Annotated in this window: 96 protein-coding genes, 2 tRNA genes and 1 other RNA gene (2 of these 99 running past the window's edge); 54 read left to right on the top strand and 45 right to left on the bottom strand. The window is 59.2% G+C overall.

Going from position 1 to position 115,343, the window contains the following annotated elements:
* Positions 1–319 carry the 5' portion of a large-conductance mechanosensitive channel protein MscL gene (gene mscL / locus K5K89_RS25295; RefSeq protein WP_071489958.1) on the bottom strand. Its footprint begins 98 nt before the window's first position, so only the first 319 of its 417 coding nucleotides appear in the window; the start codon lies at positions 317–319; the stop codon falls past the left edge of the window.
* Between the two features lie 287 nt (positions 320–606).
* On the opposite strand from mscL, the gene katB reads away from it, so the two are divergent.
* From katB to K5K89_RS25275, 4 genes are read left to right on the top strand one after another with little or no spacing between them, the layout of a single operon-like run.
* Complete coding sequence (gene katB, locus K5K89_RS25290) at positions 607–2,148, top strand: catalase KatB (protein WP_071489959.1); 1,542 nt, start codon at positions 607–609, stop codon at positions 2,146–2,148.
* Between the two features lie 58 nt (positions 2,149–2,206).
* Positions 2,207–2,746: an ankyrin repeat domain-containing protein gene (locus K5K89_RS25285; protein WP_222540457.1), complete on the top strand. Its 540-nt coding sequence runs from the start codon at positions 2,207–2,209 to the stop codon at positions 2,744–2,746.
* Positions 2,747–2,781: 35 nt separating this feature from the next.
* The gene (radA, locus tag K5K89_RS25280; RefSeq protein WP_049711449.1) at positions 2,782–4,149 is read left to right on the top strand and encodes a DNA repair protein RadA; all 1,368 of its coding nucleotides are present in this window, start codon (positions 2,782–2,784) and stop codon (positions 4,147–4,149) included.
* Positions 4,150–4,164: 15 nt separating this feature from the next.
* On the top strand, positions 4,165–4,890 hold the full coding sequence (locus tag K5K89_RS25275) for a hypothetical protein (RefSeq protein ID WP_222540456.1): 726 nt from the start codon (positions 4,165–4,167) through the stop codon (positions 4,888–4,890).
* A 4-nt stretch (positions 4,891–4,894) separates the two neighbouring features.
* Here the strand turns inward: K5K89_RS25275 and K5K89_RS25270 are convergent, their stop codons facing one another.
* The gene (locus K5K89_RS25270) at positions 4,895–5,263 is read right to left on the bottom strand and encodes a PilZ domain-containing protein (RefSeq protein WP_222540455.1); all 369 of its coding nucleotides are present in this window, start codon (positions 5,261–5,263) and stop codon (positions 4,895–4,897) included.
* Between the two features lie 174 nt (positions 5,264–5,437).
* Here K5K89_RS25270 and K5K89_RS25265 point away from each other — a divergent pair, with 174 nt between their 5' ends.
* The 3 genes from K5K89_RS25265 to yjiA all read left to right on the top strand — a co-directional run bounded on the left by K5K89_RS25265 (position 5,438) and on the right by yjiA (position 8,814).
* Positions 5,438–7,504, top strand: a complete 2,067-nt coding sequence (locus tag K5K89_RS25265; RefSeq protein ID WP_058427703.1) for a carbon starvation CstA family protein — start codon at positions 5,438–5,440, stop codon at positions 7,502–7,504.
* A 15-nt stretch (positions 7,505–7,519) separates the two neighbouring features.
* Positions 7,520–7,717, top strand: coding sequence for a YbdD/YjiX family protein (locus K5K89_RS25260; protein WP_003194308.1), 198 nt, complete (start codon positions 7,520–7,522; stop codon positions 7,715–7,717).
* Positions 7,718–7,854: 137 nt separating this feature from the next.
* Positions 7,855–8,814: a GTPase gene (gene yjiA / locus K5K89_RS25255; protein ID WP_071489962.1), complete on the top strand. Its 960-nt coding sequence runs from the start codon at positions 7,855–7,857 to the stop codon at positions 8,812–8,814.
* 45 nt (positions 8,815–8,859) lie between these two features.
* Here yjiA and glyA read toward each other — a convergent pair whose 3' ends face one another.
* Positions 8,860–10,113 carry a serine hydroxymethyltransferase gene (gene glyA / locus K5K89_RS25250; protein ID WP_058427701.1) on the bottom strand — a complete coding sequence of 418 codons (1,254 nt, stop codon included), beginning with the start codon at positions 10,111–10,113 and terminating at the stop codon, positions 8,860–8,862.
* A gap of 230 nt (positions 10,114–10,343) precedes the next feature.
* Complete coding sequence (locus K5K89_RS25245; protein WP_071489963.1) at positions 10,344–14,195, bottom strand: bifunctional diguanylate cyclase/phosphodiesterase; 3,852 nt, start codon at positions 14,193–14,195, stop codon at positions 10,344–10,346.
* Positions 14,196–14,482: 287 nt separating this feature from the next.
* Here K5K89_RS25245 and ettA point away from each other — a divergent pair, with 287 nt between their 5' ends.
* A complete protein-coding gene (ettA, locus tag K5K89_RS25240; RefSeq protein WP_071489964.1) occupies positions 14,483–16,147 on the top strand; it encodes an energy-dependent translational throttle protein EttA in 1,665 nt (554 codons plus the stop codon).
* 245 nt (positions 16,148–16,392) lie between these two features.
* Entirely contained in the window at positions 16,393–17,730 is a 1,338-nt protein-coding gene (gene gdhA, locus K5K89_RS25235) for an NADP-specific glutamate dehydrogenase (RefSeq protein WP_093125875.1), read from the top strand.
* Here gdhA and K5K89_RS25230 read toward each other — a convergent pair.
* A complete protein-coding gene (locus K5K89_RS25230) occupies positions 17,727–18,215 on the bottom strand; it encodes a GreA/GreB family elongation factor (protein ID WP_071489966.1) in 489 nt (162 codons plus the stop codon). The genes gdhA and K5K89_RS25230 overlap by 4 nt on opposite strands.
* A gap of 70 nt (positions 18,216–18,285) precedes the next feature.
* Positions 18,286–18,642 (bottom strand): hypothetical protein, encoded by a 357-nt coding sequence (locus K5K89_RS25225; RefSeq protein WP_071489967.1) that lies wholly within the window; start codon positions 18,640–18,642, stop codon positions 18,286–18,288.
* A 427-nt stretch (positions 18,643–19,069) separates the two neighbouring features.
* Between K5K89_RS25225 and K5K89_RS25220 the strand changes: the two genes are divergently transcribed.
* Entirely contained in the window at positions 19,070–19,360 is a 291-nt protein-coding gene (locus tag K5K89_RS25220) for a DUF3077 domain-containing protein (RefSeq protein ID WP_071489968.1), read from the top strand.
* A gap of 187 nt (positions 19,361–19,547) precedes the next feature.
* Here K5K89_RS25220 and K5K89_RS25215 read toward each other — a convergent pair whose 3' ends face one another.
* The 4 genes from K5K89_RS25215 to K5K89_RS25200 all read right to left on the bottom strand — a co-directional run bounded on the left by K5K89_RS25215 (position 19,548) and on the right by K5K89_RS25200 (position 23,743).
* Complete coding sequence (locus tag K5K89_RS25215) at positions 19,548–20,633, bottom strand: type I restriction endonuclease (protein ID WP_071489969.1); 1,086 nt, start codon at positions 20,631–20,633, stop codon at positions 19,548–19,550.
* Positions 20,634–20,849: 216 nt separating this feature from the next.
* Positions 20,850–21,149 carry a chorismate mutase gene (locus K5K89_RS25210; RefSeq protein ID WP_071489970.1) on the bottom strand — a complete coding sequence of 100 codons (300 nt, stop codon included), beginning with the start codon at positions 21,147–21,149 and terminating at the stop codon, positions 20,850–20,852.
* A 158-nt stretch (positions 21,150–21,307) separates the two neighbouring features.
* A complete protein-coding gene (locus tag K5K89_RS25205) occupies positions 21,308–23,161 on the bottom strand; it encodes a DUF4105 domain-containing protein (RefSeq protein ID WP_092248316.1) in 1,854 nt (617 codons plus the stop codon).
* 93 nt (positions 23,162–23,254) lie between these two features.
* The gene (locus K5K89_RS25200) at positions 23,255–23,743 is read right to left on the bottom strand and encodes a DUF3015 domain-containing protein (RefSeq protein WP_015885974.1); all 489 of its coding nucleotides are present in this window, start codon (positions 23,741–23,743) and stop codon (positions 23,255–23,257) included.
* A 267-nt stretch (positions 23,744–24,010) separates the two neighbouring features.
* Between K5K89_RS25200 and K5K89_RS25195 the strand changes: the two genes are divergently transcribed.
* Complete coding sequence (locus tag K5K89_RS25195; protein ID WP_071489972.1) at positions 24,011–26,449, top strand: Lon protease family protein; 2,439 nt, start codon at positions 24,011–24,013, stop codon at positions 26,447–26,449.
* A gap of 253 nt (positions 26,450–26,702) precedes the next feature.
* The gene (locus K5K89_RS25190; protein WP_058427690.1) at positions 26,703–27,011 is read left to right on the top strand and encodes a hypothetical protein; all 309 of its coding nucleotides are present in this window, start codon (positions 26,703–26,705) and stop codon (positions 27,009–27,011) included.
* 3 nt (positions 27,012–27,014) lie between these two features.
* On the opposite strand, the gene K5K89_RS25185 is transcribed toward K5K89_RS25190, so the two are convergent.
* Positions 27,015–28,838, bottom strand: a complete 1,824-nt coding sequence (locus tag K5K89_RS25185) for a hypothetical protein (RefSeq protein WP_102592706.1) — start codon at positions 28,836–28,838, stop codon at positions 27,015–27,017.
* 166 nt (positions 28,839–29,004) lie between these two features.
* Between K5K89_RS25185 and K5K89_RS25180 the strand changes: the two genes are divergently transcribed.
* On the top strand, positions 29,005–29,493 hold the full coding sequence (locus K5K89_RS25180; protein ID WP_071489973.1) for a TIGR00645 family protein: 489 nt from the start codon (positions 29,005–29,007) through the stop codon (positions 29,491–29,493).
* A gap of 15 nt (positions 29,494–29,508) precedes the next feature.
* Here the strand turns inward: K5K89_RS25180 and K5K89_RS25175 are convergent, their stop codons facing one another.
* From K5K89_RS25175 to K5K89_RS25120, 12 genes are all read right to left on the bottom strand, one after another.
* Positions 29,509–30,942 carry an ArnT family glycosyltransferase gene (locus K5K89_RS25175; protein ID WP_222540454.1) on the bottom strand — a complete coding sequence of 478 codons (1,434 nt, stop codon included), beginning with the start codon at positions 30,940–30,942 and terminating at the stop codon, positions 29,509–29,511.
* Positions 30,943–31,058: 116 nt separating this feature from the next.
* A complete protein-coding gene (locus K5K89_RS25170) occupies positions 31,059–32,084 on the bottom strand; it encodes a hypothetical protein (RefSeq protein ID WP_222540453.1) in 1,026 nt (341 codons plus the stop codon).
* Positions 32,085–32,208: 124 nt separating this feature from the next.
* Entirely contained in the window at positions 32,209–32,448 is a 240-nt protein-coding gene (locus tag K5K89_RS25165; protein WP_222540452.1) for a DUF6124 family protein, read from the bottom strand.
* A 546-nt stretch (positions 32,449–32,994) separates the two neighbouring features.
* Entirely contained in the window at positions 32,995–35,340 is a 2,346-nt protein-coding gene (locus tag K5K89_RS25160; protein ID WP_222540451.1) for a restriction endonuclease subunit S, read from the bottom strand.
* Positions 35,337–36,806, bottom strand: coding sequence for a type I restriction-modification system subunit M (locus K5K89_RS25155; RefSeq protein WP_222540450.1), 1,470 nt, complete (start codon positions 36,804–36,806; stop codon positions 35,337–35,339). The genes K5K89_RS25160 and K5K89_RS25155 overlap by 4 nt, the downstream gene beginning before the upstream one ends.
* Before the next feature lie 89 nt (positions 36,807–36,895).
* Positions 36,896–39,262 (bottom strand): EcoAI/FtnUII family type I restriction enzme subunit R, encoded by a 2,367-nt coding sequence (gene hsdR, locus K5K89_RS25150; RefSeq protein WP_222540449.1) that lies wholly within the window; start codon positions 39,260–39,262, stop codon positions 36,896–36,898.
* Positions 39,263–39,446: 184 nt separating this feature from the next.
* Positions 39,447–40,334 carry a hypothetical protein gene (locus tag K5K89_RS25145; protein WP_222540448.1) on the bottom strand — a complete coding sequence of 296 codons (888 nt, stop codon included), beginning with the start codon at positions 40,332–40,334 and terminating at the stop codon, positions 39,447–39,449.
* Positions 40,334–40,540 carry a hypothetical protein gene (locus tag K5K89_RS25140; RefSeq protein ID WP_222540447.1) on the bottom strand — a complete coding sequence of 69 codons (207 nt, stop codon included), beginning with the start codon at positions 40,538–40,540 and terminating at the stop codon, positions 40,334–40,336. The genes K5K89_RS25145 and K5K89_RS25140 overlap by 1 nt, the downstream gene beginning before the upstream one ends.
* A 367-nt stretch (positions 40,541–40,907) precedes the next feature.
* Positions 40,908–41,304, bottom strand: a transfer-messenger RNA (tmRNA) gene (gene ssrA, locus K5K89_RS25135).
* 104 nt (positions 41,305–41,408) lie between these two features.
* Positions 41,409–41,687, bottom strand: coding sequence for a hypothetical protein (locus K5K89_RS25130; protein ID WP_010206635.1), 279 nt, complete (start codon positions 41,685–41,687; stop codon positions 41,409–41,411).
* Positions 41,688–41,824: 137 nt separating this feature from the next.
* Positions 41,825–44,635, bottom strand: a complete 2,811-nt coding sequence (locus K5K89_RS25125) for an FAD-binding and (Fe-S)-binding domain-containing protein (RefSeq protein WP_222540446.1) — start codon at positions 44,633–44,635, stop codon at positions 41,825–41,827.
* A 70-nt stretch (positions 44,636–44,705) separates the two neighbouring features.
* Positions 44,706–46,400 carry a lactate permease LctP family transporter gene (locus tag K5K89_RS25120; protein WP_071489983.1) on the bottom strand — a complete coding sequence of 565 codons (1,695 nt, stop codon included), beginning with the start codon at positions 46,398–46,400 and terminating at the stop codon, positions 44,706–44,708.
* A gap of 250 nt (positions 46,401–46,650) precedes the next feature.
* Between K5K89_RS25120 and K5K89_RS25115 the strand changes: the two genes are divergently transcribed.
* Positions 46,651–47,418 carry a GntR family transcriptional regulator gene (locus K5K89_RS25115; protein WP_093529753.1) on the top strand — a complete coding sequence of 256 codons (768 nt, stop codon included), beginning with the start codon at positions 46,651–46,653 and terminating at the stop codon, positions 47,416–47,418.
* Between the two features lie 36 nt (positions 47,419–47,454).
* Here K5K89_RS25115 and smpB read toward each other — a convergent pair whose 3' ends face one another.
* The gene (gene smpB / locus K5K89_RS25110) at positions 47,455–47,937 is read right to left on the bottom strand and encodes an SsrA-binding protein SmpB (RefSeq protein WP_058427663.1); all 483 of its coding nucleotides are present in this window, start codon (positions 47,935–47,937) and stop codon (positions 47,455–47,457) included.
* 166 nt (positions 47,938–48,103) lie between these two features.
* Here smpB and K5K89_RS25105 point away from each other — a divergent pair, with 166 nt between their 5' ends.
* Positions 48,104–48,538 carry a type II toxin-antitoxin system RatA family toxin gene (locus K5K89_RS25105; protein ID WP_071489985.1) on the top strand — a complete coding sequence of 145 codons (435 nt, stop codon included), beginning with the start codon at positions 48,104–48,106 and terminating at the stop codon, positions 48,536–48,538.
* Entirely contained in the window at positions 48,531–48,833 is a 303-nt protein-coding gene (locus tag K5K89_RS25100; protein ID WP_222540445.1) for an RnfH family protein, read from the top strand. Before K5K89_RS25105 ends, K5K89_RS25100 begins: the two co-directional genes overlap by 8 nt.
* Positions 48,834–48,896: 63 nt before the next feature.
* Here K5K89_RS25100 and K5K89_RS25095 read toward each other — a convergent pair whose 3' ends face one another.
* Positions 48,897–49,424 carry an outer membrane protein assembly factor BamE gene (locus tag K5K89_RS25095; protein ID WP_071489987.1) on the bottom strand — a complete coding sequence of 176 codons (528 nt, stop codon included), beginning with the start codon at positions 49,422–49,424 and terminating at the stop codon, positions 48,897–48,899.
* A 98-nt stretch (positions 49,425–49,522) separates the two neighbouring features.
* Between K5K89_RS25095 and fur the strand changes: the two genes are divergently transcribed.
* Positions 49,523–49,927 carry a ferric iron uptake transcriptional regulator gene (gene fur / locus K5K89_RS25090; RefSeq protein ID WP_222541750.1) on the top strand — a complete coding sequence of 135 codons (405 nt, stop codon included), beginning with the start codon at positions 49,523–49,525 and terminating at the stop codon, positions 49,925–49,927.
* An 87-nt stretch (positions 49,928–50,014) separates the two neighbouring features.
* On the opposite strand, the gene recN is transcribed toward fur, so the two are convergent.
* Complete coding sequence (recN, locus tag K5K89_RS25085; protein WP_222540444.1) at positions 50,015–51,688, bottom strand: DNA repair protein RecN; 1,674 nt, start codon at positions 51,686–51,688, stop codon at positions 50,015–50,017.
* 254 nt (positions 51,689–51,942) lie between these two features.
* Here recN and grpE point away from each other — a divergent pair, with 254 nt between their 5' ends.
* The 8 genes from grpE to K5K89_RS25045 all read left to right on the top strand — a co-directional run bounded on the left by grpE (position 51,943) and on the right by K5K89_RS25045 (position 62,410).
* Positions 51,943–52,503 (top strand): nucleotide exchange factor GrpE, encoded by a 561-nt coding sequence (gene grpE, locus K5K89_RS25080; protein ID WP_222540443.1) that lies wholly within the window; start codon positions 51,943–51,945, stop codon positions 52,501–52,503.
* A 102-nt stretch (positions 52,504–52,605) separates the two neighbouring features.
* Positions 52,606–54,522 carry a molecular chaperone DnaK gene (gene dnaK / locus K5K89_RS25075; protein WP_071489990.1) on the top strand — a complete coding sequence of 639 codons (1,917 nt, stop codon included), beginning with the start codon at positions 52,606–52,608 and terminating at the stop codon, positions 54,520–54,522.
* A 317-nt stretch (positions 54,523–54,839) separates the two neighbouring features.
* Positions 54,840–55,964: a molecular chaperone DnaJ gene (gene dnaJ, locus K5K89_RS25070; protein ID WP_071489991.1), complete on the top strand. Its 1,125-nt coding sequence runs from the start codon at positions 54,840–54,842 to the stop codon at positions 55,962–55,964.
* 10 nt (positions 55,965–55,974) lie between these two features.
* The gene (gene dapB / locus K5K89_RS25065) at positions 55,975–56,781 is read left to right on the top strand and encodes a 4-hydroxy-tetrahydrodipicolinate reductase (protein WP_222540442.1); all 807 of its coding nucleotides are present in this window, start codon (positions 55,975–55,977) and stop codon (positions 56,779–56,781) included.
* Positions 56,782–57,040: 259 nt separating this feature from the next.
* On the top strand, positions 57,041–58,177 hold the full coding sequence (carA, locus tag K5K89_RS25060) for a glutamine-hydrolyzing carbamoyl-phosphate synthase small subunit (RefSeq protein ID WP_071489993.1): 1,137 nt from the start codon (positions 57,041–57,043) through the stop codon (positions 58,175–58,177).
* Between the two features lie 105 nt (positions 58,178–58,282).
* Positions 58,283–61,504: a carbamoyl-phosphate synthase large subunit gene (carB, locus tag K5K89_RS25055; RefSeq protein WP_010206612.1), complete on the top strand. Its 3,222-nt coding sequence runs from the start codon at positions 58,283–58,285 to the stop codon at positions 61,502–61,504.
* Positions 61,501–61,977, top strand: a complete 477-nt coding sequence (gene greA, locus K5K89_RS25050) for a transcription elongation factor GreA (RefSeq protein WP_060752268.1) — start codon at positions 61,501–61,503, stop codon at positions 61,975–61,977. Before carB ends, greA begins: the two co-directional genes overlap by 4 nt.
* A gap of 28 nt (positions 61,978–62,005) precedes the next feature.
* Complete coding sequence (locus K5K89_RS25045) at positions 62,006–62,410, top strand: MFS transporter (RefSeq protein WP_222540441.1); 405 nt, start codon at positions 62,006–62,008, stop codon at positions 62,408–62,410.
* Positions 62,411–62,419: 9 nt separating this feature from the next.
* Here K5K89_RS25045 and yhbY read toward each other — a convergent pair whose 3' ends face one another.
* Entirely contained in the window at positions 62,420–62,728 is a 309-nt protein-coding gene (gene yhbY, locus K5K89_RS25040; protein WP_028617972.1) for a ribosome assembly RNA-binding protein YhbY, read from the bottom strand.
* A 106-nt stretch (positions 62,729–62,834) separates the two neighbouring features.
* On the opposite strand from yhbY, the gene rlmE reads away from it, so the two are divergent.
* The 16 genes from rlmE to K5K89_RS24960 all read left to right on the top strand — a co-directional run bounded on the left by rlmE (position 62,835) and on the right by K5K89_RS24960 (position 79,061).
* Positions 62,835–63,485, top strand: a complete 651-nt coding sequence (gene rlmE, locus K5K89_RS25035; protein ID WP_010206606.1) for a 23S rRNA (uridine(2552)-2'-O)-methyltransferase RlmE — start codon at positions 62,835–62,837, stop codon at positions 63,483–63,485.
* Positions 63,486–63,685: 200 nt separating this feature from the next.
* Positions 63,686–65,596 (top strand): ATP-dependent zinc metalloprotease FtsH, encoded by a 1,911-nt coding sequence (gene ftsH, locus K5K89_RS25030; RefSeq protein ID WP_016976820.1) that lies wholly within the window; start codon positions 63,686–63,688, stop codon positions 65,594–65,596.
* A gap of 8 nt (positions 65,597–65,604) precedes the next feature.
* Positions 65,605–66,456, top strand: a complete 852-nt coding sequence (folP, locus tag K5K89_RS25025) for a dihydropteroate synthase (protein ID WP_071489995.1) — start codon at positions 65,605–65,607, stop codon at positions 66,454–66,456.
* Between the two features lie 16 nt (positions 66,457–66,472).
* Complete coding sequence (glmM, locus tag K5K89_RS25020) at positions 66,473–67,810, top strand: phosphoglucosamine mutase (RefSeq protein ID WP_071489996.1); 1,338 nt, start codon at positions 66,473–66,475, stop codon at positions 67,808–67,810.
* Between the two features lie 66 nt (positions 67,811–67,876).
* Positions 67,877–68,632: a triose-phosphate isomerase gene (gene tpiA / locus K5K89_RS25015; RefSeq protein ID WP_015885920.1), complete on the top strand. Its 756-nt coding sequence runs from the start codon at positions 67,877–67,879 to the stop codon at positions 68,630–68,632.
* A gap of 4 nt (positions 68,633–68,636) precedes the next feature.
* Complete coding sequence (secG, locus tag K5K89_RS25010) at positions 68,637–69,020, top strand: preprotein translocase subunit SecG (RefSeq protein ID WP_003194191.1); 384 nt, start codon at positions 68,637–68,639, stop codon at positions 69,018–69,020.
* 22 nt (positions 69,021–69,042) lie between these two features.
* Positions 69,043–69,128 (top strand) — tRNA-Leu (locus K5K89_RS25005).
* Between the two features lie 96 nt (positions 69,129–69,224).
* Positions 69,225–69,301, top strand: a tRNA-Met gene (locus tag K5K89_RS25000).
* 140 nt (positions 69,302–69,441) lie between these two features.
* Entirely contained in the window at positions 69,442–69,900 is a 459-nt protein-coding gene (gene rimP / locus K5K89_RS24995; RefSeq protein WP_003235029.1) for a ribosome maturation factor RimP, read from the top strand.
* A gap of 47 nt (positions 69,901–69,947) precedes the next feature.
* The gene (gene nusA / locus K5K89_RS24990; RefSeq protein ID WP_025857112.1) at positions 69,948–71,429 is read left to right on the top strand and encodes a transcription termination factor NusA; all 1,482 of its coding nucleotides are present in this window, start codon (positions 69,948–69,950) and stop codon (positions 71,427–71,429) included.
* A 27-nt stretch (positions 71,430–71,456) separates the two neighbouring features.
* A complete protein-coding gene (gene infB / locus K5K89_RS24985) occupies positions 71,457–73,982 on the top strand; it encodes a translation initiation factor IF-2 (protein WP_071489997.1) in 2,526 nt (841 codons plus the stop codon).
* 159 nt (positions 73,983–74,141) lie between these two features.
* Complete coding sequence (rbfA, locus tag K5K89_RS24980) at positions 74,142–74,537, top strand: 30S ribosome-binding factor RbfA (protein ID WP_003176137.1); 396 nt, start codon at positions 74,142–74,144, stop codon at positions 74,535–74,537.
* Between the two features lie 3 nt (positions 74,538–74,540).
* Positions 74,541–75,458 (top strand): tRNA pseudouridine(55) synthase TruB, encoded by a 918-nt coding sequence (gene truB, locus K5K89_RS24975; RefSeq protein WP_222540440.1) that lies wholly within the window; start codon positions 74,541–74,543, stop codon positions 75,456–75,458.
* Positions 75,459–75,573: 115 nt separating this feature from the next.
* Positions 75,574–75,843, top strand: a complete 270-nt coding sequence (gene rpsO / locus K5K89_RS24970; RefSeq protein ID WP_003177875.1) for a 30S ribosomal protein S15 — start codon at positions 75,574–75,576, stop codon at positions 75,841–75,843.
* 194 nt (positions 75,844–76,037) lie between these two features.
* Positions 76,038–78,143 carry a polyribonucleotide nucleotidyltransferase gene (pnp, locus tag K5K89_RS24965; protein WP_222540439.1) on the top strand — a complete coding sequence of 702 codons (2,106 nt, stop codon included), beginning with the start codon at positions 76,038–76,040 and terminating at the stop codon, positions 78,141–78,143.
* Between the two features lie 297 nt (positions 78,144–78,440).
* Positions 78,441–79,061 carry a BON domain-containing protein gene (locus K5K89_RS24960; RefSeq protein WP_071489999.1) on the top strand — a complete coding sequence of 207 codons (621 nt, stop codon included), beginning with the start codon at positions 78,441–78,443 and terminating at the stop codon, positions 79,059–79,061.
* 162 nt (positions 79,062–79,223) lie between these two features.
* Here K5K89_RS24960 and K5K89_RS24955 read toward each other — a convergent pair whose 3' ends face one another.
* The 14 genes from K5K89_RS24955 to dksA form a co-directional block, all read right to left on the bottom strand.
* Positions 79,224–82,142: a DUF748 domain-containing protein gene (locus K5K89_RS24955; protein ID WP_222540438.1), complete on the bottom strand. Its 2,919-nt coding sequence runs from the start codon at positions 82,140–82,142 to the stop codon at positions 79,224–79,226.
* 88 nt (positions 82,143–82,230) lie between these two features.
* Positions 82,231–83,247, bottom strand: coding sequence for a class I SAM-dependent rRNA methyltransferase (locus tag K5K89_RS24950; RefSeq protein ID WP_093514391.1), 1,017 nt, complete (start codon positions 83,245–83,247; stop codon positions 82,231–82,233).
* A 57-nt stretch (positions 83,248–83,304) separates the two neighbouring features.
* Positions 83,305–84,174 (bottom strand): oxygenase MpaB family protein, encoded by an 870-nt coding sequence (locus tag K5K89_RS24945; RefSeq protein ID WP_071490002.1) that lies wholly within the window; start codon positions 84,172–84,174, stop codon positions 83,305–83,307.
* Between the two features lie 16 nt (positions 84,175–84,190).
* Entirely contained in the window at positions 84,191–86,128 is a 1,938-nt protein-coding gene (gene acs / locus K5K89_RS24940) for an acetate--CoA ligase (RefSeq protein WP_222540437.1), read from the bottom strand.
* Between the two features lie 105 nt (positions 86,129–86,233).
* Complete coding sequence (gene pgi / locus K5K89_RS24935; RefSeq protein ID WP_071490004.1) at positions 86,234–87,898, bottom strand: glucose-6-phosphate isomerase; 1,665 nt, start codon at positions 87,896–87,898, stop codon at positions 86,234–86,236.
* A gap of 224 nt (positions 87,899–88,122) precedes the next feature.
* The gene (panC, locus tag K5K89_RS24930) at positions 88,123–88,974 is read right to left on the bottom strand and encodes a pantoate--beta-alanine ligase (RefSeq protein WP_222540436.1); all 852 of its coding nucleotides are present in this window, start codon (positions 88,972–88,974) and stop codon (positions 88,123–88,125) included.
* Entirely contained in the window at positions 88,971–89,771 is an 801-nt protein-coding gene (gene panB, locus K5K89_RS24925; RefSeq protein ID WP_071490006.1) for a 3-methyl-2-oxobutanoate hydroxymethyltransferase, read from the bottom strand. The genes panC and panB overlap by 4 nt, the downstream gene beginning before the upstream one ends.
* 214 nt (positions 89,772–89,985) lie before the next feature.
* The gene (gene folK, locus K5K89_RS24920; protein WP_222540435.1) at positions 89,986–90,483 is read right to left on the bottom strand and encodes a 2-amino-4-hydroxy-6-hydroxymethyldihydropteridine diphosphokinase; all 498 of its coding nucleotides are present in this window, start codon (positions 90,481–90,483) and stop codon (positions 89,986–89,988) included.
* A 2-nt stretch (positions 90,484–90,485) separates the two neighbouring features.
* Positions 90,486–91,880, bottom strand: coding sequence for a polynucleotide adenylyltransferase PcnB (locus K5K89_RS24915; RefSeq protein ID WP_071490008.1), 1,395 nt, complete (start codon positions 91,878–91,880; stop codon positions 90,486–90,488).
* Positions 91,881–92,588: 708 nt separating this feature from the next.
* A complete protein-coding gene (locus K5K89_RS24910; RefSeq protein WP_071490009.1) occupies positions 92,589–94,019 on the bottom strand; it encodes a sigma-54-dependent transcriptional regulator in 1,431 nt (476 codons plus the stop codon).
* A 22-nt stretch (positions 94,020–94,041) separates the two neighbouring features.
* Positions 94,042–96,996 (bottom strand): sensor histidine kinase, encoded by a 2,955-nt coding sequence (locus K5K89_RS24905; RefSeq protein ID WP_166794333.1) that lies wholly within the window; start codon positions 96,994–96,996, stop codon positions 94,042–94,044.
* Positions 96,980–97,156 carry a hypothetical protein gene (locus K5K89_RS24900; protein ID WP_003176118.1) on the bottom strand — a complete coding sequence of 59 codons (177 nt, stop codon included), beginning with the start codon at positions 97,154–97,156 and terminating at the stop codon, positions 96,980–96,982. The genes K5K89_RS24905 and K5K89_RS24900 overlap by 17 nt, the downstream gene beginning before the upstream one ends.
* Before the next feature lie 62 nt (positions 97,157–97,218).
* Positions 97,219–98,106, bottom strand: a complete 888-nt coding sequence (gene gluQRS / locus K5K89_RS24895) for a tRNA glutamyl-Q(34) synthetase GluQRS (protein WP_071490011.1) — start codon at positions 98,104–98,106, stop codon at positions 97,219–97,221.
* Between the two features lie 83 nt (positions 98,107–98,189).
* Positions 98,190–98,633 (bottom strand): RNA polymerase-binding protein DksA, encoded by a 444-nt coding sequence (gene dksA, locus K5K89_RS24890; protein WP_058427634.1) that lies wholly within the window; start codon positions 98,631–98,633, stop codon positions 98,190–98,192.
* A gap of 319 nt (positions 98,634–98,952) precedes the next feature.
* Between dksA and K5K89_RS24885 the strand changes: the two genes are divergently transcribed.
* Positions 98,953–100,125, top strand: a complete 1,173-nt coding sequence (locus K5K89_RS24885) for a pyridoxal phosphate-dependent aminotransferase (RefSeq protein ID WP_071490012.1) — start codon at positions 98,953–98,955, stop codon at positions 100,123–100,125.
* Positions 100,125–100,835: a DNA/RNA nuclease SfsA gene (gene sfsA / locus K5K89_RS24880; protein ID WP_222540434.1), complete on the top strand. Its 711-nt coding sequence runs from the start codon at positions 100,125–100,127 to the stop codon at positions 100,833–100,835. The genes K5K89_RS24885 and sfsA overlap by 1 nt, the downstream gene beginning before the upstream one ends.
* Here the strand turns inward: sfsA and K5K89_RS24875 are convergent.
* Positions 100,832–101,149, bottom strand: a complete 318-nt coding sequence (locus K5K89_RS24875; RefSeq protein WP_071490014.1) for a Rieske (2Fe-2S) protein — start codon at positions 101,147–101,149, stop codon at positions 100,832–100,834. The two genes, sfsA and K5K89_RS24875, sit on opposite strands and share 4 nt — an antisense overlap.
* A gap of 155 nt (positions 101,150–101,304) precedes the next feature.
* Here K5K89_RS24875 and K5K89_RS24870 point away from each other — a divergent pair, with 155 nt between their 5' ends.
* Genes K5K89_RS24870 through K5K89_RS24860 form a run of 3 tightly spaced genes read left to right on the top strand, consistent with a single transcriptional unit; the run spans position 101,305 to position 103,984 of the window.
* Positions 101,305–102,183, top strand: coding sequence for a hemin ABC transporter substrate-binding protein (locus K5K89_RS24870; protein ID WP_071490015.1), 879 nt, complete (start codon positions 101,305–101,307; stop codon positions 102,181–102,183).
* Positions 102,180–103,217 carry a FecCD family ABC transporter permease gene (locus K5K89_RS24865; RefSeq protein ID WP_071490016.1) on the top strand — a complete coding sequence of 346 codons (1,038 nt, stop codon included), beginning with the start codon at positions 102,180–102,182 and terminating at the stop codon, positions 103,215–103,217. The genes K5K89_RS24870 and K5K89_RS24865 overlap by 4 nt, the downstream gene beginning before the upstream one ends.
* Positions 103,217–103,984: a heme ABC transporter ATP-binding protein gene (locus K5K89_RS24860; protein ID WP_222540433.1), complete on the top strand. Its 768-nt coding sequence runs from the start codon at positions 103,217–103,219 to the stop codon at positions 103,982–103,984. Before K5K89_RS24865 ends, K5K89_RS24860 begins: the two co-directional genes overlap by 1 nt.
* 244 nt (positions 103,985–104,228) lie before the next feature.
* On the opposite strand, the gene K5K89_RS24855 is transcribed toward K5K89_RS24860, so the two are convergent.
* The 3 genes from K5K89_RS24855 to K5K89_RS24845 form a co-directional block, all read right to left on the bottom strand.
* On the bottom strand, positions 104,229–104,501 hold the full coding sequence (locus tag K5K89_RS24855) for a TfoX/Sxy family protein (RefSeq protein WP_071490018.1): 273 nt from the start codon (positions 104,499–104,501) through the stop codon (positions 104,229–104,231).
* A 192-nt stretch (positions 104,502–104,693) separates the two neighbouring features.
* Positions 104,694–105,038, bottom strand: coding sequence for a pentapeptide repeat-containing protein (locus K5K89_RS24850; RefSeq protein WP_071490019.1), 345 nt, complete (start codon positions 105,036–105,038; stop codon positions 104,694–104,696).
* A gap of 93 nt (positions 105,039–105,131) precedes the next feature.
* Positions 105,132–106,688, bottom strand: coding sequence for an AAA family ATPase (locus K5K89_RS24845; protein ID WP_222540432.1), 1,557 nt, complete (start codon positions 106,686–106,688; stop codon positions 105,132–105,134).
* A gap of 118 nt (positions 106,689–106,806) precedes the next feature.
* Between K5K89_RS24845 and mrcB the strand changes: the two genes are divergently transcribed.
* From mrcB to msrP, 8 genes are all read left to right on the top strand, one after another.
* A complete protein-coding gene (gene mrcB, locus K5K89_RS24840) occupies positions 106,807–109,131 on the top strand; it encodes a penicillin-binding protein 1B (protein ID WP_071490021.1) in 2,325 nt (774 codons plus the stop codon).
* 16 nt (positions 109,132–109,147) lie between these two features.
* The gene (locus tag K5K89_RS24835; RefSeq protein WP_071490022.1) at positions 109,148–109,882 is read left to right on the top strand and encodes a tetratricopeptide repeat protein; all 735 of its coding nucleotides are present in this window, start codon (positions 109,148–109,150) and stop codon (positions 109,880–109,882) included.
* Positions 109,882–110,211, top strand: a complete 330-nt coding sequence (locus K5K89_RS24830; RefSeq protein WP_071490023.1) for a YqcC family protein — start codon at positions 109,882–109,884, stop codon at positions 110,209–110,211. Before K5K89_RS24835 ends, K5K89_RS24830 begins: the two co-directional genes overlap by 1 nt.
* Before the next feature lie 431 nt (positions 110,212–110,642).
* Positions 110,643–112,367 (top strand): acetolactate synthase 3 large subunit, encoded by a 1,725-nt coding sequence (locus K5K89_RS24825; RefSeq protein ID WP_071490031.1) that lies wholly within the window; start codon positions 110,643–110,645, stop codon positions 112,365–112,367.
* A 2-nt stretch (positions 112,368–112,369) separates the two neighbouring features.
* Entirely contained in the window at positions 112,370–112,861 is a 492-nt protein-coding gene (gene ilvN, locus K5K89_RS24820) for an acetolactate synthase small subunit (protein ID WP_003176102.1), read from the top strand.
* Positions 112,862–112,908: 47 nt separating this feature from the next.
* Positions 112,909–113,925: a ketol-acid reductoisomerase gene (ilvC, locus tag K5K89_RS24815; protein ID WP_003176099.1), complete on the top strand. Its 1,017-nt coding sequence runs from the start codon at positions 112,909–112,911 to the stop codon at positions 113,923–113,925.
* Between the two features lie 145 nt (positions 113,926–114,070).
* Positions 114,071–114,928: a CDP-diacylglycerol--serine O-phosphatidyltransferase gene (pssA, locus tag K5K89_RS24810; RefSeq protein ID WP_058427621.1), complete on the top strand. Its 858-nt coding sequence runs from the start codon at positions 114,071–114,073 to the stop codon at positions 114,926–114,928.
* A gap of 63 nt (positions 114,929–114,991) precedes the next feature.
* Positions 114,992–115,343: the 5' end (the start) of a protein-methionine-sulfoxide reductase catalytic subunit MsrP gene (gene msrP / locus K5K89_RS24805; RefSeq protein ID WP_093514398.1), read on the top strand. It continues 662 nt past the right edge of the window; the window shows 352 of its 1,014 coding nt (coding positions 1–352); the start codon lies at positions 114,992–114,994; the stop codon falls past the right edge of the window.

Raw genomic sequence — 115,343 nt, 5'->3', positions numbered from 1 at the left:
CCTCTTCACGTTTGAGGCGATTGATCGCCTTCACGCCCATGAAGATCGCAAACGCGATGATCACAAAGTCGATGACGCTCTGGATGAACTTGCCGTATGCCAGGACCACCGCAGGCACATCGCCTTGGGCAGCCTTTAGTGTTATCGCCAGGTCACCGAAGTCCACGCCACCGATCAACAGACCAATGGGCGGCATCACCACGTCGCCTACAAACGAGGAAACAATTTTGCCGAAGGCTGCGCCGATGATAATACCGACGGCCATGTCGACCACATTACCTTTGACCGCGAAGGCCTTGAACTCACTGATCACGCCCATAGGTTATTCCTTGTTACAGATGAGAAGGGTGGTACCCAGTGTAAGTCAGTCGTAGAGGGCTTGCCTGAAACAACCGCTCACACTGTTAGCTTTTATCGACACATTAAAACGCAATTAGTTTGCAAAGTGCCATCAATCGCGCGCGAAATACCCGCCAAATCAGCGACTTACCAGATTATTTTATCAATCGGGTTGTTATGGCTTTTCTATTTATCTTCTGACTCGCGGGTCACTAGCCTCTGGCAAGCACAACTGAATGTGCACTAAAAAAACCAGAGGAAACCTCGATGAACAATCCAATGAGCCGCGGGCCTGTTACCGCGCGATCCGCGCTGGTACTGGTGACCGCCAGCCTGCTTTCCCTGTCTGTACACGCCGCCAACCTGACCCGCGACAACGGTGCCGCCGTCGGTGACAACCAGAACTCGCAAACCGCCGGCGCCAATGGCCCGGTGCTACTCCAGGATGTGCAGCTTATTCAGAAATTGCAGCGCTTCGACCGCGAACGCATCCCCGAGCGCGTCGTACACGCCCGTGGTACCGGTGCCCACGGCACCTTTACCGTCACTGACAGCCTCAGCGACCTGACCAAGGCCAAGGTGTTTGCCGCCGGCGAGGCCACCCCGGTGTTCGTGCGCTTCTCCGCCGTGGTCCACGGCAACCACTCCCCGGAAACCCTGCGTGACCCACGCGGTTTCGCCACCAAGTTCTATACCGCCGAAGGCAATTGGGATTTGGTGGGCAACAACTTCCCGACGTTCTTCATCCGTGATGCCATCAAGTTCCCTGACATGGTCCACGCGTTCAAGCCAGACCCACGTACCAACCTGGATGACGATTCGCGGCGCTTCGACTTCTTCTCCCACGTGCCCGAAGCCACCCGTACGCTGACCGAGTTGTACTCCGACTCCGGCACCCCGGCCAGTTATCGGGAGATGGACGGCAACGGTGTGCACGCCTACAAGCTGATCAACGCCAAGGGTGAAGTGCACTACGTCAAGTTCCACTGGAAAAGCCTGCAAGGCATCAAGAACCTCGATCCCAAGCAGGTCACCGAAGTGCAGGGCCGCGACTACAGCCACATGACCAACGACCTGGTCACTCACATCAACAAGGGCGACTTCCCCAAGTGGGACCTGTACGTGCAGGTGCTCAAGCCTGAAGACCTGGCCAAGTTCGATTTCGACCCGCTGGACGCCACCAAGATCTGGCCGAACGTGCCTGAGCGCAAAGTCGGGCAAATGGTGTTGAACCGCAACCCGGCCAACGTGTTCCAGGAAACCGAGCAGGTAGCCATGGCCCCGGCCAACCTGGTGCCGGGCATCGAGCCGTCGGAAGATCGCCTGCTGCAAGGCCGGGTGTTCTCCTACGCCGACACCCAGATGTATCGCCTGGGCGCCAATGCCCTGCAACTGCCGATCAACGCGCCACGGGTGACCGTCAACAACGGCAACCAGGACGGCGCGATGAACTTCGGCAAGACCACCACCGGTGTGAACTACCAGCCAAGTCGCCTGTTGCCACGGGAAGAACCGCAAACCGCGCGCTACAGCCAGTCGGCGCTGTCAGGCAGCACCCAGCAGGCGAAGATTCAGCGTGAGCAGAACTTCAAGCAGGCGGGTGACTTGTACCGCTCCTACAGCAAGAAAGAGCGTCAGGACTTGATCGAAAACTTCGGCGGCTCGCTGGCCACCACCGATGACGAGAGCAAGCACATCATCCTGTCGTTCCTCTACAAAGCCGACCCGGAGTACGGCACCGGTGTGGCCAAGGTGGCCAAGGGTGACCTGGCGCGCGTGAAGGCGCTGGCGGAAAAACTGACTGACTGATCCGTTGGTTACGGTCGACGCCCCGATACGGGCGTCGACCCCTGGCAGGAGAACAACCATGCGAATTTCTATCGGCTTGCTGATGACCATGCTGGCCTTTGTCGCCCAGGCCGAGACTCCCGACCCGGTGGCGCTCAAGGCCCAATTGCAGGACTACTATTTCGACGCCGCCCGCCGTGGCGACCTCGACATGCTCAATACTTTTATCGACTCCGGCTACAGCCTCAACACCCAGGACGACAAGGGCTACACCGCGCTGATCCTCGCTGCCTACCACGGCCAGGGGCCTTTCGTGGAGCGCCTGCTCAACGCCGGTGCCGACGCCTGCGTGCAGGACAAACGCGGCAACACCGCGCTGATGGGCGCGATCTTCAAGGGCGAGTTGAAAATCGCCCAGCGCCTGCTGGCCACCCACTGCAACCCCGACCAGCGCAACGGTGCCGGACAGACCGCGGCCATGTACGCCGGGCTGTTCAAGCGTGTCGAGCTGCTGGATGAACTCAAGGCCAAAGGTGCCGATCTCAATGCCGAAGACCCGGTCGGTAACACCGCTTCACGCTTGGCCAGTGGTGAAATCCGGACCCCGGCGTCGCGCTGAGCTATCATCGCGGTTTTTCGGTTGGAGGTTCTCAAATGGCAAAGGCCAAGCGCATGTACGGCTGCACGGAGTGCGGCGCGACCTTTCCCAAGTGGGCCGGCCAGTGCTCCGAGTGCGGTGCGTGGAACACCCTGACTGAAACCATGATCGAGAGTGGCGGTGCGGCGGCCCCCACCGGCCGCGCCGGCTGGACCGGGCAGCAGGCGCAGATCAAGACCCTGGCTGAAGTCAGCGTCGAAGAGATCCCGCGTTTTTCCACGGCATCCGGCGAATTGGACCGCGTGCTGGGCGGCGGCCTGGTGGACGGCTCGGTGGTGCTGATCGGCGGCGACCCGGGCATCGGCAAGTCGACGATTTTGCTGCAAACCCTGTGCAGCATCGCCAGCCGCATGCCGGCGCTGTACGTCACCGGCGAAGAATCCCAGCAACAAGTGGCCATGCGCGCCCGCCGCCTGGGGTTGCCCCAGGATCAGCTGCGGGTCATGACCGAGACCTGCATCGAAAGCATCATTGCCACGGCCCGTATCGAAAAGCCCAAGGTCATGGTGATCGACTCGATCCAGACCATTTTCACCGAGCAGTTGCAATCGGCGCCGGGTGGCGTGTCCCAGGTGCGCGAGAGTGCGGCGCTGCTGGTGCGGTATGCCAAGCAGAGCGGCACGGCGATCTTCCTGGTCGGCCATGTCACCAAGGAAGGCGCGCTGGCCGGGCCTCGGGTGCTCGAGCATATGGTCGACACGGTGCTGTATTTCGAGGGCGAGTCCGATGGTCGCCTGCGCTTGCTGCGGGCGGTGAAGAACCGCTTCGGGGCGGTGAACGAGTTGGGTGTATTCGCCATGACCGACCGGGGGCTGAAAGAAGTCTCCAACCCATCAGCGATTTTCCTGACGCGTGCCCAGGAAGAAGTCCCTGGCAGTGTGGTGATGGCAACGTGGGAAGGCACCCGGCCGATGCTGGTGGAAGTGCAGGCGTTGGTGGATGACAGCCACCTGGCCAACCCGCGCCGCGTGACCCTGGGCCTGGACCAGAACCGCCTGGCGATGCTGTTGGCGGTCCTGCACCGCCACGGTGGCATCCCGACCCATGACCAGGACGTGTTCCTCAACGTGGTCGGCGGGGTCAAGGTGCTGGAGACCGCCTCCGACCTGGCGTTGATGGCGGCAGTCATGTCCAGCCTGCGTAACCGGCCATTGCCCCATGACCTGCTGGTGTTTGGTGAAGTCGGTTTGTCCGGTGAAGTTCGCCCGGTGCCCAGCGGCCAGGAGCGCTTGAAGGAAGCGGCCAAGCATGGTTTCAAGCGCGCCATCGTGCCCAAGGGCAACGCACCGAAGGAATCGCCGCCCGGGATACAGATTATTGGGGTGACCCGCCTGGAGCAGGCATTGGATGCACTTTTCGAGTAAACAGGGATGGGCGCAATGCAACGAACGAATCGCTGGGGCGTGCTCGCCCTGTTCATGACCTTGGCCGGTCTGCCTGTCCTGGCGTGGGCCGACTTGCCGGCGGGATATCGCCTGGCGCAAAAGCTGGTCACGGAAGAAGGCAGCGTGCTGCAGGTGCTGGAAGACCAGCGCATCAGCGCTCAATTGCACAAGGACAGTTGGGGCAACGGGTTGGACGAAGACTCGTTCGACGAGCCCGGTGACCTGGTTGAAAACCCGTTGCTCGACGCCCAGGTGCGTCTGGTGTCGGCCGCCGGCGAGGTGATCGCGCGCAAGGACCTCGGCTACCCGCTGGCCAAGGTCAAGAAAGCCCCGCTCAAGGGACAGCCCGCGCCTGTGTATTTTTTGATCATTGATCAGACCGCGCCCATGGGCAGCTACAGTGGCCCGGCCACGCAACTGTTGCTGCCTGCCAAACAGCAACTGGAGCCGGTGAGCTACCAGGACACCGATGGCAAACTCAAACCACTGACCCTGGCCAGCACCGGCAAGGCGGCCTGGAAGGTTTCGACGCCCGTCGACGGTAGTGCGGATGAGCTGTTGCAAATCTCGTGCTTTATGGACGGCGACGGTGACGATGATTTTGCCACGCGTTACCAGACCTACCGTTGGGTGGATGGCCAGTGGCAGGCGGCATCGACGCAGAAAGCCGGTTACTGGGACACGGAAAGCGACTTCCCGGCGCGTACGGTATTTCCCTGAGCCGTCATACTTCCAGCAAGGCGGCCAACTCCCGGTGCAGCTCGTCCTCGTCACCCAGGTTCAATTCGACCAACCGCCGCAAGTGGCTGATCGAATCCAGGTCGATGTGCTGACACACAAACCCCAGTTGCCCAGGATCCTCATGGGTCAGTCGCACTTGCATCTTTATATGCGCCTTGGGATCCAGGCGTATATCGACGTCGAACGGCAGCGCCTTGTTGCCCTTCCAGTCTTCCGGTCGTTGCACCAGCAGGCCTTTTAGCGACAGATCCACCAATTGCACTGGCCATTCGCGGCCGTTTTGCCGAATTTCGGTCTTGGCATCAAAGGCGATGCGGCGGAAACGACGGCGGTCAGACGGTAGCTCGGTCATGGTGAAGCCCTCCGGGGATAGGGGGATTGTAGCCGTGCGCCACTATTGGATCGGTTTTTCTGCTTTTTTTGTCCGCAGAAGGCTCTAGACCAACGTAGGGGGGTGGCCTTTAAGTCCAGTAGCGCTAAACTCCGGATGGCTGTCCTTTCTGTCCACCCTGGCTGGAATATAAAAATGAAAAATAATAATAGCCTGCTACGCCACCTACCCTGGCTGGTGCTGGCAATCGTAGGAGCGTGCGCCCTGGGCGTAGTGGCCTTGCGCCGCGGCGAGGCGATCAACGCCTTGTGGATTGTGGTCGCTGCTGTGGCCATCTACCTGGTTGCGTACCGTTACTACAGTCTGTTCATCGCTAACAATGTGATGCAACTCGACCCACGGCGGGCCACCCCCGCAGTGCTCAACAACGACGGTCTGGACTATGTGCCGACCAACAAACACATCCTTTTTGGTCACCACTTTGCGGCGATTGCCGGTGCAGGCCCGCTGGTCGGCCCGGTATTGGCGGCGCAAATGGGTTACCTGCCCGGCACGCTCTGGCTGATTGCCGGCGTGGTGCTGGCCGGTGCGGTGCAGGACTTCATGGTCCTGTTCCTGTCCACCCGTCGCAACGGCCGTTCCCTGGGCGACATGGTTCGCGAAGAGATGGGCCGCATCCCGGGGACCATCGCGCTGTTCGGCTGCTTCCTGATCATGATCATCATCCTCGCGGTGCTGGCGCTGATCGTGGTCAAGGCCCTGGCCGAGAGCCCATGGGGCATTTTCACGGTGATGGCGACCATCCCGATCGCGATGTTCATGGGCATCTACATGCGCTACATCCGCCCGGGCCGCATCGGTGAAATCTCGATCATCGGCGTGCTGTTGCTGCTGGGTTCGATCTGGCTGGGCGGGCAGATTGCCGCTGATCCGGTCTGGGCCAAGGCGTTCACCTTCACCGGTATCCAGATCACCTGGATGCTGATCGGCTACGGTTTCGTCGCCGCCGTTCTGCCGGTGTGGCTGATCCTGGCTCCGCGTGACTACCTTTCCACCTTCCTCAAGATCGGCACCATCATCGCCCTGGCGATCGGCATCCTGGTCACCATGCCAGAACTGAAAATGCCGGCCTTGACCCAGTTCATCGACGGTACCGGCCCGGTGTGGAAGGGCGGCCTGTTCCCGTTCCTGTTCATCACCATCGCCTGTGGCGCGGTCTCGGGTTTCCACGCGCTGATCTCCTCGGGCACCACGCCCAAGCTGCTGGATAACGAAACCAACGCCCGCTACATCGGTTACGGCGGCATGCTGATGGAGTCGTTCGTGGCCATCATGGCGATGGTCGCCGCTTCGGTGATCGAACCTGGCGTGTACTTCGCCATGAACAGCCCGGCCGCTGTGGTCGGTGGTGATGTGGTGGCCGTGGCGCAAACCGTCAGCAGTTGGGGCTTTGCGATCACGCCTGAGGCGCTGCAAGCCGTGGCCCATGATATTGGCGAAACCACCATTCTGGCCCGTGCCGGTGGTGCGCCGACATTGGCGGTGGGTATCGCACAGATCCTGCACAGCGTACTGCCGGGTGAAAACACCATGGCATTCTGGTACCACTTTGCGATCCTGTTCGAAGCCCTGTTCATCCTGACGGCGGTGGATGCGGGCACCCGTGCCGGCCGCTTCATGCTGCAGGACCTGCTGGGTTCCTTCGTGCCGGCGCTGAAACGCACCGAGTCGTGGACCGCCAACCTCATTGCAACCGCCGGTTGCGTGGCGATGTGGGGTTACCTGCTGTACCAGGGCGTGATCGACCCACTGGGCGGTATCAACACCTTGTGGCCACTGTTCGGTATCTCCAACCAGATGCTGGCAGGTATCGCGCTGATGCTGGCAACCGTTGTGCTGATCAAAATGAAACGCCAACGCTACATCTGGGTGACCATGCTGCCGGCTGTCTGGCTGCTGATCTGCACCACCACGGCGGGCTTCATCAAGCTGTTCGACGCGAACCCTGCGATTGGCTTCCTGTCGCTGGCCAAGAAGTACAGCGATGCATTGGCCAACGGCCAGATCCTCGCCCCGGCGAAGAGCATCGACCAGATGCAGCACGTGATCTACAACGCCTACACCAACGCAACGCTGACGGCGCTGTTCCTGTTCGTGGTGTTCAGCATCCTGTTCTATGCGCTCAAGGTCGGCGTCGCCGCCTGGGGCAACAAAGAACGTACGGATAAAGAAGCCCCGTTCCAGGCTGTACCGGACGCGTAATCGAGGGTTGCAACCATGTTCAATGACATCAGTCGCCTCGGTAAATACCTCGGTCAGGCCGCGCGCCTGATGGTCGGCATGCCCGACTACGACACCTACGTCGAGCATATGCAAACCAAACACCCGGACAAGCCGGTGATGGACTACAAGGCGTTCTTCCGGGAGCGCCAGGAAGCCCGTTACGGCGGCAAGGGTGGGCCCAAGTGCTGTTGAGTTAACGCAATATCCCTGTGGGAGGGGGCTTGCCCCCGATAGCGGTGTGTCAGTGACAGGTAAGTGCCTGACACGCTGCTATCGGGGGCGAGCCCCCTCCCACATTTGTTTCTGTGTTCCTTCAAGGAGAATTTCTTTTGTCCTCTCCCATTCCAGTCACGGTCCTCAGCGGCTTCCTCGGCGCCGGCAAGACCACCTTGCTGCGCCACCTGCTCAAAGCCGAGCACGGCCTGAAAATCGCCGTGATCGAAAACGAATTCAGTGACGCCGGTATCGACACCCAGCTGTTGGGCGCAGAACCGGTGCAAGTCATGACCCTGTCCAACGGCTGCGTGTGCTGCACCATCCACACCGACCTGACCAAGGCCCTGTACCTGCTGCTCGAGCGCCTGGACAGCGGCGAGATCGCCTTCGACCGCCTGGTGATCGAGTGCACCGGCCTGGCCGACCCGGCACCTGTGGCCCAGACCTTTTTCATCGACGAGGAACTGCGTGAGCGCTATATCCTCGACGGCATCATCACCCTGGTGGACGCGGCCCACGCCGAACACCACCTGACCCAGACCATTGCCCAGGCCCAGATCGGCTTTGCCGACCGCCTGTTGGTGAGCAAACGCGACCTGGTGGATGACGCTACCTTCGATGCGCTCAGTGAGCGCCTGACCCGCATCAATCGTCGTGCGCCGATCCGGGTGGTGGATCATGGCAAGATCGACCTGGCCGAGTTGCTCGATGTGCGCGGCTTCAACCTCAATGCCGGCATGAGCTTGCGTCCGGTGAGCAAGGCGCCGTCCATCGATCGTATCTCCAGCCTGGTATTGCGCACCGACCAGCCGCTGGATATCGACCGACTCAGTGAGTTCATGAACGAACTGCTGGAAGACCACGGCAAGCAACTGCTGCGCTACAAAGGCGTGCTGAACATTGCCGGGGAAGACCGGCGCATGGTGTTCCAGGGCGTGCTCAAGCTCTACGGTTTCGATTGGGATACCGAATGGGCCGAAGGCGAGGTGCGAGAGAGTGTGATCGTGTTCATTGCCGATGAGTTGCCCGAAGACAAGATTCGCGAAGGTTTCCGGCGCGTTTATCAGGAATAAAAAAGCCCGGCTCAAGAGCCGGGCTTTTTAGTCAAGCAACTGCAATCAAGCGCCGTACACCGGCAGCTTCTTGCAGATGGCCTTGACCTTCTCACGTACCGCGTCGATCACGGCTTCGTTGTTCAGGTCGGCCAGGATGTCGCAGATCCAGCCGGCCAGTTCCTTGCACTCTGCTTCCTTGAAGCCGCGAGTGGTCACAGCCGGGGTGCCGAAGCGCAGGCCGGAGGTGACGAAGGGCGAACGTGGATCGTTCGGCACGGAGTTCTTGTTCACGGTGATGAAAGCTTTGCCCAGGGCCGCGTCAGCATCCTTACCGGAGATGTCTTGCTTGATCAGCGACAGCAGGAACAGGTGGTTTTCAGTACCGCCAGACACTACGTCAAAGCCGCGCTCGATGAACACGCTGGCCATGGCCTGGGCGTTCTTTACCACTTGTTGCTGGTAGGTCTTGAACTCAGGCTGCAGCGCTTCCTTGAAGCAGATCGCTTTAGCGGCGATCACGTGCTCCAGCGGGCCACCCTGGGCGCCTGGGAATACGGCGGAGTTCAGCTTCTTCTCGATGTCGGCGTTGGCACGAGCCAGGATCAGGCCGCCACGTGGACCGCGCAGGGTCTTGTGGGTGGTGGTGGTCACGACGTCAGCGAAAGGTACTGGGTTCGGGTAGACGCCAGCGGCGACCAGACCGGCCACGTGGGCCATGTCGACGAACAGGTACGCACCGACCTTGTCAGCGATGGCGCGGAAGCGTGGGAAGTCCAGGATCTGCGAGTAGGCAGAGAAACCGGCCACGATCATTTTTGGCTTGTGTTCAACCGCCAGGCGCTCGACTTCGTCGTAGTCGATCAGGCCGTTGGCATCGATACCGTATTGAACGGCGTTGTACAGCTTGCCGGAGGAGGAAACGCTGGCGCCGTGGGTCAGGTGACCGCCGTGGGCCAGGCTCATGCCCAGGATGGTGTCGCCGCCTTGCAGCAGGGCCAGGTACACGGCGCTGTTGGCTTGGGAACCGGCGTGCGGCTGGACGTTGGCGTAGTCGGCGCCGAACAGTTCCTTGGCACGGTCAATGGCCAGTTGCTCAACCACGTCGACGTACTCGCAACCACCGTAGTAGCGCTTGCCCGGGTAGCCTTCGGCGTACTTGTTGGTCAGAACCGAACCTTGAGCCTCCATCACCGCAGGGCTGGTGTAGTTTTCCGAAGCGATCAGCTCAATGTGCTCTTCCTGGCGCACGGCTTCTTGCTCCATGGCGGCGAAGAGATCGGCGTCGTACTTGGCAATAGTCAAATCACGGCTGAACATGGCGGTCCTCAAGGATCGGGGGCAGAAAAGGAGGGCATTCTAACCCAATGGGTTTTAGATGGCATATGAAAGGACATCATGTCGCGGACAAGTGGGGCTCATCTGGGGATAGGCGGTGGCTGTGAGTGCCTTATCGGGGGGCAAGCCCCTTCCACAGTTGAATGTGTTCGCAGATCAGAATGCGGGAGGGGGCTTGCCCCCGATGAGGCCAGTGGCCTCACCGCAGAATTTCAGTCGAACATGAACAGCGCATCATTGCTGAACTGCGCTTCGAACCGATTCGCCGGCATCGGCCGCCCGAACAGGTAGCCCTGCACCTCATCGCAGCCATGCTCACGCAGGAAATCCAGCTGTTCATGGGTTTCCACCCCCTCGGCGATCACCGCCAGGTTCAGGCTGTGGGCCATGGCGATAATGGCGCGGGCGATCTGGGCGTCCTGTTCGCCGGAGGGCAGGCCGTCGACGAAGGTGCGGTCGATCTTCAGCACGTCGATGGGGAACTGCTTGAGGTAGTTGAGCGACGAGTAACCGGTGCCAAAGTCGTCGACCGCAATGCTCAGGCCCAGGTTCTTCAGGCTGTCGAGGATCTGCATGGCCTCGTTGACCTCACGCATCAGGATGCTTTCGGTCAGCTCCAGCTCCAGGCACGCCGGCGGCAGGCCGGTGTCCTTGAGGATGGTGGCGATGCGCGTACCCAACTGGCCGTCGGAGAATTGTCGCGCCGAGATATTCACCGAGACTTTCGGCACCCGCACCTTGTTCTGGTGCCAGGTCTTGAGCTGGCGACAGGCTTCGCTGATCACCCAGTCGCCCACGTCCACCACCAGGCCCAACTCTTCCAGCACCGGGATGAAGTCTCCCGGCGGCACCAGCCCGCGTCGAGGGTGGCGCCAGCGCAGCAGGGCTTCGGCGCCGGTCAGGCGTTTACCGTCGCCGCTGAACTGCGGCTGGTAATAGAGCACGAATTCGTTCTGGTCCAGGGCGTGGCGCAGGTCGCTTTCCAGCTCCAGGCGTTCCAGGGCGCTGGCGTTCATGTCGGCCTGGTAGAACTGGAAGTTGTTCTTGCCGCGTTCCTTGGCGTGATACATCGCCGTGTCGGCGTTTTTCATCAACTGGCTCAGTTCGTTACCGTCCTGCGGGCTCAGGGCGATACCGATACTGGCGGTCACGAAGAACTCACGACCTTCCAGTACGAAAGGTTTCACCAGGCTGGCGAGGATCTGCTCGGCCACATGAATCGCACGGTTGAGTGCCATGTCACGGTTGACCCGTGGCTGCAGGAGCAAGGTGAACTCATCACCGCCCATGCGCGCCACAGTGTCGTCTTCGGCGACGCAGCCCAGCAGGCGGGTGGCCATTTCCTTGAGCATGCGGTCGCCGGCGGCGTGGCCCAGGGAGTCGTTGATCGGCTTGAAGCGGTCGAGATCGAGGAACATCAGCACCACCCACGACTTCTGCCGTTCGGCGGACTGCAGCGCGGTGTGCAGGCGGTCCTGGAACAGTGTGCGGTTGGGCAGGTGGGTCAGGGCGTCGTAGTAGGCCAGGCGGTGGATGCGCTGCTCGCTGGCCTTGCGCTCGCTGATGTCACTGAAGAAGCATACATAGCTGGCCAGGTCGCCTTCATCGTCGAACACCGCAGTAATGCCGACCCACGCCGGGTAATGCTCGCCATTGCGGCGCTTGAGCCACACTTCACCTTCCCAGGTGCTGTGCTGGTGCAACTGCTTGAGCACATAGCGCAGGTGGGCTTCCTGTTGTTCGTCGACGGTGAGCATGTTCGGCAACTGGTCGAGTACATCGCTGACCGCATAGCCGCTGACCCGGCTGAACGCCTCGTTGGCCTGCACGATATAGCCGGCGGGGTCAGTGATCAGGATCGCCGAGGTGGAGTGCTCGAATACCGTGGCCGCCATGCGCAGGTCTTTCTCGGCGCGGCGTTGCTGGCTAATGTCGCGGCCCACCCCAAGGATACCCTCGAAAGCGCCGTGTTCGTCCCACACCAGCACCAGGCGCAGTTCGATCGGCACCTTGCGACCGTCGGCGCGCAGGCAGTCGAACAGGAAGAGCTGGGTCTGGATCTCATCACGCAGCCTGTTCAGTGCATCAGGATCGCCCAGCGCGCGGCTGACCTGTTCCATCAGGCTGTAAATGCCGGTCAGTTGCTGCGGGTTGGCGATGATCGACTGCCAGCCGTTCTTGAACACCCAGTCCACGTCATAGCCGAGCACGGCGTTGACCGACGGGCTGACGTAGTTGAGGGCCAACTGACTGTCGGTGGAACAGATCACGTCGCTGATGCTTTCGGCCAGCATGCGGTAGCGTTGTTCGCTGTCACGCAGGGATTCGCTGGCTTCGATCTGGTCGGTGATGTCCTTGGCCACGCCGATGATGCGGGTGATCTGCGCGGTCTTGTCCCGCGCCAGGGCTTGTTCGCGGATATCGAAGCGCCGCCATTCATTATTGCGGTGACGGAAGCGCAACTGGCATTGCAGTTGGGTGGTATAGCCGACCTGGCGCTGTTGCTGGCGCAAGTCGTGGTAATGCTCGGCGTCTTCGGGGTGCAGCAGGATTTCCCAGAAGTACTCGCCCATTTGCTGCAATTCGGCCTTGTTATAGCCGAGGGTGTGGCCCAGATGGTGGTTGCTGAAAATCATGCGCTGGCTGATTACATCCTGCACATACAGGTGGTCGGGCACGGTGCGCACCACATCCGACCAGAAACTCTCGCGTTCCACCAGCGACAGTTCGATCAGCTTGCGGCTGGTGATATCGCTGATGCTGAGGATCACCGCCTTGAAATCGTCCTGCTGCTCGGGCAGGCGCATCACCAGCCACAGGTACTGCTCGTTGCCGACCACGTCCTTGAGCTGGATTTCCAGCTCCAACTGGCTTTGTCGGGTCAGCACGGCTTCGAGTATCTGGTAACCGATGGACGTGGCGTTGCGTGGGCAGTCATCGATCAGGCGTTCCCAGGCCTGCTCGCAGGAACCTACGTTCAACAGGCTGACCGCCACCTGGTTGACCTCGGTGACGCGCAGCTCCTTGAGCAGTTGCTGGCGCTCGCTGGGGTTGTGCTGCAGCCAGGCGTGCAGCTGCTCGCGGGTCTCCAGCCGCGTCTTGTCGAAGAACGCGTTCAGCCCCGACAGGTCCAGCACGCACAGGGCCACGCCGGTGCCTTCGAAAATATCCTGGTAGCGCCGCCGCCCCTCATGCACCTGGCGCTGACGGCGGCGCATGTTCAGCAGCACGATCACCGGGATCAACGAGAACGCCAGGCCCAGCAGGCATTTGCCGATGAAGGCCGGCAGCAGTTGCTCCAGCACCGCGCTGCGGTCGAACAGCCCGCGCAGTTGCCAGTCGCTTTTGCTCAACGGCGTGATCAGCACGCTTTTATTCAGTTCGTCCGGGGTCAATGCAGACGCCCACTGCGCGGGCATGCCGCTGTCGCGGCTGACCACGCGATGGTTGATGCGGTTCTCGATGGCCCACATCGGGCGCTGGCCCTGGCCGTCCTGGCGGGTGAGGTTGGTCAGGTAGTTGGGGGCCAGGCGCAGCGCCCAATACATCCGTGAGCCGCCACTGGGCTGATGCAACAGTAGATAGATGAGGGTGCCGTCGTTGCTGTTGCTCAGGTAATAAGACTGGCCGTGGCTGCGTTGCACCAGTTCTTCGAGCCAGGCGCTGTCCTGGCTGTCGCTGGCACTGTCGCTGATCATCGCGCCGCTGGGGGCAAGCAGGGCGATGCTGCGCAGTTCCGGCAGCGAACGTTGCAAGGTCCGCATCAAGGCCTGTTGCTGTTCGCTGTCACGCGGTGGCTCGACCATCGGCAGCAGGTTCAGGGCAATTTTTGCGCTGAGGGCCATGTTCAGGCTGATCTGTTCAGCCAGGTCGGCGCTGTAGTCGATGGTGTATTGCTGCTGGTTCTTCTGGTTTTGCTGCAACTGGTCCAGCAGTTGCCAGAACAATAACGCGAGCAGCATAAGGACAAGCGTCGCCAATGCGCCCTTGAGGGTGCCGTGCAGGGGCGCTCCCGGCGCTATATGAGCGGCGCGCAGGGGAGTTGGCGGCGTGACTTTGGACAAGCTGTGATCCTGCGGTTTGGCTGGACTGGCGCGCGACGTGCACTATAAGCCGGACGCCCGGAGGGCGGCTAGCATGCCTTGACTTGTGGCAAAGTGCCAGCCCTTGCCTGGCTGGACTGACCAAGCGCATTCAGGTAGCTTTGCCGGTTACGCGGGGGCGTTCCAGCCCCAGATATTCAGGCTTTATACCGCACGCTGGCATTGATGATAGTCAACGGCCCGCGCCGCGCATGGCCTGGCACGGGCTTCGCCCGCTTAATTCATCAGTCACTGACGCTAGGTTCACCATGGCTCAATACGTCTTCACCATGCATCGGCTGGGCAAAGTTGTCCCCCCGAAGCGGGAAATCCTGAAAAACATTTCGCTGTCCTTTTTCCCCGGCGCCAAGATCGGCGTACTCGGCCTCAACGGTTCGGGTAAATCCACGCTGCTGAAAATCATGGCCGGCGTCGACACCGAGTTCGAAGGCGAAGCCCGCCCGATGCCAGACCTGAACATCGGCTACCTGCCGCAAGAGCCGATCCTGGATCCGACCAAGACCGTGCGTGAAGTGGTCGAAGAAGCCGTCAGCGTGATCAAGGACGCCCAGGCGCGCCTGGACGAGGTCTACGCTGCCTACGCCGAACCGGACGCCGACTTCGACAAGCTCGCCGCCGAACAGGCCAAGCTCGAAGCCATCCTGCAGGCCGGCGACGGTCATAACCTGGAGCGCCAGCTGGAAGTCGCCGCCGACGCGCTGCGCCTGCCGGCATGGGACGCCAAGGTCGAACACCTGTCCGGTGGCGAGAAGCGCCGCGTGGCCCTGTGCCGCCTGCTGCTGTCGGCCCCCGACATGCTGCTGCTCGACGAACCGACCAACCACCTGGACGCCGATTCCGTCGCCTGGCTGGAACACTTCCTCCACGATTTCCCAGGCACCGTGGTTGCGATCACGCACGACCGCTACTTCCTGGACAACGTCGCCGGCTGGATCCTCGAGCTCGACCGTGGCGCCGGTATCCCTTACGAGGGCAACTACTCCGGTTGGCTGGAAGCCAAGTCCGACCGTCTGGCCGCCGAATCCAAGCAGCAATCGGCCCATGAAAAAGCCATGAAGGAAGAACTGGAGTGGGTGCGCAAAGGCGCCAAGGCCCGCCAGTCCAAGTCCAAGGCGCGTCTGCAACGCTTTGAAGAAATGCAATCGCAGGAATTCCAGAAGCGCTCGGAAACCAACGAGATCTACATCCCGGCCGGTCCGCGCCTGGGTGACAAGGTCATCGAGTTCAAGAACGTTACCAAAGGCTATGGCGACCGCGTACTGATCGACAACCTGTCGTTCTCCATGCCAAAAGGCGCGATCGTCGGCGTAATCGGCGGTAACGGTGCGGGTAAATCCACGCTGTTCCGCATGCTGATGGGCAAGGAAACCCCGGATTCGGGCACCATCGAAGTCGGCGAAACCGTGCAACTGGCCTGCGTGGACCAGAGCCGTGAAGACCTCGACGGCAGCAAGACCGTGTTCCAGCAGATTTCCGACGGCTCCGACCAGATCCGCATCGGCAACTATGAAATCCCGTCGCGTACCTATGTAGGCCGTTTCAACTTCAAGGGCGGCGACCAACAGAAGTTCGTCAAGGACCTGTCCGGTGGTGAGCGCGGTCGCTTGCACCTGGCCCTGACCCTGAAGGAGGGCGGCAACGTCCTGCTGCTCGACGAACCGTCCAACGACCTCGACGTTGAAACCCTGCGTTCCCTGGAAGAAGCCCTGCTGGACTTCCCGGGTGCTGCCATTGTGATCTCTCACGATCGGTGGTTCCTTGACCGCGTCGCGACGCACATCCTGGCGTACGAAGACGACTCGCAAGCGGTGTTCTTCGAAGGTAACTACACCGAGTACGAAGCGGACCGTAAAAAACGCTTGGGCGAAGCTGCTGCCCAGCCGCACCGTGTGCGTCACAAAAAGCTGGCCTGATCCGGGCTGGTGGTTTGAAAGAACGGAGCCTTCGGGCTCCGTTTTTTTGCCTGGAATTTGATGGTGCGTGCGGTTTGATTTGAATCCCTGAAAGGGTGCATAAAAGCCCCTGAAACTGGATACATTTATATAAAACGCACCATTTAAATTCACAAAGGCGACATTTTGCCCTGTCGCAGTGCGGAATGAATTGATAAAGTCCGGCTCAATCTCCGTTAACAACTAAAAATTTGCCGAGACTTTTCATGATCGAATCCGTCGAATCCTTCCTTGCCCGCCTCAAGAAACGCGACCCGGACCAGCCGGAATTCCACCAGGCCGTAGAAGAAGTCCTACGCAGTCTGTGGCCGTTTCTGGAAGCCAATCCTCACTACCTGACCTCGGGCATCCTGGAGCGCATCTGCGAGCCGGAACGCGCGATAACCTTCCGGGTGTCGTGGGTGGATGATCATGGCAAGGTCCAGGTCAATCGCGGTTTCCGTATCCAGATGAACAGCGCCATCGGCCCTTACAAAGGCGGCTTGCGCTTCCACCCGTCGGTCAACCTGGGCGTGCTGAAATTCCTCGCCTTCGAGCAGACCTTCAAGAATTCCCTGACGTCGCTGCCCATGGGCGGCGGCAAAGGCGGCTCGGACTTTGATCCAAAAGGTAAGAGCGACGCCGAAGTCATGCGCTTCTGCCAGGCCTTCATGAGCGAGTTGTATCGCCATATCGGCGCGGATGTGGACGTGCCGGCCGGTGACATCGGCGTAGGTGCCCGTGAGATCGGCTTCCTGTTCGGCCAGTACAAACGCCTGAGCAACCAGTTCACCTCGGTGCTGACCGGCAAGGGCATGACCTACGGCGGCAGCCTGATTCGCCCGGAAGCCACCGGTTTTGGCTGCGTGTACTTCGCCGAAGAAATGCTCAAGCGCAACAACCAGCGGGTTGAAGGCAAGCGCGTGGCGGTGTCCGGTTCCGGCAACGTGGCGCAATACGCGGCGCGCAAGGTCATGGACCTGGGTGGCAAAGTGATTTCCCTGTCCGATTCCGAAGGCACTCTGTACGCCGAAAGCGGTTTGACCGAGGAGCAATGGTCGGCCCTGCTGGAGCTGAAAAACGTGCAGCGCGGGCGCATCAGCGAACTGGCTTCGCGTTATGGCCTGGAATTCCGCGCCGGTAAAACCCCCTGGGAACTGGCCTGCGATATTGCACTGCCCTGCGCTACGCAGAACGAACTCGACGCCGAGGCCGCCCGCACTCTACTGCGCAACGGCTGCATCTGCGTGGCCGAAGGCGCCAACATGCCGACCACCCTGGAGGCTGTGGATATCTTTATCGAGGCCGGCATTCTGTTCGCCCCGGGCAAGGCGTCCAATGCCGGTGGCGTGGCGGTGAGTGGCCTGGAAATGTCACAGAACGCCATGCGCCTGCTGTGGACCGCCGGTGAGGTGGACAGCAAGTTGCACAACATCATGCAGTCGATCCACCATGCCTGCGTGCACTACGGCGAAGAAAACGGCCGCATCAACTACGTCAAAGGCGCGAACATCGCAGGTTTTGTCAAAGTTGCCGACGCGATGCTGGCCCAAGGCATCGTCTAGGCCTCGGGCTCGACCCGCAGCACTTCGATCAACTGATCGCCGACGGGGCGTTGCCACAACACCTCGTCGCCGACCTGGGCGCCCAGCAAGGCGCGGCCCAGGGGCGAACCCCAGTTGATCAAGCCTGCGCCGGCATCGGCCTGGTCTTCACCGACCAATTGGATGCGTTGCTGTTCGTCCAGCTCATTGGCGAAGGTCACCCAACTGCCGATCTGCACCTTGTCGGTGGACGTTGCGGGTGCCACCACTTGGGCGCTTTGCACCCGTTGGTTGAAGTAACGCAAATCCCGTTCAAGATCCGCCTGGCGCTGTTTATCGTCTTTGGCGGATTCCAGGCCATATTCGTGCTGCAACTGCGCAACCTTGGCCTGCAACTGCGCCAGCCCTTGCGCGGTGAGGCGGTTGGGTTGCTCGCTGACCTGGCGCTCCACCGGCTGGTCGGCCTGGGCGGCGGCGTTGTCCTCGTTTACAAAAGCTCGGCTCATGACGTTCTCCCTCAATGGAGTTTGGGCCATGATCGCCGCGCATTAGTTTCGATGGATGTCTGAAAGCGACCTACTGCGAACGATAGGCCCTGGCGGCGTCGCGGTCCTTCTCGTGTTGCCAGGCGCGTTCGCGGTCATCCCAGTGATTGTCCTTGTAGTCGCGCAGCTCTTCGTTCTCGCGCATGGCCTTGCACTGGCGAAAGCCATCTTCCCAGCCCTCGGCGTATTCACGGACCTTGAGATAACGCGGCACGTTCTTGCGAAATTCCCCGCTGATCACCCCGGCCGCCTGGCGACCGCTGCTGCACCCGTCATCGAAACCATCGGCAAACGCCGGTGGGTAACCCTTGGCCAACAACTCTTGATGGGTCGACTGGCAACCCGCCAACACCACCACTGCACACAGCATTACCGCACACCGCCACATGGCGTACTCCCTGGCCGTTTCACGGCTGATAGGGGAAGTCTAGAAGGGTAATTGTCGGGGAGGTGTGAAAGGGAGGTGAGAATGGCGTTGGGTTAAAGGGGCATCAACGACGATTCGCTTTAAATTGCAGGACGTTTCCTAGAGAATCTCTGGCCTATTGTGCCGTACCGTTTGGATCATTAGCCTCTTTGGGTCGCTGCATATCAGCGACCGGGTTTAGCGATCCGAGCCTCAAGAGTGGCACCGCTCCCAACAGTATTAGCTGGCATCTGTTAGCTTTTAGCGTTTTATGGCGGCTGTGTGCGGGAGACTTTTGAGTCTACCCGGGGTGCTCTCAGACCCGGATCGCTAACCTGCACACAGCTGCCACCCTCTTCATGTTTAGCGATGTGATCTGGTGGCTCGACTTCACAAGAGAGCAATCATCATGAGCAAAGTCGTCCCTGATCCACCCTTGTCCGCAATCACCACACTCGGTGTCGTCACTTTCGGCGACTACGGCGAAAACGAAAAACTGCTGTTTCGTGTCAATTCCGGCATGCCGATTGAGGAAGCCTTGGAACACGCCTCCACTTTGCTTTTTTATTCCAAGAAACTCGCCATGGAAGCCGCGATGGATGTACGTGGCGAGCAATACGCCTGGGCGGCGCACTATCTGTGTGAGATGGGCAAAGCCGTAGTGGATGACCTGACCCAGGCGATGACATCTGCAACTTAAGAGGTGAAATTGCTTCTGTGGTGAGCGGGCTTGCTCCGCGTTGGGCTGCGCAGCAGCCCCAATAAAGAGTAGCGCGGTGTGTCTGGCACTCCTCAATTGATTGTTATGGGGCTGCTGCGCAGCCCAACGCGGGGCAAGCCCGCTCGCCACGGGGTTATCGACGGCTGAAAATATTCCGGTGCGGCCTTCAGTCGTAATAACCCACTGTTTTTTTCAGTTGATCCGCGTATTCGTAAATCTCATCAATGGATGAAATGGCGTGCCGGGTTTCATTTTTTTCCTCGTCGAATATCCCGAGGTATTTTTGGCTGCGATTGAAGTGAAGACGGCAGATAGGCTTGCGATTGTTGTCGTCCAGTAATATCCCAAAATAGCTTTGGGTATCGCGTTGAACGATTCGTTTGGCATCTACAACGGAGCGTACGACAGCGCGGACGATGTGATAGCCCTCCAGTTCTTCAAGCGTCGTCAGGATCTTGTCTTCCGATTCGTCTCGTTCCTGAAGATCCGTATTTGCGCTGTTCGTGACGGTCAATGAAGCTATCGTCGGTTGAATTACCCCGCTCATGGCCGACTTGAGTCGATCATTGATCTGGTCATTCAGAAACTGAGCCAAGGCTTTACGTGTCAGTTCGAAAAACTGCTCACGGACTCTCTGAGTGATGACTCCCTCGTAAACGCGGGAGGCAAAGAATTTAACGAAGTCGTCTTCCGGTTTACTGACTTGAGCGCCAATCAGCTTCTTGAGCTGGCTGACATATTTCAGCTCTCCCGCAGCGCTGATGATTGAATCGACGTCGAAGGCTGACTTGGTCAGCTTTATCAACTCCGGTACGGAGTATTCATCAATGTCCAGCAGGTCTAGCTCAAGAAATGGCTTTTCGTCCATTTTATTCGGTGCGTCCAAGTCAGTAAAAAACCGATAGACCTGGCCGTTGGTGAGAATTGAGATTCTTGCGCTGGTGACATGAAAATACCGAAACAGTTGCGAGGCATGATTGATGCTCAGTGACTCGCCGATCTTTTTGCATTCAATGAGTATCTGAACTTCACCGTCTTTCATGATGGCGTAGTCGATTTTTTCACCTTTCTTCGTCCCGACATCGCAGACAAACTCAGGCGTCACCTCCTGCGGATCAAACACGTCATAACCCAGTACCGTGTTGATAAACGGCATTACAAAAGCATTTTTGGTCGCTTCTTCTGTTTGAATGGCCGGGCCTTGCAACCGAACCTTAGCGGCCAGACTGGTGAGCTTTTCGAAAAATTCCATAGTAAGACTCTTACCTATTCAGATCCGTGTATAGACGTGGTGGCAATTTGATTGCTACCCGAGATTAGACACAAATCCCCATAAAGCGAGGCTTCGTCGGAGCAAGTTTTCGATGACTCAAAAAAGCTAAAAAAACCGCAAGATTTCCTTCTTAGTAATCAGGGGCTTGAGGATGGCTTGTGAGTTTGCTGTGTAGGCGAATAATTTGGGTAATTCTTAGCGAGTTTCCGTGAACGCAGCATGCTCCGCCAATTCCTGCTGGATAAACGCCGCAATCATCGCGCGATACACCTGTTCCGTGACCTCGGGATTGGCACCCACTGCCTGGGATATCTCCCGCACCTTGGCGATTACCTGTTCAACCCGTTGTGGGGCCTTGACGCTGTCCGTGTCTTTCTTGAAGCGCGCGGCCTGGGAGACGTAGCCGCCACGCTCGGCCAGCAGGGTGACGATCTGCTGGTCGAGGCGGTCGATGTGGGTGCGGACTTCTTCGAGGCTGGTGCAGTTAACGGCCATGTTGGTGGGGCTCCTTTTAGAAGAAACTGAATAGACGCTGACCCAATGTGGGAGGAGGCTTGCCTCCGATGGCGGCGTGTCAGGCGATGGATATGTGACTGATGCACTGCTATCGGGGGCAAGCCCCCTCCCACAGGCTGATCTCGGCCAGGCTTTAGTCAGTAGTGATACCACTTCACTTCAAGCATCACTTCATTCACCGGCGTCGACAAGTGGCTGTACTCGCGCTGTGCACTCAGGCGTAGCCCCAGGTTGCGCGACAATTCCCACTGTTGATTCAGGCTGATACTGCGGCGCACTTCGCCATTGGTGAAGAAGTCACCCTTGGCTTCCAGGCTCAGGTTGCCCAGCGGGTTCTTCCACAGCACGCCGGTGTTGAACCCGGCCGCAGGGGAGATGGCTTCGCTGAAGTCGTTGTTGTGCTCCACGCGCACGGTGCCGAGGGCGAAGCCGAGCATGTCGTCACTCAACTGCCAGGTGCCGCCGGCGCCGCCGTTGACGTGGGCAACCAGGGTTTCGTCGTCGTGTTTGCCGGGCACGCGTTCAAGGCCGCCAGTGACTTGCCAGGACCACGGCTGCAACAGGGCGTTGCGTGGGGTCAGGGAGCGGATGGTGGCCAGGTCCAGTTGCTGCAGCTGCCAGTGGTTGCCTTCGTACTGGCGCAGTTTCATTTGCAGGATTTCGATCTGTGCGCCGAGGGGGAAACCTTCGGCGTTGTCGTTGAGGTCGTGGTAGGCCATGCGCAGGCCGTATTCGCCGAAGGCCTTGTCGCCCCGGGTGCCGATGCCGGCTTGCCAGGTGCGCGATTCGTGGCCGTTTTCCGGCAGGCCGGGCGGTGTGATTTTGAGGTCGGGCGCCGGGTTCTGGTTGATCGCGCGCAGCAGTTCGAAGCTGCGTTGGGAGCGGACGGTGTCGCGTTCCAGGCCGTTGGCGCGGTAGCGGCCGAGGCGGTAGGCGGCGTCGATGATCAGGGCCTGGCGGTCGCGGGGCAGGGCTTTGAAGGCCGGCTCCTGCAATTGCTGCTGGTCATCGCTGACCTTCAACACCCATTGCTGTTCGTCGCTGTCCAGCGGCTTGGCGCGCTCCAACAGCTCGCGTTCGCGGGACGGGCGGTAGTCGATCCTTTCCACCAGGCCCGCATCTTTCACGGCCTTGACCGTGTCGGTCGGGATGGCGGTCAGTGGAAACTGTTCGGTCAGGCGCAGGCCGGGGCGGGCCACTTGCAGCAGTTCGAGCAGGCGATAGGAGCAGTTTTCGTCGAAAAAGAAGTAATCGAACTGGATCTGCTTGAGCTCCCACACGTGCTCGACCATGCGCTCGGTCTCCACCTGGGTGAGGTTGAGGCGGTATTCCCACAGGTCGCGGTTCTCAAGGCTACGGTATTCGGAGAGTTTTTCCTGGTAGGGCACCAGGGCGAACAGGCCGGGATAACCACCCATCAGGCCTTTCCAGGCATAGAGGATGCTGTTGTCGGAGCCTTCGATATAGGCACCGAAGTTGATCGCGTAGCTGAGCAGGGCGGTGTTGTTGCTTTGCACGTCGGCCTGGTCGATGCGCAGCAGGGTGTGGCCGAACATCGACGACGGGCTGTTGAGGTAGGCCGCCGGGAAGATCATCACCGCACTGTGAGGGGCGACGTCCTTGAACCATTGCTTGAATTCCGTGCAGTCCACGGCGGGCAGGTCAGTGAGGTGCAACTGAGCCTTGAGCCAGCGGGTACGTGCGGGGTAAACGCATTGGGCGTGTTTTTCACCCAGGCTGGCCGGCGCGTATAGCGCGTCAACGGTGGCCTTGAGTTCGGCGTCCGGGTGGTGGGCGCCATCGGCTGCGAGGAAGAATTTCTTGTCGCTGACATAACTGCGCCAGCCACTGATTTTGCCGGCTTCATAATGGCCGAGGGACAGCCAGAACGGATCGTTGGCCAATTGCTGCAAACGTTGATCATCAAGATGCGGTGCCGCGTACAGCGGGGCGCAGGCGAAGAGTGCCGTCCAGGCAAAGCGTTTGAGCATAGGGGCAACTTAAGTCGGAAATAAGAGAGACCCAAAGGGGAGGCGGGCCCAAAAATAAAACCCGCGCCTTAAGCAGGCGCGGGCTGGACGAGCTTAAGCCTGGGTAGCGTATTTCGCCAGACGGGCATCGCTTTTCAGTACAGCAATGGTGTTGTTGTGCACGTCGTCAGCGGTCACGTCAGCCTTGCTGAAGATCTGCTGGAAGTGCTCGTGGGTCACGGCCGCGAAGTGTTCGCGATCTTCCGGGGCCACGCCCAGTACCACGGCGTAGGTGGTCAGCGCTTCGCCATTACCCTTGGCCATGTCTTCGGACAGCTCGTTCATCATGCCATTCATGGCGATCCACGATTTGCCGCCGTAAGTCAGGGCGCTGTTGGTGCTGCAACCGTTGGTGCCCGAGGTCATGCCGAACGTGGCGTTACCCGAAGTACCGTTGGTGGTGGAAGCCAGGAAGTGAGCTGGAGTGCCGCGCTGGCCTTCGAACAACATGTTGCCCCAACCGCAGTTCGGGCCACCTGGTGCTTCTGCCATTGCATTGAGGGAGACGACGGTGAAGAGAGTACCGAGAAGGATCCGTTTCATAGCTTTGTTCTCTTTGTGTGCAAACCAATGGACAAGGGTTCAGGCGCATCGCGGCGCCCTAGGGGCCAGTTATTAGTCCAACCCGCGCAGTTTGGAGTTTAGGCATGTTCCAAGGGTTCCGTGCATTTTTCTAAAACATTCGATGATGACGCGATATTTTTGCAGGGCGCGTCCCGTGTCTATGCTTTCCCACAGGCGCGCCTTGCCAGAGCGCGTAACCGGGAGCCAGAATGCCGTCATCTGCCCCGCCTGATGTAAGGAAGCCCGATGCCTGATCCTGTTGCTGCCAGCTTGCGTCTAGCGCCCGAAGCGCTGACTCGCCCTTTCTCCGCTGAACAGTTCAGCTTCTCGACCACCAATGATTTGGAGCCCTTTCGCGGTGTGCTTGGCCAGGAACGTGCGGTTGAAGCGTTGCAGTTCGGTGTGGCCATGCCACGCCCCGGTTACAACGTGTTTGTCATGGGCGAGCCCGGGACCGGTCGCTTTTCGTTCGTCAAACGCTACCTGAAGGCCGAAGGCAAGCGCCTGCAGACCCCGTCGGACTGGGTCTATGTAAATAATTTCGATGAGCCTCGCGAGCCGCGTGCCCTTGAATTACCGGGCGGCGGTGCGGCGGCGTTCATCAACGACATCAACGGTCTGGTCGACAACCTTGTCGCCACCTTCCCGGCAGTCTTCGAGCACCCGACTTATCAACAGCGCAAGAGCGCGATCGACCGCGCCTTCAACCAGCGCTACGACAAGGCCCTGGACGTGATCGAACGCCTGGCCCTGGAAAAGGACGTGGCGCTGTACCGCGACAGCTCCAACATTGCCTTCACGCCGATGCTCGACGGCAAGGCGCTGGACGAGGCCGAGTTCTCGCAGCTGCCGGAAGCTGATCGCGAGCGCTTCCACACGGATATTTCCGAGCTGGAAGAGCGCCTCAACGAAGAACTGGCGAGCCTGCCGCAGTGGAAGCGTGAGTCGAACAACCAACTGCGCCAGTTCAACGAAGAAACCATCACCCTGGCCCTGCAGCCTCTGCTTGCGCCATTGTCGGAAAAGTACGCAGAAAACGCAGGCGTCTGCGGCTACCTGCAAGCCATGCAGGTGTACTTGCTCAAGACCGTGGTCGAGCAATTGGTGGACGATGCCAAGACCGACGCCCAGGCGCGCAAGCTGCTTGAAGAGCAGTACTGCCCAAGCCTGGTGGTGGGCCATCCGGTCAACGGTGGCGCGCCGGTGGTGTTTGAGCCGCACCCGACCTACGACAACCTGTTCGGCCGCATCGAGTACAGCACCGACCAGGGCGCGCTCTACACCACCTATCGCCAGCTGCGCCCGGGCGCCTTGCACCGTGCCAACGGCGGCTTCCTGATTCTCGAAGCCGAAAAAATGCTCGGCGAGCCGTTCGTGTGGGACGCCCTCAAGCGCTCCCTGCAATCGCGCAAGCTGAAGATGGAATCGCCGCTGGGCGAACTGGGCCGCCTGGCCACCGTGACCCTCAACCCGCAGATGATCCCGTTGCAGGTCAAGGTGATCATCATTGGTTCGCGCCAGTTGTACTACGCGTTGCAGGACGCCGATCCGGACTTCCAGGAGATGTTCCGCGTACTGGTGGACTTCGACGAAGACATCCCGATGGTCGACGAAAGCCTGGAGCAGTTCGCCCAATTGCTGAAAACCCGCACGTCGGAAGAAGGCATGGCACCGCTGACCTCGGACGCCGTGGCGCGGTTAGCCACCTACAGTGCCCGGCTGGCGGAGCACCAGGGGCGCTTGTCGGCGCGTATCGGAGATTTGTTCCAGCTGGTCAGCGAGGCGGATTTCATTCGCCATCTGGCAGGCGACGAGATGACCGATGCCGGGCATATCGAACGCGCACTCAAGGCCAAGGCCACGCGTACCGGGCGGGTGTCGGCGCGGATTCTCGACGACATGCTCGCCGGGGTGATCCTGATCGACACCGCCGGTGCGGCGGTGGGCAAGTGCAACGGGCTGACGGTGCTGGAGGTGGGCGATTCGGCATTCGGTGTGCCGGCGCGGATTTCCGCCACGGTGTACCCGGGCGGCAGCGGTATTGTCGACATCGAGCGTGAGGTCAACCTCGGCCAGCCGATCCACTCCAAGGGCGTGATGATCCTCACCGGTTACCTGGGCAGCCGTTATGCCCAGGAATTCCCGCTGGCGATCTCGGCGAGTATCGCGCTGGAGCAGTCCTACGGTTATGTGGACGGCGACAGTGCCTCCCTGGGCGAAGCGTGCACCTTGATCTCGGCCTTGTCGAAAACCCCGCTCAAGCAGTGCTTCGCCATCACCGGCTCCATCAACCAGTTTGGTGAAGTGCAGGCGGTGGGCGGGGTCAACGAGAAGATCGAAGGGTTCTTCCGCCTCTGCGAAGCGCGTGGCCTGACCGGTGAACAGGGCGCGATCATTCCCCAGGCCAACGTCGCTACGCTGATGCTGGATGAGAAGGTGCTGCAGGCCGTGCGTGCCGGGCAGTTCCATATCTATGCGGTGCGCCAGGCGGACGAGGCGTTGAGCCTGTTGGTGGGCGAGGATGCCGGTGAGCCGGATGCCGAAGGGCAGTTTCCGGAAGGCACGGTGAATGCGCGTGTGGTAGAGCGGTTGCGCGCGATTGCCGAGATGATCAGCGAGGATGACCTGAAGGAAGCGGAAAAGGAGTTGGCGCAGGAAGCGTTGGCGGAAGCCAAGCCCATCTGATGGCGACGTGAATTGTGGCGAGCGGGCTCGCCACAACTAGCACCATAGCCACAACAATCCCATCACCACATGACGGGTAAAACCGTCATGAATTTGGCGCGACTGTAAGACCAACGCCCGTTGGTCCCTACAACCTTGGTTTGTCGTGGTTTTCTTCTATTCTGTGCTCAAGGGATATCCACAGGAGTCGCGGGATAGAAACAGCCTCGCGCCCAGGCGCAGGTTGAACACCGATCTACCGAGGGTCGCCGCCATGCCGCGCAACCTTTGCCTTACCCGCCAGTGCTTTGGCCTGGTCACCCGAATCGAATGTTCCATTCGCCCTCTTGCGGGGGATAACGGGATGTGGACCTTGTTGTTTGCCGCCGGAATGACCGGTGAACAGCCGTCCACCATCAAGTCTCAAGGCCCGTTCCCCGGGCCCTTCGTCGCGGAAAACATGCTGGAGTCCATCGTCGACAGCCTGACCCAGCACGGCTACGAGAAGGCGGGTGACCCGCAGATCTGGTGCCTGCACATGCAGGCCCATCTGCGACAGCTCAATGGTGACACCCAGCACTGACCGCTATTTGCTCTCGGGTTTGTCCAACTTGACCTCGAAGCCATATTGCACGGTGCTCAGGTCGGTGCGCTGGTAGCTTTCCAGGGTGGTCGGCCGGCCGTAAAAGTAATGCACGTCAAACAGTGCCGTGCCGTACTCCTCGGCGCGGTGGCTGACGCCGAGGATTTCCTTGAGGTAGTTGCCGCTGGCGTCCTTGGCGTAGAACCGCCAGCTGTCGGCGGGGAAGGCCTTCTGGTCGACGATCAGCGCGTTGTCTTTGAGCGACAGCCCCTTGGGCAGCTTGGCCACGTCGATCTCGGCTTTGTCGATGGTCGCCAGGAACAGCGGAATCGAGCCCACCACATACGCCGGGTTTTCCGGGAACAGGTTCAGGTCGTAGGTGAGGGTGCCGCGTGCCGGGTTCAGTTCAAACGCCTCGGCCGGCAGTTCGATCGGCTCGCCGCGTTCGCCTTTTTCGTCGGCGGTGAAGAAGGTCACCGGTGATTCGCTGCTGTTGCGCTCGCTGCCCACCAGGTCGTCATTGAAGGTGAACGGGTGGTCGAACACGATGTGCGCAGCGCTGGCGTCTTCAACCGACTGGCTGATGGTGACGCTGTTTTTCAGCTGATCCTCGGTCATGCCCGCGTCTTTGAGCCAGCTGGCGGCGCCGTCGTCATACACGGTGACCGGCATCGGCAGGGCCTGGACGGTGTTCTGCAGGCTGTTCTTGTCGAAGCGCATCACGGGCAGGTCGAGGTCTTTGCGCGTGCGCGTGGCGGTGGAAAAATCCAGTACGTTGACCTGCAGGTTGTCGATCACGCCATTGAAATACACCTTGGCGTAATGGCTGCTCTGTTTGTGTTCGAAAGCTTTTTGTTCCTCGGTGAGCTGTTTTTCGAACGCCTCCGACCAGGCTTTCTGCTTTTGCATCTCGGCCAGTTGTTTTTCGTAGAACGCCACCTGGGCGCTGCTTTCGTTGATCGAGCCCGACCGGGTGAGGAACTGCCCGGTGCTGTCCCGCGCCTGCACCAGCAGCGGGTTGGGCGATTCGTCACCGACTTCAGGCGCCAGCGGTTGGCTGTTGGTCAGCTCGATCTCGGCGTAGTTTTTTTCCAGGAGCAACAGGTTGAGGGTGATGTTGCCCTCGGTGCGCTTGCGGCCTACGTCTTTTTTCGACAGATCAAAGGTCAACACCTTGCCCGGCGCGACCACTTCCACCGTACCCTTGAGGCTGACGGGCTGTGGCTGGCTCTTGTTTTCCGTCTCGATGCCGTCGATGAACGGGTAGGTCACCGTCAGGTCGTCGGGGTTGGTCAGGTTGGAGCTGCTGGGGCTCAACTGGATGCCCGGATCGGTTTCCGACCATTCCGGCTGGAAGGGGATGACCTTGTTGTTGCTCAGGGTCACCGACTGCCATTCCAGGCCGTGGGGGAAGGGGAACTGGTCAGGCATGTTGAAGTTGAACGGGAACACCGGCTGCAAGTCGGTCAGGTAGTCGGAATGGGAGCTCTTGCGCAGCACGAACAGGCCATTGATGTAGGTGTCCACCAACGCCTGGGGCGTGGGGTAGTGCTTGAGCAGGGCCAGGGAGTCCTCGCCGTACTCGGCTTCGATGGGCTTGCTGGCGAGTTTGACCCGCGCCCGCTCCAGTAACAGCAGCGAACCGCCCAGGTCGGCGACGGCGTCACGCAGCTTGGGGTCCTGGATGCTGTCCAGGGAGTGTTCGAACTTTGCGGTTTTCTCTTCGAGGGTGGTCTGCTTCTGCTCGTCACTGGGGGAGCAGCCGCCAGCCAGCAGCAATGCCGCGCACAGGCCGATACTGGCCAAAGGGGATCGCACATCCATCATCTGAGTTTTTCCTGTCCGACGTCATCGAGCCGAGTTGTTATTGGGCTCGACACTAGCAGAAAAATTCTCTTACAGATGCCGCACAGGTCAGTTTTCTCGTGGTTACAGCTGTCTTGTAGCGGCTGGTATACTCGCCGCCATTTCTAGCCAAGCTGTGTGAGATCCAATGGAACGCTTTATCGAAAATACTATGTACGCCTCACGCTGGCTGCTGGCGCCTATCTATCTGGGGCTTTCCCTGGGCCTGCTGATCCTGGCGCTGAAGTTCTTCCAGGAAATCATCCACGTCCTGCCCAATGTGTTTTCCATGCTGGAAGCTGATGTGATCCTGCTGCTGCTGTCGTTGATCGACATGGCCCTGGTCGGCGGCTTGCTGGTGATGGTGATGATTTCCGGCTACGAGAACTTCGTCTCGCAGCTGGATATCGATGAAAACAAAGAGAAACTCAACTGGCTGGGCACCATGGACTCTTCGTCGCTGAAGATGAAAGTGGCAGCGTCCATCGTGGCGATTTCGTCCATCCACTTGCTGCGCATCTTCATGGACGCCAAGAACGTCGATCCGCAGCACCTGATGTGGTACGTGATCATCCACATGACCTTCGTGGTCTCGGCGTTTGCCATGGGTTACCTGGACAAGGTCACCAAACACTGATGCCCCGCGCCGGCCTTACTGCTCCACGAAGTAGTAAGGCTGGCGGTTGATCGACATCTGCTTGATCACCTTCACCGGGGTGGCCAGGTCGTTGGTATGGTCCAGCAACGCAATGTTGCCGGGCTTGGCGCCGAGGTAGTTGTGCAGCTCGGCCTCGGTCTTCAGGATCGGCAAGTAGGCCTGCAGATAGAACACGCTGGCCCCGGCGATGCGCTCGTTGGGCTGGAACAGCACCACCTCCCTGCTTTCATCTTTAAACGCCTGAACCTGGCTGATCACCGGGACGAACGACTGGCGCACATCGGCCTTGGGCGCAAACCAGAACGCTGCAATCAGATAGCAGCCCACGGCCAGGGTGAACACGCCGCCCACGAGGGTTCTGTGATGTGTGTAGAGCGCAGGTTTGCGGGTTTTCAGCCACGCCAGCAGCACCCGTGCATATTCCGCGGCCAGTACGGCGGCGGCCGGGGCCAGTGCCATCAGGTACACCGTGCGTTTGCTCGAGGCCAGGGTCAACAGGGTGAACTGCGCCACCAGCCAGACGCTGAAGAACAGGTGGTAGCGGTTGCGCACCAGGCTTTTGCGGAAATGCCACAGGCCCAGGTACACCAGGATATTCCACGGCAGGAACGCCTCGGGCAGCTTGGCGATGTAGTAGTAGAACGGCTCGTAATGGCCTGCCTCGACAAACGAACCGCTGAAACGGCCGACGCTGTTGGTCAGCAGCACTTCGGCCACCGCTTGCATGCCGCCACGCTGGAACAGGAAGCCCAGCCAGATCACCAATGGCACCAGCGCCAGCAAGGTGAACAGCGCGGGCTTGAGCCAGTCGCCAAGGCGCAGGCGCTTGTCCATGAGGCTGGTGCTGACCAGATATACAAAAATCACAATGCCCGGCATCGCCAGGCCCAGCACGCCTTTGCTGAGGGTGGCAATCACCATCCCTGCGGTAAACAGTGTCCATGCGCCTGTGCTTGACCCTTCACGATCGGGCCGCACGGCCTGGTAAAACCCCAGCAGTGCGGCGGTCACGCCGAGGGTGAGCAGCGAATCCTCACCCACACCGCGCGCATTGCTCCAGTAACTGGCCATGGTCGCCAGGATCAGCGCGGCGCTGAAGGCCAGCGTCTGCGGCCGACCGAACTTGCGCAGCATTGTGTAAAGCAGCATTACGCTGAACAACCCAGCAAACGCCGAAGCCAGGCGCACCGCCCAAGTGGTGCCGCCAAACAGGCGAATCGCCCCGGCATCGATCCACAGGCTCAAGGGTGGTTTTTCCAGGAACGGTTCACGAAACAACTGGGGCACCACCCAGTTATTGTCCAGGTGCATGGCCATGGCGATCCCGGCCACGCGGGCTTCGGTGGAGCCTTGCAGCTCGTGGTTACCCAGGGCAAAGAAGAACAACAGACCAGCAAGCAGGAACAGCAGGGGAGCGGGACGCGTCATGGAGTGTGGCTACCAGGGCAGGAGGACCGTCCGGGGGAACGGTCATTGCAATGGGCTAGTATCCGTCGGCGTTTCTGAATATTTCGTGAACGAATGTGGGTTTTTTGTAAGGCCGGTCACGGCGCCATCAGGCTGGGCAGTGCGGCTCTACCTTCCGGGCTCAGCACCGGCTCCAGTTGCTCCCAGGTAAAACTCAGTTCGTTATCACAGCCATCACCCTGGGCGGGCGTCGACAGTTGCAGGCCCTGGGTGTTGAAGCTCAAGTCGAACGAGGAATAACTGGTCACGGCTGGGCACCCTTCGTCCGTGGTGGTCTGCCTGGCCAGCCAGCTGCTGAAAGCGGCCGGCAACTTGACCTGGCCCGAGTAGGGCGTGTCCCATTGCTCATGGCCGCCCAACCACGTCCAGGGGTCGACCTTTTCACCGGTTTGCAGATTCCAACTGTGCAGGCCCCAACTGATGCCCCCGCGCCCGTAGCCCGCCGACCAGCGATAGAACCGCACGGTGATCCAGTGCGATGACCAGTAGAACGGCTCCACCGCGATCTCACTGGTGGCGGTGCCGCCGCTCTGGTCCAGTGAGTTGCGCCGCTCCCTGTAGAAATCGGCCTGGCCGTCCGGGTTGATGGCCATGCGCGCGAGCTCGCGGTTGATCTTGTCGATGGCCGCACCGTCGCCTTCAAGTTTCAGGATGACCTGGCCTCCTTGGGTCTTCACTTGATAGGCGTGTTCGGCGAAGGTTTTCCGTTCGACCTTTACCGCGGGTGGCACGGCTTCAAGCGCATTGTTATAGGCATCGCTGGCGCAACCGTCCGTGTCCCTGCGTTTCAGCACCAACGCCAGGCTTTTACCCTCAAGGGATTTGCTCCAGGTACCCGTCAACGTGTCGCCTTGGGGATCATCCAACTGCCAGAACCCGGTTTGCCCTTCTTCAACCCATGGCTCACTGGCGTTGACCTGAGTGAGCTGAATGGGCGTGAGAATCCTTTGATAGTAATAACTGCCATTGGCGCCGTGGGCACCGTTGAAACACACGGTGATTGCGGATTTACCCAAGGTGCCTGTCCAGACACCGGCCAGGTCGGCGGCGGTGGCAAGCAGAGGAGCGCAGGCAAGGATGAGAACGGCGAGCGGCTTGAACACGGGTATCGGACTTCCAGATGTCTGATAGAGGAGAGCAGGGTAATCGCAAGTGTGGCGGGATTCCAGACGCGCAACAAAAGGCCGAGTCGCTGAACGCGTCTCGGCCTTTTGGTTACTGGAATGTTTATGTGCCTTGAGTGAGAACCAGCACGCGCTCAACCAACAACTCGCCCAGCACGATCAGTTGCTGGGTGGCCAGCAGCTTGTGACGGTGGACGCCTTCGAGTTCGAAAGCCAGGTCGGTGGTCATGGCGTTGAGAGAGGCGAGGGTTTCGCTGGCTTGGATCAGCAGGGTTTCGGGGGAGATGTCTGGGGCGAGAGTGAAGAGGGTTGTGGAGGGGGGATTGAGGGTGATCTTTTTCATGATGAAGCTCCCACACTGTTTAAGGAGCTACCGCCTCCTGCTGTCAAACAGGAATAGGTGGCAGCTGTACGCGGGTTGACAGACCGGAAGTGTAGGAACCCGGCGCACCCGAAGATGCCCCACGCACAGCCGCCATGAACGAAACGGAATGCGTCAAGCATGCCGTCTTATCAAGGGGTGTGAAAGGTTACACTTTTCGGCCTGTCAAAGCCGGTCGCTGATGAGCAGCGACTGGGGGAAGTTAGCGTTGTGGCGGGGGGTGCGCCAGTTCATCAAGGGCGCGATGGCTTGAAGGAAAATTCTGAAGGTCCGTCCTGTTGGGCTTTTCAAACCCTAGAGACAACAGAACCCGCACTGGGCGGGTTCTGTTGATGCTTCGAATTGGTGGGCCGGGGTAATTTGAACTGATTTTTTAGGTGTTTGATTTAATTGATTAATATGAGTTTGTAAATTTCTTTGGAATACCAACTGGAATACCGCGAGAAGTTGGATTCAGCAATATGCTTCGTATCTACATCTTGCAGAGCACGGCTAAAAGGCTTCTGTTTACTGGAAACCGGGCAAGCTGAGCATGCCGCCTGTGGTGCGTTTACCAAAGCCTGAGGGTAGCAGGATTTTGTGCGTCTTCATCTCTGCGAGTACCGCCAACCATTCGGTTTTACTAAAGCGCAGCTTGGTGTCGTTCCAGCTATGCATGACTTCGCCCACGATGGCTTCATCGGAAACCGGGCGGCCTTCGAGAATAAAGTCGTTCCAGGCGGCATAGAGGGTCACAGTCATTTCGCAACGATCCGTATCCCAGTCCCGCATTAGCTCGATGACCTGCTCAATGGTGACGCGCTCAGCGACCGACCAGGCGCTGCAATACGCCTGCCGATGCTGTCCTGCTTGGGAAAGCGGGCGGTAAGCATGGCCAACAGTCTCGCGCTCAATGCGTTCATACCACTGATGGTTTTGCAGCTCGCCTTCGACCTTATTCATCAGCTGGCGATCGTGGGGGTCAGCGGCGTCGCGCATGTAGTTACCTTGGATAGCGGCGAGCCTGGCTGTGTGTTCGATCAAGTAAATCACCTTCTGCAGTTTGCGTTGGCCGAAGGTGCGTTGGCTATGCAACTGATGAGTGATTTCTGCGGCGAGCAGGGTGCGGGCTACTTGCCGATCCATGGTAACGAGAGCTTGCTGGGCATCTTCGACAAGCGCACTTTCGACCAGGGTGTTGGCCAACTGTTCGTTCAACTGGCGCGCCTGGTTTAGGCGGGTTTTAAGTTGGTCACAGAAGCCCATTAGTTGGTCGACTTTGGCGACGATACGATGTTGTTCTGGAAGAGGGGGTAAAGGGAATTCAATCGCTGCAAGTCTCGATGCGCTTAAGTGAGCAATATTTGTGGTCTGCTGCGCCGCCTGTTGAAAACGACCACTGTGCATACACGATTGAAAATACCGCAATGCATATATTGGTATTACGCATTCGTATACCCGGAAACGCAGTAATGTATTTTGAAAACAAGCTCCAGGTATTTCTCCATTAAATAATGCTGGGCGGCCTACCAACTCTTTGCTCTGCCCTTCGTTTAAAAGGACGTCCCCGGGTTGTAACCGAAAGATTTCTTGCTCTGCGAGGGTGAAGTTCATCTCTTTAACGTCCGACAAGTCGAGCGCGTTTTCTTTGACGTTGGCTACGCGCAGATAGGGCGTCATGTGCTCGCCAAAGTGATCCTTCGGGGATCGTTGACGCCCAAGTTTGATTTCACCAACTTGAGCAACGCGTGCTATCGTCCAGCCGTTAGGCAGATCAAATGAGGCAATTTCTGAGGTTGCTTCAGTTGTTTGTTTGGGTTTTTTTAATTTGCAGGAATTCCCGGCTAGTTGATTATTTTCCTCGACCCGCTTTAGCGTTTCGAAAGCCGGCTCATCGTTGGGATTTTGCTGTACTAGCTTGCCCAACATAGCTAATTGCAACAGATTTTTTCTGAGGGTTTCGATGCTGGGTTCAGTGGTGAACAGGGTGTGGAAGTGTTCGGCTAGGCGCTGCCAGTTGGTGGCGAAGTTGGTGGCATCGCTGGCTTGGGTCAGGCTGTCGAGCAACACTTGCACCAGTTGGGTATGGGCGCTTTCGGAGTCGACCTGCTGTGCTTCCATGCGGTCGCACAGGGCCATCAGTTCGTCGACTTTGGCGACGATCCGATGTTGTTCGGCGAGCGGAGGAAGAGGGACCGGCATCTCTTTTAATCGAGAAGACTTTACTCCAGTCGCTGTCATTCCTGTTGCTACTTCGAGAAGCTGCCTTTGGAACGTGGAGGACATTATGACGAGCTTCAGAAATGGACCAATACTTATCTCATGCAGTTGAAAACAAATTACCCTCTGAGCTAATGCAAATTCTCCTGGAATGTTAACCAGCGCGATGTTGCCCATTGGTGCTTCAGTTGTAAAAAGTAAGTCTCCAAGCCTAGGAAACCCTCTAGTCATCCATGACGAGTAATCATTGTTGCCTATGAATTCTTGTGGCTCGCGGCTGATAAATCCTGTTCGCACATTTTTAGCAGTAATGAGTGGAATCCCTGAATTGGTTTTGGTGGGCGTCCTGCCGCGGTAATCAATAAAGCGAGCAAGATTTCCAAGTCGAGAATATGCCCAGCCGGCGCTAACTTGAAGATATTGATCTTTCTGTGGAACTTCGCTTTGTGCCTTGGTACGTAAACCTTCCTCAATTATCAATCGTGCTTGTTCCGCCGCAATGCTCTTCAGCAGCTCACAGGCTGGTTCATCACTCGGATCTTGCGGTACCAACTTGCCACGGACTGCCAGCTCCAGAATCAGCTCGCGCAGCTTTTTTATGCCGTTGGGTGCATCTGCCAGCAGCGGCAAATTATCGGTCAGCAAAGCCGTCATACCTGGCGCTCCAAAGCTTCGGCCAGCACCGCCTTGAGCTGGTCGCGCAGGTCGATAATCTCGTCTTGCAACTGGGCGTATTTACGCAGCAATTCGTCTGGGTCGTGACTGACTTGTTCGCCGATATGCGGGTTTTTGCAGTCCAGGTTCCAGTTGCGCGCGTGCAGGTCTTCGACGCTGACCTTCCAGGCAAATTCGTTCTCCACTCGTTCGGCAAAGCCGTTGGCTTCGCTGCCCCACCAGGCTTCCTCGACGGCGAACTCTTCGATACGCATGGGCCGGGTTTTGGAGTAGTTCTTTACCCCGGCCGGGTATTGGTGTTCGTAGAACCACACCTGTTTGGTTGGTGTGCCTTTGGTAAAGAACAGCAGGTTGGTCTTGATGCCGGTGTAGGGGTTGAACACGCCGTTGGGCAGGCGAACGATGGTGTGCAAGTTGCACTCGGTCAGCAGTTTTTCTTTGATGCGGCTTTTGATGCCGTCGCCAAATAGAAAACCATCGGGCAGTACCACGGCCGCGCGGCCACTGTCTTTGAGCAATTGAATGATCAGCACCAAAAACAGGTCGGCGGTTTCACGGGTGCGGAATGCGGCGGGGAAGTTGGTTTCGATGCCATCTTCTTCCATGCCGCCGAATGGCGGGTTGGCGACGATGCAGTGCACGCGTTCGCTCGGGCCCCAGCTGATCAGCGGTTTACGCAGGGTATTGTCGTGGCGAATCTGATTCGGCACTTCGATGCCGTGCAGGATCATATTGGTGGTTGCCAGCAGGTGCGGCAGCGGCTTTTTCTCCACGCCGAAGATGCTGGCTTGCAGGATGCGTTCGTCTTCGGCGGTTTTTACATAGCGGCTGCGCTTGTGTTCGATGGCGCAGGTGAGGAAGCCGCCCGTGCCACAGGCTGGGTCCATAACCTTTTCGTCCAGCTTCGGGTCGACCATGCGCACCATAAATTCAGTGACTGGGCGCGGGGTGTAGAACTCGCCGGCGTTACCCGCGTTCTGCAGGTCTCGCAGCAGTTGCTCGTAGAGGTTGCCGAACTCGTGGCGCTCCTGGGCCTTGTTGAAGTCCACGCCTTCCTGAATCTTGTTGATCACCTGGCGCAGCAACTGCCCGGACTTCATGTAGTTGTACGCGTCTTCAAACACGCTGCGCACCACAAAGGCCGACGGCGTGTTGCTGTACTCATGAAGGTTCTGCAACTGGGGGAACAAGTTATTGTCGATAAAGTCCTTCAGCGCCTCGCCGGTCATGCCTTCCGGATCAGCGGCCCAGGTACGCCAGCGGCAACTGTCGGGAATGGGCGAGCGGTAGTTGTCGTCCATCAGCTCCCATTCCAGCTCGCGGTCATCGAAGATTTTCAGGAACAGTAGCCAAACCAACTGGCCGATGCGCTGGGCGTCGCCGTCTACGCCAACGTCTTTGCGCATGATGTCCTGAATGGACTTGATGGTGGAGCTAATGGACATGAAGTTCTCTCAACGCGTACCGCAAGGGGGGGCGAAATTCTACCGGATAGTGGGGGCGACTGCCTTGGCATGTCGTCGGTGTTTAGCCCTTAGCTTGCGTAAAGTTCGTCTTCCAGCTCATGGATAGCCTTGTTGTAGCCAGCCTTACCGCCAAAGGCCTTGACCAGCTCGATGGGGGCACCGAACTGGCTAAAAGGGTCGAGCTGGAGGATTTTGATGTCCTCAATATGCTCGATACCGGTATCGGCGTATTTATCCAGCAACGCCTCCAGCACCTGGCGTGCTGCGCCAGAATACTTGGCGAAATAGTTGCGCTTTTTCACCTGCTCGGCTCGCTCACTCCGTGATAGGGCAGGCTGATCGAAGGCGACGTGGCAGATCAGGTCGAACGGATCGAGCGGCTTGCCCTGTTTCTTTTCCACTTCTTCGGCCAAGGCTTCCCACATCACGCCCTGGACAGCCATCTCCTCGATGATGACTTTCTTTTGTTCGGCATCACTCCAGCGCCGGAGGAAGTCATCCAGCGAGGCGAACTGCTTTTGCACGCAGGTGCGGGTGTAGTCGTGCAGTGACTCGGTTATCAGTCGGCCATCCGGACCGTAATACTGCACACGCTCGGCGATGACATAAATCGGGACGTTGTCGATGACATACTTGATGCGTTTTTTGCGCTCATCTTCGCCGGTGAAATCCAGGTCATCACCCTCGTTATCGTTGCCTGCGCTGATGCCATCTTCATCGGCAAGCGGGTCATCCGGCGGTACGGGGGAGTCATCGCCTTCTGGGGCGTAGATCACTACTGGGTCGCCGTCGAAGGCCGGGTCGGCAAACAGCTCGGTGGCCTTTTTGAAGTCCATGATGGTGAACCAGTACTTGCCGTAGTCCTCGTTGATGCGAGTGCCGCGACCGATGATTTGCTTGAACTCGGTCATCGATTTGATGTGCTGGTCGAGCACGATCAGCTTGCAGGTCTGAGCATCGACGCCGGTGGTCATCAACTTGCTGGTGGTGGCAATCACCGGGTAGCGTTCTTCCGGGTTGATGAAGTTATCCAGTTCGGCCTTGCCTTCCTGGTCATCGCCGGTGATGCGCATGACGTATTTGCGATTCTCGGCCACGCGCTCAGGGTTGAGGTTGACCAGGGCTTGGCGCATGCGCTCGGCGTGGTTGATGTCGTCGCAGAAGACGATGGTTTTCTGAAACGGATCGGTGGCCTTGAGGAGTTCGGTGACCTTCTGCGCCACCAGTTGGGTGCGCGCCTCGATAACCAGGGTGCGGTCCATATCCTTGAGGTTGTAGATGCGATCTTCGATCAGCTCGCCATTTTTATCGAGCATACCTTTGGGTGGTCGCCAGCCTTGTAGATCTTTGTCGAAGTCGATGCGCACCACTTTGTAGGGGGCGAGAAAGCCGTCTTCGATGCCTTGCTTCAAGGTGTAGCTGTAAATCGGTTCACCGAAGTAGGTGATGCTGGATACCTCTTTGGTCTCCTTCGGTGTGGCGGTAAGGCCGACATGGGTGGCGCTGGAGAAGTAGTCGAGGATTTCACGCCAGGCGGAATCCTCGGAGGCGCTGCCACGATGACATTCGTCGATCACGATCAGGTCGAAGAAGTCGCGGGAGAACTGCTTGTAGATGTTCATCTCTTCATCAGTGCCGGTGACGGCCTGATAGAGCGACAGGTAGATCTCGTAGGAGGTATCGATCTGGCGTTTGGCGATTTTGGTCATCGCCTGGCCGAAGGGCTTGAAGTCGTTGTTCTTGGTCTGGTCGACCAGGATGTTGCGGTCGGCCAGAAACAGGATGCGTTTCTTCTGTTTCGATTTCCACAACCGCCAGATGATTTGGAAGGCGGTGTAGGTCTTGCCGGTGCCCGTGGCCATTACCAGCAGGATACGGTCTTGGCCACGCGCCACAGCCTCGACGGTGCGGTTGATGGCATTCATCTGGTAATAGCGCGGCATGCGCCCGGAGCCGTCGTCGTAGTAGGGCGCTTCGATCTTGTGTTGGGCTGTTGTATCCAGCCCCTTCCACTGGCAGTAGCGGTGCCAAAGTTCGGCAGGGCTGGGGAATTGATCAAGGGTAAGTTCGGTTTCTACCTGGCCGCCTGTGCCACTGCGGTCGTGAAATAGGAAGCCATCGCCATTGCTGGAGAACACGAACGGTATGTCCAGCGCCTCTGCATAGCCCAGAGCTTGTTGCATGCCGGAGCCAATAGAGTGCTTGTTGTCCTTTGCCTCGATTACAGCGATAGGCAGGTTGGCCTGATGGTAGAGGATGAAGTCTGCGCGGCGTGCTTCGCCACGGCTGTGAAGTTTGCCTCGGACGATAATGCGGCCTTTGGTAAAGCTGACTTCCTCGCGCACCTGCTTGTGCATGTCCCACCCAGCTTGTTGAATGGCCGGGGCGATGTACTTGCTGCAGATGTCCCGCTCGGAAAGCGACTTTTTGTCCATAACCCCAATTCCCTTTCAAACCGGCCTGGTCGCCCCATTGCGGCACTGCTGTTCGTGCTCGATGGGCGTAAATGTACCTTGTTTGATAGTGGCACGGGGGAAGATCAGGTTTGGGTAGTAGAAGCTGTAGGCAAGAAGAGTCGAGGCGATGACAGCGCGAGTGTTTTGCGTGGTCCCGATTCTTTTATCTGGGATCGTAATTTGCCGCAGGCTGAAGATGACTAGGGTGGATAGGGCCACATGTGAATCGTTGGTACTGAATTAACTTTCGTCGGCGTACATCACCAATTTGGCGGAGCATGTTCGGTCGTTCCCGATCCATGTAGGCCGCTGGAAACAGCGCCGGATCGTAGGGGATGGCGTCCAGCACGTCGATTCCATATTCGACATAAACACGCTTGCCGAGCGGTGTCAGGGCCAAGGCCTTAATTCGATGGATATGCTCTGATATGACTCGATACCCATCATGAACCAGCAAGTCGCGCAGGTAGTGGTTCGACGCGCGTAGTGCGATCTTCACTCGCACTGACTCCCGGTGCTTTCGATCCTGCCAGTAAGCGAATAGGTTGAACAAACGGGACTTTAGACACGTGATGGGGTCGATGACGGCGACCTGCACACCTTCGATATCCAGGACGGATAAATACTTGAAAATCTCTTTTTTGGGCGCGCCCCCGACGCTGTCCATTTCCAGGATATCGACGATGACCTCTTTACCGTCAACCCAGTCAATGTACGCGGCGGCAATATTTATCGTGTTGTCGTCCATCTTCGCCTTGCGAAAAGGGACGCCCATCATCTGGGCGCAATAATCAATAGAGCTCGGCTTACCGATAAAGTCCAAGTCATCGCTAGTGACGAATCCGACATCCTCGCCTGTCATTTCGTCGATGAGATATTGCCGGGCCCAAAGCGTAAGCGATTGCCCGCCAACGATCACAAGGCCGTAATCGGTGACAGCTGATTGAATTGAGGGGCGGTAGACGCGCTGAATTAGATCGAGCAGGAAAGCGAAGAGCTCTGAACGTTCAAGTAGGGCGAACGGAGCATCTTCGTTTACCGCGTCGGGCATCAGTTGCTTAGCGCAGAGAATCGTTGTGGGCGAGCGATTGAAGCAGAGTTGCCACGAAGGGCGGCTTTGGCACGGGCAGCAGCCATTTCGAGTATCTCAGGGTCAGCAGCATAGACAGCATCAACCTGGCGGTCACGTGAGCTGCTTTTAAGGCTCATCATTTCCGCAAAGCTAAGGTCTTTTGAATGCTTGTGGCCGCTGATCATGGCGAAAGTACCCATAAGGGTGAAATGGACTTGGATTTGAGGTTAGCACACTCGGTCGGTCCGCTATAGGGGAAACACTGTGAGTGCAAGGTATTAATCGACGAAATGCATGGTTCATCACCCTGTCCAGGTGCAAAGGGCCGGTTTCACCGGCCCTTTGCACCTGGACAGCTTCTGGCCGCATAAGATGCAACGATCTTTGTCAAGAGGATCATCTGTCAAGTGAAATGTCAACATGACGTGCAATTCAAGCTGGCTGGGCCTGTCGGTAAATAATCGCCTATGAAGGCTAAAGGCAATGAAGCCTTTTAACTCATTGATTACCAGGCACAAAAAAGACGTCCGTGGACGTCTTTGTTTGATCATTTGGTGGAGCCGGGGGGATTTGAACCCCCGTCCGCCAGTACTCCGCTGTCGGTACTACATGCGTAGCCGTTTCTATTAAGTTAACCCTCAGCGACCCGAAGGGCAGGGTGCTTTGGGCGAGTTGTGTAAGTTTTAGCCGCTTCGTCCACAACGTACTGCACGGCGATTCTGTTCTATATGACAATCACTTTGGGTTTACAGACATCCCCTGGTGATTGCTGGACCCGAAGGTACCAGAAGCTCAGGGCTAAGGCTGCTTACGCAGCGAGAGCGAATTCCTGGCCGTAGTTTTCGTCATTGGCAACTATAAGAAGTTGCAACAGTGGATTTACGAGTTCTGTTACCAACTCGGCATGCACCTAAAGTTTCGCGACCGGCGTCGAATCCTAAACGGCCCCGTGCTTGTAACTCGTTGTTTCTTAGTGAGTGACAAGCCTATGCAGTGTACGCCAAACACTCGCGGAAGGCCAACCCGAAGGTTGGTCTTCCGCTACGGCGCTGCCTATTGGCCGCCTTTTTCGCTGTTCTGCAGGTCTTGCAGCGCCTTCGAGGTGATCTCGATGCATTTTTTGTCATCACCCGCAGCGTGGGCCGCCTTGGCCTGGGAGACGGCAGTGTCTATCTCGCCGCTTTTACCACTGGTGTCGGTGGCGAGCAGCGCTTTACCGTTGTTGATTTTGTCCAGATTGATTTTGCACAGATCGGGCTCGCCCGCCGCGAACACAGGGGAGGCCAGCATCGCAGCGGTAATGAACAAGCCAGCAAGAGCGGAACGCTTCATAGGGTATCTCCTTGCGCAAAAGGGCTCGACGCTGCTGGCGTTCAACCGCTGCCAGCGACATCACTGATAAACCTCGCTTGGCGAGGCCTATGCAGATGACTACGCCGGCGCGCAGGGGTTCTGTTTTTTTTGCAGGCTCAGTGAGCGCGGGCCTGGGTGACGCGGTCCACCAGGTAGACCAAGCCGTGATAATCGATGCCGCCATGCTGGCTCAGGCCGATCTCGCAGGTGCGGCTGGTGGAGATGCCTTCGCTGCAATATTGCACCGCATCCTTGAGGGTGCGCAGTGAGTGGGCGTTGAGTTCCGGCGTGGTGAAGCCCTTGTCGCCGGCGAACCCGCAGCAATGAATGCCTTCCGGGATCACCACGGTGTTGGAGCAGCGGCGAGCGAGGTCGATCAGGGCCTGGCTCTCGCCCAGGTGCTGGGTGCTGCAGGTGACATGCACTGCGATGGGGGCTTCCTGGGGGGTGAAGTCGAGGCGGTCCATCAGGTGCGTGCGGATAAATCGTACGGGGTCGTAAAGATCCAGGCGCGTTTCGCCCAGGTCCTGCACCAGGCGCAGGGTGCAGGGGCTGGTGTCGCAGTAGATCGGGTCGAGCCCGCCACGGCTGGCGTGGAGCAGTGCGCCGATCAGTTCCTGGCGCTTGTGTTCGGCCTGCTCGGCGTAGCCTTTGGAGGCGAACGGCTGGCCGCAGCACAGGCTGTCCTGATTGTCGGGGAACACGACTTGGTAACCGGCTTTTTCCAACAGGTTGCGGGTTTTGTCGTACAGCGACATCTGCTCTTTATCGCCCGCCGCCGGGCCCATGGCGCGTGAGACGCAGGCCGCCAGGTAGACCACCCGGGGGCGCTCGTCCGTCACCGCCGGGCTGAAGCGAATGGCTTTCTCCGGCTGCGGCATGGCGTTGGTCCACTGCGGAATCTGCCCCTTGGACAGCTTGGTCACGCTGGCCGATAGCTTCGCCAGGCGCGGGGCGCCCAGCAGCATGCGTGCGCCATTGGCCACATGCAGTGTAAAACGCGCGCCTTGCAGCGCGGTGGCGAAATGCGTGGCGAGCCATTCGGCGGTTTTCGTACGGTCAGCATCGCGGCTGCGCAGTTTTTTCACCAGGTCGCCGGTATTGATTCCTACAGGGCAGCGCTGGGCGCAAAGCCCGGTGGCGGCGCAGGTGTCGATGCCCTGGTACTGATAGGCGGCTTCCAGCTCAGCGGTGTCGATACCAGCGCGTTTTTTCGCCTGGATATCGCGCCAGATCACGATGCGCTGGCGGGGGCTCAGAGTCAGGCCTTTCGACGGGCACACCGGTTCGCAGAAACCGCATTCGATGCACTTATCCACAAGCTCGTCGGCGGCGGGCAGCGGCTTGAGGTGCTTGAGGTGGATTTGCGGGTCTTCGCTGAGCACCACGTCCGGGTTGAGAATGCCGTTGGGGTCAAGCAGGCGCTTGAGTTGCCACATCAGTTGATAGGCATCGCTGCCCCATTCCAGCTCGACGAACGGGGCCATATTGCGGCCGGTGCCGTGTTCGGCTTTCAGCGAACCACCGAATTCCACCGCTACCAGTTGTGCCACGTCGTCCATGAACGCTTGGTAGCGTGTGACTTCTTGCGCGCTGTTGAAGCCTTGGGTGAACACGAAGTGCAGATTGCCTTCCAGCGCGTGTCCGAAAAGTATCGCTTCGTCGTAGTGATGTTTGTCGAACAGCTCGATCAAGCGATTCACGCCGATTGCCAGTTGTTCGACCGGGAAGGTCACGTCCTCGATGATTACCGTGGTGCCGGTTTTGCGCACGGCGCCGACGGCGGGAAAGGTGTCCTTGCGGATCGCCCACAGGCGGGCGTTTTCCACGGGGTCTTCGGTGAAATCGACCTGCTTCTCGACCGGAAACTGGGCCAGGGAAGCCATGATCAGCGCCAGTTGCTCGTGCAGTAACGACGAGGACGCTGCACGCGACTCGATCAATAGGGCGCAGGCATTTTCCGATAGGTGCTGTACGAAAGCGGGCATGCCCGGCTTGTTCTGTACCGAGCGCATGCTGCGACGGTCCAGCAGCTCAACGGCCGAAACGGGTTGGGTCTTGAGGACGGTGACTGCATTGCAGCAGGTTTCGACGTCCGGAAACACAATCAACGCCGACGCTTTGTTGGGGTGATCGATCACGGTGTCGTAGGTCACCGCGCTGATAAATCCAAGGGTGCCCTCGGAACCTACCAACAGATGGCTGAGGATATCGAGGGGGGCGTCGAAATCCACCAAGGCATTGAGTGACAGCCCGGTGGTATTTTTCAGACGGTATTTGTGGCGGATCTTTGCCGCCAGTTCAGTATTTGCGCGGGTCTCGCGCCCCAGTGTCGCCAGACGCTCAAGCAGCGCGCCGTGCTGTTCGTGAAACGCCGCCACGCTGGCTGCGTCTTCGGTATCCAGGCGGCTGCCGTCAGCCAATACCAGGCGTATCCCGGCCAGGGTGTGGTAGGTGTTCTGCGCCGTGCCGCAGCACATGCCGCTGGCATTGTTGGCGACGATGCCGCCGATTTTGCAGGCGTTGATCGACGCTGGGTCCGGCCCGATCTTGCGTCCGAACGGCGCCAGCCACGCGTTGGCCTGGGCGCCGATCACGCCGGGCTGCAGGCGGATTTGTGTGCCTTGGCCGCGAATTTCGCGGCCATTCCAGTTGTCCCCCAGTACGATCAGCACCGAGTCGCTGATGGCTTGGCCGGACAGGCTGGTGCCAGCGGCACGGAAGGTGACTGGAACGTGGTCGCGTTGAGCCAGTTGCAGCAGCGCGACGACTTCGTCTTCCGACTCCACGCGGATTACCAGCTGTGGGGTCAGTCGGTAAAAACTGGCGTCGGTGCCGAAGGCGAGGGTGGAAAGCGGGTCGTCGAAGCGTCGATCTTTCGGGATCAGTTGTGCGGCGTCGCGCAGGAAAGCAGCAGGCAGGCTCATCGGTCCTCCAGAAATAGCAGACGCCGGAACCGTTGTCCGGCGTCGATTCTTACCCTATTGCATGCAGGTCTCAGTGCACCAGCATACCGGTGAACCAGTAGGCCTGGGCCAGGGTGATCAGCCCGACGATGGTGGCAAAGAACAAGCTGTGCTTGAGGGTGAAGCGAAACAGGTCGGATTCCTTGCCCACCAGGCCGGTGGCGGCGCAGGCCACGGCGATGGATTGTGGCGAGATCATTTTGCCGGTGACGCCGCCGCTGGTGTTCGCGGCAACCAGTAGGGTGTCGTTCACACCGATCTGATGCGCAGTGGTGGCTTGCAGCGAGCTGAACAGGGCGTTGGACGACGTGTCGGAGCCTGTCAGGAAAACCCCCAGCCAGCCGAGGAAAGGCGAGAAGAACGGGAAGGCTGCACCGGTGCCAGCCAATACCAGCGCCATGGTCGACGACATGCCGGAGTAGTTGGTGACGAAGGCAAAGGCCAGCACCATGCCGATGGACAGGATCGGCCAGCGCAGTTCGTAGAAGGTCTCTTTTAAAGTGGTAAGACCAGTCTTGATGTCGATCTTCAGTACCAGCATCGAGATCAGCGCGGAGAAGAAAATCGCGGTGCCGGTCGCGGAAATCGGGTCCAGCTTGAACACGGCCGGAATCGCAGTGGGGTTGGTCACGATCGGTGCGACCTTGATCACCAGTTGATCCAGGTGCGGGATCGCAAAGTTGAACACCCAGCTGTACATCGAGCCACCGGCGGCGAACATCGCCTTGAACGGCTTGAGGGTCCAGATGGTGACCAGCACCGTGAGAATCAGGAACGGCGACCAGGCCTTGAAAATCTGCACCAGGCTGTAGGGCGAGACAGTCGTGTTGCGCGGCAGGCCGAAACCGCCCGCACTCGCGGTGACCGCAGCGCTGGAGGTGGCGCCGGCTATCTGTGCGCCCGCAGTGCGCTTGGGCTGCCAGACTTTCAGGAACAGCGTCAGGGAAATCAGGCTGGCCAGGGCCGAGGTGATGTCCGGCAGTTCCGGGCCGATGAAGTTGGAGGTGAAGTACTGGGTGATGGCAAAGCTCAAACCTGCAACCAGAGCGGCCGGCCAGGTTTCACGCACGCCGCGCAGGCCGTCCATCATGAACACCAGCCAGAACGGCACGAACAGCGACAGCAGCGGCAATTGGCGGCCGGTCATGGCGCCGATCTTGAACGCATCAATGCCGGTCACTTGACCTGCAACGATGATCGGGATGCCCAAGGCGCCGAATGCGACAGGCGCGGTGTTGGCGATCAGGCACAGGCCGGCGGCGTACAGCGGGTTGAAGCCCAGGCCGACCAACAACGCTGCGGTGATCGCCACGGGGGCGCCAAAACCGGCCGCACCTTCCAGGAAGGCGCCAAAGCAGAAGCCGATCAGCAGCACTTGCAGGCGTTGGTCATCGGTAATCGACAGGACCGAGCTGCGGATGATCTCGAATTGGCCGCTTTTGACCGTGAGTTTGTAGAGGAACACGGCCGCGACGATGATCCACGCGATAGGCCATAGGCCGTAGGCAAAGCCGTAACCGGCGGCGGCCAGCGCCATGTCCACCGGCATCTGGAAGGCGAAGATCGCCACCAGGATCGACAGCGCCAGGGTGATGCTGCCGGCCACATGCCCTTTGAGGCGAAACACGGCCAGGGCCAGGAAGAAGAATACGATCGGGATGACCGCCGCCAGTGCGGACAGGCCGAGGCTGCCGAGCGGGCTGTAGAGCTGTTGCCAGGTTTGCATATGGGGTGGCCCCTGATTGTTGTTGTTTGGTTAGCTTGGATAATTGGTAATACCAATTTACAATCGCTGTTGGCTAGAGTAAAAGCCTTGCCAGGGGCGTGTCAATTTGCCGCTTGCGAAACTTTGGTCGTAGGTCGGTGTGCAGGGGGGGCTGATCGGTTGAAAGGAAGGCGTTCTGATAGGTGCCGCAAGCGCTGCGATAGGCCAGAATAGAGCCCCGGCGAGTGGTCGGGATGGTGGAGAGTGAGTGATGGGGTTTGATCAGGTGCGTCAGCGCCGTTTGTCTGACGATATTGTCGAGCAGCTTGAGGGCATGATCCTCGAGGGCACGCTGAAGTCGGGTGAGCGCTTGCCGGCCGAGCGCGCTTTGGCTGAGCAGTTCGGGGTGTCGCGGCCTTCCTTGCGCGAGGCGATCCAGAAGTTGGCGGCCAAGGGGTTGCTCGTCAGCCGTCAAGGCGGTGGCAATTATGTGGCTGAGTCCCTGGGCTCCACGTTCAGTGATCCGTTGCTGCACCTGCTGGAGAACAATCCCGAGGCCCAGCGTGATCTGCTGGAGTTTCGTCAGACCCTCGAAGCGTCTTGCGCCTATTACGCCGCGCTGCGCGCCACGGAGGTTGATCGCGAGCGGCTGACGGCGGCGTTCGAGGTGCTACAGGATTGCTACACCCGCTGCGATGAAGTGAGTCGAGCGGAAGAGGGCGCGGCCGATGCGCGGTTTCACTTGGCGATCGCCGAAGCCAGTCATAACGCCGTGTTGCTGCACACCATTCGGGGTCTGTTCGACCTGCTGAAACGAAATGTGGTGACCAACATTGGTGGCATGTACCAGCAGCGTACGGAAACCCGCGACATGCTGATCAATCAGCATCGGGATCTGTACCTGGCGATTATCGAAGGTCGCGCCGAGCAGGCGCGCGAGGTTTCAACACGTCACCTGCTGTATGTGCAGGAAGTGCTGGAGGAAGTGCGTCAGGAAGTTCAGCGCGTGGCGCGTGCGGAGCGGCGCAAGGGGATGTAGCCGAGGGGGGCGCCCACGGCTGCATCGCAGCAAGGATTATTCTTCCTTGCCCTTGTTGCGCACGGCGCGATGCAGTTCGCGGTTGGAATCACGTTCGCGCTCGGAATCACGCTTGTCGTATTCCTTCTTGCCCTTGCCCAGTGCGATTTCGCACTTGACCAGGTGCTTGCTCCAATACCAGGACAGACAGACGCAGGCATAGCCCTTCTGCTGTACAGCGGCTGCGAGCTTTTCCAGTTCGCGGGCATTGAGCAGCAGCTTGCGCGTACGCACCGGGTCGGCGATCACGTGGGTGCTCGCGGTGGTCAGCGGGGTGATATGACTGCCGAGCAGCCATGCCTCGCCATCCTTGAGCAGCACATAACTGTCGACCAGTTGCAGCTTGCTGGCACGCAGACTCTTTACTTCCCAGCCGGCCAGGACCAGACCAGCCTCGAACCGATGTTCGATGAAGTAATCGTGTCGCGCCTTTTTGTTTTGCGCGATGGTCCCTGTGGGGTGTTTCTTTTGTTTAGCCATAGGGGCGGCATTATAGGGAGTTGCGAGCGTGTCGGCTACGGTCAACCTGCGTGCTTGAGCGTGTTGGATGAATCCCGGACAATGCAGGCAGTTCTCTGGATTTTTTCTTTCGCGGATCGGGCTGTTTTTTCGCGATGTTTGCCTCAGCTGTGGAAATAACGCACACATGACGACGCATATTCAACGTTCAGCGCTGCTGCCCTATCCGGCACAGGCGCTCTATGACCTGGTCAACGACGTGGCGCGTTACCCGGAATTCCTGCCGTGGTGCTCAACGGCCGAGGTGCTGGAAAGCAGTGATGACCACATGGTCGCCAGTGTCGGGGTCGCGAAGAGTGGCCTTAGTCAGCATTTTGTTACGCGTAATGTGCTGGTGCCCGGTAAGTCCATCGAAATGAATTTGCAGGAAGGGCCGTTTACCCAACTGCATGGCGTATGGGTGTTCAAGGCGCTGACGGATAAGGCCTGCAAAATCAGCCTGGATCTTTCTTTTGACTATGCCGGGCCTATTGTGCGGGCGACGTTGGGGCCGTTGTTCAACCAGGCCGCCAATACCCTGGTGGATGCTTTTTGTCAGCGAGCCAAGCAACTGCATGGTTGAGATCGAAGTGGTGTATGCCGCCGAGGATCGCCAGGTGTTGCTGGCGGTGTCGGTGCCGGTGGGCACTCATCTGCGTGCTGCGGTGCAGGCGTCCGGTATTGCAGCGCGATTTCCCGAGCTGGATCCAGCGAATTGCCCTTTGGGGATATTCGGCAAGGTGGTTGCGGATGCCGACGTGCGCGCAGTGCAGGCCGGTGACCGTATTGAGATTTACCGTCCGTTATTGGTGGATCCGAAAGAGGTGCGCCGGCTCCGCGCGGCCAAGGCGGCCCTGGCCAAGCAGCAGCACCCATAGGCCAGCCAAATGGCAGGCAACAAAAAGCCCGGCATGCCGGGCTTTTTGTTGAGCGCCGCACACTTACTGCGGGCTGGTGTCCAGAGGCTGCGGCGTCGGGACGGGGACTGTCTCCACCCCGTCGACGTCTTTCTGGATCTTGTCGAGCAAGGAGCCAGGCTTGGCCGGTACTTCGGACTTCGGCTTCTCGCCTTCCTGCGCAGGCGCAGTCACGTTGTTACCGTTATCCTTGCCAAGCAGGGCTTCATCACGGCTTACGCCGGGCATGAAGTCGCCGGACAGGCTGACAAGCTGGTCATTGCCATTGAAGATGACACTGACGCGCTCCTGCTGGCGTTCACCGCCACCTGGTTGCAGGCTGTAGAGATAATCCCAGCGATCGGCATGGAAAGTGTCGGTCAGCAGGGGATTACCCATGATAAACCGTACTTGCCGTCGGGTCATTCCGGGGCGTAACTGGTCTATCATGTCCTGCGTGACGACATTGCCCTGCTGGATGTCGATTTTGTAAACCCCGGGGAATGAACAACCGGCGAGTGCGAGCAGTCCCACAAAGGTGAAACTGGTTAGCAAGAGCTTGGTGTTTTGCATCGGTGGGCGACTTCCACTATCTTGGCTGGGACAACGTAAACGCCGATCATACCCGTATTAAGAGAAGCTGCGAAGCAGCATCCGCGAGAAAGCTAACCATGGTTGAAAATAGCGAACTACGCAAAGCCGGTCTCAAAGTGACTCTGCCACGAGTCAAGATTCTACAAATGCTCGATTCTGCTGAGCAGCGCCACATGAGTGCCGAGGATGTCTACAAGGCGCTGATGGAGTCTAATGAGGACGTTGGTCTGGCCACGGTTTACCGTGTGCTGACCCAGTTTGAAGCCGCTGGGCTGGTGGTTCGTCATAATTTCGACGGCGGTCATGCAGTGTTCGAATTGGCTGACGGTGGTCATCACGACCACATGGTTGACCTGGATACCAACGAGGTTATCGAGTTCACCAGCCCGGAAATCGAAGCGTTGCAGCATAAGATTGCTGAAGAGCATGGCTTCCATCTGGTTGACCATAATCTGGTCCTGTACATCCGTAAGAAAAAGTAACAAGCGCTGCAGATTTACGCTGCAAAACGATCGAAGGCGACCTCAGGGTCGCCTTCGTGCTTTCTATAAAGAAGGAATGTTGTTCGCTCAGGCCTTTGCTGCCACGACCATTTTCTTCGCGTGCGCCAACGACTCCTTGGTCAAATCAATACCGCCGAGCATGCGCGCCACTTCTTCCACGCGTTCGGACTTGTTCAGCTTGGACACGGCCGTGTGCGTCGCATCACTGCCGCGTACCTTGTGCACAAACAAGTGTTGATGACCTTGGGCTGCCACTTGCGGTAAGTGGGTGACCGTCAGTACCTGGCCTCGATCCCCCAGGCGTCGCAACAGTTGGCCAACAATTTCTGCTGTCGGCCCGCCAATGCCCACGTCAACTTCGTCGAATACCAGTGTCGGTACCCGGGAGGTTTGCGCGGTAATTACCTGGATCGCCAGGCTGATCCGCGAGAGCTCGCCGCCGGATGCCACTTTTGCCAACGCCTTGAGCGGCTGCCCAGGGTTGGCGCTTACCAGTAGTTCAACCTGCTCCAGCCCGTGGGGTTGCAGCTCGTTGCTGGTGTTGGCGTGCAGTTCGATGGTGAAGCGCCCGCCCGGCATGCCCAGGCGTTGGATCTCCAGCTCGACTGCGCTGGCCAGGCCTGTCGCGGCTTGTTTGCGCAGGTCGCTCAGTTCGCGCGCTCTCTCCTGGTAATGACGAGCGAACGAGGCGAGTTCTTCGCCCAGTCGTTCGATGGACTCGTCATTCGCATTCAGGGTCTCGATTTCATCCAGCAGCTTTTGCTGCATTGTCGCCACTTCGGTGGGCTGGATTCGATGCTTGCGCGCCAGGGTATAGATAGTGTCCAGGCGTTCTTCTATTTCCTGCAGGCGTGCCGGGTCGGCATCGAAGTGATCCAGGAAGCGATTCAGTTCGCCGACCGCTTCCTCCACCTGGATCTGTGCACTGGTGAGCAGCGTCGTAGCTTCGCTCAGCGAGCCGGACGCATTGTTCACGCTCGACAAGCGATTGAGGCTGGCAGTCAGTGCATTGAGCACGTTGCCTGAGTCGCTTTCACTGCATTGCTCAACCACCTGGCGACAAATACCCAGCAGGGTTTCTGCGTTGGTGAGGTTCTTGTGTTCCTGCTCGAGCTGCTCCAGTTCGTTCTCGCCCAGGCCCAGGCTCTCCAGTTCTTCGAGTTGATAGCTGAGCAACTGATGGCGAGCACGTTGTTCATCGCCGGAGTTGGAGAGTCGCTCCAGTTCCTGGCGAGTCTGGCGCCAGCGCTGGGCGGCCAGTTGCACCTGGCGGGCAAGGTCTGTGGCGCCGGCGTATTCATCGAGCAGGCGGCGATGGGTGTCGGTCTTCAGGAGCGACTGGTGCTCATGCTGGCTGTGGATATCGATAAGCAGCTCGCCCAGGGCTTTCAGGTCGCCCAGTGGGCAGGGCGTACCGTTGATATAGCCGCGAGAGCGACCCTCCGCCGTGATAACCCGTCGCAGGATGCATGGGCCTTCATTATCAAGGTCGCGTTCGGCCAGCCAGGTTTCGGCCTCGGGAATATCGGCCAGGTCGAAGGTGGCCAGGATATCAGCCTTGTCTGCGCCGGGGCGCACCACGCCGCTGTCGGCGCGATCACCCAGGGTGAGGCCCAGGGCATCGAGCATGATCGACTTGCCGGCGCCGGTTTCGCCTGTGATTACGCTCATCCCGCGGTCCAGTTCGAGATCCAGGTGTTCAACGATGGCGTAGTTATGTACGGACAGGTGCACGAGCATGAAGGCCGCTCCCAGGCTTTAGGTCTGGTTATTTATACAGTGTTTTGTTCGAGGCTGACAATCCTGGCGTTTAGCTCGATTTGCTTGAATAGACGTGTTTTTTAGCGCGCTGAGGAATGAAGGGGCAGGAATTGATCCCGGTCATGGGAAAGACTTTTGGTAACGCCTACGCCCTTGAACCTGGAAATTGTGGCCCCATATACCGGAACAGAAGCGCGAGTTGAGTTCGCGCATGATTTTGAAAGGAGAAAACTATGGCTGACGAACAGACGCAGGATACGCAAACTCCAGACGCCAATTCGGCTGTCGGCGACGAGCTGGCAACTCGCGTGCAAGTGCTCGAAGAGCAATTGGCGGCTGCGCAGGATCAGTCTTTGCGTGTTGCCGCCGATCTGCAGAACGTCCGCCGCCGTGCCGAGCAGGATGTAGAGAAGGCTCACAAGTTCGCACTGGAAAAATTCGCCGGTGACTTGCTGCCGATCATCGACAGCCTGGAGCGTGGTCTCGAGTTGTCCAATCCGGATGACGAAAACATCCGCCCAATGCGCGAAGGGATCGAGCTGACCCTGAAAATGTTCCAGGACACCCTGAAGCGTTATCAGTTGGAAGCCATCGATCCAACCGGCGGCGAACCGTTCAACGCTGAACATCATCAGGCCATGTCCATGCAGGAAAGCCATGACCTGGAGCCTAACAGCGTGCTGAAAGTGTTCCAGAAGGGCTATCAGCTCAACGGTCGCCTGCTGCGTCCGGCGATGGTCGTGGTGAGCAAGTCGCCTGCACCGGTTGCGCCTTCTATTGATGAGCAGGCTTGAAATACGCTGTAAAGCCCCCATCTATAAGTCAAGCGTTTAAGTGCTACCGCAGTTAGCCACCACTGCTGCGGCAACCAAATTCAAGTTTCGGGAGAGTAAATCATGGGCAAAATTATCGGTATCGACCTGGGGACCACCAACTCGTGTGTGTCCGTCATGGAAAACGGCAAGGCCAAAGTCATCGAGAACGCCGAAGGCGCGCGTACCACTCCGTCGATCATTGCTTACGCAAATGACGGCGAGATCCTGGTCGGTCAGTCGGCCAAGCGCCAGGCTGTCACCAACCCGCACAACACTCTGTACGCAGTAAAGCGTCTGATCGGTCGTAAATTCGACGAAGAAGTCGTACAGAAAGACATCAAGATGGTGCCTTACAAAATCGCCAAGGCTGACAACGGTGACGCCTGGGTTGAAGTAAATGGCAACAAGATGTCCGCACCGCAGATTTCGGCTGAAGTCTTGAAAAAGATGAAGAAGACGGCCGAAGACTACCTGGGTGAAACAGTGACCGAAGCGGTGATCACCGTTCCGGCCTACTTCAACGACAGTCAGCGTCAGGCCACTAAAGATGCCGGTCGCATCGCGGGCCTGGACGTAAAACGTATCATCAACGAACCAACCGCAGCTGCGCTGGCTTACGGTATGGACAAGGCCAAAGGCGACCACACCGTGATCGTTTATGACCTGGGTGGTGGTACTTTCGATGTGTCGGTCATCGAGATCGCTGAAGTTGACGGCGAGCACCAGTTCGAAGTGTTGGCCACCAACGGTGACACCTTCCTGGGTGGTGAAGATTTTGACATTCGTCTGATCGACTACCTCGTTGACGAATTCAAGAAAGAAAGCGGCATCAACCTCAAAGGTGATCCGCTGGCGATGCAGCGTCTGAAAGAAGCTGCTGAAAAAGCCAAGATCGAACTGTCTTCGAGCAATTCGACCGACGTGAACCTGCCGTACATCACTGCAGATGCCACCGGTCCTAAGCACTTGAACGTGAAGATTTCTCGCGCCAAGTTGGAAGCACTGGTTGAAGACCTGGTTCAGCGCACCATCGAACCTTGCCGCATCGCGCTGAAAGACGCCGGTATCGACGTTGGCTCCATCAACGACGTGATCCTGGTCGGCGGTCAGACCCGTATGCCATTGGTTCAACAGAAAGTTACCGAGTTCTTCGGCAAGGAAGCACGTAAAGACGTGAACCCGGACGAAGCGGTTGCCATGGGTGCTGCCATCCAGGGTGCGGTACTGGCCGGCGACGTGAAAGACGTGCTGCTGCTGGACGTCAGCCCGCTGACCCTGGGTATCGAAACCATGGGCGGCGTGATGACTGCGCTGATCGAGAAAAACACCACGATTCCTACCAAGAAATCCCAGGTGTTCTCGACTGCCGACGACAACCAGGGCGCGGTGACCATTCACGTGCTGCAAGGTGAGCGTAAGCAGGCTGCTCAGAACAAGTCCCTGGGCAAGTTCGACCTGGCCGAGATTCCACCAGCTCCACGTGGCGTGCCACAAATCGAAGTGACCTTCGATATCGATGCCAACGGCATCCTGCACGTTGGCGCGAAGGACAAGGCGACTGGCAAAGAGCAGAAGATCACCATCAAGGCCAACTCCGGTCTGTCTGATGAAGAAATTCAACAGATGATTCGTGATGCTGAAGCTAACGCTGATGCGGATGCCAAGTTTGCCGAGCTGGCTGGCGCCCGTAACCAGGGTGATGCGCTGGTTCACTCGACGCGCAAAATGGTCGCTGATGCTGGCGATAAAGTGACTGCCGAAGAGAAGGCTGCCATCGAAGCTGCTGTCGTTGCCCTGGAAACCGCCGTGAAAGGCGATGACAAGGCAGCTATCGAAGCCAAGATCGAAGAACTGTCGAAAGTGTCTGCGCCAGTTGCTCAGAAAATGTACGCCGAACAAGGTCAGCCAGCTGACGGTGCTGCGCAACAGGCAGAGCCTGAAGCCAAGCACGACGACGTTGTCGATGCCGAGTTCGAAGAAGTCAAAGACCAGAAGTAAGTTGGTCGCCCGGTTGACCGCTATCAAGCGGTGACTGGTAGGATGTCGCCGCGCGGGAGCTTGCTCCCGCGTTGGCGTGTCTGGGGTATGCGAATTTTTACAGCATGCGACAGTCTTCGGATGCTGGCGGTGTGATCGGGAATGCTCCTGCTTTCCGAGCAGTAAATACCGCATTTTTGGCCGGGTCCCTGGCTAAAAGTAGTAATGACCAGGATCGTTGAATTGACGTGAGTTGGGTCCGGGCCTGTATTGGGGCTCAACGAGTTTGGCAAGGCTCAGGAGGGTCTGGCCGAACGTCCTTAAGAGTGCAAAGACTTATGGCAAAGCGTGACTATTACGAAGTATTGGGTGTGGAGCGCGGCTCCAGCGAGACGGACCTGAAGAAGGCCTACCGTCGCCTGGCGATGAAGCATCACCCGGACCGTAATCCGGATAGCAAAGAATCCGAGGAAATGTTCAAAGAGGCCAACGAGGCCTACGAATGCCTGTCCGATCCCAACAAACGGGCAGCGTACGACCAGTATGGCCACGCCGGTGTCGACCCGAGCATGGGCGGTGGCGGTGCCGGTTTTGGTGGCCAGAACTTCTCCGATATCTTCGGCGATGTATTCAGTGACTTCTTCGGTGGTGGCCGAGGTGGTCAGCGTGGCGGCGCCCAGCGTGGCAGCGACTTGCGCTACACCCTGGAGTTGAATCTGGAAGAAGCCGTACGCGGCACCAGCGTCAATATCCGTGTGCCGACGCTGGTCAACTGCAAGCCGTGCGACGGTTCGGGGGCCAAGAAAGGCTCTTCGCCGATCACCTGCCCAACGTGCGGCGGTATTGGTCAGGTCCGTATGCAGCAGGGCTTCTTCTCTGTGCAGCAGACCTGCCCGCGCTGCCATGGCCAGGGCAAGATCATTTCCGACCCGTGCGACTCCTGCCACGGCGAAGGTCGTGTCGAAGAGTACAAAACCCTTTCGGTGAAAGTGCCGGCGGGTGTGGATACCGGTGATCGCATTCGTCTGTCGGGTGAAGGCGAGGCGGGTACGCAGGGTGGCCCTACGGGGGACTTGTACGTGGTGATCAATGTGCGCGAGCACTCGATCTTCCAGCGTGACGGTAAGCACTTGTTCTGCGAAGTGCCGATCAGCTTTGTTGATGCGGCGCTGGGTGGCGAGCTTGAGATTCCAACGCTCGACGGTCGAGTCAAGCTCAAGATCCCTGAAGGCACCCAGACTGGCAAGCAATTCCGTATCCGTGGCAAGGGCGTTGCGCCGGTGCGTGGCGGCGGTGCTGGCGACCTGATGTGCCGTGTGGCGGTAGAGACTCCGGTCAACCTGAATCGCCGTCAGCGTGAACTGCTTGAGGAGTTCCGCAGCTCGATGGAGGGTGATGACTCTCACTCGCCGAAAACCGCGGGCTTTTTCGACGGTGTGAAGCGCTTCTTCGGCGATCTGTAAGGAATTGAATATGCGACGTATAGCCGTAATGGGCGCTGCCGGGCGCATGGGTAAGACGCTGGTCGAGGCGGTGCAGCAACGCTCGCCGGCCTCCGGGCTGACGGCGGCGATCGTCCGCCCGGGCAGCACGTTGATCGGAGCGGATGCCGGTGAGCTGGCTTCGCTGGGGCGCATCGGCGTTTCGTTGTCGGGCAGCCTGGAGCAGGTGGCTGACGAGTTCGACGTACTGATCGACTTCACCCTGCCGGAAGTGATGCTGAAAAACCTGGCGTTCTGCCGCAAGGCGGGCAAGGCGATGGTGATCGGCACCACCGGTTTGACGGTTGAGCAGAAGCAGTTGCTGGTGGAGGCGGGCAAGGATATTCCTATCGTCTTCGCGGCCAACTTCAGCGTGGGCGTGAACCTGTCGCTCAAGTTGCTTGATCTGGCAGCGCGCGTGCTGGGGGATGAGGCGGATATCGAAATCATCGAGACCCATCATCGCCACAAGATCGATGCGCCGTCGGGCACTGCGCTGCGCATGGGCGAGGCGATCGCTGATGCGCTGGGTCGCGACCTGTCGAAAGTGGCGGTATACGGCCGCGAAGGCCATACCGGCGCGCGTGCGCGTGACACCATCGGCTTTGCAACGGTACGCGGGGGGGATGTGGTGGGTGATCACACCGTCTTGTTCGCCACTGAGGGCGAGCGCCTGGAAATCACGCACAAAGCGTCCAGTCGCATGACGTTTGCCAAGGGGGCGGTGCGTGCAGCGCTCTGGTTGGAAGGTCGCGAAGCGGGTCTTTACGACATGCGCGATGTGCTGGATCTGCACTGAGCAGTAGCTAAAGCGGGGCCTCAAGCTTATGCTTAGGCCCCGTTTTTACCCGCTAAGCGACGCCCTGTCGCATTCCCCTGCCTTTAAGGCTCATTAGCGGTGGACCAAAAAAGCCTTTTTCTGTAAGCTACAGCTTTAGTGTGTCCACTAAAAGCGCGCAGAATAATTCAGTGAAGAAGCGGGGTGACGTGTCCATACGTCACTCCGCTTTTTTACAACCTGCGATCGCCCTTTCAGGCTTTATTTACGGGAGGTCTTCTTGACTAAGCCAGCCATACTCGCCCTTGCTGATGGCAGCATTTTTCGCGGCGAAGCCATTGGAGCCGACGGTCAGACCGTTGGAGAGGTAGTGTTTAACACTGCCATGACCGGCTATCAGGAAATCCTTACCGATCCTTCCTACGCCCAACAGATCGTTACCTTGACCTATCCGCACATCGGCAACACCGGTACTACACCGGAAGACGTCGAGTCTGATCGTGTCTGGTCGGCCGGTCTGGTGATTCGTGACCTGCCCCTGGTTGCGAGCAACTGGCGTAACACGATGTCGCTGTCTGATTACCTGAAGGCCAACAATGTTGTGGCGATCGCGGGTATCGACACGCGCCGCCTTACGCGCATCCTGCGTGAGAAGGGGTCGCAGAACGGCTGCATCATGGTCGGTGACAATATTTCCGAAGAGGCGGCGATTGCCGCAGCCCAAGGTTTCCCTGGCCTGAAGGGCATGGACCTGGCGAAAGTCGTCAGCGTCAAAGAGAAGTACGAATGGCGCTCCACGGTCTGGGACTTGAAGACCGACAGCCACGCGACCATCGAAGCCGCGGACCTGCCTTACCACGTAGTGGCCTACGACTACGGCGTGAAGTACAACATCCTGCGCATGCTGGTCGAGCGCGGTTGCCGCGTGACCGTGGTGCCGGCGCAAACCCCGGCCAGTGACGTGCTCGCCCTGCAACCGGACGGCGTGTTCCTGTCCAATGGCCCGGGTGACCCTGAGCCATGCGACTACGCCATCCAGGCGATCAAGGAAGTGCTGGAAACCGAGATTCCGGTGTTCGGTATCTGCCTCGGTCACCAATTGCTGGCCCTGGCCTCCGGCGCCAAGACCCTGAAAATGGGTCATGGCCACCACGGCGCCAACCACCCGGTACAAGACCTGGATACCGGCGTTGTGATGATCACCAGCCAGAACCACGGTTTTGCGGTAGATGAAGCCACCCTGCCGAGCAACGTGCGCGCCATTCACAAGTCGCTGTTCGACGGTTCCCTGCAGGGTATCGAGCGCACCGACAAGAGCGCGTTCAGCTTCCAGGGCCACCCTGAAGCCAGCCCGGGCCCGAACGACGTAGCGCCGCTGTTCGACCGTTTCATCAATGAGATGGCCAAGCGACGCTGACTGAGCGGCCTGCGGGCGGCCCCGGATGTCGGTGGCCCCCGCAGGCTCTTCAAAGATTGTTCAAGACGGCTTGCCGACTGACCTGCGGATTTGAGTGACAAACCCATGCCAAAACGTACAGACATAAAAAGCATCCTGATTCTCGGCGCTGGCCCGATCGTGATCGGCCAGGCCTGTGAATTCGACTACTCCGGCGCCCAGGCCTGTAAGGCCCTGCGCGAGGAGGGCTACCGCGTCATCCTGGTGAACTCCAACCCGGCCACCATCATGACCGACCCGGCCATGGCCGACGCCACCTACATCGAGCCGATCAAGTGGCAGACCGTTGCCAAGATCATCGAGAAAGAGCGTCCGGACGCGCTGCTGCCGACCATGGGGGGCCAGACCGCACTGAACTGCGCCCTGGACCTGGAGCGCGAAGGCGTCCTGGAAAAGTTCGGCGTAGAGATGATCGGCGCCAATGCCGACACCATCGACAAGGCTGAGGACCGTTCGCGCTTCGACAAGGCCATGAAGTCCATCGGCCTGGCCTGCCCGCGCTCCGGTATCGCCCACAGCATGGAAGAAGCCAATGCGGTCCTCGAGACCCTGGGCTTCCCGTGCATCATTCGTCCGTCGTTCACCATGGGCGGCACCGGTGGCGGTATCGCTTACAACCGTGAAGAGTTCGAAGAAATCTGCGCCCGCGGCCTGGACCTGTCGCCGACCAAAGAGCTGCTGATCGACGAATCCCTGATCGGCTGGAAAGAATACGAGATGGAGGTTGTCCGCGATAAAAAGGACAACTGCATCATCGTCTGCTCCATCGAAAACTTCGACCCGATGGGCGTGCACACCGGTGACTCGATCACCGTGGCTCCGGCACAGACCCTGACCGACAAGGAATACCAGATCCTGCGTAACGCCTCCCTGGCGGTATTGCGCGAGATCGGCGTGGAAACCGGCGGCTCCAACGTTCAGTTCGGTATCTGCCCGAACACTGGCCGCATGGTCGTGATCGAGATGAACCCGCGTGTGTCCCGTTCGTCGGCCCTGGCTTCGAAAGCCACCGGCTTCCCGATCGCCAAGGTCGCGGCCAAGCTGGCCGTGGGTTACACCCTGGACGAGCTGTCGAACGACATCACTGGCGGCAAGACCCCGGCGTCCTTCGAGCCTTCCATCGACTACGTCGTCACCAAGCTGCCACGTTTTGCCTTCGAGAAATTCGCCAAGGCTGATGCGCGCCTGACCACCCAGATGAAGTCTGTCGGTGAGGTCATGGCCATCGGCCGTACCTTCCAGGAATCCCTGCAGAAAGCCCTGCGCGGCCTGGAAGTGGGCGTTTGCGGCCTGGACGAGAAACTCGACCTGAGCAACCCGGAAAGCATGAGCGTGCTCAAGCGCGAACTGACCGTGCCGGGCGCCGAGCGCATCTGGTACGTGGCGGACGCGTTCCGTGCCGGCATGACCGTCGAAGACATCTTCGGCATGAACATGATCGACCCGTGGTTCCTGGTGCAAATCGAAGATCTGATCAAGGAAGAAGAGAAGGTCAAGACCCTGGGTCTGGCCAGCATCGACCGCGACATGATGTTCCGCCTCAAGCGCAAAGGTTTCTCTGATCAGCGTCTGGCCAAACTGCTGGGTGTGACCGAGAAGAACCTGCGTACCCATCGCCACAAGCTGGAGATCTTCCCGGTCTACAAGCGTGTTGACACCTGCGCGGCCGAGTTCTCCACCGACACCGCGTACCTGTACTCCACCTATGAGGAAGAGTGCGAAGCCGCGCCGTCGGGTCGCGACAAGATCATGATCCTGGGCGGCGGTCCGAACCGCATCGGCCAGGGTATCGAGTTCGACTACTGCTGCGTCCACGCTGCCCTCGCCCTGCGCGAAGATGGCTACGAGACCATCATGGTCAACTGCAACCCGGAAACCGTTTCTACTGACTACGACACGTCCGATCGTCTGTACTTCGAGCCAGTGACCCTGGAAGACGTGCTGGAAATCGTGCGCGTCGAGAAGCCGAAAGGTGTGATCGTCCAGTACGGCGGGCAAACTCCGCTGAAACTGGCGCGTGCCCTGGAAGCGGCCGGCGTGCCGATCATCGGTACCAGCCCGGACGCCATCGACCGTGCAGAAGACCGCGAGCGCTTCCAGCAAATGGTTGAGCGCCTGAACCTGCGTCAGCCGCCAAACGCCACTGTGCGCAGCGAAGACGAAGCCATCCGTGCCGCCAGCAAGATCGGCTACCCGCTGGTGGTGCGTCCGTCCTACGTGCTGGGCGGTCGTGCGATGGAAATCGTCTACGAAGAAGAAGAGCTCAAGCGTTACCTGCGTGACGCGGTGAAAGTGTCCAACGACAGCCCGGTGCTGCTGGACCACTTCCTCAACTGTGCCATCGAGATGGACGTGGACGCGGTGTGCGACGGTACCGACGTGGTGATCGGCGCGATCATGCAGCACATCGAACAGGCGGGCGTTCACTCCGGTGACTCCGCTTGCTCGCTGCCGCCGTACTCGCTGCCGGCGCACATCCAGGACGAAATGCGCGAACAGGTCAAGAAAATGGCCCTGGAGCTGGGTGTTGTCGGCCTGATGAACGTGCAACTGGCGTTGCAAGGCGAAGACATCTACGTGATCGAGGTCAACCCGCGTGCTTCGCGTACCGTGCCGTTTGTTTCCAAGTGCATCGGTGTGTCCCTGGCCATGATCGCTGCCCGCGTGATGGCTGGTAAGACCCTGAAGGAAATCGGCTTTACCAAGGAAATCATTCCGAACTTCTACAGTGTGAAAGAGGCGGTGTTCCCATTCGCCAAATTCCCTGGCGTGGACCCGATCCTGGGCCCAGAGATGAAGTCGACCGGTGAAGTAATGGGCGTTGGCGATACCTTTGGTGAGGCGTTTGCCAAGGCCCAGATGGGCGCCAGCGAAGTGCTGCCGACCGGCGGTACTGCGTTTATCAGTGTGCGTGATGACGACAAGCCACTGGTTGCAGGCGTGGCCCGCGATCTGATCAACTTGGGCTTCGAAGTCGTGGCCACTGCCGGGACCGCCAAGCTGATCGAAGCTGCCGGCCTCAAAGTGCGTCGCGTGAACAAGGTGACGGAAGGCCGTCCGCACGTGGTCGACATGATCAAGAATGACGAAGTCACCCTGATCATCAACACCACCGAAGGTCGCCAGTCGATCGCGGATTCCTATTCCATTCGTCGTAACGCCTTGCAGCACAAGATCTACTGCACCACCACCATTGCTGCTGGCGAAGCCATCTGTGAAGCGCTCAAGTTCGGTCCGGAAAAGACCGTGCGTCGCTTGCAGGATCTACACGCAGGATTGAAGGCATGACCAAATACCCAATGACCGTCCAGGGCTTCAAGGCCCTGGAAGAGGAGCACGCCCACCTGACCAAGGTCGTCCGTCCGAAGCTGAGCCAGGACATCGGGACGGCCCGCGAACTGGGTGACCTGAAGGAAAACGCCGAATACCACGCTGCCCGCGAGCAGCAAGGTATGGTTGAAGCGCGGATCCGTGACATCGAAGGCCGTCTGCAGAACTCGGTGGTCATCGATGTGACCACCATTCCTCATACGGGCAAGGTGATCTTCGGTACGACCGTCGAAATCGCCAATGTCGAGACCGATGAAAGCGTGACCTACCACATCGTGGGAGAGGACGAGGCCGACATCAAGCAAGGCAAGATCTCTGTGGGGTCTCCGATTGCTCGCGCCTTGATCGCCAAGGAAGAGGGTGATGTGGTCGCTGTGAAAACGCCGAGCGGTGTGATCGAGTACGAGATTGTTGAAGTTCGTCACATCTGAAAGACGGCGCCCGCTTCGTGCGGGCGCCATGCTTTGGCAGCTCTCCCAGATGCTTTGGGTGGGCGGCCTGTGGTTGTTGCACATCGGTGTGTTGCCGGCGCTGGGCCTGATTGGCCTGGCACCGCTGCTGATCGACGAGATCGATGGACTACTCAGTGCGCTGCTGGTGGGTTTTGCGGCGGCGTGCGTGACGCTCCAGGTATTGGTGCTGGTCAAGGCCGAGGGCTTGGGGAGTTTGTGGCGGGATATTCGCGGGCAACTGCTGCTGATGGCGCTGTATGCATGCGCAATGTTTTGCGTGGTGCATGTCTGGTTGCCGGAAGCGTTGCGCTGGCAGCTATTCAGCTATCTTGTGCTAGGGTTCTCCGGCCTGGTGCTGGTTTTACAGCCTGCACCGGGATGGAGTGGCGGGGCGTGCGAAGCACGCCCGTGACCCTTTTTATTACTTGAAGCGGTGTACGTTCGACAGTTGCTTGTTGACGCTGAAGTTTTTGCGATACAGCAGCGCCATCTTGCCGATGACCTGGACCAGGTCCGCTTTGCCTGCCTTGCATAGTTCTGCAATAGCAGCCAGGCGAGCTTCGCGATCAAGGATGTTGACCTTGATCTTGATCAGTTCATGATCGTTCAGCGCACGTTCGAATTCGGCTAACACACCTTCAGTCAAACCGTTATCTGCCACAATCAGAACTGGTTTCAGATGGTGGCCAATGGATTTGTACTGTTTCTTCTGCTCTTGAGTGAGCGGCATAATCTGACCCCTGCGTCTGATCTTGTAAAAAGCGGCGGCCAGTTTACCCGAGCGAGTCCGGGACCGCCCAGTTAATCACGACCCGTTTTATTTTTCGAGGTGGCCCGTGGCCCGTTCCAAAACCAGCCTTAAGTGGCTACAAGAACATTTCAACGATCCTTACGTCAAAAAGGCGCAAAAGGACGGTTACCGGTCCCGGGCCAGCTACAAGTTGCTGGAACTCCAGGACAAGGACAAATTGTTCCGCCCAGGCATGAGCGTGATCGACCTGGGTGCCGCCCCGGGTGGCTGGTCCCAGGTGGCCAGTCGTCTGATTGGTGGGCAAGGCCGGTTGATCGCTTCCGACATCCTGGAGATGGACAGCATCCCGGATGTGACGTTCGTGCACGGGGACTTTACCCAGGACGCGGTCCTGGCTGAAATCCTGGAAGCCGTCGGAAATTCGCAGGTGGACCTTGTGATTTCCGACATGGCCCCCAATATGAGTGGATTACCGGCTGTTGATATGCCGCGAGCCATGTTCCTGTGCGAATTGGCACTGGATCTGGCGGGTCGGGTATTGCGTCCGGGTGGTGATTTCCTGGTCAAAGTCTTCCAGGGTGAAGGCTTCGACGAGTACCACAAGAACATTCGCAAGCTGTTCGACAAGGTGCAGATGCGTAAGCCGGACTCCTCGCGTGACCGGTCTCGCGAGCAGTATCTGCTGGCGCGGGGGTTCCGTGGCATCGAAGGCGCCGCCAGTGATGAGCGTCTTTGAAGGTTTGAAGGGAGTCGATAGGTTTTTTTATATCGCTTTCGTCACGAAGCTTTACGAATATTGTGTAGTCAAAGTTTCACAAAGGGTTACAGACGGCGCCTGCCAGTGTTGTAGGTAATGTAGTAAGTTAGGCCGGTGAATATCATGCGAAGCGCGCGCCAGTAGCGGAGCTTGCTTCAGAGGGTAGTTAATTGAACGATATGGCAAAGAATCTGATCCTGTGGTTGATCATCGCGGCTGTCCTGGTGACGGTGATGAACAACTTCTCCAGCCCTAACGAGCCGCAGACCCTCAACTATTCCGACTTCATCCAGCAAGTTAAGGATGGCAAGGTCGAGCGCGTAGCGGTTGATGGCTACGTGATCACCGGCAAACGCAACGATGGCGACAGCTTCAAGACCATTCGTCCGGCCATCCAGGACAACGGTCTGATCGGTGATCTGGTGGATAACCACGTGGTCGTCGAAGGCAAGCAGCCTGAGCAGCAGAGCATCTGGACCCAGTTGCTGGTAGCCAGCTTCCCGATCCTGGTGATCATCGCGGTGTTCATGTTCTTCATGCGCCAGATGCAAGGCGGTGCGGGAGGCAAGGGCGGACCGATGAGTTTCGGCAAGAGCAAGGCACGCCTGCTCTCCGAAGACCAGGTGAAAACCACGCTGGCTGACGTTGCCGGTTGCGACGAAGCCAAGGAAGAAGTGGGCGAGCTGGTCGAGTTCCTGCGCGATCCGGGCAAGTTCCAGCGGTTGGGCGGCCGCATTCCTCGCGGTGTGCTGATGGTTGGCCCTCCGGGTACCGGTAAAACCTTGCTGGCCAAGGCGATTGCCGGCGAAGCCAAGGTGCCGTTCTTCACCATTTCCGGTTCCGACTTCGTCGAGATGTTCGTCGGTGTGGGCGCCAGCCGTGTTCGTGACATGTTCGAGCAGGCTAAGAAACATGCGCCTTGCATCATCTTCATCGATGAAATCGACGCCGTCGGTCGCCATCGTGGCGCCGGCATGGGCGGCGGTCATGATGAGCGTGAGCAGACCCTCAACCAGTTGCTGGTTGAGATGGACGGCTTTGAAATGAACGACGGCATCATCGTGATCGCTGCTACCAACCGTCCGGACGTGCTGGACCCTGCATTGCTGCGTCCAGGCCGCTTCGACCGTCAGGTTGTGGTGGGCTTGCCGGATATCCGTGGTCGCGAACAGATTCTGAAAGTACACATGCGCAAAGTGCCAATGGGTGACGATGTGGCTCCGGCCGTGATTGCCCGTGGTACTCCTGGCTTCTCCGGTGCCGACCTGGCCAACTTGGTCAACGAGGCCTCGTTGTTCGCTGCCCGTACCGGCAAGCGTATCGTGGAGATGAAAGAGTTCGAATTGGCCAAGGACAAGATCATGATGGGCGCCGAGCGCAAGTCCATGGTCATGTCCGAGAAAGAGAAGCAGAACACCGCTTATCACGAAGCCGGTCACGCCATTGTCGGTCGTGTTGTGCCTGAGCACGACCCGGTCTACAAAGTATCGATCATCCCGCGTGGTCGGGCGCTGGGTGTCACGATGTTCCTGCCGGAAGAGGACCGTTACAGCCTGTCCAAGCGCGCACTGATCAGTCAGATCTGTTCGCTGTACGGTGGGCGGATTGCCGAAGAGATGACCCTTGGCTTCGACGGCGTCACCACCGGCGCTTCCAACGACATCATGCGTGCCAGCCAGATTGCACGGAACATGGTGACCAAGTGGGGTTTGTCGGAAAAACTCGGTCCGCTGATGTATGCCGAAGAAGAAGGCGAAGTGTTCCTGGGGCGTGGCGGTGGTGGTCAAAACGCCAGCTTCTCCGGTGAGACAGCCAAGCTGATCGACTCCGAAGTGCGCAGCATCATTGACCAATGCTATGGCACGGCCAAGCAGATCCTCACGGATAACCGCGACAAGCTGGATGCCATGGCAGATGCGCTGATGAAGTACGAGACCATTGATGCCGACCAGATCGACGACATCATGGCCGGCCGCGCGCCGCGTGAACCTCGCGATTGGGAAGGCGGTTCGGGCACCTCTGGCACTCCGCCCGTGGTCCAGAACGAACGCCCCGAAACCCCGATTGGCGGCCCGGCAGCTGACGTCTAAGGTTTGAAATGACTTCTGTGTTGTCCTCCACCCGGTTGCCTTGCGGCAACCGGGTTCTTGATTTGGCCCATACGCATGTCATGGGCATTCTCAATGTAACCCCCGACTCTTTCTCTGATGGCGGCCGCTTCAGTCAGCGCGATGCTGCATTGCGTCATGCAGAGGCCATGGTGGCGGCGGGAGCGACCCTGATTGATGTCGGCGGTGAGTCGACTCGGCCTGGTGCTCGACTGGTTTCTCCCTTGGAGGAGCTGGAGAGGGTCGCGCCAATAGTTGAACGCATTGCGCGTGAACTGGACGTGATCATCTCGGTTGATACATCAACCCCGGCGGTAATGCGCGAAACTGCGCGCCTGGGGGCGGGAATGATTAACGATGTCCGCTCCCTTCAGCGTGACGGTGCGCTTGATGCGGCAGCGGCCACCGGTTTGCCGGTGTGTCTGATGCATATGCTGGGTGAGCCGAGCAATATGCAGGACAGTCCTCACTATGATGATCTTGTTGGTGAGGTGAGTGGGTTTCTTGCCGAGCGGGTTGCGCACTGCGTTGCCGCCGGGATTGCTGTGGAAAAGATCGTCCTCGATCCTGGTTTCGGCTTTGCCAAGACCCTGCAGCACAATCTAAGTCTGTTCAAACATATGGAGTCCTTGCATGCCCTTGGTCGGCCTCTTCTGGTCGGCGTTTCGCGCAAGAGCATGATAGGGCTTGCGCTGAATCGCCCGGTGGGTGAGCGATTGTACGGTGGTCTTGCACTGGCGGCGCTTGCAGTCACCAAGGGTGCGCGTATCTTGCGGGTGCATGATGTTGCCGAGACGGTGGATGTGGTGCGTATGATTGCCGCGGTAGAATCAGCCGAATAAGAATGATGGAGCACTTATGACTAAAAAATATTTTGGCACCGACGGTATTCGCGGTCGGGTCGGCGAGTTTCCGATTACTCCTGATTTCATGCTAAAGCTCGGCTGGGCCGCAGGTATGGCGTTCCGCAGCATGGGCGCGTGCCGCATCCTGGTGGGCAAGGACACCCGGATTTCGGGTTACATGTTCGAGTCGGCGCTGGAGGCGGGGCTGTCTGCCGCGGGTGCCGATGTGATGCTGCTGGGGCCGATGCCGACGCCGGCCATCGCTTACCTGACGCGAACCTTTCACGCTGAAGCCGGTATCGTGATCAGTGCCTCGCATAACCCTCATGATGACAACGGCATCAAGTTCTTCTCGGGCCAGGGCACCAAGCTGCCGGACGAGATCGAGCTGATGATCGAAGAGCTCCTGGATGCGCCGATGACGGTGGTTGAGTCCAGCAAGCTTGGCAAGGTGTCGCGTATCAACGACGCCTCCGGCCGATACATTGAATTCTGCAAAAGCAGTGTGCCGAGCAGCACCAGTTTTGCCGGCCTGAAGATTGTGGTCGATTGCGCCCATGGTGCGACCTACAAGGTGGCGCCGAGCGTATTCAAGGAGCTGGGCGCAGACGTGACAGTGCTGTCGGCCCAGCCTAACGGGTTGAACATCAACGAGAACTGCGGCTCCACCCATATGGAGCAGTTGCAGGCCGCCGTACTTGCCGGGCATGCCGACCTGGGTATTGCCTTTGATGGTGATGGTGATCGTGTACTGATGGTGGATCACACGGGTGTCATTGTTGATGGTGATGACCTCCTGTTCATTATTGCTCGCGACCTGCATGAGCGTAACAAGCTGCAGGGCGGTGTCGTCGGTACGTTGATGAGTAACCTGGGGCTTGAACTGGCCCTGGCGGATCTGGGTATTCCGTTCGTGCGTGCCAATGTCGGTGACCGTTATGTGATCGCGGAACTGCTTGAGCGCAACTGGCAGGTAGGTGGTGAGAATTCCGGACACGTAGTCTGCTTCCAGCACACCACGACAGGCGATGCGATCATTGCTGCGCTGCAGGTGCTTATGGCCATGAAGCGTCGTGAAGAAAGTCTGGCCCAGGCGCGCCAGGCCATGCGCAAGTGCCCGCAAGTATTGCTGAACGTGCGTTTTGCGGGCGGCTCAAATCCTATTGAGCATCCGGCTGTCAAAGAGGCATGTGAGCGTGTAACCCTGGCTATGGAGGGGCGTGGCCGTGTGTTGTTGCGCAAGTCCGGCACAGAGCCGTTGGTGCGTGTCATGGTCGAAGGTGATGACGAAACACAGGTTCGCGGCCATGCCGAAGACCTGGCAAAACTGGTAACTGAAGTTTGCGCCTGAATTCGGCTTGCCAGTGATGATGTGGTTGGGTAACATCTGCGCCCACTTTGACCGACGAGGTACAGCATGCGTCGCACTATGGTAGCTGGTAACTGGAAGATGCACGGTACCCGCGCCAGTGTCGCTGAGCTGATCAATGGCCTTCGTCACTTGGCCTTGCCGAGCGGTGTTGATATCGCGGTTTTCCCGCCTTGCTTGCATATCACCCAAGTGGTTGATGGCTTGAAGGGCAAGTCGATCCAGGTCGGCGCGCAGAATTCTGCGGTGGAAGCCATGCAAGGCGCATTGACCGGTGAGATTGCACCGAGCCAGTTGGTCGATGCGGGTTGTTCCTATGTGCTTGTTGGGCATTCCGAGCGCCGTCAGATGATGGGCGAGCGTGATGGAACACTCAATCGCAAGTTCGCAGCAGCACAGGCTTGTGGCTTGATTCCGGTGTTGTGCATAGGGGAGACCCTGGAGCAGCGCGAATCGGGCAAGACTCTTGAAGTTGTCTCGCGTCAGCTGGGCAGCATCATCGAGGAGTTGGGTGTTGGTGCGTTTGCAAAGGCAGTTATCGCTTACGAGCCGGTCTGGGCCATTGGTACCGGGCTGACTGCTACACCGCAACAGGCGCAGGATGTGCACGCAGCCATCCGCGCGCAGTTGGCGGCAGAGAATTCTGAAGTCGCACAAGGTGTGCGGCTTCTATACGGCGGCAGCGTGAAGGCGGCCAATGCGGTCGAACTGTTCGGCATGCCGGATATCGATGGGGGGCTCATTGGTGGAGCTTCCCTGAATGCAGATGAGTTCGGTGCGATCTGTCGCGCCGCGGGAAACTGAAAAAATGCTGGAAACAGTCGTAGTCGTTTTTCATCTGTTGGCTGCTCTGAGCGTAGTTGCTCTGGTTTTGCTGCAACAGGGTAAAGGTGCGGATGCTGGTGCGTCTTTCGGTGCAGGTGCTTCAAATACTGTGTTCGGAAGCCAAGGTTCCTCTACCTTTCTTAGTAAGTTTACTGCTATACTTGCCGCCGGTTTCTTCATAACCAGCTTGGGGTTAGGTTACTTTGCTAAAGAGAAAGCTCATGTGCTGACTCAAGTAGGTCTCCCAAACCCAGCAGTGTTGGAAGTACCAAAAGCAAAACCGGCTTCTGATGATGTCCCGGTGCTTCAAGAGCAAAAGTCGGCTACTCCAGCGACTGACGTGCCTCCAGCTCAAGAGCAGAAGTAAGAAGGGTTGTAAACGCTGTATTGCCGAGGTGGTGGAATTGGTAGACACGCAACCTTGAGGTGGTTGTGCCCATAGGGTGTAGGGGTTCGAGTCCCCTTCTCGGTACCAATTATCAGGAGAGCCCGCTGTTGCGGGCTTTCTTGTAGGTGGAAGGTTACATTGACCCTGTAAGGGATCGGTCGTATACTTCCGCCCCAGCTTTGTCGCGGGGTGGAGCAGTCTGGTAGCTCGTCGGGCTCATAACCCGAAGGTCGTCGGTTCAAATCCGGCCCCCGCAACCAGTTTTAGCGGAGCCCCTTTTAAGGGGCTTTTTGTTAGCTGGACACTTTCAACGCCGCTGTTCGACGGCGTTTCAAGGATGGGCGTTTCGCCCATTTTTTTATTTTGCACAGCATGCACATACATGCACGAGGGGGTTCAGGTGTCGAGCAAGCTAGAAGAGTTGCAGGCCTTGTTGGCCCCGGTGGTCGTGGCCCTAGGCTATGAATGCTGGGGTATTGAGTTTTCGGCTCAAGGTCGCCACTCAATGTTGCGCGTTTATATCGATAAAGAGGGCGGCGTGCTGGTGGACGATTGTGCCATTGTCAGCCGGCAGATCAGCGGTGTGCTGGATGTTGAAGATCCGATCTCCGTTGAATACACCCTCGAAGTTTCCTCGCCAGGCATGGAACGCCCACTGTTCACTATTGATCAGTTTGCAAAATTTGCCGGTGAACAAGTGAAGATCAAGCTGCGATCTCCCTTTGAAGGGCGACGCAACTTTCAGGGCCTTCTGCGCGGTGTAGAAGAACAGGATGTCGTGGTGCAGGTAGAAGACCATGAATTCCTGTTGCCGATCGATATGATCGACAAGGCCAACATTATTCCCAGTTTTGACTGAGACGCGGATCCCGCGGATCCAATGGCTTGCGAAAGGCGAGGCGTACGATGAGCAAAGAAGTACTGCTGGTTGTTGAGTCGGTATCCAATGAAAAGGGCGTACCGGCAAACGTGATTTTTGAAGCGCTGGAGCTGGCCCTGGCCACTGCTACCAAGAAGCGTTTTGAAGACGAAGTTGATCTGCGTGTGGAAATCAACCGCCACACCGGTGCCTATGAGACTTTCCGTCGCTGGACGGTCGTCGAAGAAGCCGATCTTGATGATCCGGCCATCGAAACCTGGCCAAGCAAGGTTGCCGAAACGCATCCTGGTGCCAAGGTCGGTGATGTCGTCGAAGAAAAGATCGAATCGATCGAATTCGGCCGTATCGCTGCACAGACCGCCAAACAGGTCATCGTGCAGAAGGTTCGCGAAGCCGAGCGCGCTCAAGTCGTTGACGCCTATCGCGAGCGCCTGGGTGAAATCATCTCCGGCACCGTGAAAAAAGTCACCCGCGATAACGTGATCGTCGACCTGGGCAACAACGCCGAAGCGTTGCTGGCTCGCGAAGACATCATTTCCCGCGAAACCTTCCGTGTCGGCGTGCGCCTGCGTGCGCTGCTCAAGGAAATCCGCACCGAGAACCGCGGCCCGCAGCTGATCCTGTCGCGTACCGCACCGGAAATGCTGATCGAGCTGTTCCGTATCGAAGTGCCGGAGATCGCCGAAGGCCTGATCGAAGTCATGGCTGCGTCCCGCGACCCGGGTTCGCGCGCCAAGATCGCGGTCCGCTCCAAGGACAAACGCATCGACCCGCAGGGCGCGTGCATTGGTATGCGCGGTTCGCGTGTTCAGGCAGTGTCGGGCGAGTTGGGTGGCGAGCGTGTGGACATCGTGCTGTGGGACGATAACCCGGCGCAGTTCGTCATCAACGCCATGTCGCCGGCTGAAGTGGCGGCAATTATCGTTGACGAGGATGCCCATGCCATGGACATCGCCGTTGGCGCAGACAATCTGGCTCAGGCCATTGGTCGTGGTGGTCAGAACGTGCGTCTGGCCAGCCAACTGACCGGTTGGACCCTGAACGTGATGACCGAATCGGACATCCAGGCTAAGCAGCAAGCTGAAACCGGTGACATCCTGCGCAACTTCATCGAAGAGCTCGAAGTCGATGAAGACCTGGCGCAGGTGCTGGTAGATGAAGGCTTCACCAGCCTGGAAGAGATTGCCTACGTACCGTTGGAAGAAATGCTCAACATCGACGGCTTTGACGAAGACACCGTCAACGAGCTTCGCGCTCGGGCCAAGGATCGTTTGTTGACTAAAGCCATCGCTACTGAGGAAAAGCTGGCAGACGCCCATCCGGCCGAAGACCTGCTCTCGCTTGAGGGTATGGACAAGGATTTGGCGATGGAACTGGCGGTGCGCGGCGTAATTACCCGCGAAGACCTGGCCGAGCAGTCTATTGACGATCTGCTCGACATCGACGGCATTGACGATGATCGTGCCGGCAAGTTGATCATGGCCGCCCGAGCCCATTGGTTCGAGTAACTAGGCGCGGCCTGAGGAGAGAAGTGCATGACGCAAGTCACGGTGAAACAACTGGCCGATGAGGTCAAAACACCGGTAGAGCGCCTGTTGCAGCAGATGCGTGAGGCAGGTCTGCCGCACACCGCCGCCGATGAAGGTGTGAGCGATAGTGAGAAGCAGTCTTTGCTGACTCACTTGAAGAGCAGCCACAAGGCGAAAGTGGAAGAACCGCGCAAGATTACATTGCAGCGCAAAACCACCAGCACCCTGCGTGTTGCTGGTAGCAAGAGCATCAGCGTTGAAGTACGCAAGAAGAAAGTCTTCGTACAGCGCAGCCCGGAAGAAATCGAAGCCGAGCGCAAACGCGAACTGGAAGAACGTCGCGCAGTAGAAAATGCTGCTCGTCAGAAGGCTGAAGAAGAAGCCAAGCGTCGCGCCGAAGAAGAAGCGCGTCGCCAGCCTGCTGCTGCGCAACCTGCTGCCACTGAAGCGGTCGCCGCGCCTAGCGCGCCAGTTGAAGCTGTGCGTGAGGCCGCTCCGGTTGCCGCTGCACCAGCACCGGCTGCTGACGCCCGTAAACGCGACGAACCTCGTCGTCCGGACAAACCACGTGCCGACGATAACAATCGTCGCGGTGGTGGTGGCGATGGCGAGCGCAAAAACGCTCCGCATCGTGCCTCGGTCAAAGAGAAAGCGCCTGCTCCACGCGTTGCCCCACGTACTACCGACGAAGAAAGCGATGGCTTCCGTCGTGGTGGTCGCGGCAAGGCCAAGCTGAAGAAACGCAACGCCCACGGTTTCCAGAGCCCAACCGGCCCTGTCGTGCGTGAAGTGAAGATCGGCGAGACCATCACTGTGGGCGACCTCGCCCAGCAGATGTCGGTCAAGGCTGCTGAAATCATCAAGTTCATGTTCAAGCTGGGCACACCGGCCACCATCAACCAGGTACTGGATCAGGAAACTGCCCAACTGGTTGCTGAAGAGCTGGGCCACAAAGTGACCCTGGTCAGCGACACCGCCCTGGAAGATTCCCTGGCCGAGTCCCTGAAGTTTGAAGGTGAGGCGGTTTCCCGTGCACCGGTTGTGACCGTGATGGGCCACGTTGACCACGGTAAAACCTCCCTGCTCGACTATATCCGTCGTGCCAAGGTAGCCGCAGGCGAAGCCGGGGGTATCACCCAGCACATCGGCGCGTACCACGTTGAAACCGACCGTGGCATGGTGACGTTCCTCGATACCCCTGGTCACGCTGCGTTTACCGCAATGCGTGCCCGTGGTGCCAAGGCGACCGACATCGTGATCCTGGTGGTTGCAGCCGACGACGGCGTGATGCCGCAAACCATCGAAGCCGTTCAGCATGCCAAGGCAGCTGGCGTTCCGCTGGTGGTCGCTGTGAACAAAATCGACAAGCCGGGCGCCGATCTCGATCGCATCCGTAGCGAACTGTCGGTTCACGGCGTGACATCCGAAGAGTGGGGTGGCGACACTCCATTCGTACCGGTTTCCGCGAAGATGGGTACTGGTGTTGACGAACTGCTCGAAGCCGTTCTGCTGCAAGCCGAAGTTCTGGAACTGACTGCTACTCCATCGGCTCCTGGCCGTGGCGTTGTAGTTGAGTCCCGTCTGGACAAGGGCCGTGGCCCGGTTGCGACCGTTCTGGTTCAAGACGGTACCCTGCGCCAAGGCGACATGGTGCTGGTCGGTTCGAACTACGGCCGTGTACGTGCCATGCTCGACGAGAACGGCAAGCCAATCAAGGAAGCCGGCCCGGCTATCCCGGTCGAGATCCTCGGCCTGGACGGTACACCGGACGCTGGCGACGAGATGAGCGTGGTTGCCGACGAGAAGAAAGCCCGTGAAGTGGCTCTGTTCCGTCAAGGCAAGTTCCGTGAAGTCAAGCTGGCCCGTGCTCACGCCGGCAAGCTGGAAAACATCTTCGAGAACATGGGCCAGGAAGAGAAGAAGACGCTTAACATCGTCCTCAAATCTGACGTACGTGGTTCCCTCGAAGCGTTGAACGGCGCTTTGAACGGCCTGGGTAACGACGAAGTGCAAGTGCGCGTTGTCGGTGGCGGTGTCGGTGGTATCACCGAATCCGACGCCAACCTGGCACTGGCTTCCAACGCTGTACTGTTCGGCTTCAACGTGCGTGCCGATGCCGGCGCTCGCAAGATCGTCGAGCAGGAAGGCCTGGACATGCGTTACTACAACGTCATCTACGACATCATCGAAGACGTCAAGAAAGCCCTCACCGGGATGCTTGGCAGCGACGTCCGGGAGAACATCCTGGGTATTGCCGAAGTACGTGACGTGTTCCGCTCGCCGAAATTCGGCGCGATCGCCGGCTGCATGGTGGTTGAAGGCACTGTGTACCGTAACCGTCCTATCCGTGTACTGCGTGAAGACATCGTTATCTTCGAAGGCGAGCTGGAATCCCTGCGCCGCTTCAAGGATGACGCTTCCGAAGTACGTGCCGGCATGGAATGCGGTATCGGCGTCAAGAGCTACAACGACGTCAAGGCTGGCGACAAGATCGAAGTCTACGAGAAGGTTCAGGTTGCTCGCAGCCTCTAACTCGCGCACTTCAGGAGCCACGCAACGCGTGGGCATGCAATTGCCCCGCGCAGCGTACGGACTCTAAACGCAACGCCCGGTCTGGCTTTTGTCAGGCCGGGCGTTTGCCGCTTTCAGACCCCACGGGTTTCACCGTGTGGCAGTAACAGGTAACAAGACATGGCAAAAGAATACAGCCGTACCCAGCGTATCGGCGATCAGATGCAGCGCGAGCTGGCCCAATTGATCCGTCGCGAAGTCAAAGACCCACGCGTTGGCCTGGTCACCATCACCGCCGTTGAAGTGAGCCGTGACGTGGGTCACGCCAAGATCTTCATCACCGTGATGGGGCAGGACAACAGCGAAGAAATCGCGCAAAGCATCAAGGTGCTCAACTCGGCTGCAGGCTTCCTGCGCATGCAGTTGGCCCGTGAAATGAAGCTGCGCAGTGTTCCTCAGCTGCACTTTCACTACGATGAGAGCGTCGTGCGGGGTGCACATCTGTCGGCCCTGATCGAGCGCGCCGTGGCTGAAGACAGCCAGCACCCGTCCACACCTGAAGACGCCAAGGAGTAAGCGGTGGCTCAGGTCAAACGTATCCGTCGCAACGTCAGCGGCATCATTCTGCTCGACAAGCCCATTGGCTTTACCTCCAACGCCGCGTTGCAGAAGGTCCGCTGGCTGCTCAACGCCGAAAAGGCCGGGCACACCGGCAGCCTCGATCCACTGGCCACCGGCGTGTTGCCGTTGTGCTTTGGCGAGGCCACCAAGTTCTCCCAATACCTGCTCGACTCCGACAAGGGTTATGAAACCCTGATGCAACTGGGCAAGACCACCACCACGGCCGACGCCGAAGGTGATGTTTTGCAGGTTCGCGACGTGACCGTTGGTCGTGCTGAAATTGAAGCTGCTTTACCCGCTTTTCGTGGGGAAATCAGTCAGATACCGCCGATGTACTCGGCGCTCAAGCGTGATGGCCAGCCTCTTTACAAGCTGGCACGTGCGGGCGAAGTAGTGGAGCGCGAACCGCGTTCTGTTACTATTGCGCGCTTGGAATTGCTCGCCTGTGAAGGCGACACCGCCCGGTTGGCCGTGGACTGCAGCAAAGGCACCTATATCCGTACCCTGGTGGAAGATATTGGTGAAAAGCTCGGTTGCGGCGCGTACGTTGCAGAACTGCGGCGCACCCAGGCCGGTCCTTTCAGTCTGGCCCAGACGGTCACGCTGGAAGAGTTGGAAGCGGTACACGCCGAAGGCGGCAATGAAGCAGTTGATCGCTTCCTGATGCCATCGGACAGCGGTTTGCTCGATTGGCCATTGCTGCACTTTTCGGAGCACAGCGCGTTCTACTGGCTCAACGGCCAGCCGGTACGTGCCCCGGATGCCCCGAAGTTCGGCATGGTGCGGGTACAGGATCATAACGGTCGCTTTATCGGTATCGGTGAAGTGAGCGAAGACGGGCGCATCGCGCCGCGTCGACTGATTCGGTCAGAATGACCGAACGAGTGTGGCTGTTAACAGGCACGGTCAACACTCATTTTTAGATACAGGGATTTGTCCCTGGCCTGTTGAAACTGCCCTTTGGGTGGTTTCCTGAAAAAAGGATTGCCTCATGGCTCTCGACGTTCAAGAAAAAGCACAAATCGTTGCTGACTATCAGCAAGCTGTTGGTGACACTGGTTCGCCAGAAGTGCAAGTTGCACTGCTGACCCACAACATCAACAAGCTGCAAGGTCACTTCAAGGCCAACGGTAAAGACCACCACTCGCGTCGTGGTCTGATCCGCATGGTAAACCAGCGCCGTAAGCTGCTGGACTACCTGAAAGGCAAGGATCTGGGTCGTTATCAGACTCTGATCGGTCGCCTGGGTCTGCGTCGCTAATAAGCGATTGCGCTAGAGGTTGGTTGTCTGCCGTGTGCCAGTGGGATTCCCGCTGGCCCATGGCAGGCTCCCAGCCTCAAGTTTTATCTGGATACACGTTTTACCCTGGACGAGCGTCGGGCCGATTCCCGGCATTGCCCAAGAATTTCGCAAGAAGACAAGTTCCCCAAGAGCCACAAAGAAGGTAGGACACCGTGAACCCGGTTATCAAAAAATTCCAGTTCGGTCAGTCGACCGTTACCCTCGAGACAGGCCGTATCGCCCGTCAAGCCTCCGGCGCAGTGCTGGTTACCGTTGATGACGACGTTACCGTACTGGTGACCGTTGTTGGCGCCAAGACCGCTGACCCGAGCAAAGGCTTTTTCCCCCTGTCCGTTCACTACCAGGAAAAGACTTACGCTGCCGGTAAGATCCCTGGCGGTTTCTTCAAGCGCGAAGGCCGTCCTTCCGAGAAAGAAACCCTGACTTCCCGACTGATCGACCGTCCGATCCGTCCGCTGTTCCCAGAAGGCTTCATGAACGAAGTGCAGGTTGTCTGCACCGTCGTTTCCACCAGCAAGAAGACCGATCCGGACATCGCTGCGATGATCGGTACCTCGGCGGCCCTGGCCATCTCCGGTATTCCTTTCGACGGCCCGATCGGCGCAGCCCGCGTTGCGTTCCACGAAAGCACCGGCTACCTGCTGAACCCGACTTACGAGCAACTGAAAGCATCGAGCCTGGACATGGTCGTTGCCGGTACCTCGGAAGCCGTGCTGATGGTTGAATCGGAAGCCAAAGAGCTGACCGAAGACCAGATGCTGGGTGCGGTACTGTTTGCTCACGACGAGTTCCAGTCCGTGATCAACGCGGTTAAAGAACTGGCTGCCGAAGCTGCCAAACCAACTTGGGCCTGGGCTCCACAGGCTGAAGCCACCGAACTGCTGGGCGCTATCCGCTCCGAGTTCGGTGCTGCCATCTCCGACGCCTACACCATCACCGTCAAGGCCGATCGTTACGCTCGCCTGGGCGAGTTGAAGGACCAGGTTGTGGCCAAGCTGTCCGGTGAAGAAGGCCAGCCTTCCTCCAGCGAAGTAAAAGCGGCGTTCGGCGAAATCGAATACCGCACCGTTCGCGAAAACATCGTTAACGGCAAGCCACGTATCGACGGTCGCGACACTCGCACCGTTCGTCCGCTGAACATCGAAGTCGGCGTTCTGCCGAAGACTCACGGTTCGGCCCTGTTCACCCGTGGTGAAACCCAGGCCCTGGTAGTCGCGACCCTGGGTACCGCCCGTGACGCACAGTTGCTGGACACCCTGGAAGGCGAGAAAAAAGACCCGTTCATGCTGCACTACAACTTCCCTCCGTTCTCGGTGGGCGAGTGCGGTCGCATGGGGGGGGCTGGTCGTCGCGAAATCGGTCACGGCCGTCTGGCCCGCCGTTCGGTCCAGGCCATGCTGCCTGCCGCTGACGTGTTCCCGTACACCATCCGTGTCGTGTCGGAAATCACCGAGTCCAACGGTTCTAGCTCCATGGCTTCCGTTTGCGGTGCTTCCCTGGCACTGATGGACGCCGGTGTGCCGATGAAGGCGCCGGTTGCCGGTATCGCCATGGGCCTGGTTAAAGAAGGCGAGAAGTTCGCCGTCCTGACCGACATCCTGGGCGACGAAGACCACCTGGGCGACATGGACTTCAAGGTAGCCGGTACCGCCAAAGGTGTGACCGCGCTGCAGATGGACATCAAGATCAAGGGCATCACCGAAGAGATCATGGAAATCGCTCTGGGCCAAGCCCTGGAAGCGCGCCTGAACATCCTCGGCCAGATGAACCAGATCATTGGTCAGTCCCGCACCGAGCTGTCGGAAAATGCTCCGACCATGATCGCGATGAAAATCGACACCGACAAAATCCGTGATGTTATCGGTAAAGGCGGCGCGACCATTCGTGCGATCTGCGAAGAAACCAAGGCTTCGATCGATATCGAAGACGACGGCTCGATCAAGATCTTCGGCGAAACCAAGGAAGCGGCTGAAGCAGCACGTCAGCGCGTCCTGGGCATCACTGCCGAGGCCGAGATCGGCAAGATCTACGTCGGTAAGGTTGAGCGTATCGTCGACTTCGGCGCATTCGTCAACATCCTGCCTGGCAAGGACGGTCTGGTGCACATCTCCATGCTGAGCGACGCTCGCGTTGAGAAAGTCACCGACATTCTGAAGGAAGGCCAGGAAGTGGAAGTGCTGGTACTGGACGTGGACAACCGCGGCCGTATCAAGCTGTCCATCAAGGACGTAGCAGCAGCCAAGGCTTCGGGCGTTTAATCACCCCCCAGGCTTCACGCTGAAAAAAAGGACTCTTCGGAGTCCTTTTTTTTGGGATGCAGGAAAGTACCTAAAAATCAGACGCTTAAATGAGAGCAAAAGCCGCAACTTGCATGCAGGCACGGGCGGCATCATGCAAGTTGCACGAATCCGAAATTTTCTATTTTTTATAACTTGTTGTTTATAAAGGATTTTATTGGTGATTCGGACTTGGCACACTGCCTGCAATAACCCTGTTAACGCTGCAGCATCAAGGTTCACACACTGCAGACTTTCAATAAAACAGGAGTTACTCGTATGAAGAAGTTCGCTCTCGCTACTGCTACCGCTCTGACCCTGGCCATGGGTGCTAACGTTGCCTTTGCCCAGACTTCCCAAGCGCCAATGACCCTTGCAGCGGGTGAAGCCACCAAGGCGAAAGAAGCTACTTCCGACACTTGGATCACTACCAAAGTCAAAGCTGACCTGCTGACCGAAAAAGGTATTCCAGGTTCCGACATCAAGGTTGAAACCAATAAAGGCGTGGTTTCCCTTTCTTCTGACGTCGCTATCTCGGACTCGCAAAAAGCGACTGCCGTAGCCATCACCAAAAAAATCAAAGGTGTAACCGCTGTTTCGGCTGACGGCCTGCTGGCTGGCGGCGCGACCAAGGCGGACAACATCGACAAAACCAAAAGCGCAGCAGCAGGCGCTAAAGAGTCCACCTCCGATACCTGGATCACCACCAAAGTAAAAGCTGACCTGGTAACCGAGAAAGGCATTCCTGGTACCGACATCAAAGTCGAAACCAATAAAGGTGTAGTGTCCCTGTCTTCGACCACCCCGGTCACTGAAGCTCAGAAAACTACCGCGGTGAACATCACCAAGAAAATCAAAGGCGTTAAAGCTGTATCGGCCGACGGCCTGAAAGCAGAGTAACCCTTGGAGCTTCGTCTGAACGAGACGGCGGCGGCTTAGGGTGAGTTAGATATCCACCCGATGCACCTCTGGAGTTCATGCGACCGACCACACGGATGTGGTCATTACAGGCCCCGGCACTTTTGTCGGGGCCTGTTCTATTGTGGGCGGTTCCTACAGGGCTTATTCGGCATCCAGGTGCATTGGCGTAACGACGCGACCATCTTTCTCCGCCTGGCCCAGATTGGCATCAATGAAGTACACCCGGTCATCTTCCAATTGGCCTTTATCCACCAGGTAATCCTTGATGGTGCTGGCACGGTCCTGGCCAAGTTGGCGTAGCAGTACGTCGCTGCCACTCCAGAATTTGATCACGCCGTCGCGAAGCTTCGCGCTGCGCTCATCGCTGCTCAGGTCCTTCCATTCGGCCGGCGGTTGTTGTTTCAGGCGGGTGCGGTAGATGCCTTCCAGCAAGGGGGCTTTTTCCTTCTCGGGTACGATGAGCAACGACGCCTGGGCGGGTACTTTGTCACCGCGACGTTGAAGAATCTTGTAGTAGTTGTACTGGTATTCACGCTCTAGCCGCTGGGCCGCAAGGAATGGCCCATCGCTGCTGGCTGCGGCGGTGCCTTCAATTTCCAGGCGCAGGGTAGGACGCTCTTTCAGCGCTTTGGCCAGTGTGTTCAAGGCGCTTTCGGCATCCTTGTTCAACTCGCTGGAACCGGCGGCGAACGACACATTACCGAGATCTTCCGAGCCGCCACCGGTCACCAACCCACCGATAAACTTGAACGGCGCCGTTGCTGCGCGTACCACGAGGTTACGCAGGGTCTGCCATACGATCGGCATCACGCTGAATTGCGGGTTGTTCAAGTCACCGGTTACCGGCAATTCGATGGAGATCTTGCCATCACTGTCCTTGAGCAACGCGACGGCCAGGCGAATCGGCAAGTCCACGGCATCGGCGCTGTCGACTTTCTCGCCCAATTGCAATTGCTCAACCACCACCTTGTTCTCGGCCTTCAACTGGCCTTTGGTGATTACGTAGTGCAGGTCGAGGTTCAGTCGTCCCTTGCGGATACGGAAGCCAGCGAACTTGCCGGAATAAGGCGTCAGGGTGGTCAGTTCGACACGCTTGAAGCTGGTCGCAATGTCCAGCGCCGCCATCGGGTCGAACGGGTTCACGCTGCCCTTGATAGTCACTGGCGCATAGCGATCAACCTTGCCCTTGATATCGACGCTGGCCGGTTTGGCCTGCCGACTGTCGATAGTGCCGATCTGCCCGTTGAGCTGTTGAATCGCGGTGGCGAAGTTGGGGGTAAGGCTGAAATCGGCAAAATTGGCCGAGCCGTCATTGATCGCAATCTGCCCGATGCGGATGCCCAGGGGCTTGTCCTTGCTGGCGGGTTTGGAACCTTTGTCGGGCGCTTGTGGAATCAGCAGGTCATCCACGTTGGTGGTGCGGTCGTCGTTGATCATGAAGCGCGCATACGGCTGCAGCAGGTTGACCTTGTCGATCGACAGGCTGTCGCCGTGCTGGTAGTTCACGCCTTCGAGCACCAGGCGCTGCCATTTGAGAAAGTCGCGGGTCTTGAGGGTATCCAGGGTGTGCAATTGATCGACCTGAGCCCGGCCTGTGACCTGCAACTTCAGCGGATCGGTGCTTTTGAGGTTCACATCAAGATTGCTGCCGAGCATACCGCTGCGCAGTTCCAGGCGAATGAACGGGCTGATGTAGGACTGGGCCACCCGCAGGTCGATGTCCTGGGTATTCACTTTCAGCCTGGCACTGACCGGGTCGAGGTTGACCTCGCCGGTCGCCTGGAGCTTGCCTTGCTTGCCCACGCCGGAGTCGACCTTCACGGTAAACGGGCTCCGGTTGAGGCTGTCGAAATTCTGCATGTCGACGTTCAACGGGCCGAGTTCCAGCGCTACTGCTGGCTTGGCCTGTCGATCGGCCAGGTGCACCTGGTAGTTACGCAGTTGCACGTCCTTGAGCAGCACTTGCCACGGTTTGCTTGGCGCGGCGGGTTCGGCTTTTGGCGAGTCGGCGGTGGCGGGTGCGTTTTTCGCTTCGGGCGCCTTGGCCGGTTTGCTCGGCTGGCTGGCGAACAGTTTCTGCCAGTCCAGTTGCCCGTCAGCCTCAAGGGCCGCCCAGGTCTCCAGTTTGTTACTGCGGATCTTGCCGACCACCACTTGCTGCTTGGCCAGGTCCACCGTGGTCTCGCTGACGTCCAGGCGCTCCAGGCGCACCAATGGGCGGCCGTCCGGTGCCTTGATGGCAAAGGGCGCGATGCTGGCGGCGGTGTTGGTCAGGTTCAGTTCGGTCTCTTTGGCCAGGCTGAATTTGTACTCGGTGCTGAAGTTGAGCACGCCGTCTTCAAGCACCAGTGGCAGCGCGTCACGTACATAGGGCCACCAGGCTTTCATCTTGCCGTTGGTGACCTTCAACGTGCCTTCGGAGGTGATCGGCACCAGGCTGAAATTGCCTTTCCAGTCGATCTGTCCACCTGCGGGGCCGGCTGCGACCAGGGTCATGTCGGCATTGTCTTCGGGCAGGGTGCTGAGGTTCTTCAGCTCGAAGTCGAGTGTGTCGTAGAGGAATTCGATGGGCTCGCTGGGGCGCAAGTCTTCGAAATGCACGTAGCCGCCGGCCAGCTTGATGCTGTCGATACGCAAAGGGAACGGTTTGGTATCCGGATTGGTCGGTGTTGGCTCGCTGGGTGGCAGTTTGAACAACTGCGCCAGGTTGAGTTGGCCGGACTTGTCGAACAGCAGCTCGGTCTTGGGTTTGTCCAGCTGTATATCGGCCAGGTGCAGGGCGCGGGTCCAGAGGCTGTCGATCTGCAGGTTGGCGTAGAGGCGTTCGAACCCGACTTGTTCCTTGCCGGGTTCACCGATCTTCAGGCCCCACAGGGTTAATTCCAGGCTGAACGGGTTGAGCTCGATTCGCTCGATCCGCGCCGGCACCGTGGCGTAATTGGCCAACTGCTGGTTGGCGATGCGAAGGGCGATGCCGGGGAGAATCAAAAAGCCCAGCAAGCTGTACAGGGCAAGGGCGGTCAACAAGGCGCCAGCGGCGCGAATCAATCCTTTGGGCATGGGGCGGCGCCATCTATGTCAAACAGGAGTGCCTTGGAGTATGGCACGGGTTTTCGGTTCCGAAGAGCAAGGGCCTTTGAGAAACGTCTTACAGTTGGAGTATCAGGGTTTTCAGGGGCGGTTGCTGATCCTGGGACGGGAAGTCCGCTCCAGGCGTCATGATTTTCCAGTCACGCACCGGGCGCCCGGCTTTTTCCGCGCAGCGCAGCACCTGTTCGCGCCAATCCTCCATGCTGACTTTCGCCAGGTTGTTGCAGCAGATCAGCACGCCATTGTCAGCGGTGGCCAGCAGGGCTGGCTTGAGCAGGCTCTGGTAGTCGCGCAGCAGGTCGACGGTGCCGAACGCGCTCTTGGCCCAGGCCGGTGGATCCAGCAGCACCAGGTCGTATTGACGTTGCTCCAGGCGCGGATAACTCGGTAGCTTTTGCCCACGGCGCTGGGTGATCGGCAGGCCTGCCAATTGGCGAATCGCCGGGAAGTAGTCGGACTGTACGAACTCCATGCTCGGCAATTGCGGGTTCAGCAAGCCGTTTTCGCGACCGACCGCCAGGTTGCCCTCGGCAAAGTCCAGGTTGCACACCTCGCGGGCGCCACCGGCGGCTGCGCTCAGGCCCACGCCGCAGGTGTAGGCGAACAGGTTGAGCACGCTTTTTCCGGCGCTGTTGGCCTTGACCCAGCCGCGGGTGTTACGCAGGTCGAGGAACAGCAGCGGGTCCTGCCCGGCATGCCGCCCACGCACGCGGTAACTGAGGCCCCACTCGTGGCCAACCAGGTCCTGCAGTGCGGCGGGTTCGGCGCGATACACCGTGTCTTCGCGGTCGATGCGCGAATTGCCACGGGCGCGATCGTTGTACACCAGCAGCAACTCCAGGCCCATGTACTGGTTGACCTGTTGATGCAGGTCCAGCAGGTCGGCGGTTTCCAGGGATTGGTGGAAACTCTGCACCAGCAACTGCGGGCCGTAGCGGTCGATGGTCAGGCCCCCGGCGCCTTCCTGGCTGCCATGGAACAGCCGGTAACAGTCGGTGCCTTGGGCGTGCAACTCGCTGATCAGGTCTTGGCGATGATCGAGGGCGGCGCGCAGCGCCTGATTCAAGGGAGACATGGAGCGCGCCTTGCTGGGGAATTGAGGGCGCGAAGTTTAACAGCTATGCGCCGTCGCCTACATCAACCCCATCCGGCGATGGGCGCGTTGCACAGAGCCATTGCGCATCGCCCAGCGCAACATCGGGGCACTGCGTTTGACGCCGGCACGGATCATCTGGCGTTGCAGCGGGCTCTGGTGCTGGTCGAGCATCGCGCTGGCCCAATCCGGCAGCAGGTCGATCCCGGCGCGCATCATCAAGCTGCCAAATGGCTTGGCCAGCAGGCTGGGGGAGGGAGCATTCAGCAGTAGCCGCAGCACTTCGCGGCTGCGATCGTCGCACAGCAATTGCGGGCGGATGCGAGCCAGATAATCCGAAACGTCCTGCCGAGAACGCGGAACATGCCGCGCACCCAGCTGTTCAGCGACCAAGGCAATTTCACTGTAGTAACGGTCCTGGTCGCGACCGGACAGGTGCGGGTTGCAATAACGCAAGTGAGCGGCCAGGAAGTGACTGACCTCCGCCACATGCACCCAGGTCAGCAATTCCGGGTCGCTGGCCGCATAAGGCCGGCCATCCGGGGCGTGGCCGACCACCTGCAAGTGAATGGTGCGGACTTTTTCGATCAGCCATTCGGCGTCTCTGCGCGAGCCGAACGTCGTGCCCGAAATGAACTGCGAGGTCCGCCGCAAGCGCCCGAGCATGTCCTGGCGAAAGTTGGAATGGTCCCACACGCCCGCCAGGGCCAGCGGATGCAAGGCTTGCAGCATCAAGGCGCTGATGCCGCCGATGAGCATGCTGCTGAAGTCGCCATGCACTTGCCAACTCACCGAGTCGGGCCCGAACAAGCCTGGGTCGCCCTTGGGATTTTCCAGGTCCAGTTGGCCCAGCGACAGGCCGGTCAGGCTCATCAACTGGGTTTCGATACGGCTGCGGATAAATTCCATGGCGACGTGGGTTTTCCTATCGGTTCAGGCGTTTGTCGATCAAACCGTCGACCACGCTCGGATCGGCCAGGGTCGAGGTGTCACCCAGGCTGTCCAGTTCGTTGCAGGCAATCTTGCGCAAGATCCTGCGCATGATTTTGCCGGAACGGGTTTTCGGCAAGGCCGGGGCCCATTGGATCAGTTCCGGCTTGGCGAAGCTGCCAATTTCTTTGCTGACCAGATCCAGCAGGTGTTTTTTTAACGCATCGCTGGGTTCCACGCCATTCATGGGGGTGACAAAGGCATAGATGCCCTGGCCTTTGACATCATGGGGATAGCCCACCACGGCGGCCTCGGCCACCTGGTCGTGCAGCACCAGGGCGCTTTCTACCTCGGCAGTGCCGATGCGATGGCCTGACACGTTGATCACATCGTCGATGCGCCCGGTGATCCAATAATCGCCGTCTTCATCGCGGCGTGCGCCGTCACCGGTGAAGTAGTAGCCGGGGTAGGGTTTGAAGTAGGTGTCGACCATGCGCTGCGGATCGCCGTACACACTGCGGATCTGCCCCGGCCAGCTGGCTTTGATCGCCAGTACGCCACTGCCGGCGCCGCTGAATTCCTTGCCGTGTTCATCGAGGAGTACCGGCTGTACGCCGAACATTGGCTGGGTCGCGCACCCTGGCTTGATTCGCTGAGCGCTGACCAGTGGGCTGAGCATGATGCCGCCAGTCTCGGTCTGCCACCAGGTATCCACAATCGGGCAGCGCTGTTCGCCCACGGCATTGAAGTACCAGTCCCAGGCCTCCGGGTTGATCGGTTCGCCGACGCTGCCCAGCAGGCGCAGGCTGGCGCGCGAGGTATTTTCCAGCGGGCCGTGGCCTTCGCGCATCAGCGCACGCAGGGCGGTGGGCGCGGTGTAGAAGATGTTGACCTGGTGCTTGTCGATCACCTGCCAGAAGCGCGAACTGTCCGGATAGCTCGGCACGCCTTCGAACATCAGCGAGGTCGCGCCATTGGCCAGCGGGCCGTACACGATGTAACTGTGGCCGGTGACCCAGCCCACATCGGCGGTGCACCAGAACACTTCGCCGTCGCGGTAGTCGAGTACGTACTTGACGGTCATCGCCGCTTGCAGCAGGTAGCCGCCGGTGGTGTGCAGCACGCCCTTGGGTTTGCCGGTACTGCCGGAGGTGTAGAGGATGAAGAGCGGGTCTTCGGCGTCCATCGGCTCGGGCGGGCAGTCGCTGCTGGCCGCATCCAGGGCTTGTTGATACTTGAGGTCGCGACCTTCGCTCCAGTCAACGGTCGCTCCGGTGCGCTCCACTACCAGCACCGTGCTCACATTCGGACAACTGGCCAGGGCCTTGTCGACATTCTGCTTCAGTGCAACGGGCTTGCCGCCGCGCACGCCTTCGTCTGCGGTGATCACCGTGCGGCAGTCGGCATCGAGAATACGGTCACGCAAGGCATCCGGCGAGAAACCACCAAACACCACGGAGTGCACCGCGCCAATCCGTGTGCAGGCGAGCATGGCGTAGGCGGCCTCCGGGATCATCGGCATGTAGATGCATACCCGGTCGCCTTTCTTCACGCCACGGCTTTTCAGCACATTGGCCAGGCGGCTGACGTTCTGGTGCAGTTGGTGGTAGGTGATTTTTGAAGATTTTGCCGGATCATCGCCTTCCCAGATGAAGGCCGGCTGATCGGCGCGTTGCGCCAGGTGACGGTCGATGCAGTTGTAGCTGACGTTGAGTTGACCACCGGCAAACCATTGGGCGGTGCCGGTGTGGATGTCTGAGCGTTGAACGGTGTGCCAGGGGGTTATCCAGTCGAGAAAGCGCTCGGCCTGTTCAGCCCAGAAGGTATCCGGCTGTTCGATGGATTGGCGGTAGAGGCGCTGATAGTCCTCTTGACTGAGTTGCGCAGCCCGGCGGACGGCATCGGCGGTGGGGAACGTGCTGATATCGAACATGAGCGATCCTTATTCTTGTTTTTGCGACAAGTCATAAAGATGCACCCGGCAGGGGTAGGGTTCAAGGCCAACCTCCAAATGGACGTTGGCCTTGCAAAACCTGGATCAGCCGCGGTGACGACCGCGGAAGTAATTGATCAGGCCCTGGGTCGAAGCGTCCTCGGCCGAGGTCTCTTCGGCGCCGGTCAGGCGGTTGTAGACGCCCTTGCCCAGCTCCTTGCCCAGCTCCACACCCCATTGGTCGAAGGCGTTGATACCCCAGATCACGCTCTGTACGAACACTTTGTGTTCGTACATGGCTACCAGGGCGCCCAGGCGACGCGGGCTGATGCGTTCGACCACGAGGGTGTTGCTCGGGCGGTTGCCCGGAATCACCTTGTGCGGTGCCAGCTTCTGCACTTCGTCTTCCGGGATACCTTTGTCGCGCAGCTCGGCTTCCGCTTCGGCGCGGGTCTTGCCGAGCATCAGCGCCTGGCTCTGGGACAGGCAGTTGGCGTACAGCCATTGATGGTGGTCGGACACCGGATTGAAGCTGACGATCGGCACGATAAAGTCGGCCGGGATCAGTTGGGTCCCCTGGTGCAGCAACTGGTGGTAAGCGTGCTGGCCGTTGCAGCCAACGCCGCCCCAGATCACCGGGCCGGTATCGGTAGCGACGGGCGTACCGTCCTGGCGCACGCTCTTGCCGTTGGATTCCATGTCCAGCTGTTGCAAGTGTTTGGTGATGTTACGCAGGTAGTGGTCGTACGGCAGGATCGCGTGGCTCTGCGCGCCCCAGAAGTTGCCGTACCACACGCCCAGCAAGCCCAGCAGCACCGGCATGTTCTGTTCGAACGGGGCGTTCTGGAAATGCTGGTCCATGGTGTAGGCACCGGACAGCAGTTCCTTGAAGTTGGACATGCCGATGGCCAGGGCGATCGGCAAGCCGATGGCCGACCACAGCGAGTAACGGCCGCCGACCCAGTCCCACATCGGGAAGATGTTTTCTTCGCGAATTCCGAAGGCCACGGCCGCCGCGTTGTTGCTCGACACGGCGATGAAGTGGCGATACAGCTCGGCTTCCGAGCCACCCTGGGCCAGGTACCAGGCACGGGCGGCCTGGGCGTTTTTCAGGGTTTCGAGGGTGTTGAAGGATTTCGACGAGACGATGAACAGCGTGGTCTCGGCGCGCAGCTTCAGGGTCAGCTCGTGGAACTCGCTGCCGTCGATGTTCGCCAGGTAGTGGCAGCGCACGCCTTTGTGGGCGTAGGACAGCAGCGCTTCGGAGACCAGCTCCGGGCCGAGGAACGAGCCACCGATACCGATGTTCACCACGTCGGTGATCGGCTTCTCGGTGTAGCCACGCCACAGGCCGTCGTGGATGCGGCCGACCAGGTCGGTGATCTGGTTCAGCACTTTGTGCACGTCCGGCATGATGTTCACGCCGTTGACCGACAGCTTGTCACCCACCGGACGGCGCAGTGCGGTGTGCAGCGCTGGGCGGCCTTCCGACGAGTTGACCGGTTCGCCTTTGTACAGCGCGTCAATGGCTTCCTTGAGGTGGACCTCTTTGGCGAGGTTTACCAGCAGGTCACGGGTTTCGCCGGTGATCAGGTTTTTCGAGTAATCGAGGAAAAGTCCGCAGCTGCTCAAGGTGAACTGGGAAAAACGCTGAGGATCGGCATTGAACGCTTCGCGCATGCTGAAATCCTGCATGGCTTGGCGATGTTGATTGAGCGCTTGCCAGGCGGGCAGAGCGGTAACGTCATGAGGGGTGCGGTAGTACGCCATCGCTGCGGGTTTCCTTTTATTACGGGGACTGCCTTTAGGACACTTATTTGCCTGGAACATCCAGTCTTTGATCAAGCAATGGGTTCCAGACAGCGCTAACCATAGCGCAGGGCGATTACATTAAACCTAGCGTGTCGATATGTCTTGGCTTTGTCTGCGCTAAGGCCGGTACTTTTTTATACCGGCACTTTTTATTTACGCAGTGAGGAGGGCAACTGGAAGGGTCAGTCGAGGATCAGATGCAGGTTATCGATGAGACGGGTGGCCCCCAAGTAGGCGGCGACCAGGATCACGATATCCCGATCTTCGGCCGTGGCCGGGCGCAAATGCACGCCTTGGCGCACTTCGAGGTAGTCCAGGCGCAGCCCGGCGGCTTCGATCTGGCGGACCTGTTCGGCGCGCAGCTTGGCGAAGTCATGGTCACCGGCCTTGATCGCAGCGTCTATCTGGCTGAGGCTGCGGTACAGCACCGGCGCAATGGCGCGCTGTTCGTCGCTGAGGTAGCCGTTGCGCGACGACAGCGCCAGGCCGTCGTCGGCGCGCACGGTGGGCTCGCCGATGATCTGGATCGGCATGTTCAGGTCATGCACCATGGCGCGGATCACGGCCAGTTGCTGGTAATCCTTCTGCCCAAACACGGCCATGTCCGGCTGCACCATGTTGAACAGCTTGCTGACCACCGTCGCCACGCCTTCGAAATGCCCGGGACGGCTGGCGCCGCACAGGCCTTCGGACAGTTGCGGCACGCTGACACGGGTCTGGCCGGTCATGCCGCCGGGGTACATTTCCTCGACGGTAGGTGCGAAGAGCAGGTTGCAGCCGGCCTGCAGCAACTTTTCCTGATCGGCGGCCAGGGTGCGGGGGTATTTGTCCAGGTCTTCGCCGGCGCCAAATTGCAGCGGGTTGACGAAGATGCTGGCGACCACGAAATCCGCCTGCTGGGCGGCCTTGGTCACCAGGGTGGCGTGGCCGCTGTGCAGGTTGCCCATGGTCGGCACAAAGCCGATACGCTTGCCGGCGCTGCGGGCATGGGTTACGGCGGCCCGCAGTTCACGTACGGTTTTAACGGTGTTCATGCAGAGAACCCATGTTCGGCGGCCGGGAAAGTCACGCCTTTGACTTCGGCGACGTAGGCGCTCAAGGCGTCATGGATGCTGCTCTGGCCAGCCATGAAGTTCTTCACGAACTTAGGCACACGACCGCTGATCGACAGGCCGAGCATGTCATGCAGCACCAGCACCTGGCCATCGGTGGCCGAACCTGCGCCGATACCGATTACTGGCACTTTCACGGCCTGGGTGATTTCTGCCGCCAACTCGCTCGGCACACATTCGAGCAGGATCATGGCCGCGCCGGCCTGTTCCAGGGCGATGGCGTCCGCACGCATCTGGCGCGCCTGGGCCTCATTCCGGCCCTGGACCTTATAGCCGCCAAGGATGTTCACCGACTGCGGCGTCAGGCCCATGTGCACACATACCGGCACGCCGCGTTCCGCGAGCAGGCGGATCGACTCGGCGAGCCATAACGCGCCTTCAATTTTGATCATGTGCGCGCCGGCTTGCATCAGCTTGCCGGCATTCTGGAAGGTCTGTTCGAGCGTCGCGTAACCCATGAACGGCAGGTCGGCGATGATGAAGGCGCCATCGTTACCGCGCTTGACGCTGGCGGTGTGGTACGCAAGTTCATCGGTGGTGACGGGCAGGGTGCTGTCATTCCCTTGAAGAACCATGCCCAGGGAGTCGCCCACCAGCAGCACTTCAACCCCGGCCTGGCAACTGGCGTGGGCGAACGTGGCGTCGTAGCAGGTCAGCATGGCGATTTTTTCACCTTTGAGCTTGAGGCTCTGCAAGGTGGTCAGGGTAATGTCTGGCATGAAAAGGGTCCTCGTTCAGGCGCTTGGAAACAGCGAGTAACGCGCGTGAGTCTTCGTTTATACAGGCGCACTGTCTTGAGAGCAGTGCTTATAAGGCCTGGATTGCGCCCTTCAGCGCCGGGGTGGCGGCAGCGGGACGCCTATAGTCGTGAGGAGGACACGGGAAGTCAATTGGATGTGTTACCGCATTGTTACGATGACGGTGTTACCGCTGTTACTGACGCGATTCAGCAACGGTGAGCCGTTCAAGACCGACAAACGGGCAGGCTTCAAGCAGTTCGTTGAGGGTTTGGCCATCGGGTAACGCCAGGCTGGCGGGCGCCAGTTCGGCCAACGGGTACAGCACAAAAGCCCTCAGGTGCATCTGGTAGTGCGGCACCTTGAGACGCGGTTCGTCGATCAGGCGATCGCCAAACAGCAGGATGTCCAGGTCAAGCGTGCGCGGGCCCCAGCGCTCGAGGCGTTCGCGGCCCTGGTCGTTCTCGATGGCTTGCAGCGCATCCAGCAGCTCAAGAGGGGCGAGGTTACTGTCAAGGGCGGCCACTGCATTGGTATAGCGCGGTTGGCCCGGGAGCAGGGAGTCACTTTGATAGAAGGCAGAGACACCGGTGACGTGCGTGCCGGGCAATTGCGCCAGTGCTTCGATAGCGCTGCGCAATTGCTGATCCGGGGCCGCCAGGTTGCTGCCCATGCCGATGTAGATGCGTTCCACGCTTATTCGCCCGAGGCGTCGGCCGCGCTGCGCTTGCGCTTGCTGCTGCTGCGGCGACGCTTCTTCGGCCCGGCGCCTTCGCCATCGCCTTTGCTGCCGAGGTCACGGATCATGTCGCGGCGTTCGCTGTCATTGGCGTCCTGGTAGTCGGTCCACCATTCGCCCAGGCCGTCGGTCTGCTCGCCGGCGCTCTCACGCAACAAAAGGAAGTCGTAGCCGGCGCGGAAACGCGGGTTGTCCAGCAACAGGTCGGCACGTTTGCCACTGCGACGTGGCAGGCGCTCCTGCATGTCCCAGATCTCACGGATCGGTATGGTGAACCGTTTGGGAATGGCGATGCGCTGGCACTGCTCGGCGATCAGCTCATGGGCGGCTTCCTGCATGGCCGGGATCGGCGGCATGCCACGCTCCTGCAGGCGCAGCACGCGCTTGGGCAGGGCCGGCCACAACAGGGCGGCAAACAGGAACGCCGGGGTGACCGGCTTATTCTGCTTGATGCGCAGGTCGGTGTTGATCAGTGCTTCGCTGATCAGGGTGTGGGTGTACGTCGGGTTGTATTCCAGCGCCTCGGCGCTGGCCGGGAACAGTGGGTCGAATAACTGCAGGTCGACGAGCATTTCGAAGGTGTCGGCGGCGTAGCCCGAGAGGAACAGCTTCAACACTTCTTCGAACAGGCGCGCCGAAGGGATCTCCCGCAGCATCGGTGCCAGTTCGCGAATCGGCGCGGCGGTGTGTTTCTCGATGCCGAAGTTGAGCTTGGCGGCAAAACGCACTGCACGCAGCATGCGCACCGGGTCTTCCTGGTAGCGCTGGACCGGGTCACCGATCAGGCGGATCAGGTTGTTGCGGATATCGTGTACGCCATTGGCGTAATCGAGAATGCGCTCGCTGACCGGATCGTAATACAAGGCATTGATGGTGAAGTCGCGGCGCTGCGCGTCTTCCTCGAGGGTACCGTAGACGTTGTCACGCAGGATGCGCCCGCTTTCGTTGCGGGAAGACTGATTGGTGTCTTCCTCTTCATCGTTTTGCGGGTGGCCGGCGCGGAACGTCGCAACTTCGATGATTTCGCGACCGAAGTGGATATGCACCAGCTTGAAGCGCCGGCCGATGATCCGCGCATTGCGAAATTCGGCACGCACTTGCTCAGGCGTGGCGCTGGTGGCGACGTCGAAGTCCTTGGGCGTGATATTGAGCAGCATGTCGCGTACACAACCGCCCACCAGATAAGCCTGGTAGCCGGCGTTCTGCAAACGTTCGACGATATTCACGGCATAACGGCTGAATTGAGCGCGTTGCAGCGAATGCTGGCTGCTGTTGAGCACTTCAGGCGTGCTGCGTTTGTGTTGCGTACGACGCAAGGGAGAACGGAATGACTGGAACAACTTCTTCAGCATGGGATGCACTGTTTGAAGGAATGTTCGGCCATAACGAAGAATGACCGCATGATGGGCGGGGATTCTAGCATTTAGTCAGGGGATGGTGTAGGAACAAGCTGCAAGCCCCAAGCCAAAAGCTTCAAGAGGTTGCTGGGTGGTCAAATGGCGGAAACTACAAGGGGAGCCGAAGCTCCCCCAGAAGTAGTTGCGTGCTCTATTTTTATTATGGATTGCGGGCTTCTTGTTTTTGTTGATCGCCCTCGCCATGAAGCTTCACCTTCATGACACTCCCAATCGGGAGTCAAGAGCAAACGGATTGCTTTGGTCGCTGTGTTGCTGATCTACGATCCAACCAGTTCAGGCTCTGCCTTAGGGCAGTTTTTGTTGTTCTCGGCCTGGTTGCGGGGCAAGCCCCAAATGCAACGCCTCTCCAAAAGAATCAGTTAGCTGCGCCTCCGCCGTGTTGTTTTTGTTATGCGTGAGTCGATTCGTCTTATTTTTATTGTCTTGTACAAAGCTTGTTATTGTTTTTGTACTAAGCATATAGCAGGGTGCGTGCCAACTTTTGCACCGCCCAGCAAAACCGGGGGGTTGAGGTGGTATCGGGCTTTTGATGGCCCAAAAAAAGCCAGGGCTTCGTTACCGTAAGCCCCGGCTTTTGTTACGCGAAATATCCGCGGTAACAGTTTTTTCACATCTGCGGGTGTTACCTGTGGGGGCGCCCCCTCAACTCTCGCTGGCCACGCCGGTCTTGCGCCGTGGAATGCCCAGGCGCTGGCGACGTTCCCACAGGCATTTACGGCTCACGCCCAGCTTGCGCGCCAGTTCGGTCTCGGTCATATGGTCCTGGTGCTCAAGGACGAAATGCTGGAAGTAATCTTCCAGTGACAGATCTTCCGTCGGCTCGTGGCTGGTGTTGCTACCGCCGCCCTGTTGTGGGGCCAGGCCGATGAAGTCGTCGTCCTCCAGATCGCTCAGCTCAATGTCGATGCCCAGCAGCTCGGCGGAAATCTCCGGGCTCTCCGACAGGATCACCGCACGCTCGACCGCATTTTCCAGCTCCCGCACGTTACCGGGCCATGAGTAATGCCGAATCGCCTGCTCGGCGTCCGGGGCAAACTTCAGGTCGGTACGATTGATGCGCGCGCTCTGGCGCAGCAAGAAGGCGTTGGCGATCTCGTTGACGTCGGCGCCACGCTCACGCAGCGCCGGCAACTTGAGGGCGATCACGTGCAGGCGGTAATACAAGTCTTCACGGAACTGGCCGATCTTGGCCAGGCTCTTCAGGTCCCGGTGGGTCGCGGCAATCAGTCGAACATCGACCTTCTGCGATTGCACCGAGCCCACACGGCGAATCTCGCCTTCCTGCAACACGCGCAGTAACCGCGCCTGGGCTTCCAGAGGCAGTTCGCCGATTTCGTCGAGGAACAGCGTGCCGCCGTCCGCCGCTTCCACCAGGCCCGCACGCCCGGCGCTGGCGCCGGTAAACGCGCCTTTTTCGTGGCCGAACAGTTCGGACTCGATCAGGGATTCAGGGATCGCCGCGCAGTTCACCGAGATCATCGGCGCCTTGGCACGCTTGGACAGGTTGTGCAGGGCGCGGGCCACCAGTTCTTTACCGGTGCCAGACTCGCCCTGGATCAATACATTGGAGTCGGTGGGCGCGACTTTGCGGATCTTGCTGTACAGGTCCTGCATGGGTGGGCAGGAGCCGATGATGCCGATCTCGCCGTTGCTGTTGTCGACGCCTGGCTTGTCATTGGTTTTGCTCGCCGGTCGTTGCTCGGTCGGCGCGCTGCTGGCCGACTGGCGGTCGCGCAGGATACGGGCCACCGCCTGGAGCATCTCGTCATGGTCGAATGGCTTGGCGATGTAATCCACCGCGCCCATCTTCATGGAGTCCACCGCCGACCGCAGGCTGGCGTAGCTGGTCATGATCAGCACCGGAGTGCCCTGGCCCAGCTTGATCAACTCGGTACCAGGCGCGCCAGGCAGGCGCAGGTCGCTGACAATCAGGTCGAACGTGGGAATGCTGAACCGCTCCTGGGCTTCCTGCACCGAGCCGGCTTCGCTGACCTGGTACTGATTTCGTTCAAGCAGGCGACGCAAGGCAGAGCGGATAATGGTTTCGTCTTCGACGATCAAAATGTGCGGCATTGATTCAATTCTCTCGACGGTCTCAGTTCACAGCGGACGTCGCTTCGACATGACGCGGCAAGGTCACCCGAATACGGGTGCCGCGTTGGCTTTCGGTGTCAGCCGGGCTGTCGATGGTGATTTGTCCATAATGCTCTTCAACGATGGAATAGACCAGTGCAAGGCCCAGACCGGTACCTTCACCTGGGTCCTTGGTGGTGAAGAAGGGTTCGAACAATCGGTCCATGATGTTCTGTGGAATACCACTGCCTTCATCTTCGACGATCAGATCGACCGTATGTTCGAAAGCCTCGGTCTTGACGCGCACCGCACCGCCGGCCGGGGTGGCGTCACGGGCGTTGGACAGCAGGTTGATCAGCACCTGGGCGAGGCGTTGGGAGTCGCCGTCGACCCAATGGTCGGGGTCGCATAAATTGAAGAACTGTACTTCGAAATTGCGCCGGTTCAAGGCCAGCAGCCCAATGGCGTCCTGTGCCACCTCGGCCAGGCACACGGCTTCGTCGTGGTTCTGGTGGGCGCCGGCGTGGGCAAAGCTCATCAGCGACTGCACGATGCGCGAAACACGCTTGGTCTGTTCGAGGATCTGCCCGCTGATTTCGGTGATTTCGCCGTCGTCTTCACGCTCTTCCCGCAGGTTCTGCGCCAGGCAGGCAATACCGGTGATCGGATTGCCGATTTCATGGGCCACGCCCGCCGCCAACCGGCCGATACTGGCCAGGCGCTCGGAGTGCACCAGCTTGTCTTCGAGCATCTGGGTTTCGGTCAGGTCTTCCACCAGCAGCACCAGACCACTGTTACCGGGGGCCAGGGGTTCGTCGATGGCGGCTTTGTGCAGGTTGAGCCAGCGGGTCTGGCCGTCAAGGGCCAGGTGCTGCTTGTGCAGGTGTTCGTCGGGCAGGTTGATGAAGCCTTGCAACAGTTCTTTCCAAGGCTCGCCCAGTGTATTCAGGCGTGAGCCGACTACGCGTTGCGCCGCGATACCGGTGAGTTCTTCCATGGCCTTGTTCCACATCAGGATCTCTTGATCCTTGGCCAGGGAGCAGACGCCCATCGGGAGTTCCTGCAGGGTCTGGCGGTGGTAGCGACGCAGGGCATCGAGTTCGGCGGCCAGGCCTGTGAGGCGGGAGTGGTAGTCCTCCAGCCGGCTTTCGATGAAATGGATGTCTTCGGTCACGTAGTTTTCGCCGCCGGCCTTGTAGGGCAGGAAGGTTTCCACCATGTCCTGGGACACGCTCGGCCCCATCAATCCGGACAGGTTGGCTTCGATACGGTCACGCAGGCGGCGCAGGGCGTACGGGCGGCGCTCATCGAACGGCAGGTAGAGATCGCGCAGCGCCTGCTCGACTTCCTTCTGTGCCGCCTTGGCACCCAACGGCTTGGCCAGTTGCGTGGCGAATTCCTGGGGTGAGGCGGCATGCAATTCACGTCGTTGCGGACGGCGTACGTTATCCACCGCGCAAGCTTCGGCGGCGCTGGTTTCTTCCGGGCTGGCGTTGGTAAACAGTGAGATCAGGGTGAACATCAAGACGTTGGCGGCCAGCGACGCAATCGCGGCCATGTGCCAACTGGTGTCATCCAGCACGTAGATCATGTTCAGCAACGGGATGTAGAAGCCCTGCAGGTTGCCGACCAGCGGCAGCAGCATGGTCACGACCCACACCAGGATCCCCGCCAGCAGCCCGGCGATGAAGCCACGCCGATTGGCGGTCGGCCAATACAGTACCGACAGCACGCCCGGCAGGAACTGCAAGGTGGCGACAAATGCAACGATCCCCAGGTTGGCCAGGTCTTGACCCGCGCCCAGCAGCAGGTAGAAACCATAGCCGGCCATGATGATCGCGACGATCAGCGCGCGCCGTGTCCATTTCAGCCAGCGGTAGATATTGCCCTCGGCCGGTGGTTGGTACAGCGGTAACACCAGGTGGTTGAGTGCCATCCCCGAGAGGGCCAGGGTGGTCACGATGATCAACCCGCTGGCAGCCGATAGCCCCCCGACGTACGCCAATAGCGCCAAGGCCGGGCTATTCGCGGCTATGCCGATGCCCAGGGTGAAATACTCAGGATTGGTGGTGGCCCCCAGTTTCAGACCGGCCCACAGGATCAGCGGCACCGCCAGGCTCATCAACAGCAGGAACAACGGCAAACCCCAGCTGGCGCTGACCAGCGAGCGCGGGTTGAGGTTTTCGGTAAAGGTCATGTGGTACATGTGCGGCATCACGATTGCCGAGGCGAAGAACACCAGCAGCAGTGTGCGCCAGGGGCCTTCCTGCAATGGCGTATGCAGGGCGGCGAGGGCGGTCTGGTTCTGCAGCAGCCACAGTTCCAGCTGTTGCGGGCCGTCGAACACGCCGTAGAGCGCGTACAGGCCAACGCCGCCGATGGCGATCAGCTTGATCACCGACTCGAAGGCAATCGCGAACACCAGGCCCTCGTGCTTCTCGCGGGTGGCGATATGGCGTGAGCCGAAGAAAATCGTGAACAGCGTGATCAGCGCGCAGAAGGCCAGGGCCACCCGATGTTGCACCGGTTCGCGGGTCAGGATGCTGATGGAGTCCGCCACCGCCTGGATTTGCAGGGCCAGCAACGGCAGCACGCCGATCAGCATGAAAATGGTGGTCAGCGCGCCGGCCCAGGTGCTGCGAAAGCGGAAGGCGAACAGGTCGGCCAGGGAGGACAGTTGGTAGGTGCGGGTGATCTTCAGGATCGGGTAAAGCAGCACCGGTGCCAGCAGAAAGGCACCGGACACCCCGAGGTAGCTGGAAAGAAAACCGTAACCGTATTGATAGGCCAGGCCTACGGTGCCATAGAACGCCCAGGCGCTGGCGTAAACGCCAAGGGACAAGGTGTAGGTCAGCGGATGGCGAATGATCGCCCGCGGAATCATTCCACGCTCACTGATCCAGGCCACCCCGAACAGCGCGGCCAGGTAGGCGGCGCTGATCAGCAGCATCTGGGTGAGGCTAAAGCTCATCGGCATCTTTTTGGCTCTGCAGGATGAAAGTCACGACGATCAGGATCAGCCACAGCAGATAAGGGCGATACCAGGCGCCCGTGGCGTCGATCCACCAATCCATGATGGCGGGGGAAAACAGGTAGATCCCGACGACCAGCAGCAGGACCAATCGATAGATGTACATGTTGGCCTCTGATTGAAAAACTGCGGCGATGGTAACGGATGCCGGCCAAGCTGCAAGCGCCTTCAGCTCAATTGCGCTTCTGCCAGCGTGAGTCTGTGCGGTATCCGCGTGGCGTCCCAGTGCTGGATGCCCCAATCCAGCAGTTCCCGTGGGCTGGCGTGGAGCAGCTCGTCACCGGGTTGCTGCCCGAGGGCGCGCAGGGCCCTTAATAGCAAAGGCGTGGCCTGGTCGGGTGTCAACGGCGGGGAACGATAGGATTTGCCCAATTTGTTACCGTCCGGCTGGACGATCAGTGGCACATGCAGGTAGCGCGGTTGGCGCAGGCCGAGCAGTTCCTGCAGGTAGAGCTGGCGCGGCGTGGAGTCGAGCAGGTCTGCACCGCGCACGATATCGGTAACACCTTGCCACGCATCGTCGAGGACGACTGCCAATTGATAAGCATAGAGGCCATCGCGGCGACGGATGACGAAATCGCCTACATCGCGACCCAGGTGCTGTCGGAATTCACCCTGGACGCGGTCGGTAAAGTGGTAAGCAAGCTCAGGAACACGCAAACGAATGGCGGCATCTTGCTGATCGTGGCCGGCATTGCGACACAGGCCCGGGTAGATGCCGTTGTAGGCCTCCAGTTGTTTACGTGAGCAAGTGCAGGCGTAGGCGAGGCCGTGGTTGAACATATCGTTCAGTACTTTGGCATAGGCTTCGTGCCGTTCGCTTTGTCGGACCAGTTCGCCGTCCCACTCAAACCCGTAGCTTTCCAGTGCATGCAGGATCGCTGCCTGGGCGCCGGGCTCTTCGCGGGGCGGGTCGAGGTCTTCCATGCGCATCAGCCAGCGGCCGTGGTTGGCGCGGGCGTCGAGGTAGGAGGCGAGCGCGGCGACCAGTGAGCCGAAATGCAAGTGGCCGCTGGGCGTTGGGGCAAAACGCCCGATATAGATAGAGGCTGTCATGGGCCGGATACTACTGGAAATTCGGTAAACGCCAGCAACAAAAATGGGGCGTTCGCACGCCCCATTCGTTCAGCTCGGCTGGATTACTTGCCGACCTGTTTTTCCTTGATTTCGGCCAAGGTCTTGCAGTCTACGCAGAGGTCCGCGGTTGGGCGGGCTTCCAGGCGACGAATACCAATCTCGACACCGCAGGATTCGCACCAGCCGTATTCTTCGTCCTTGATCAGCTGCAGCGTCTTGTCGATCTTCTTGATCAACTTGCGCTCGCGATCACGGGCGCGCAGTTCCAGGGCGAATTCTTCTTCCTGGCTCGCGCGGTCGGCCGGGTCAGGGAAGTTGGCTGCTTCGTCCTTCATATGGTCAACCGTGCGGTCGACTTCCTGCATCAAGTCCTGTTTCCACTTGTTCAGGATCTTGGTGAAGTGCTCGCGCATGGGCTCGCCCATGTACTCCTCACCTTTCGTCTCTACGTAAGGTTCGAAGCCGTTGAGGCCTTGAGTCTGCTGTTGCTTTGCTTGGGTGGACATGAATAGACCGCCTCTCACTCTTCTAATCCATTGCGCAGGATTGCAACGTCACCGACACCTGCCGGCCCTGCGGCTGCAAGCGGGCGAACTTACCAGATAGATTCGGGGTGCGCCACTCCCGGTTGTCGAGGCCCACGGCAAAGGGGTTGCAAACTGCGACTGCCCGCCATTGCTGGGTATGTGTTGCCTCGAATGTAGATTTTAGTCGGTTTGCAGGCGCTTGCTCGGACTGCACATGCCGCCGGGCAGGCAATAGAACATGTTTTACGGCGCGGGTTCGGTAGAATCCAGATTTTGTCCTCACCGTTAAGGAAGGCTAATGGCCCAGCCCTACAGTGCGCGCAGTCGCGCCATCGAACCTTTTCATGTCATGGCATTGCTGGCGCGGGCCAATGAGCTGCAGGCCGCCGGCCATGACGTGATTCACCTGGAAATCGGCGAACCGGATTTCACCACCGCCGAGCCGATCATCCAGGCCGGCCAGGCGGCATTGGCCAATGGTAAGACCCGTTACACTGCAGCCCGTGGCCTGCCAGAGTTGCGCGAAGCCATCAGCGGTTTTTATCAGCAGCGTTACGGCTTGAACGTGGATCCCGAGCGCATTCTGATCACTCCTGGCGGGTCCGGCGCGTTGCTGCTGGCCAGCAGCCTGCTGGTTGACCCGGGCAAGCATTGGCTGCTCGCAGACCCTGGTTACCCCTGCAATCGCCACTTCCTGCGCCTGGTAGAGGGCGCGGCGCAACTGGTGCCGGTAGGCCCGGAGGTGCGCTATCAGTTGACCGCCGACCTGGTGGCCAGGCACTGGGATCAGGACAGTGTGGGCGCGCTGGTGGCCTCGCCAGCCAACCCGACGGGGACGATCCTCACCCGTGACGAATTGGCCGGGCTTTCTGCGGCCATCAAGGCGCGCAACGGCCACCTTGTGGTGGATGAGATCTACCATGGCCTCACTTACGGCACCGACGCAGCCAGCGTGCTGGAAGTCGACGACGACGCCTTCGTCCTCAATAGTTTTTCCAAGTATTTCGGCATGACCGGCTGGCGTCTGGGGTGGCTGGTTGCACCCCCGGCGGCAGTGGGCGAGTTGGAGAAGTTGGCGCAAAACCTCTACATCAGTGCTCCTAGCATGGCCCAACACGCGGCGCTGGCGTGTTTCACCCCACAGACCCTGAGCATTCTCGAAGAGCGTCGTGCCGAATTCGGTCGCCGTCGCGACTTCCTGTTGCCCGCCCTGCGCGAGCTGGGGTTTGGCATCGCCGTTGAGCCGGAGGGGGCGTTCTATTTGTACGCCGATATCAGCGCATTTGGCGGTGATGCCTTCGCATTCTGCCGCCATTTTCTCGAAACCGAGCATGTCGCTTTTACGCCTGGCTTGGACTTTGGCCGCTACCAGGCCGGTCATCATGTGCGTTTTGCCTACACGCAGAACCTCGATCGGCTACAAGAAGCGGTCGAGCGGATCGCCCGTGGTCTGCGGAGCTGGCAAGGCTGATGCGCTTTAATCCTCCCCTTGAAGAAGCGCGACTGATTCGCCGCTACAAGCGTTTTCTCACCGATATCGAGACCGTTACCGGCGAGTTGCTGACCATTCATTGCCCCAACACGGGCTCAATGCTCAATTGCATGGTGGAAGGTGGGCAGGTCTGGTTCAGCCGCTCCAATGACCCCAAGCGCAAATTGCCCGGCACCTGGGAAATCGCCGAGACGCCCCAGGGCCGGTTGGCCTGTGTGAACACGGCGCGCGCCAATCAATTGGTCGAGGAGGCGCTGCATGCAGGGGTGATCACTGAGCTCAATGGCTTTACCGCGTTGAAACGCGAAGTGCCTTACGGCCAGGAGAAAAGCCGCATCGACTTTCGCCTGGATTATCCCGACGGCGCGGCCTATGTCGAAGTCAAAAGTGTGACCCTGGGCTATGACGGCTCTGCGGTTGCGGCGTTTCCCGACGCGGTGACCCAGCGCGGCGCCAAGCATTTGCGTGAGCTGGCGCACCTGGCGCGGGAGGGTGTGCGCGCGGTGCAGCTGTACTGCGTCAATCTCTCGGGGATTGAGGCTGTGCGACCGGCGGTGGAAATCGACGCCGGTTATGCTGCAGCCCTGCGTGAAGCCAAGGCGGCAGGGGTGGAAGTGCTGGCGTATGGCGTGCGTGTGACCTGCGAAGAAATCTGTGTAGACCGGCGCCTGGACGTGCTGCTCGACTAGAGTTCCACCCATAGGCCTTGAGCGTCTTCGCAGCCGCGCAGGGCGGTCAGGCTCTGCCCGGCGCAAGGGCCGGCGATGCATTCGCCATTCTCGATCAGGAACAGGGCGCCGTGGGTTGCACACTGGATCAGGCTGGCGCTGTCGTCGAGAAACTGGTCGGGTTGCCATTCCAGTGGAATGCCACGATGGGGGCAACGGTTGATGTAGAAGTACGCAACGCCGTCGCGGCGCACGGCCAGCAGCTTGCACCCGTCGATATCAAAACCGAGGCTGCTGTTGGGCGCGAGTGCGGTGGAGGGGCAGAGAAACTTCATTTCACTCCTTAAGTGCCTTGACGTTCAAATGCAAACAATTATCAAATGCCGGCTCGCCCGTCAGCTGACCGGGCGCTCAATACGATGCCAGACGGGCGTTTGCTGTCACATCGATGAGTGCTTGAGCGGCCCTGCCCTTGGAAGGAAACCCTGTTATGCGACTGAGTACCAGCGCTATTGCGCTCGTTGTCGGACTGCTGGTCAACCACGGGGCGCAAGCCTCTGAACTGCCACAACGCTGGGTGAGTGCCGGTGGGGCGCTGTCGGAATGGGTGACGGCCCTGGGCGGCGAGTCGAAACTGGTCGGGGTGGACACTACCAGCCAGCATCCCGAGTCCCTCAAGGCGTTACCGAGCATTGGTTATCAGCGGCAATTGTCGGCGGAAGGCATTTTAAGTCTGCGCCCGCAGGTGCTGGTCGGCACCGAAGAAATGGGGCCGCCGCCGGTGCTGGCGCAGATTCGCAGTGCAGGCGTGCAGGTGGAAATGTTCTCGGCGCAGCCGGACCTGCCGACGTTGAAAGGCAATCTTCAACACCTGGGTAAGTTGCTGGGCAGCGAGGCCAAGGCCACCGAATTGTTTACCGGATATGAGCAGGCGCTGGATCAGCAGAAACGCTGGGTGACCAAGGCTCAGTCCACGCAAAAGGCGCCAGGCGTGTTGTTGTTGCTCGGGCATGCAGGCGGCAAGCCGCTGATCGCGGGCAAAGACACAGCGGCCGACTGGATGTTGCAACAGGCGGGCGGGCGCAATCTGGCGGTCCATGAAGGTTACAAGCCGTTTTCGGTGGAGTCGTTGGCGGGCTTGAGCCCGGATGTACTGGTGTTTGCTGACCGTGCCCTGACCGGAGACGCAGCGCGTGCGGCACTGTTCAAGGAAAACCCGATCCTGGCGTCCACGCCGGCGGCCAAGAGCGGGCGAGTGTTTGAGGTCGATCCCACCCTGTTGGTCGGCGGACTTGGGCCGCGTATGCCGCAAAGCCTCGCGGACCTGTCTGCCGGGTTTTACCCGTCCCAGGCCAAACCAGCCCCATGACCACTCCGGTAAAACCGAAAACGCTGTTTGTTGGGTTGGCGTTGTTGTGTGTCTTGGCGATCTGGCTTTCGCTGGCGCTGGGGCCGGTCAGCTTGCCTCTGTTGGATACGCTCAAAGCCGCCTTGCGCTTGATGGGGCTGCCGATTGAGCCCCAAGGGCTGGAGCAGGCTGAGCTGATCCTGGGGCAGATCCGTTTGCCACGCACGCTGCTGGGCTTGGCTGTCGGCGGGGTATTGGCCTTGTCGGGGGTGGCGATGCAGGGGTTGTTCCGCAATCCTCTGGCGGATCCAGGTTTGGTCGGGGTCTCCAGCGGTGCTGCGCTGGGGGCGGCGGTGGCGATTGTCGGTGGTTCGTTTTTCGGTGGTTTGCCGGATGCCGTTGGACCTTACCTGTTGTCACTTTGCGCATTCCTGGGAGGGCTGGGTGTGACGGCACTGGTATATCGCTTGGGGCGGCGCAACGGCCAGACCAACGTCGCGACAATGCTGCTCGCGGGCATTGCCCTTACGGCTCTCGCCGGTTCGGCGGTGGGCCTGTTCACCTACCTGGCCGACGACGCCACCTTGCGCACCCTGACATTTTGGAACCTGGGCAGTCTCAACGGCGCCAGCTATTCGCGGTTATGGCCGCTGTTGCTCGTGAGCGCGGGTGTGGCGCTGTGGTTGCCGCGCCGGGCCAAGGCGTTGAATGCCCTGTTGCTCGGTGAGTCGGAGGCCAGTCATCTCGGCATCGATGTGGAACGGCTCAAGCGCGAATTGGTGTTGTGCACGGCGCTGGGCGTGGGGGCGGCGGTTGCCGCAGCGGGCATGATCGGTTTCGTGGGGCTGGTGGTGCCGCATCTGGTGCGCTTGTTGGCGGGGCCGGATCATCGTGTGCTGTTACCGGCATCGGTCTTCGCGGGTGCGAGCCTTTTGTTGTTTGCCGATCTGGTCGCACGGCTTGCCTTGGCACCGGCTGAGTTGCCCATCGGTATCGTTACAGCGTTTATCGGTGCGCCGTTCTTTCTTTTCCTGTTGTTGCGGGGGCGTGCCTGATGCTTCGTGTGGAAGACCTGCACATCCGTCGCGGGCGCAAAACCGTATTGGCAGATATCACACTCGACCTGTTGCCGGGTGAAGTGCTCGGCGTGTTGGGGCCCAATGGTGCAGGCAAAAGTACGCTGCTCGGTGCGTTGTGCGGCGAGTTGCATCCCGACCAAGGCACAGTGTGCCTGGATCAACGTCCTTTGCAGGAGTGGAGTGGGGCACAACGAGCACAGCGCCTGGCGGTATTGCCGCAAAGCTCGACGTTGGACTTCGCTTTCCGTGTCGAAGAGGTTGTCGGCATGGGCCGCTTGCCTCATCAGACCGGGCGCGTGCGCGATGACGAGATCATCGAGGCGGCCTTGCAGGCGGCTGACGTCGGGCACTTGAGCGGTCGCAGCTACCTGGCGTTGTCCGGTGGCGAGCGCCAGCGGGTGCACCTGGCGCGCGTGCTTGCACAATTATGGCCAGGTGAAGCGGGGCAGACGTTGTTATTGGATGAGCCGACGTCAATGCTGGACCCTTTGCATCAACACATGACCTTGCAGGCCATTCGTACCTTCGCCGATCGTGGGGCGGCGGTGCTGGTGATCCTTCATGACTTGAACCTCGCAGCCCGTTACTGTGACCGTATTCTGTTGCTGGAGGCGGGGCGTCCGCATGCCTTGGATACGCCGGCGCAAGTGATGCAGCCTGAGCCCCTGAAAGCTGTTTTTGGTCTGGATGTGCTTGTGCAGGCTCATCCCGAGCGTGGGCATCCTCTGATCATTGCGCGCTGAATTCGACTTTTCCACAGGCAAAAAAAGACCCGGCAAAAGCCGGGTCAAATAACCGTGATTAGCCTGATGAGGAGATAATCTGAGAGTCCGAACCAATGGTCTTTCAGTTATCGGCTGATCTCGCGACCAGTTGTGATAATCATAACGATTCTCATTTGAGAGTCAACCTTTGTTTTCTCGGTGTCTTGGGGTTTTCTCAAACGCCCGTTCGGAATGTCTATAAACAGGGGGCCTGATAGTCGATCTAATTCTTTTGGCGCGTTGAAATAGCGTCAAGTTGACGGTTCAACGCTTCCTTGCGCTCGGCAGGAATGTCATTCCAGTGCACGTCCATCAATGCCCCTTCGATGGCATACAGCAGCACTTTCGATGCACGAAACCCGCGCGTTCGCACGGCCCGGTAGGCATCAACCGCACCCAGGCGACGCAAGTCGGACGCACTGTGGATGCCCACCGCATGCAGCCACTGTGCTGATGTCTTGCCAAGGTTTTTCAGGTGTTGCAGCTCATCGTTCATCAAGCCTCCTTGCGACGGCCGAATGGTGCGGTGGGTATGTGACCAGGCAAGCCTGAACAGAAGTGTAGCGCTCAGTAGGAAAAGCGTAGTTCTTTAGTCGGAAACGGCCTAAAGACGTATAAGCATGACCAGGTCAGGCAGGCGGGACGTCCCCGGAACGCCTGCGCGAAACCGGGGCGGAAGCAGAGGGTTTCAGCGAGTGCGATAGCGCAGGCGTGTGCCGAAATTGACCGACATGAGAATCTCGTCAGCGCTCAGTTCGGGCGGGAAGTACGTGCCTGAAATCTGCGCGTGGGCCAGGCTGGCGCCCTCCAGCGGGCAGTCGCGCAGGTCCAGTCCGCGTAAATCGGCAGATCGGAAATAGGCGTCGGTAAAGTCCACGCCTGCCGTGTTCAGTTCGCGCAGATCCAGCCCCCGGAAGTCGCCACCGCGCATATCGATGGCACCGTCTTTTGGACGTTCCCGGTTGAAGCCTCGCACATCGTCTTTATGCAGGAGCGAGTAAAGCGGCGTATCAAGAAGCTTGGGCTGACTCATGACGGCAACTCCCGTTGGATTTATGGCGCCATTATAGTGCCACTATTGCTTGGTCGCGTGGCCCAAGTAGGCGACACGGCCAAGAAATTTTTCTTACAGGCCCGGCAGGCGCTGGCGGATATGCGCCACCAGTGCATCGAGGGTCCCGCTTTCATTGGTCTCGACGCGCTTGCTGAGGAGCAGTTCCTCGGCGGTGAGTGGCTCGCGATTGGCTTGCTGTTCTTCGATAACAGTCAGTGTCGCGTCGGAAGGGTCGTTGTTGTCCTCCTGACGTTGCGCCAGCCAACTGGCGATAACTGCTTGTGGGGCGTTGCAATCCAGAATCAGGAAAGGCGCACCCGTGGCTTCGGCAACAGTGGCGGCCGCATCGCGTTGTTCACGTTTCAGGAAGGTCGCATCCAGCACGACCGGGTAGCCGGCGCGCAACACGGTATCGGCGATTTCATTCAGGCGTGCGTAGGTCGCAGCACTGGCGTCGGCCGCATAGATACCGGCCTGTGGTGTGTTTTCCACGTGTTGCTCGCCAAACAGGCGCTTGCGCTCCACGTCCGAGCGCAGGCGCACGGCACCCAGTGCTTCCACCAGGCGCATGGCCACATGGCTTTTACCGACAGCCGAAACGCCGTGGGTAATGGCCAGGAAACGCGATGGAATGGTGCTGTAGCTTTCCGCCAGGTTGGCATAGTTGCGGTATTGGCGCAGGGTCGTGGCGCGCTGCACCGGGCTGGCTTCGCTCGGCATGCTGAACAGCGCGATCTTGGCGCGGACCAGGGCGCGATAGGCTTTATAGAAATTCAGCACTTCCAGTCCCTTATAGTCACCGGTCAATTCCAGATACTGGCTGATGAAGCGGCGTGCCAGGGACTTGAGTCCACGGTCTTCCAGGTCCATGGCCAGGAAGCCGGTATCGGCGTACACATCGGTGAAACGGAAGGGTTCGTTGAATTCGATGCAATCGAAGATCACCACGTGGCCGTCGATCAACGTTGCATTACCCAGGTGAATATCACCGTGGCATTCGCGGGTGAAGCCGTCCAGCTTGCGCTGGGAAAACAGTGGCTTGAGACGCTCGAAGCTGCTTTCGGCCCAGGCTTGCAGGGCTTCCAACTGGGTCAGGTCAGTCTTGTCGCTGAGGAATGGACGGATCTGGTCGAAGTTCTGGCGAACCGGCGCCATTACCTCATCCGGTGTGCCGGCCGGGTGCTCCTGCGGCACTTTCGGTGCGCAGAGGTGGAAGTGCGCGATCTGCTTGGCCATCTCATCGATGTGTGCGCTGGTTAATTCGCCGTTGGCTTGCAGGGTGCTGAGCAGTTGGCTCTGCGGAAACTGGCGCATTTTCAGTGCGTATTCGATCACTGGGCCATCGCCACCCAACTGCGGGGCTTCGGCTGTGCCGGTGATCGGCAACACTTCAAGATACAAATCTTCGGTCAGGCGCTGATTGAGGCGCAGCTCTTCGTTACAGAAGTGGCCGCGCTTGTCCAGGTCGGTAAAATCCAGAAATCCGAAGTTCATCGGCTTTTTCAGCTTATAGGCGTAAGGACCGGTCAGTACGACCCAGGAAATATGGGTCTCGATGACTTGGAACGCTTCAACCGGATGGGGATATAAAGCCGGATTTTGCAGGGCAGCGATCAGGGACTGGCTCACGGGCGATCCTTCAGAGTCTGGGGAAAAACATGGCGGGCATTATGGCTGCTGCGACCGCTTGTGCAAACCGCTGTCCGGCTCATGTTGATCATCAATAAAGTGCGTATAATCCGCCGCCATGACTCGAACCCGATCTCCCCGTTCCCGTAAAAAACCTCCTTCCCGTGGTCTGCGCCCCTGGCTTGGCTGGGCGCTCAAGCTTGGCCTGGTAGGCCTTGTGGTGCTTGCCGGCTTTGCGGTCTACCTCGACGCTGTGGTGCAGGAGAAGTTCTCCGGCAAGCGCTGGACCATTCCGGCCAAGGTGTACGCGCGCCCGCTGGAATTGTTCGCAGGCCAGAAGCTGAGCAAGGATGACTTCCTGACCGAACTCGACGCCTTGGGCTATCGTCGTGAGCCCGTGAGCAACGGTCCGGGTGCAGCGGCTGTCAGCGGAAATACCGTCGACCTGAACACCCGTGGCTTTCAATTCTATGAAGGCCTGGAAAAAGCCCAGCCGGTGCGTGTGCGTTTCTCCGGCGATTACGTCGCCGAGTTGTCGTCTCTCAATGGCTCGAAGCTGCCTGTGGTTCGCCTGGAGCCGCTGATGATCGGCGGCATTTACCCGAAGAACCTTGAAGATCGCATCCTGATCAAACTTGATCAGGTGCCGCCTTATCTGTTGGAAACCCTGGTAGCCGTTGAAGACCGTGATTTTTACCATCACTGGGGGGTCTCGCCGAAGTCGATCGCCCGCGCAGTCTGGGTGAATACGTCCGGCGGCAAGATGACCCAGGGCGGCAGTACGCTGACGCAACAATTGGTCAAGAACTTCTACTTGACCAACGAACGCAGCCTGACCCGCAAGCTCACCGAAGCCATGATGGCGATGCTGTTGGAGTTGCATTACAGCAAGCAGGAAATCCTCGAGGCGTACCTCAACGAAGTATTCGTCGGCCAGGACGGCCAGCGCGCGGTGCATGGTTTCGGTCTGGCCAGCCAATTCTTCTTTGGCCAGCCGCTGTCCGAACTGAAGCTGCACCAGGTTGCGTTGCTGGTGGGCATGGTCAAGGGGCCTTCCTACTACAACCCGCGTCGCAACCCTGAGCGTGCGCTGGAGCGTCGCAACCTGGTGCTGGATGTTCTAGAGCAGCAAGGTGTTGCCACCGCCGAACAAGTTGCCGCCGCGAAGAAAATGCCACTGGGTGTCACCACCCGCGGCAAGTTGGCAGACAGCTCCTTCCCGGGCTTTATCGACCTGGTCAAGCGCCAGTTGCGTGAAGACTACCGTGACGAAGACTTGACCGAAGAAGGCCTGCGGATCTTCACCAGTTTCGATCCAATCCTGCAGATGAAAGCCGAAGCGTCGGTCAATGACACGTTCAAGCGAATGACCGGCCGTAAAGGCGCGGATGAAGTCGAAGCGGCCATGGTCGTGACCAACCCGGAAACCGGTGAGGTCCAGGCCCTGGTCGGCAGCCGCCTGGCCAGCTTCGCCGGTTTCAACCGCGCCCTGGATGCCGTGCGACCGATTGGTTCGTTGGTCAAGCCGGCGGTCTACCTCACGGCCCTGGAAAAACCGAGCAAGTACACCCTGACCAGTTGGCTGTCTGACGACCCGCTGTCAGTAAAAGGCGCTGACGGGCAGGTGTGGACGCCACAGAACTTCGATCGCCGTTCTCATGGGACAGTGTTCCTGTACCAAGGGTTGGCGCACTCCTACAACATCTCCACTTCGCGTCTCGGCCTCGAAGTGGGAGTGCCGAATGTCCTGAAGACCCTCGCGCGCCTGGGCATTACGCGTGAGTTCCCGGCATTTCCATCGATCCTGCTGGGTGCCGGCGCAATGACCCCAATGGAAGTCGCGACGATGTACCAGACCCTGGCCAACGGTGGTTTCAATACGCCGATGCGCGGGATCCGAAGCGTGCTGACGGCTGAAGGCGAGCCGCTCAAGCGTTATCCGTTCCAGATCCAGCAGCGTTTCGATGCGGGCTCCATCTACTTGATCCAGAACGCCATGCAGCGTGTGATGCGTGAGGGCACTGGTAGTTCGGTCTATAAGGTGCTGCCGTCCAACCTGACCCTGGCGGGTAAGACCGGTACCAGTAACGATTCGCGCGACAGTTGGTTTGCGGGTTTTGGCCAGGATGTGCTGGCGGTGGTTTGGATGGGGCGTGACGACAACGGCAAGACACCGTTCACCGGTGCCACCGGTGCGCTGCAGGTCTGGACCAGTTTCATGCGCAAGGCCGATCCGCTGCCGTTGAACATGCCGCAGCCGGACAACATCGTGCAGGCCTGGATCGATCCGCACACCGGGCAGGGGTCCGATGCCAACTGTCCGGGCGCGGTGCAGATGCCGTATATTCGCGGCAGCGAACCGCCACCCGGCGCCGCATGCGGTGGCAGTGCCCCTGCTGACGCGGAATCGGTGATGGATTGGGTCAAGGGCTGGATGAATTAAGCAAAGAGGGTTTCAAGTGAACAAGTGGTGGATTCCAGCTATTACAGCTCTGGCTTTGCTCAACGGTTGCGCCAGCGTGCAGCGCGGCTCCATTCCCGTGGTGGACTCGAGCACGACCGTGTCCAATAACGACCGGATCTCGGCCAACGGCGGGTTCCGCCAGACCGTGACCAACCGTCCCGCCCAGGCCAAGCCGCAAGCTGTGCCGCAGGATTCAGGTGTGGTGGTGATGGTGCCGGGTGGTGGCGCAGCGACGTCGGCGCCGATCAGCGCCGAGCCGTGGACCCCGGGGCCAAGCACCTCCGGTCCGATTGACGCGACCCCGATTCAGACGGCCCCGATCAACCAAGGCACCTACAACATGCCATCCACCCCGAGCGGCATTCCGTCGTCCTCCAGTGCCGGCGGCCTGTCGGCTGACGAGCAATTGGATGGCCCGGTACTGGCCTTGCTGACCACTGCACAGCAGCAGCAGGCGAGTGGCGACCTGAATGGTGCGTCGTCGAGTCTCGAGCGCGCCCAGCGCGTTGCGCCGCGTGAACCGCAAGTGCTGTATCGCCTGGCCCAGGTGCGCCTGGCCCAGGGCGATGCGCCGCAGGCCGAGCAATTCGCGCGTCGTGGCCTGACCTTGGCCAATGGTCGTCCCGACCTGCAAGCCAGCCTGTGGGCCTTGATTGGTGACGCGCGCGCCGCACAAGGCGACGCCGCCGGTGCCGCCCAGGCGCGCCAGAAAGCCAAGGTCAGTCTCTGATGGATGCACGGTTTCCCGCGATTGCCGAACAGTTATTGCTGATCGAGCGAGAGTTGCGTGTGCAGGGCTGGTGGGACGAGGTGTCCCCCAGCGTCGAGGCGCTCAGCAGTGTCGAACCCTTTTCGGTGGACACCCTGGACTTTCACCAGTGGCTGCAATGGATATTCCTGGTACGCATGAAGCAGATCCTCGAACAGGACCTGCCGCTGCCCAATGCGTCGGGCATTCTGGAAATGGCCGAGATGGTCTACGCCGATCGCCCGCTGGAAAGCCTTGGCTTACGCAATGCGCTGAAAAAGTTCGATCAACTGATCGTCGACGCTCGTTAATTGCCTGACTGCCGGCTTTTTCGGCAGTCTTGCGCATATTTCTACCGCTTGACGACATTCAGGCGAGTTTTATCCCTCCTCAAAGCCCTTTCTTCTACGTTCTCATGCGCTTAGTTGGAAAAAAGCGCAATTATTGCTTGACTTGAAGGGCCTGAAACAGAAGAATCCAAAGTCCGCTGTATCGGGACTGCCAGAAGCAGGCCCGCTCAGCAGATCATGAGGCGCACATCCGCGCCGACCTGTTACACCCGCAACGCGTTACCTCGCGCTGGGTGGGAAAAGCCCGCAACACTTGGGACGATCCCAATACTTGCTCAGTCAGTGCTGACGTAGTCGGCGACCACCGTCGCTCATGCTCTGTTGAGAAGTAAACCTATTAAGACCCGTCGGTTTTCAACGGACGGTATTCTGGCGTTTTAGAGGTGAACAACGTGGAGCTTTTATCTGGCGGTGAGATGCTCGTCCGCTTTTTGCGTGACGAAGGCGTCGACTATATCTACGGGTACCCAGGTGGTGCTCTGCTGCATGTTTACGACGCACTGTTCAAGGAACCGGCTGTTACCCACATCCTGGTTCGCCACGAACAGGCCGCGACCCATATGGCTGACGGTTATGCCCGTGCCACCGGTAAAGCCGGCGTGGTACTGGTAACGTCCGGCCCTGGCGCAACCAATGCCATCACCGGCATCGCGACTGCGTATATGGACTCTATCCCGATGGTGGTCATTTCCGGCCAGGTGCCCAGCACCATGGTGGGGACCGATGCATTCCAGGAAACCGACATGATCGGTATCTCCCGGCCGATCGTGAAACACAGCTTCATGATCAAGCATCCTTCGGAAATCCCGGAAGTCATGAAAAAGGCCTTCTACCTCGCACAGTCCGGTCGTCCGGGTCCTGTGGTGGTCGATATCCCCAAGGACATGACCAACCCGGCCGAAAAATTCGAATACATCTTCCCGAAGAAAGCCAAGCTGCGCTCCTACAGCCCGGCGGTCCGCGGGCACTCGGGGCAAATCCGCAAGGCGGCAGAAATGCTGTTGGCGGCCAAGCGCCCAGTGCTGTACTCGGGTGGTGGTGTGATCCTGGGCGGCGGTTCAGCACAGCTGACCGAACTGGCCAAGCTGCTCAACCTGCCGGTCACCAACACCCTGATGGGCCTCGGCGCCTTCCCGGGTACGGACCGTCAGTTCGTCGGGATGCTCGGCATGCACGGCAGCTACACCGCGAACCTGACCATGCACCATGCCGACGTGATCCTGGCCGTGGGTGCGCGGTTCGATGACCGTGTGATCAACGGTGCGAGCAAGTTCTGCCCGAATGCCAAGATCATCCATATCGACATCGACCCGGCGTCCATATCCAAGACCATCAAGGCCGACGTGCCGATCGTAGGTCCTGTTGAAAGCGTGTTGACCGAAATGGTTGCCGCGCTCAAGGACATCGGCGAGGCGCCGAACAAGGAATCCGTTGCCAGCTGGTGGAAGCAGATCGACGAATGGCGCGGTGATCGCGGCCTGTTCCCTTACGACAAGGGTGACGGCAGCATCATCAAGCCACAAACCGTGATAGAGACCCTGTGCGAAGTGACCAAGGGCGACGCCTTTGTGACCTCCGACGTGGGCCAGCACCAGATGTTTGCCGCGCAGTACTACAAGTTCGACAAGCCTAACCGCTGGATCAACTCCGGTGGCCTGGGCACGATGGGCTTTGGTTTTCCTGCGGCCATGGGCGTGAAACTGAGCTTCCCCGACACCGACGTCGCGTGCGTCACCGGTGAAGGCAGCATCCAGATGAATATCCAGGAACTGTCGACGTGCCTGCAGTACGGCCTTCCCGTGAAGATCGTCTGCCTGAACAACGGCGTGCTGGGCATGGTTCGTCAATGGCAGGACATGAGCTACAACAGCCGTCACTCCCATTCCTACATGGAGTCGCTGCCGGATTTCGTAAAATTGGTTGAAGCCTATGGCCACGTCGGCATTCGCATCACTGATTTGAAAGATCTGAAGCCGAAGATGGAAGAGGCGTTCGCCATGAAGGACCGCCTGGTGTTCATCGATATTCAGGTGGATACCAGCGAGCACGTCTACCCGATGCAGATCAAGGACGGCTCTATGCGCGACATGTGGCTGAACAAGACGGAGCGTACTTAATCATGCGGCACATTATCTCCCTGCTTCTGGAGAACGAACCCGGCGCTCTGTCTCGTGTTGTCGGCCTGTTTTCGCAGCGTAACTACAACATCGAAAGCCTGACCGTGGCTCCGACCGAAGACCCGACCCTGTCGCGTCTGACGTTGACCACTGTGGGCCACGATGAGGTGATCGAGCAGATCACCAAGAACCTCAACAAGCTGATCGAAGTGGTCAAGCTGGTCGACCTGTCGGAGAGTGCCCACATCGAGCGCGAGCTGATGCTGGTTAAAGTCAAGGCTACGGGTGCCCAACGTGCCGAGATCAAGCGCACGACCGACATCTATCGCGGGCAGATCGTCGATGTGAGCGCCAGCGTTTATACCGTTCAACTGACCGGTACAAGCGACAAGCTGGACAGCTTCATCCAGTCGATCGGGACGGCCTCGATTCTGGAAACGGTACGCAGTGGTGTCACCGGGATTGCCCGTGGCGACAAAGTACTCAGCATCTAACCCAAATTAGCGAATGGCCTTACGGCCTGGATATATAGAGGAACCTCATGAAAGTTTATTACGATAAAGATTGTGACCTGTCGATCATCCAGGGCAAGAAAGTCGCCATCATCGGCTACGGTTCCCAGGGCCACGCTCAAGCGTGCAACCTGAAAGATTCCGGCGTTGACGTGACCGTTGGCCTGCGCAAAGGCTCGGCCACTGTTGCCAAGGCTGAAGCTCACGGCCTGAAAGTGACTGACGTCGCTTCCGCTGTTGCTGCTGCCGACCTGGTCATGATCCTGACCCCGGACGAGTTCCAATCCGCGCTGTACAAGAACGAAATCGAGCCGAACATCAAGAAGGGCGCCACCCTGGCCTTCTCCCACGGCTTCGCGATCCACTACAACCAGGTCGTGCCACGCGCCGACCTGGACGTGATCATGATCGCGCCAAAAGCGCCGGGTCACACTGTACGTTCCGAGTTCGTCAAGGGCGGCGGTATTCCTGACCTGATCGCGATCTACCAGGACGCATCGGGCAACGCCAAGAACGTGGCACTGTCCTACGCCGCTGGCGTGGGTGGTGGTCGTACCGGCATCATCGAAACCACCTTCAAGGACGAGACTGAAACCGACCTGTTCGGCGAACAAGCCGTACTGTGCGGCGGTACCGTCGAGTTGGTAAAAGCCGGTTTCGAAACCCTGGTTGAAGCTGGCTACGCGCCGGAAATGGCCTACTTCGAATGCCTGCATGAACTGAAGCTGATCGTTGACCTCATGTACGAAGGCGGTATCGCCAACATGAACTACTCGATCTCCAACAACGCCGAATACGGCGAGTACGTGACTGGCCCGGAAGTGATCAACGCCGAGTCCCGTCAGGCCATGCGCAACGCCCTGAAACGTATTCAGGACGGCGAATACGCCAAAATGTTCATCAGCGAAGGTGCTACCGGCTACCCTTCGATGACCGCCAAGCGTCGTAATAACGCCGCTCACGGTATCGAAGTCATCGGCGAGCAACTGCGCTCCATGATGCCGTGGATCGGTGCCAACAAGATCGTCGACAAAGCCAAGAACTAAGTCGTACGTATCAGGGGGAAACGCGGCCTAGGCCGCGTTTTTTCGTTTGGGCGGCGGGTTCTGGTATAAAGCTGCATCGTTTGCGGGCGAACACTCGCCGCAAGTATCTGTCGAACTTTTTTCACACCGTTGCAAGGTAAAGTCCATGAGCGAACGTCCCGAAGAGCCAAGCCAGGCTCCTGACGCCGAAAGCCTGCTGCCGATCGATGAACATGTCGAAGAAGGGCATGACGCGGAAGGTCGCAAGGTCCGGCATCGTGGTATCTATCTTCTGCCCAACCTGTTCACCACGGCGAACCTGTTTGCCGGGTTCTATTCCATCATCAATTCCATGAGCGCGCAGAGTGCTCTGGCGGCGGGTGATGCGGCGAGTGCCAGCAAGTATTTCGGTTTTGCTGCCATCGCAATCTTCGTGGCCATGGTGCTCGACGGCCTTGATGGCCGTGTGGCGCGCATGACCAACACACAAAGCGCCTTCGGTGCCGAGTACGACTCGCTGTCGGACATGGTTGCGTTTGGCGTCGCCCCCGCGTTGCTGGCGTTTGCCTGGGCGTTGGGTGATATGGGGAAGGTTGGCTGGATGGTTGCCTTCATCTATGTCGCCGGTGCTGCCTTGCGTCTGGCGCGCTTCAACACCCAGGTTGGAACTGCCGACAAGCGTTACTTCATCGGTCTGGCCAGCCCCGCTGCTGCGGGTGTGGTGGCAGGTATCGTCTGGGCCTTCAGTGATTACGGCATCCAGGGTTCGAAAATGTCGTTCCTGGTGGCCTTGATGGTGGCCGCTGCCGGCATGCTGATGGTCAGCAACATCAAGTACAACAGCTTCAAGGAACTGGACTTGAAGGGGCGTGTACCTTTCGTGGCAATTCTGGCGGTAGTGCTGGTATTTGCCGTGGTGTTCAGTGATCCACCGCGCATCCTGTTGCTGGCGTTCCTGGTGTATGCCGCTTCGGGGCCGGTTCAATACCTGCTGCATCTGCGCCGCGACAAAACATTGCCTTAATGTAATTTCCCCCATACTCCGCAGTCTATTGGTGCATCAGTCCTCCAATGCTGCGGAGTTGCCATGTTAATCAAATTACCCAAAGCGTCCGATTGCCATGAGTCGGATGTCACGCCTGAATCCTTCTATTTCTCTCGCCGTAGCTTGCTCGGTGGCGCGCTTGCCGGTATTGCAGCCAGTAGCTTGCCGCGTTGGGCCAGTGCTGACGAGGCCTCGCGTTATGCCGATGTTGAAGCGGGCAAGGCGCCTGGCTGGTTTACCGAGAAACTGCCAGGCACAAAATGGCAGGCCATCACGGTGAAGGACGAGGCGATCACGCCTTTCAAAGACGCTACGCACTACAACAACTTCTATGAGTTCGGTACAGGTAAGGGGGACCCGGCCACGAATGCCGGTTCACTCAAGACCGAGCCGT

It is taken from the genome of Pseudomonas sp. DR208, from assembly GCF_019823005.1.
Classification (GTDB): Bacteria; Pseudomonadota; Gammaproteobacteria; order Pseudomonadales; family Pseudomonadaceae; genus Aquipseudomonas; species Aquipseudomonas extremorientalis.
The sequence above is the reverse complement of the archived record's forward strand: the minus strand, read 5'-3'. Positions and strand labels throughout refer to the sequence as shown.

Excerpts from the sequence above, each read along its gene's own strand:
- katB (WP_071489959.1), top strand. The coding sequence starts at position 607 with ATGAACAATCCAATGAGCCGCGGGCCTGTTACCGCGCGATCCGCGCTG.
- K5K89_RS25285 (WP_222540457.1), top strand. The coding sequence starts at position 2,207 with ATGCGAATTTCTATCGGCTTGCTGATGACCATGCTGGCCTTTGTCGCC.
- radA (WP_049711449.1), top strand. The coding sequence starts at position 2,782 with ATGGCAAAGGCCAAGCGCATGTACGGCTGCACGGAGTGCGGCGCGACC.
- K5K89_RS25275 (WP_222540456.1), top strand. The coding sequence starts at position 4,165 with ATGCAACGAACGAATCGCTGGGGCGTGCTCGCCCTGTTCATGACCTTG.
- K5K89_RS25270 (WP_222540455.1), bottom strand. The coding sequence starts at position 5,263 with ATGACCGAGCTACCGTCTGACCGCCGTCGTTTCCGCCGCATCGCCTTT.
- K5K89_RS25265 (WP_058427703.1), top strand. The coding sequence starts at position 5,438 with ATGAAAAATAATAATAGCCTGCTACGCCACCTACCCTGGCTGGTGCTG.
- K5K89_RS25260 (WP_003194308.1), top strand. The coding sequence starts at position 7,520 with ATGTTCAATGACATCAGTCGCCTCGGTAAATACCTCGGTCAGGCCGCG.
- glyA (WP_058427701.1), bottom strand. The coding sequence starts at position 10,113 with ATGTTCAGCCGTGATTTGACTATTGCCAAGTACGACGCCGATCTCTTC.
- ettA (WP_071489964.1), top strand. The coding sequence starts at position 14,483 with ATGGCTCAATACGTCTTCACCATGCATCGGCTGGGCAAAGTTGTCCCC.
- gdhA (WP_093125875.1), top strand. The coding sequence starts at position 16,393 with ATGATCGAATCCGTCGAATCCTTCCTTGCCCGCCTCAAGAAACGCGAC.
- K5K89_RS25230 (WP_071489966.1), bottom strand. The coding sequence starts at position 18,215 with ATGAGCCGAGCTTTTGTAAACGAGGACAACGCCGCCGCCCAGGCCGAC.
- K5K89_RS25225 (WP_071489967.1), bottom strand. The coding sequence starts at position 18,642 with ATGTGGCGGTGTGCGGTAATGCTGTGTGCAGTGGTGGTGTTGGCGGGT.
- K5K89_RS25220 (WP_071489968.1), top strand. The coding sequence starts at position 19,070 with ATGAGCAAAGTCGTCCCTGATCCACCCTTGTCCGCAATCACCACACTC.
- K5K89_RS25215 (WP_071489969.1), bottom strand. The coding sequence starts at position 20,633 with ATGGAATTTTTCGAAAAGCTCACCAGTCTGGCCGCTAAGGTTCGGTTG.
- K5K89_RS25210 (WP_071489970.1), bottom strand. The coding sequence starts at position 21,149 with ATGGCCGTTAACTGCACCAGCCTCGAAGAAGTCCGCACCCACATCGAC.
- K5K89_RS25205 (WP_092248316.1), bottom strand. The coding sequence starts at position 23,161 with ATGCTCAAACGCTTTGCCTGGACGGCACTCTTCGCCTGCGCCCCGCTG.
- K5K89_RS25200 (WP_015885974.1), bottom strand. The coding sequence starts at position 23,743 with ATGAAACGGATCCTTCTCGGTACTCTCTTCACCGTCGTCTCCCTCAAT.
- K5K89_RS25195 (WP_071489972.1), top strand. The coding sequence starts at position 24,011 with ATGCCTGATCCTGTTGCTGCCAGCTTGCGTCTAGCGCCCGAAGCGCTG.
- K5K89_RS25190 (WP_058427690.1), top strand. The coding sequence starts at position 26,703 with ATGCCGCGCAACCTTTGCCTTACCCGCCAGTGCTTTGGCCTGGTCACC.
- K5K89_RS25185 (WP_102592706.1), bottom strand. The coding sequence starts at position 28,838 with ATGATGGATGTGCGATCCCCTTTGGCCAGTATCGGCCTGTGCGCGGCA.
- K5K89_RS25180 (WP_071489973.1), top strand. The coding sequence starts at position 29,005 with ATGGAACGCTTTATCGAAAATACTATGTACGCCTCACGCTGGCTGCTG.
- K5K89_RS25175 (WP_222540454.1), bottom strand. The coding sequence starts at position 30,942 with ATGACGCGTCCCGCTCCCCTGCTGTTCCTGCTTGCTGGTCTGTTGTTC.
- K5K89_RS25165 (WP_222540452.1), bottom strand. The coding sequence starts at position 32,448 with ATGAAAAAGATCACCCTCAATCCCCCCTCCACAACCCTCTTCACTCTC.
- K5K89_RS25160 (WP_222540451.1), bottom strand. The coding sequence starts at position 35,340 with ATGACGGCTTTGCTGACCGATAATTTGCCGCTGCTGGCAGATGCACCC.
- K5K89_RS25155 (WP_222540450.1), bottom strand. The coding sequence starts at position 36,806 with ATGTCCATTAGCTCCACCATCAAGTCCATTCAGGACATCATGCGCAAA.
- hsdR (WP_222540449.1), bottom strand. The coding sequence starts at position 39,262 with ATGGACAAAAAGTCGCTTTCCGAGCGGGACATCTGCAGCAAGTACATC.
- K5K89_RS25145 (WP_222540448.1), bottom strand. The coding sequence starts at position 40,334 with ATGCCCGACGCGGTAAACGAAGATGCTCCGTTCGCCCTACTTGAACGT.
- K5K89_RS25140 (WP_222540447.1), bottom strand. The coding sequence starts at position 40,540 with ATGATCAGCGGCCACAAGCATTCAAAAGACCTTAGCTTTGCGGAAATG.
- K5K89_RS25130 (WP_010206635.1), bottom strand. The coding sequence starts at position 41,687 with ATGAAGCGTTCCGCTCTTGCTGGCTTGTTCATTACCGCTGCGATGCTG.
- K5K89_RS25125 (WP_222540446.1), bottom strand. The coding sequence starts at position 44,635 with ATGAGCCTGCCTGCTGCTTTCCTGCGCGACGCCGCACAACTGATCCCG.
- K5K89_RS25120 (WP_071489983.1), bottom strand. The coding sequence starts at position 46,400 with ATGCAAACCTGGCAACAGCTCTACAGCCCGCTCGGCAGCCTCGGCCTG.
- K5K89_RS25115 (WP_093529753.1), top strand. The coding sequence starts at position 46,651 with ATGGGGTTTGATCAGGTGCGTCAGCGCCGTTTGTCTGACGATATTGTC.
- smpB (WP_058427663.1), bottom strand. The coding sequence starts at position 47,937 with ATGGCTAAACAAAAGAAACACCCCACAGGGACCATCGCGCAAAACAAA.
- K5K89_RS25105 (WP_071489985.1), top strand. The coding sequence starts at position 48,104 with ATGACGACGCATATTCAACGTTCAGCGCTGCTGCCCTATCCGGCACAG.
- K5K89_RS25100 (WP_222540445.1), top strand. The coding sequence starts at position 48,531 with ATGGTTGAGATCGAAGTGGTGTATGCCGCCGAGGATCGCCAGGTGTTG.
- K5K89_RS25095 (WP_071489987.1), bottom strand. The coding sequence starts at position 49,424 with ATGCAAAACACCAAGCTCTTGCTAACCAGTTTCACCTTTGTGGGACTG.
- fur (WP_222541750.1), top strand. The coding sequence starts at position 49,523 with ATGGTTGAAAATAGCGAACTACGCAAAGCCGGTCTCAAAGTGACTCTG.
- recN (WP_222540444.1), bottom strand. The coding sequence starts at position 51,688 with ATGCTCGTGCACCTGTCCGTACATAACTACGCCATCGTTGAACACCTG.
- grpE (WP_222540443.1), top strand. The coding sequence starts at position 51,943 with ATGGCTGACGAACAGACGCAGGATACGCAAACTCCAGACGCCAATTCG.
- dnaK (WP_071489990.1), top strand. The coding sequence starts at position 52,606 with ATGGGCAAAATTATCGGTATCGACCTGGGGACCACCAACTCGTGTGTG.
- dnaJ (WP_071489991.1), top strand. The coding sequence starts at position 54,840 with ATGGCAAAGCGTGACTATTACGAAGTATTGGGTGTGGAGCGCGGCTCC.
- dapB (WP_222540442.1), top strand. The coding sequence starts at position 55,975 with ATGCGACGTATAGCCGTAATGGGCGCTGCCGGGCGCATGGGTAAGACG.
- carB (WP_010206612.1), top strand. The coding sequence starts at position 58,283 with ATGCCAAAACGTACAGACATAAAAAGCATCCTGATTCTCGGCGCTGGC.
- greA (WP_060752268.1), top strand. The coding sequence starts at position 61,501 with ATGACCAAATACCCAATGACCGTCCAGGGCTTCAAGGCCCTGGAAGAG.
- K5K89_RS25045 (WP_222540441.1), top strand. The coding sequence starts at position 62,006 with ATGCTTTGGCAGCTCTCCCAGATGCTTTGGGTGGGCGGCCTGTGGTTG.
- yhbY (WP_028617972.1), bottom strand. The coding sequence starts at position 62,728 with ATGCCGCTCACTCAAGAGCAGAAGAAACAGTACAAATCCATTGGCCAC.
- ftsH (WP_016976820.1), top strand. The coding sequence starts at position 63,686 with ATGGCAAAGAATCTGATCCTGTGGTTGATCATCGCGGCTGTCCTGGTG.
- folP (WP_071489995.1), top strand. The coding sequence starts at position 65,605 with ATGACTTCTGTGTTGTCCTCCACCCGGTTGCCTTGCGGCAACCGGGTT.
- glmM (WP_071489996.1), top strand. The coding sequence starts at position 66,473 with ATGACTAAAAAATATTTTGGCACCGACGGTATTCGCGGTCGGGTCGGC.
- tpiA (WP_015885920.1), top strand. The coding sequence starts at position 67,877 with ATGCGTCGCACTATGGTAGCTGGTAACTGGAAGATGCACGGTACCCGC.
- secG (WP_003194191.1), top strand. The coding sequence starts at position 68,637 with ATGCTGGAAACAGTCGTAGTCGTTTTTCATCTGTTGGCTGCTCTGAGC.
- nusA (WP_025857112.1), top strand. The coding sequence starts at position 69,948 with ATGAGCAAAGAAGTACTGCTGGTTGTTGAGTCGGTATCCAATGAAAAG.
- infB (WP_071489997.1), top strand. The coding sequence starts at position 71,457 with ATGACGCAAGTCACGGTGAAACAACTGGCCGATGAGGTCAAAACACCG.
- rbfA (WP_003176137.1), top strand. The coding sequence starts at position 74,142 with ATGGCAAAAGAATACAGCCGTACCCAGCGTATCGGCGATCAGATGCAG.
- rpsO (WP_003177875.1), top strand. The coding sequence starts at position 75,574 with ATGGCTCTCGACGTTCAAGAAAAAGCACAAATCGTTGCTGACTATCAG.
- K5K89_RS24960 (WP_071489999.1), top strand. The coding sequence starts at position 78,441 with ATGAAGAAGTTCGCTCTCGCTACTGCTACCGCTCTGACCCTGGCCATG.
- K5K89_RS24955 (WP_222540438.1), bottom strand. The coding sequence starts at position 82,142 with ATGCCCAAAGGATTGATTCGCGCCGCTGGCGCCTTGTTGACCGCCCTT.
- K5K89_RS24950 (WP_093514391.1), bottom strand. The coding sequence starts at position 83,247 with ATGTCTCCCTTGAATCAGGCGCTGCGCGCCGCCCTCGATCATCGCCAA.
- K5K89_RS24945 (WP_071490002.1), bottom strand. The coding sequence starts at position 84,174 with ATGGAATTTATCCGCAGCCGTATCGAAACCCAGTTGATGAGCCTGACC.
- acs (WP_222540437.1), bottom strand. The coding sequence starts at position 86,128 with ATGTTCGATATCAGCACGTTCCCCACCGCCGATGCCGTCCGCCGGGCT.
- pgi (WP_071490004.1), bottom strand. The coding sequence starts at position 87,898 with ATGGCGTACTACCGCACCCCTCATGACGTTACCGCTCTGCCCGCCTGG.
- panC (WP_222540436.1), bottom strand. The coding sequence starts at position 88,974 with ATGAACACCGTTAAAACCGTACGTGAACTGCGGGCCGCCGTAACCCAT.
- panB (WP_071490006.1), bottom strand. The coding sequence starts at position 89,771 with ATGCCAGACATTACCCTGACCACCTTGCAGAGCCTCAAGCTCAAAGGT.
- K5K89_RS24915 (WP_071490008.1), bottom strand. The coding sequence starts at position 91,880 with ATGCTGAAGAAGTTGTTCCAGTCATTCCGTTCTCCCTTGCGTCGTACG.
- K5K89_RS24910 (WP_071490009.1), bottom strand. The coding sequence starts at position 94,019 with ATGCCGCACATTTTGATCGTCGAAGACGAAACCATTATCCGCTCTGCC.
- K5K89_RS24905 (WP_166794333.1), bottom strand. The coding sequence starts at position 96,996 with ATGCCGATGAGCTTTAGCCTCACCCAGATGCTGCTGATCAGCGCCGCC.
- K5K89_RS24900 (WP_003176118.1), bottom strand. The coding sequence starts at position 97,156 with ATGTACATCTATCGATTGGTCCTGCTGCTGGTCGTCGGGATCTACCTG.
- gluQRS (WP_071490011.1), bottom strand. The coding sequence starts at position 98,106 with ATGACAGCCTCTATCTATATCGGGCGTTTTGCCCCAACGCCCAGCGGC.
- dksA (WP_058427634.1), bottom strand. The coding sequence starts at position 98,633 with ATGTCCACCCAAGCAAAGCAACAGCAGACTCAAGGCCTCAACGGCTTC.
- K5K89_RS24885 (WP_071490012.1), top strand. The coding sequence starts at position 98,953 with ATGGCCCAGCCCTACAGTGCGCGCAGTCGCGCCATCGAACCTTTTCAT.
- sfsA (WP_222540434.1), top strand. The coding sequence starts at position 100,125 with ATGCGCTTTAATCCTCCCCTTGAAGAAGCGCGACTGATTCGCCGCTAC.
- K5K89_RS24875 (WP_071490014.1), bottom strand. The coding sequence starts at position 101,149 with ATGAAGTTTCTCTGCCCCTCCACCGCACTCGCGCCCAACAGCAGCCTC.
- K5K89_RS24870 (WP_071490015.1), top strand. The coding sequence starts at position 101,305 with ATGCGACTGAGTACCAGCGCTATTGCGCTCGTTGTCGGACTGCTGGTC.
- K5K89_RS24865 (WP_071490016.1), top strand. The coding sequence starts at position 102,180 with ATGACCACTCCGGTAAAACCGAAAACGCTGTTTGTTGGGTTGGCGTTG.
- K5K89_RS24860 (WP_222540433.1), top strand. The coding sequence starts at position 103,217 with ATGCTTCGTGTGGAAGACCTGCACATCCGTCGCGGGCGCAAAACCGTA.
- K5K89_RS24855 (WP_071490018.1), bottom strand. The coding sequence starts at position 104,501 with ATGAACGATGAGCTGCAACACCTGAAAAACCTTGGCAAGACATCAGCA.
- K5K89_RS24850 (WP_071490019.1), bottom strand. The coding sequence starts at position 105,038 with ATGAGTCAGCCCAAGCTTCTTGATACGCCGCTTTACTCGCTCCTGCAT.
- mrcB (WP_071490021.1), top strand. The coding sequence starts at position 106,807 with ATGACTCGAACCCGATCTCCCCGTTCCCGTAAAAAACCTCCTTCCCGT.
- K5K89_RS24830 (WP_071490023.1), top strand. The coding sequence starts at position 109,882 with ATGGATGCACGGTTTCCCGCGATTGCCGAACAGTTATTGCTGATCGAG.
- ilvN (WP_003176102.1), top strand. The coding sequence starts at position 112,370 with ATGCGGCACATTATCTCCCTGCTTCTGGAGAACGAACCCGGCGCTCTG.
- ilvC (WP_003176099.1), top strand. The coding sequence starts at position 112,909 with ATGAAAGTTTATTACGATAAAGATTGTGACCTGTCGATCATCCAGGGC.
- pssA (WP_058427621.1), top strand. The coding sequence starts at position 114,071 with ATGAGCGAACGTCCCGAAGAGCCAAGCCAGGCTCCTGACGCCGAAAGC.